97 protein-coding genes, 1 pseudogene and 1 riboswitch (2 of these 99 only partly in view) are annotated in these 115,343 nt (G+C 35.1%); of the genes and pseudogenes, 9 read left to right on the top strand and 89 right to left on the bottom strand.

The features are described from left to right. The 35 genes from F7O84_RS02585 to F7O84_RS02415 form a co-directional block, all read right to left on the bottom strand. Positions 1–1,576: the 5' portion of a response regulator gene (locus F7O84_RS02585; RefSeq protein WP_151141566.1), read on the bottom strand. It extends 44 nt beyond the left edge of the window; only the first 1,576 of its 1,620 coding nucleotides appear in the window; it begins with the start codon at positions 1,574–1,576; the stop codon falls past the left edge of the window. A gap of 164 nt (positions 1,577–1,740) precedes the next feature. After that, entirely contained in the window at positions 1,741–2,481 is a 741-nt protein-coding gene (gene sigE, locus F7O84_RS02580; protein WP_151141564.1) for an RNA polymerase sporulation sigma factor SigE, read from the bottom strand. A 14-nt stretch (positions 2,482–2,495) separates the two neighbouring features. Next, positions 2,496–3,350 carry a sigma-E processing peptidase SpoIIGA gene (locus F7O84_RS02575; RefSeq protein ID WP_151141562.1) on the bottom strand — a complete coding sequence of 285 codons (855 nt, stop codon included), beginning with the start codon at positions 3,348–3,350 and terminating at the stop codon, positions 2,496–2,498. A 175-nt stretch (positions 3,351–3,525) separates the two neighbouring features. Beyond that, entirely contained in the window at positions 3,526–4,704 is a 1,179-nt protein-coding gene (gene ftsZ, locus F7O84_RS02570) for a cell division protein FtsZ (protein ID WP_151141560.1), read from the bottom strand. Positions 4,705–4,833: 129 nt separating this feature from the next. Continuing rightward, entirely contained in the window at positions 4,834–5,556 is a 723-nt protein-coding gene (locus F7O84_RS02565) for a cell division protein FtsQ/DivIB (protein WP_151141558.1), read from the bottom strand. Further along, complete coding sequence (gene murA, locus F7O84_RS02560) at positions 5,549–6,799, bottom strand: UDP-N-acetylglucosamine 1-carboxyvinyltransferase (protein WP_151141556.1); 1,251 nt, start codon at positions 6,797–6,799, stop codon at positions 5,549–5,551. The genes F7O84_RS02565 and murA overlap by 8 nt, the downstream gene beginning before the upstream one ends. Positions 6,800–6,902: 103 nt before the next feature. Beyond that, positions 6,903–8,021, bottom strand: coding sequence for an FtsW/RodA/SpoVE family cell cycle protein (locus tag F7O84_RS02555; RefSeq protein ID WP_151141553.1), 1,119 nt, complete (start codon positions 8,019–8,021; stop codon positions 6,903–6,905). Positions 8,022–8,053: 32 nt separating this feature from the next. Further along, positions 8,054–9,409, bottom strand: coding sequence for a UDP-N-acetylmuramoyl-L-alanine--D-glutamate ligase (murD, locus tag F7O84_RS02550; RefSeq protein ID WP_151141551.1), 1,356 nt, complete (start codon positions 9,407–9,409; stop codon positions 8,054–8,056). 15 nt (positions 9,410–9,424) lie between these two features. Next, positions 9,425–10,381, bottom strand: coding sequence for a phospho-N-acetylmuramoyl-pentapeptide-transferase (gene mraY, locus F7O84_RS02545; protein ID WP_151141549.1), 957 nt, complete (start codon positions 10,379–10,381; stop codon positions 9,425–9,427). A gap of 84 nt (positions 10,382–10,465) precedes the next feature. After that, positions 10,466–12,394: a penicillin-binding transpeptidase domain-containing protein gene (locus F7O84_RS02540; RefSeq protein ID WP_151141639.1), complete on the bottom strand. Its 1,929-nt coding sequence runs from the start codon at positions 12,392–12,394 to the stop codon at positions 10,466–10,468. Positions 12,395–12,467: 73 nt separating this feature from the next. Further along, entirely contained in the window at positions 12,468–14,534 is a 2,067-nt protein-coding gene (locus F7O84_RS02535) for a peptidoglycan D,D-transpeptidase FtsI family protein (RefSeq protein WP_151141547.1), read from the bottom strand. A 26-nt stretch (positions 14,535–14,560) separates the two neighbouring features. Continuing rightward, complete coding sequence (locus F7O84_RS02530; RefSeq protein ID WP_243140789.1) at positions 14,561–15,076, bottom strand: hypothetical protein; 516 nt, start codon at positions 15,074–15,076, stop codon at positions 14,561–14,563. 15 nt (positions 15,077–15,091) lie between these two features. Continuing rightward, complete coding sequence (gene rsmH, locus F7O84_RS02525; RefSeq protein WP_151141545.1) at positions 15,092–16,030, bottom strand: 16S rRNA (cytosine(1402)-N(4))-methyltransferase RsmH; 939 nt, start codon at positions 16,028–16,030, stop codon at positions 15,092–15,094. 42 nt (positions 16,031–16,072) lie between these two features. Continuing rightward, complete coding sequence (gene mraZ / locus F7O84_RS02520) at positions 16,073–16,504, bottom strand: division/cell wall cluster transcriptional repressor MraZ (RefSeq protein WP_151141542.1); 432 nt, start codon at positions 16,502–16,504, stop codon at positions 16,073–16,075. A 278-nt stretch (positions 16,505–16,782) separates the two neighbouring features. Continuing rightward, positions 16,783–16,959: an aspartyl-phosphate phosphatase Spo0E family protein gene (locus F7O84_RS02515; protein ID WP_151141539.1), complete on the bottom strand. Its 177-nt coding sequence runs from the start codon at positions 16,957–16,959 to the stop codon at positions 16,783–16,785. A gap of 17 nt (positions 16,960–16,976) precedes the next feature. Then, positions 16,977–17,831 (bottom strand): prolipoprotein diacylglyceryl transferase, encoded by an 855-nt coding sequence (gene lgt, locus F7O84_RS02510; protein WP_151141536.1) that lies wholly within the window; start codon positions 17,829–17,831, stop codon positions 16,977–16,979. Between the two features lie 158 nt (positions 17,832–17,989). Then, a complete protein-coding gene (ychF, locus tag F7O84_RS02505; protein WP_151141533.1) occupies positions 17,990–19,087 on the bottom strand; it encodes a redox-regulated ATPase YchF in 1,098 nt (365 codons plus the stop codon). A 21-nt stretch (positions 19,088–19,108) separates the two neighbouring features. After that, a complete protein-coding gene (locus tag F7O84_RS02500; RefSeq protein WP_151141530.1) occupies positions 19,109–19,759 on the bottom strand; it encodes a thiamine diphosphokinase in 651 nt (216 codons plus the stop codon). Beyond that, positions 19,756–20,421 (bottom strand): ribulose-phosphate 3-epimerase, encoded by a 666-nt coding sequence (gene rpe / locus F7O84_RS02495; RefSeq protein ID WP_151141527.1) that lies wholly within the window; start codon positions 20,419–20,421, stop codon positions 19,756–19,758. The genes F7O84_RS02500 and rpe overlap by 4 nt, the downstream gene beginning before the upstream one ends. A gap of 2 nt (positions 20,422–20,423) precedes the next feature. Then, positions 20,424–21,302 (bottom strand): ribosome small subunit-dependent GTPase A, encoded by an 879-nt coding sequence (gene rsgA, locus F7O84_RS02490; protein ID WP_151141524.1) that lies wholly within the window; start codon positions 21,300–21,302, stop codon positions 20,424–20,426. 6 nt (positions 21,303–21,308) lie between these two features. Beyond that, positions 21,309–23,390, bottom strand: a complete 2,082-nt coding sequence (gene pknB, locus F7O84_RS02485; RefSeq protein WP_151141521.1) for a Stk1 family PASTA domain-containing Ser/Thr kinase — start codon at positions 23,388–23,390, stop codon at positions 21,309–21,311. Beyond that, on the bottom strand, positions 23,384–24,127 hold the full coding sequence (locus F7O84_RS02480) for a Stp1/IreP family PP2C-type Ser/Thr phosphatase (RefSeq protein ID WP_151141518.1): 744 nt from the start codon (positions 24,125–24,127) through the stop codon (positions 23,384–23,386). The genes pknB and F7O84_RS02480 overlap by 7 nt, the downstream gene beginning before the upstream one ends. 4 nt (positions 24,128–24,131) lie before the next feature. Further along, positions 24,132–25,184, bottom strand: coding sequence for a dual-specificity RNA methyltransferase RlmN (gene rlmN / locus F7O84_RS02475; RefSeq protein ID WP_151141515.1), 1,053 nt, complete (start codon positions 25,182–25,184; stop codon positions 24,132–24,134). Positions 25,185–25,210: 26 nt separating this feature from the next. Further along, entirely contained in the window at positions 25,211–26,566 is a 1,356-nt protein-coding gene (gene rsmB, locus F7O84_RS02470; RefSeq protein WP_151141513.1) for a 16S rRNA (cytosine(967)-C(5))-methyltransferase RsmB, read from the bottom strand. After that, a complete protein-coding gene (locus tag F7O84_RS02465) occupies positions 26,559–27,272 on the bottom strand; it encodes a zinc metallopeptidase (protein WP_151141510.1) in 714 nt (237 codons plus the stop codon). Before F7O84_RS02465 ends, rsmB begins: the two co-directional genes overlap by 8 nt. Before the next feature lie 95 nt (positions 27,273–27,367). After that, the gene (gene fmt, locus F7O84_RS02460) at positions 27,368–28,300 is read right to left on the bottom strand and encodes a methionyl-tRNA formyltransferase (RefSeq protein WP_151141507.1); all 933 of its coding nucleotides are present in this window, start codon (positions 28,298–28,300) and stop codon (positions 27,368–27,370) included. 1 nt (position 28,301) lies between these two features. Continuing rightward, a complete protein-coding gene (def, locus tag F7O84_RS02455) occupies positions 28,302–28,775 on the bottom strand; it encodes a peptide deformylase (RefSeq protein WP_151141504.1) in 474 nt (157 codons plus the stop codon). A 15-nt stretch (positions 28,776–28,790) separates the two neighbouring features. After that, a complete protein-coding gene (gene priA / locus F7O84_RS02450; RefSeq protein ID WP_151141501.1) occupies positions 28,791–31,016 on the bottom strand; it encodes a replication restart helicase PriA in 2,226 nt (741 codons plus the stop codon). A 4-nt stretch (positions 31,017–31,020) separates the two neighbouring features. Next, positions 31,021–32,496 carry a UDP-N-acetylmuramoyl-L-alanyl-D-glutamate--2,6-diaminopimelate ligase gene (locus F7O84_RS02445; protein WP_151141498.1) on the bottom strand — a complete coding sequence of 492 codons (1,476 nt, stop codon included), beginning with the start codon at positions 32,494–32,496 and terminating at the stop codon, positions 31,021–31,023. A 188-nt stretch (positions 32,497–32,684) separates the two neighbouring features. Further along, positions 32,685–33,389, bottom strand: coding sequence for a hypothetical protein (locus F7O84_RS02440; protein WP_151141495.1), 705 nt, complete (start codon positions 33,387–33,389; stop codon positions 32,685–32,687). A 118-nt stretch (positions 33,390–33,507) separates the two neighbouring features. Continuing rightward, positions 33,508–34,698, bottom strand: coding sequence for a cation:proton antiporter (locus tag F7O84_RS02435; protein ID WP_151141492.1), 1,191 nt, complete (start codon positions 34,696–34,698; stop codon positions 33,508–33,510). 89 nt (positions 34,699–34,787) lie between these two features. Beyond that, a riboswitch (Fluoride riboswitch) is annotated at positions 34,788–34,894 on the bottom strand. Then, positions 34,894–37,041 (bottom strand): protein translocase subunit SecD, encoded by a 2,148-nt coding sequence (gene secD, locus F7O84_RS02430; protein ID WP_151141489.1) that lies wholly within the window; start codon positions 37,039–37,041, stop codon positions 34,894–34,896. It overlaps the preceding riboswitch by 1 nt. 18 nt (positions 37,042–37,059) lie before the next feature. Then, positions 37,060–38,451 carry a thioether cross-link-forming SCIFF peptide maturase gene (scfB, locus tag F7O84_RS02425; protein ID WP_151141486.1) on the bottom strand — a complete coding sequence of 464 codons (1,392 nt, stop codon included), beginning with the start codon at positions 38,449–38,451 and terminating at the stop codon, positions 37,060–37,062. 143 nt (positions 38,452–38,594) lie between these two features. Next, positions 38,595–38,735, bottom strand: coding sequence for a six-cysteine ranthipeptide SCIFF (gene scfA, locus F7O84_RS02420; protein ID WP_151141483.1), 141 nt, complete (start codon positions 38,733–38,735; stop codon positions 38,595–38,597). 112 nt (positions 38,736–38,847) lie between these two features. Beyond that, on the bottom strand, positions 38,848–41,469 hold the full coding sequence (locus F7O84_RS02415; protein WP_151141480.1) for a glycoside hydrolase family 28 protein: 2,622 nt from the start codon (positions 41,467–41,469) through the stop codon (positions 38,848–38,850). Between the two features lie 167 nt (positions 41,470–41,636). Here F7O84_RS02415 and F7O84_RS02410 point away from each other — a divergent pair, with 167 nt between their 5' ends. Beyond that, a complete protein-coding gene (locus F7O84_RS02410; protein WP_151141477.1) occupies positions 41,637–42,752 on the top strand; it encodes a glycoside hydrolase family 88/105 protein in 1,116 nt (371 codons plus the stop codon). 181 nt (positions 42,753–42,933) lie between these two features. Further along, a complete protein-coding gene (hcp, locus tag F7O84_RS02405; protein WP_334296148.1) occupies positions 42,934–44,487 on the top strand; it encodes a hydroxylamine reductase in 1,554 nt (517 codons plus the stop codon). 94 nt (positions 44,488–44,581) lie between these two features. Here hcp and F7O84_RS02400 read toward each other — a convergent pair whose 3' ends face one another. The 29 genes from F7O84_RS02400 to F7O84_RS02260 form a co-directional block, all read right to left on the bottom strand. Continuing rightward, positions 44,582–44,947, bottom strand: a complete 366-nt coding sequence (locus F7O84_RS02400) for a hypothetical protein (RefSeq protein WP_151141472.1) — start codon at positions 44,945–44,947, stop codon at positions 44,582–44,584. Between the two features lie 28 nt (positions 44,948–44,975). Continuing rightward, positions 44,976–45,338: a hypothetical protein gene (locus F7O84_RS02395; RefSeq protein WP_151141469.1), complete on the bottom strand. Its 363-nt coding sequence runs from the start codon at positions 45,336–45,338 to the stop codon at positions 44,976–44,978. 17 nt (positions 45,339–45,355) lie between these two features. Further along, on the bottom strand, positions 45,356–45,946 hold the full coding sequence (locus F7O84_RS02390) for a hypothetical protein (protein ID WP_151141465.1): 591 nt from the start codon (positions 45,944–45,946) through the stop codon (positions 45,356–45,358). An 87-nt stretch (positions 45,947–46,033) separates the two neighbouring features. Further along, a complete protein-coding gene (locus F7O84_RS02385; RefSeq protein ID WP_151141462.1) occupies positions 46,034–46,366 on the bottom strand; it encodes a matrixin family metalloprotease in 333 nt (110 codons plus the stop codon). 353 nt (positions 46,367–46,719) lie between these two features. Beyond that, positions 46,720–48,426: a glycoside hydrolase family 43 protein gene (locus F7O84_RS02380; RefSeq protein ID WP_151141459.1), complete on the bottom strand. Its 1,707-nt coding sequence runs from the start codon at positions 48,424–48,426 to the stop codon at positions 46,720–46,722. 14 nt (positions 48,427–48,440) lie between these two features. Beyond that, positions 48,441–51,506: a glycosyl hydrolase gene (locus tag F7O84_RS02375; RefSeq protein ID WP_151141456.1), complete on the bottom strand. Its 3,066-nt coding sequence runs from the start codon at positions 51,504–51,506 to the stop codon at positions 48,441–48,443. 5 nt (positions 51,507–51,511) lie between these two features. After that, on the bottom strand, positions 51,512–53,479 hold the full coding sequence (locus tag F7O84_RS02370) for a glycoside hydrolase family 127 protein (protein WP_151141453.1): 1,968 nt from the start codon (positions 53,477–53,479) through the stop codon (positions 51,512–51,514). 31 nt (positions 53,480–53,510) lie between these two features. After that, positions 53,511–54,191 (bottom strand): aspartate/glutamate racemase family protein, encoded by a 681-nt coding sequence (locus F7O84_RS02365; protein ID WP_243140787.1) that lies wholly within the window; start codon positions 54,189–54,191, stop codon positions 53,511–53,513. A gap of 17 nt (positions 54,192–54,208) precedes the next feature. Further along, the gene (locus tag F7O84_RS02360) at positions 54,209–55,456 is read right to left on the bottom strand and encodes an MGH1-like glycoside hydrolase domain-containing protein (protein WP_151141451.1); all 1,248 of its coding nucleotides are present in this window, start codon (positions 55,454–55,456) and stop codon (positions 54,209–54,211) included. Between the two features lie 23 nt (positions 55,457–55,479). Next, a complete protein-coding gene (locus tag F7O84_RS02355) occupies positions 55,480–56,322 on the bottom strand; it encodes a carbohydrate ABC transporter permease (RefSeq protein ID WP_151141448.1) in 843 nt (280 codons plus the stop codon). An 11-nt stretch (positions 56,323–56,333) separates the two neighbouring features. Continuing rightward, positions 56,334–57,215 carry a carbohydrate ABC transporter permease gene (locus tag F7O84_RS02350; RefSeq protein WP_151141445.1) on the bottom strand — a complete coding sequence of 294 codons (882 nt, stop codon included), beginning with the start codon at positions 57,213–57,215 and terminating at the stop codon, positions 56,334–56,336. A 121-nt stretch (positions 57,216–57,336) separates the two neighbouring features. After that, positions 57,337–58,728: an ABC transporter substrate-binding protein gene (locus F7O84_RS02345; RefSeq protein WP_151141442.1), complete on the bottom strand. Its 1,392-nt coding sequence runs from the start codon at positions 58,726–58,728 to the stop codon at positions 57,337–57,339. 163 nt (positions 58,729–58,891) lie between these two features. Then, entirely contained in the window at positions 58,892–59,926 is a 1,035-nt protein-coding gene (locus tag F7O84_RS02340; protein WP_151141439.1) for a response regulator transcription factor, read from the bottom strand. Positions 59,927–59,928: 2 nt separating this feature from the next. Continuing rightward, positions 59,929–61,653: a cache domain-containing sensor histidine kinase gene (locus tag F7O84_RS02335; RefSeq protein ID WP_151141436.1), complete on the bottom strand. Its 1,725-nt coding sequence runs from the start codon at positions 61,651–61,653 to the stop codon at positions 59,929–59,931. After that, complete coding sequence (locus F7O84_RS02330; protein ID WP_151141434.1) at positions 61,650–62,441, bottom strand: beta-keto acid cleavage family enzyme; 792 nt, start codon at positions 62,439–62,441, stop codon at positions 61,650–61,652. Before F7O84_RS02330 ends, F7O84_RS02335 begins: the two co-directional genes overlap by 4 nt. After that, positions 62,434–63,852, bottom strand: coding sequence for a four-carbon acid sugar kinase family protein (locus tag F7O84_RS02325; protein WP_420886619.1), 1,419 nt, complete (start codon positions 63,850–63,852; stop codon positions 62,434–62,436). Before F7O84_RS02325 ends, F7O84_RS02330 begins: the two co-directional genes overlap by 8 nt. 84 nt (positions 63,853–63,936) lie before the next feature. Further along, on the bottom strand, positions 63,937–65,454 hold the full coding sequence (locus F7O84_RS02320) for a DUF5605 domain-containing protein (protein WP_151141430.1): 1,518 nt from the start codon (positions 65,452–65,454) through the stop codon (positions 63,937–63,939). A gap of 273 nt (positions 65,455–65,727) precedes the next feature. Next, positions 65,728–66,078 (bottom strand): arsenate reductase family protein, encoded by a 351-nt coding sequence (locus tag F7O84_RS02315; RefSeq protein ID WP_151141427.1) that lies wholly within the window; start codon positions 66,076–66,078, stop codon positions 65,728–65,730. 54 nt (positions 66,079–66,132) lie between these two features. Further along, positions 66,133–67,425, bottom strand: coding sequence for an MFS transporter (locus tag F7O84_RS02310; RefSeq protein ID WP_151141424.1), 1,293 nt, complete (start codon positions 67,423–67,425; stop codon positions 66,133–66,135). Between the two features lie 323 nt (positions 67,426–67,748). Beyond that, entirely contained in the window at positions 67,749–69,653 is a 1,905-nt protein-coding gene (locus tag F7O84_RS02305) for a PTS fructose transporter subunit IIABC (protein WP_151141421.1), read from the bottom strand. Between the two features lie 14 nt (positions 69,654–69,667). Continuing rightward, complete coding sequence (pfkB, locus tag F7O84_RS02300) at positions 69,668–70,573, bottom strand: 1-phosphofructokinase (RefSeq protein WP_151141419.1); 906 nt, start codon at positions 70,571–70,573, stop codon at positions 69,668–69,670. Next, a complete protein-coding gene (locus F7O84_RS02295; RefSeq protein WP_151141416.1) occupies positions 70,551–71,321 on the bottom strand; it encodes a DeoR/GlpR family DNA-binding transcription regulator in 771 nt (256 codons plus the stop codon). Before F7O84_RS02295 ends, pfkB begins: the two co-directional genes overlap by 23 nt. Positions 71,322–71,685: 364 nt before the next feature. Then, positions 71,686–72,108 carry a pyridoxamine 5'-phosphate oxidase family protein gene (locus F7O84_RS02290; RefSeq protein WP_151141628.1) on the bottom strand — a complete coding sequence of 141 codons (423 nt, stop codon included), beginning with the start codon at positions 72,106–72,108 and terminating at the stop codon, positions 71,686–71,688. A gap of 38 nt (positions 72,109–72,146) precedes the next feature. Beyond that, on the bottom strand, positions 72,147–73,292 hold the full coding sequence (gene hemW / locus F7O84_RS02285) for a radical SAM family heme chaperone HemW (protein WP_151141413.1): 1,146 nt from the start codon (positions 73,290–73,292) through the stop codon (positions 72,147–72,149). Positions 73,293–73,361: 69 nt separating this feature from the next. Then, complete coding sequence (gene lepA / locus F7O84_RS02280) at positions 73,362–75,173, bottom strand: translation elongation factor 4 (protein WP_151141410.1); 1,812 nt, start codon at positions 75,171–75,173, stop codon at positions 73,362–73,364. A 59-nt stretch (positions 75,174–75,232) separates the two neighbouring features. Then, positions 75,233–76,528: a stage II sporulation protein P gene (spoIIP, locus tag F7O84_RS02275; protein WP_243140785.1), complete on the bottom strand. Its 1,296-nt coding sequence runs from the start codon at positions 76,526–76,528 to the stop codon at positions 75,233–75,235. A 184-nt stretch (positions 76,529–76,712) separates the two neighbouring features. Then, on the bottom strand, positions 76,713–77,684 hold the full coding sequence (gpr, locus tag F7O84_RS02270) for a GPR endopeptidase (RefSeq protein WP_151141407.1): 972 nt from the start codon (positions 77,682–77,684) through the stop codon (positions 76,713–76,715). 142 nt (positions 77,685–77,826) lie between these two features. Continuing rightward, positions 77,827–79,584 carry an NADH-dependent [FeFe] hydrogenase, group A6 gene (locus F7O84_RS02265; RefSeq protein ID WP_151141404.1) on the bottom strand — a complete coding sequence of 586 codons (1,758 nt, stop codon included), beginning with the start codon at positions 79,582–79,584 and terminating at the stop codon, positions 77,827–77,829. Continuing rightward, positions 79,578–81,413 (bottom strand): NAD(P)-binding protein, encoded by a 1,836-nt coding sequence (locus tag F7O84_RS02260; RefSeq protein ID WP_151141402.1) that lies wholly within the window; start codon positions 81,411–81,413, stop codon positions 79,578–79,580. Before F7O84_RS02260 ends, F7O84_RS02265 begins: the two co-directional genes overlap by 7 nt. Before the next feature lie 584 nt (positions 81,414–81,997). Between F7O84_RS02260 and rpsT the strand changes: the two genes are divergently transcribed. Continuing rightward, positions 81,998–82,261: a 30S ribosomal protein S20 gene (gene rpsT / locus F7O84_RS02255; protein WP_151141400.1), complete on the top strand. Its 264-nt coding sequence runs from the start codon at positions 81,998–82,000 to the stop codon at positions 82,259–82,261. Positions 82,262–82,417: 156 nt separating this feature from the next. Here the strand turns inward: rpsT and F7O84_RS02250 are convergent, their stop codons facing one another. The 5 genes from F7O84_RS02250 to F7O84_RS02230 form a co-directional block, all read right to left on the bottom strand. Next, positions 82,418–84,256, bottom strand: a complete 1,839-nt coding sequence (locus F7O84_RS02250; RefSeq protein WP_151141397.1) for a methyl-accepting chemotaxis protein — start codon at positions 84,254–84,256, stop codon at positions 82,418–82,420. Positions 84,257–84,525: 269 nt separating this feature from the next. After that, the gene (gene rpoZ, locus F7O84_RS02245; protein ID WP_151141394.1) at positions 84,526–84,774 is read right to left on the bottom strand and encodes a DNA-directed RNA polymerase subunit omega; all 249 of its coding nucleotides are present in this window, start codon (positions 84,772–84,774) and stop codon (positions 84,526–84,528) included. Positions 84,775–84,788: 14 nt separating this feature from the next. Beyond that, the gene (gmk, locus tag F7O84_RS02240; RefSeq protein WP_151141392.1) at positions 84,789–85,409 is read right to left on the bottom strand and encodes a guanylate kinase; all 621 of its coding nucleotides are present in this window, start codon (positions 85,407–85,409) and stop codon (positions 84,789–84,791) included. A gap of 5 nt (positions 85,410–85,414) precedes the next feature. Next, complete coding sequence (locus F7O84_RS02235) at positions 85,415–85,660, bottom strand: DUF370 domain-containing protein (RefSeq protein WP_151141390.1); 246 nt, start codon at positions 85,658–85,660, stop codon at positions 85,415–85,417. Between the two features lie 14 nt (positions 85,661–85,674). Then, positions 85,675–86,553 (bottom strand): YicC/YloC family endoribonuclease, encoded by an 879-nt coding sequence (locus F7O84_RS02230; RefSeq protein ID WP_151141388.1) that lies wholly within the window; start codon positions 86,551–86,553, stop codon positions 85,675–85,677. A gap of 312 nt (positions 86,554–86,865) precedes the next feature. Between F7O84_RS02230 and F7O84_RS02225 the strand changes: the two genes are divergently transcribed. Together F7O84_RS02225 and F7O84_RS02220 are read left to right on the top strand one after the other, a co-directional pair. After that, the gene (locus tag F7O84_RS02225; RefSeq protein ID WP_151141386.1) at positions 86,866–88,500 is read left to right on the top strand and encodes an ABC-F family ATP-binding cassette domain-containing protein; all 1,635 of its coding nucleotides are present in this window, start codon (positions 86,866–86,868) and stop codon (positions 88,498–88,500) included. Between the two features lie 44 nt (positions 88,501–88,544). Then, a complete protein-coding gene (locus F7O84_RS02220) occupies positions 88,545–88,742 on the top strand; it encodes a hypothetical protein (RefSeq protein WP_151141384.1) in 198 nt (65 codons plus the stop codon). A 74-nt stretch (positions 88,743–88,816) separates the two neighbouring features. Here the strand turns inward: F7O84_RS02220 and F7O84_RS02215 are convergent, their stop codons facing one another. The 6 genes from F7O84_RS02215 to F7O84_RS02190 form a co-directional block, all read right to left on the bottom strand. Continuing rightward, positions 88,817–89,461: a VTC domain-containing protein gene (locus tag F7O84_RS02215; protein ID WP_151141382.1), complete on the bottom strand. Its 645-nt coding sequence runs from the start codon at positions 89,459–89,461 to the stop codon at positions 88,817–88,819. 229 nt (positions 89,462–89,690) lie between these two features. After that, positions 89,691–90,287 (bottom strand): HAD family hydrolase, encoded by a 597-nt coding sequence (locus F7O84_RS02210; protein ID WP_151141380.1) that lies wholly within the window; start codon positions 90,285–90,287, stop codon positions 89,691–89,693. A 100-nt stretch (positions 90,288–90,387) separates the two neighbouring features. Further along, positions 90,388–90,642 carry a MerR family transcriptional regulator gene (locus F7O84_RS02205; protein WP_151141378.1) on the bottom strand — a complete coding sequence of 85 codons (255 nt, stop codon included), beginning with the start codon at positions 90,640–90,642 and terminating at the stop codon, positions 90,388–90,390. Between the two features lie 35 nt (positions 90,643–90,677). Next, positions 90,678–91,328: a GPP34 family phosphoprotein gene (locus F7O84_RS02200; protein WP_151141376.1), complete on the bottom strand. Its 651-nt coding sequence runs from the start codon at positions 91,326–91,328 to the stop codon at positions 90,678–90,680. A 278-nt stretch (positions 91,329–91,606) separates the two neighbouring features. Continuing rightward, the gene (locus F7O84_RS02195; protein ID WP_151141374.1) at positions 91,607–92,887 is read right to left on the bottom strand and encodes an adenylosuccinate synthase; all 1,281 of its coding nucleotides are present in this window, start codon (positions 92,885–92,887) and stop codon (positions 91,607–91,609) included. Positions 92,888–93,020: 133 nt separating this feature from the next. After that, entirely contained in the window at positions 93,021–93,905 is an 885-nt protein-coding gene (locus F7O84_RS02190; protein ID WP_151141372.1) for a LysR family transcriptional regulator, read from the bottom strand. A gap of 211 nt (positions 93,906–94,116) precedes the next feature. Between F7O84_RS02190 and F7O84_RS02185 the strand changes: the two genes are divergently transcribed. Further along, complete coding sequence (locus F7O84_RS02185; protein ID WP_151141370.1) at positions 94,117–95,877, top strand: methyl-accepting chemotaxis protein; 1,761 nt, start codon at positions 94,117–94,119, stop codon at positions 95,875–95,877. Positions 95,878–95,960: 83 nt separating this feature from the next. On the opposite strand, the gene purB is transcribed toward F7O84_RS02185, so the two are convergent. The 7 genes from purB to F7O84_RS02150 all read right to left on the bottom strand — a co-directional run bounded on the left by purB (position 95,961) and on the right by F7O84_RS02150 (position 106,810). Next, positions 95,961–97,394, bottom strand: coding sequence for an adenylosuccinate lyase (gene purB, locus F7O84_RS02180; protein ID WP_151141623.1), 1,434 nt, complete (start codon positions 97,392–97,394; stop codon positions 95,961–95,963). Positions 97,395–97,506: 112 nt separating this feature from the next. Next, on the bottom strand, positions 97,507–98,952 hold the full coding sequence (gene purF, locus F7O84_RS02175) for an amidophosphoribosyltransferase (RefSeq protein WP_151141367.1): 1,446 nt from the start codon (positions 98,950–98,952) through the stop codon (positions 97,507–97,509). A 39-nt stretch (positions 98,953–98,991) separates the two neighbouring features. Then, positions 98,992–99,699, bottom strand: a complete 708-nt coding sequence (gene purC / locus F7O84_RS02170) for a phosphoribosylaminoimidazolesuccinocarboxamide synthase (RefSeq protein ID WP_151141365.1) — start codon at positions 99,697–99,699, stop codon at positions 98,992–98,994. 220 nt (positions 99,700–99,919) lie between these two features. Further along, complete coding sequence (locus F7O84_RS02165; protein WP_151141363.1) at positions 99,920–101,104, bottom strand: AAA family ATPase; 1,185 nt, start codon at positions 101,102–101,104, stop codon at positions 99,920–99,922. A gap of 25 nt (positions 101,105–101,129) precedes the next feature. After that, positions 101,130–101,930 (bottom strand): hypothetical protein, encoded by an 801-nt coding sequence (locus F7O84_RS02160; RefSeq protein WP_151141361.1) that lies wholly within the window; start codon positions 101,928–101,930, stop codon positions 101,130–101,132. Between the two features lie 17 nt (positions 101,931–101,947). Then, on the bottom strand, positions 101,948–103,240 hold the full coding sequence (locus F7O84_RS02155; protein ID WP_151141359.1) for a DUF5716 family protein: 1,293 nt from the start codon (positions 103,238–103,240) through the stop codon (positions 101,948–101,950). Positions 103,241–103,252: 12 nt separating this feature from the next. After that, on the bottom strand, positions 103,253–106,810 hold the full coding sequence (locus F7O84_RS02150) for a DUF5717 family protein (protein WP_151141357.1): 3,558 nt from the start codon (positions 106,808–106,810) through the stop codon (positions 103,253–103,255). Positions 106,811–107,040: 230 nt separating this feature from the next. Between F7O84_RS02150 and F7O84_RS02145 the strand changes: the two genes are divergently transcribed. After that, a complete protein-coding gene (locus F7O84_RS02145) occupies positions 107,041–108,141 on the top strand; it encodes a pyridoxal phosphate-dependent aminotransferase (protein WP_151141354.1) in 1,101 nt (366 codons plus the stop codon). A 56-nt stretch (positions 108,142–108,197) separates the two neighbouring features. Here F7O84_RS02145 and F7O84_RS02140 read toward each other — a convergent pair whose 3' ends face one another. From F7O84_RS02140 to F7O84_RS02110, 7 genes and pseudogenes are all read right to left on the bottom strand, one after another. Continuing rightward, complete coding sequence (locus tag F7O84_RS02140; protein ID WP_151141351.1) at positions 108,198–108,656, bottom strand: DUF5680 domain-containing protein; 459 nt, start codon at positions 108,654–108,656, stop codon at positions 108,198–108,200. Positions 108,657–108,805: 149 nt separating this feature from the next. After that, on the bottom strand, positions 108,806–110,428 hold the full coding sequence (locus tag F7O84_RS02135; RefSeq protein ID WP_044963278.1) for a recombinase family protein: 1,623 nt from the start codon (positions 110,426–110,428) through the stop codon (positions 108,806–108,808). 107 nt (positions 110,429–110,535) lie between these two features. Continuing rightward, positions 110,536–110,721 (bottom strand): hypothetical protein, encoded by a 186-nt coding sequence (locus F7O84_RS02130; protein ID WP_004614956.1) that lies wholly within the window; start codon positions 110,719–110,721, stop codon positions 110,536–110,538. A 270-nt stretch (positions 110,722–110,991) separates the two neighbouring features. Beyond that, complete coding sequence (locus F7O84_RS02125) at positions 110,992–112,332, bottom strand: virulence-associated E family protein (RefSeq protein WP_151141621.1); 1,341 nt, start codon at positions 112,330–112,332, stop codon at positions 110,992–110,994. Continuing rightward, entirely contained in the window at positions 112,217–112,957 is a 741-nt protein-coding gene (locus tag F7O84_RS02120) for a CHC2 zinc finger domain-containing protein (protein ID WP_151141349.1), read from the bottom strand. The genes F7O84_RS02125 and F7O84_RS02120 overlap by 116 nt, the downstream gene beginning before the upstream one ends. 47 nt (positions 112,958–113,004) lie before the next feature. Further along, entirely contained in the window at positions 113,005–113,370 is a 366-nt protein-coding gene (locus F7O84_RS02115) for a hypothetical protein (RefSeq protein WP_279237980.1), read from the bottom strand. Continuing rightward, a pseudogene (locus F7O84_RS02110) lies at positions 113,327–113,470 on the bottom strand (helix-turn-helix domain-containing protein); the annotation flags it as partial. The gene F7O84_RS02115 and the pseudogene F7O84_RS02110, both read right to left, overlap by 44 nt. Before the next feature lie 302 nt (positions 113,471–113,772). Between F7O84_RS02110 and F7O84_RS02105 the strand changes: the two are divergent. Further along, the gene (locus F7O84_RS02105; RefSeq protein WP_151141347.1) at positions 113,773–114,813 is read left to right on the top strand and encodes a DUF6076 domain-containing protein; all 1,041 of its coding nucleotides are present in this window, start codon (positions 113,773–113,775) and stop codon (positions 114,811–114,813) included. 90 nt (positions 114,814–114,903) lie between these two features. After that, positions 114,904–115,343 carry the 5' portion of a response regulator transcription factor gene (locus F7O84_RS02100; protein WP_004850543.1) on the top strand. 232 nt of this gene lie beyond the right edge of the window, so 440 of the gene's 672 nt are visible here — the first part of the coding sequence; it begins with the start codon at positions 114,904–114,906; the stop codon falls past the right edge of the window.

Genomic DNA, 115,343 nt, shown 5'->3' with positions numbered 1-115,343 from the left:
GCGTCTTTTTAAATATATAACTAAAGTAATGCGAATCTTTGTATCCTATCTCATATCCTATTTCTGTGGTTTTTAAATTCGTACACCTTAGTAGTTCTTTTGCTTTATTCATTCTTGTTTCCGTTAAGAAATCAATAAAGGTTTGTCCCATTTCTTGTCTAAATATTGCACTAAAATATGTTGGACTTACATTAACAAAGGAAGCTACGTTATTTAAAGATATGTCATCCTTGTGATAGTTTTCTTCAATATAATTACAGGCCCTTTTAAGAATGTCTCCATATTTTTGTCTTGCAATGGTATCTCTTAACAAAAATGCTTTCTCAAGTAATTTTTTTAAGTATTCTTTTGCAGAATCAATAGAAATTACAATCTCCTCTAAATGTGAAAAATTATCCAATTCTTTTACACTTTCTTCTTTCGAGTACCCGACTGTTTCCATAAAGACAAGTACGCTGAAATACACATTCATAATTGTATATTGACGAAACAACAAAGAATTCATATTCACCTTTCCTGAGCCTGAAAAATATTCTTCTACAAAATCAGAAACTTCTTCTCTTGTTCCATTTTTTAAAAACTTTTCTAAAAAAGATTTGTTAATCTTTTTTGAATCAATGGCATGCATATCAATCGGATCGGGATAACTAAAAGTTTTCCACCAATCGCTTCCTTCTATTATTTGGTTGGCTTTCATAAAATATCTTGCAGAAAACGCTTTATTTGCTATGTGATATGATTCTTGTAACTCACTGATTCTAAATACGGTATTTCCTATCCCACCAAAATATTCTAAGTCTGGTTTTTCCTTCATAATTTCTTGCAATTGACTTCGATATTTTACCAAGATTTCTTCTAGATATTTTTCGTTGTCTGCTTTTAATATAATTGCAATGATTTCATTTTCACATTCAAATTCAATTACTTCTTGGTTGTTTTTTAATAATGCATTGATACGATTTTTTACACTGATTAAATCTAAAGAGTAATCCATAGGATTTTCTTTTACACTAACTTGAAACAATATAATATTATAAGCGCTAGCTGCTAAATCAATCCCAAGACGATTTCCTTTTTCAATTACTTGAGATAAAGTTAGTTTGCTTTGTACGATATCAAAAAAGAAGCGTTTCTTTTGAAGAACTACTTTTTCTTCCATTTCCTTTTTGTATAATTGAAGTAACTCTTTTTCTTTTGCTTCTTTTTTTATAATATCTCTTACTTTACAGATTGCCTCCATTAGTTTGATCGAAGAGATTGGCTTAAGCAAATAGTCCGTAACCCCTATTTGGATTGCTTGCTTTGCATATTCAAATTCATGATAGCCACTTAAAATTATAATTTTAATACTAGGAAATTCACGTTTTACCATCTGGCTCAATTCTAGCCCATCCATAAAAGGCATTTTGATATCTGTTATTAAAATATCTGGTTTTGTACTTCGTATCATTGGATAAGCCAATTCTCCATCACTGGCCTCTCCAACGAATTGAAAGCCCTCTTTTTCCCAATCAATATTATTTTTAATTCCTTCTCTTACTACAATTTCATCCTCTACTAAAAATACTTTTTGCATTGCTTCCCCCATATCCTTTGCATAAATTATTTATCTTAAGATTATCGGATATTGCCAAAAAATGCAATCTATATCGTAAAAATCTTGTCATTTTAACTAAATTCCCCAAAAAATAAGCCAAATCTAGGAAGTGTGCATTCCTACATTTGGCCATAAGTTATAATCTATTCAAAACGTACGATTTCCTTTTTCAACCTCCTTATAATCTTTTTCTCTAAACGTGATATGTAAGATTGAGAAATCCCAAGTAAATCTGCAACTTCTTTTTGTGTGAGTTCCTCTCCATCTCTTGTATTTAAACCAAATCGTAACCTGACAATTGTTTTTTCTCTTTCAGAAAGTTTATCAATGGCTTTATTTAGTAGCTTTCTTTCCACTTCGCTTTCAATATCTTTGTAAATAATATCCTCATCAGTCCCTAATATATCAGACAATAGCAATTCATTTCCATCCCAATCCACATTTAGAGGCTCATCAATAGATACCTCCATTTTAGTCTTGTTATTTCTTCTTAGGTGCATCAGTATTTCATTCTCAATACATCTGGATGCATATGTGGCTAGCTTGATATTCTTATTTGGATTGAAGGTATTAATTGCTTTTATTAATCCAATGGTGCCGATTGAAATTAAATCTTCCACTCCTACACCAGTATTATCAAATTTTTTTGCTATGTAAACAACCAATCTTAAATTATGTTCAATTAAAACAGATTTTGCATCCTTGTCGTAGTCAGTTCCTAAATCATTAATAACTTCTGCTTCTTTTTCCGCCTCTAGAGGTGCTGGCAACACATCTGCTCCTCCAATGTAGTGGATATCTCCACCTTTTGAAAACATCATGTTTTGAAAAGATGGCATTGCTTTAAACTGAAAATGGTTTGGTACAGATACTTTTATAAACATATATATGCCTCCTGTCAATCTACTAATTTGGGATTTAGAATAATCTGATATCTTTTGTCAGACATAAACTCATTCTGGCAAATACCTATCATTGGCCCTTTTACTTCAATTACCTTTTCCCCATGAATAATATTTATTTTCTCTACTTTTATTGCTGGTAGTAATCCGTTTTTTTTACCCACTGAGCAATACGGTACATAACATATTTGATTTAATTCATCCCACTCGACGTTTGAATCAAAGGTTTCGTATTCTAAAAAAGTCTTTATGTAACTAATCTGTTTCTGGGTAAGCAAATCTTTTATTACTTCAAAAGGTACAATATTTACAGGCTTTTTACTAAATGGCTCAACTAAACTATTACCTGTATCCACAAGTCCTTTCATGTTTAGTTGTCTGTAATTTTGACTGATGGTAACTTGACAAATCCTTCCAAGGTTTCGTTTGTAAAAAGTATATATAATGATTGCACCTCTAATCAGTATAAACACAACTAATCCGGATAGCAGTAGCTGTTCTGCATTGAAATCCCTTCCAAAAGTGAGAAAATTTAATATTCCACCAAAAAGAAAAGTTAGTATGTAAAGTAACGCAACTGCTTTTAAAATATTTATTCGACCCTTTAGTTTTAATGCTATTTTGGTACTAACCACATTAATGCCAAGATGAATAAGGATATATTTGATTATTATACCTTTTAGCGGCAACACGATAATAATTATGGTCAACATAGAACTTATTACACTAATAAGAAAAATTCTAAGATACGTGGCAGTGCATCTTAAGACCTTCTTAATAATACTTAATATAAAAAAGTTCATACACATGTTAATCAAAAAAAGCACATCTACATACAGCTCATAATACACGTTTCACTCCCCTCGCTTTATAGTTTGTGTCTAAGCTGTAATCATTATAAAACGTCAAAACTTATTTTTTTGTCAAACTATATACGCTCATTCATTATTTTCATCTTACTTTTTCTACATTATCACGCAAAAACAGACCGTCCTTTGACGGTCTGTTCTTTAAGATATTCTTATACTATTTACGATTCTTCTGAAGGAACTCAGGAATCTTTATAGACTTTTCTTCCACGCTGCTTTCAGGGGTACGAGGTCTTTGAATACCAGTAATTGGTCTAGGTGTAACAGGTGGTGTACCTGTCAGTCTCACCTCTCCTGTTGCAGGTTTTGTCAAAGTCTGAGAATTTGTCCCACCTGTTGGGTACGAAAAACTAGGCATAATCTTACCTGGTGTAACAGCAGAGGCATTGGTATCTAGTCCTGTCGCAATAACAGTAATACTTGCTTCATCTGTATATGTATCATCATACATAGCACCAAAAATAATATTAGCACTATCACCTGCTAAATCCTGCACATAGCTTGCAGCATCGTTCGCATCCATTAATGTAATATCTCCAGAAATATTAATAATAACATGAGATGCACCAGTAATTGTAGTTTCTAATAATGGACTGGCAACAGCTTGTTTGACTGCTTCAAGTGCTTTATCATCACCTTTTGCTCTACCAATACCAATATGTGCAATTCCTTTATTCGTCATTACAGTCTGTACATCTGCAAAATCCAGATTAATCAATGCTGGAAGATTAATCAAGTCAGTAATTCCTTGAACCGCTTGCTGTAAAACTTCATCTGCTTTCTTAAGTGCCTCAGGCATGGTTGTCCTTCTATCAACAATTTCAAGTAATTTATCGTTTGGAATCACAATTAATGTATCTACGCTATTTTTTAATTTCTCAATTCCTGATAAAGCATTGCTCATTCTTGCTCTTGCTTCAAATTTAAAAGGCTTTGTTACAACTCCAACTGTTAAGATTCCCATATCTTTTGCTATTTTTGCAACAACTGGTGCAGCACCGGTACCGGTTCCTCCACCCATACCACAAGTAACAAAGACCATATCAGCACCTTGGATTGCCTTTTGTATATCATCTGCGCTTTCTTCTGCAGCCTTTTCACCAACTTCTGGCTGTGCTCCAGCGCCTAATCCTTTTGTTAATTTTTCTCCAATTTGTAAAGGTGTAGATGCCTTACAAAGCTTTAATGCCTGCCTATCCGTATTAATACCAATAAATTCTACTCCACCAATTTTTTCATCAATCATTCTATTTACAGCATTATTTCCTGCTCCGCCGACTCCTACGACAATAATTTTTGCAGAAGATTCCGCTTCGTTCGTCTTTATTTCCAGCAAGGTTCTTCCTCCTTCACATTCCTTTTCACATAAAAAACTTACTCTTTATATAATATATTTTTTTTGATAATTTATCAACATAATTTTGATATTTTCTACTAAATTCTTTCATTTATTCGTGTTTTTTTATCATTTATCTTTTTCAAACGTAATATTTGATGTACCCTCTTGATAATTTTCCATATGAAGCACACCGGATAACCCTTCCAAGTCTGGCAAAATACTTCTAAGCCTTATAATCTTTTCCTCTGTTTCGCTATCCTTTCCAAGATACACTCTAGCATCTGCAAAATAAAGTGTCATTTCATAGTGACTATTGAAATAGATTTTATCTGGCGTTATTTGATATTTTGCTAATAACTGGGTCACACTGACAATGGTATTAAAAACACCTTTATCTTCTACTTCTAATTCCCTGTAAAGTAAAATATGATCAAACTTTAACCCCGTTATTAATGGTATTCCTAAAATAGCTTCTGAGGAACTTTCAACAACAATTCCATCCTTATCAAAATACATATAGGAACCAAGATATTCAATATATCCCACCATACTTTTTTCATACACATTTACCTTAACCTTGTTACCTGATAACAGATGGATTTCCACTGTATCAACAAATGGAATAGAATAATCTTTTTTGTAGTTGTATTTCCAGTACAAGTAAAGCGAATTATAACAATATCGGTTGTTAAATATGATTTCCTTCATTTCCTCTTCTGAATAATGCTCATTTCCTGTTATTGTTATTTCTTTAATAGAAAAAACGCTTATCATTGTTATAGCTGACGCTACAAGTAATACAACGAAAATTAAAACAAGAATCAGCTTTCTTTTGTTTATCTTACTCATAATGAATATCAGCTCCCAGCATTGCTAAATCTTTGCATATATCCTGATAGCCCCTTTGAATATAATAGGCATCTAAAATATTTGTATTACCTTTGGCTATTAAGCCAGCAATTATTAGTGCTGCACCTCCTCGCAGTTCTTTTGCCCTAACTTCTTCACCATGCAAACCTTCTACACCAATAATCTTAGCATGATTGTTATCTAATACAATATTGGCACCCATCTTTAAAAGCCATTCTACCGTTTTAAATCGAGCTTCAAAAATACTCTCACTCACATGACTTATGCCCTTAGCAATCGTAAGAACAGACAAAAGCTGTGATTGTAAATCAGTAGGAAAACCTGGATATATACTAGTAACCACATTCTTAACAGGATTTATTGCATAACTCGCATCAATAAGAACATTGTTATTCTCTAGGTTATAACTTGCCCCCATTTCTTCAACTACTTCAAACAACGCATTCATATGGCTGATAGGAGCATTTTGTAAAGTAATTTTACCCCTTGTTCCGACCGCCGCCAAAATATAGGTTCCAGCTGCAATACGGTCAGACACAATATCTATCTGTGCTCCGTGAAGATTTTTTACACCATTTATGGTAATTGTTTCTGTGCCTGCTCCTTTTACATCTCCTCCCATTTTATTAAGAAATCTGCCTAGTTCCTCAACTTCTGGTTCCATTGCAGCATTTTTAATAATTGTAATTCCTGTCGCACATACGCCAGCAAGCATAACGTTTTCTGTTGCTCCCACACTTGATATCGCCATATTTATGGTATTACCAATAATTTGTGTGGTATTAGCTACCAAACCATCTTCTCTTTCATATATGCCAATATTCATTTGCTTAAATGCAGCTAAATGAAGATCAATTGGTCTTTCTCCAATTACACAGCCACCTGGATATGGAATAACTGCATTCTTCATTCTTCCAAGTAATGCACCAGACATTAATATGGAAGATCTCATTTTGTCTGCCAACTTAGTTGGTATCTCATATGAATTTACATATGTTGAATCTATAATAAGGGAATTACCTTCCCATACTACCTTACATCCAATTGTCTTTAATATTTCAATCATATTATAAACATCAATAATATGTGGACAATTATGTAAAACACTAATATCTTTACAAAGTATTGATGCAGCAATCATTGGTAATGCTGCATTTTTAGAACCTTGGACTACTACTTCACCACTAAGTGGTGTACCGCCTGAAATTTTGATAGAGTTCAAAGTCAACCTCCATATTCGTATTAATTATTAATACACTTATCTACTCTATCTTATGTAAATTTCTTCATAATGAAGCTTATCTATCAATAAAATTTTGATTTTCTTATTTTTCTAACTTAACTTGCCTTGATACACTTAGTGCAAGCCCCATCTCAGATAAAAGAAACAAGGCAGAAGTACCTCCATAACTTATAAAAGGTAATGTAATTCCTGTATTTGGAATCGAATTCGTTACTACGGCAATATTTAAAATAACTTGAAGTGCAATATGTCCCATAATACCAACAACAATCAGTGCTCCATACAAATCTGGTGCATTATTGGCTATAATCATAAACCTCCAAATCATCAGCATAAACAATAAGATAAGGCAGACTGCACCAAACAATCCCAATTCTTCACAAATGATAGAAAAAATCATATCGTTTTGGGCCTCTGGTACAAAGCCAAGCTTTTGCATACTTTGGCCAAGTCCTTTTCCAAGTATTCCTCCAGATCCGATTGCATACAGTCCTTGTAATGTCTGATATCCTTTATCAAAGTCTTCTGGATTCAGCCATATTTTAAGTCTTTCTGCGCGGTATTGCTCTAAATAGATAAAAATTCCCATAAAAGCAATTCCACCTACACCAATTAATATAAATTGAAGATATTTCGGGCTTGCAACAAAAATTAGAATAACTGCAATACCAAGTATAATAATAGCTGTACTAAGATTGTTAACACCTACTAAAGCTACTATAGGCCCACATAGCGTAATTACAAGTAGCATGGTTCGAAACTGCTTAATTTTCTTAGATACCTTACTGATTACTAATGCCAAGAAAAGAATAACTGCTAATTTGGCAAATTCAGATGGTTGAAAAGACAAAGGTCCTATCTTTAGCCATCTTTTTGAACCATTAAAATCTGAACCTACAAACAAAACTGCAGCTGACAAAACATGAGATAACAAAAATGCCAGTAAAGTAAATCTTTCCCAGAAATGGTAATCAATCCTTGCAATAATCATCATGGCAATTAACCCTAATATTGTTGCAGTCAACTGCTTCTTCAAATAAAAAGCCGAATCACCATTTGCTTTAATCTGTCCGTTATAGGAGCTCGTACTGTATAGCATAACTAATCCAAAGCATATTAAAAATATGATGATAAATAATAAGCTATAGTCAAAATAATTTTCTTTTTTGGGTCTACGCGATCTCTCATTCCTTGGACTCATGCAAACTCTCCTCTATTATACCTAAAAGATACTTATAAATTATGAACATAATTTTTAAACATGTTCCCACGCTCTTCATAATTTTTAAACATTCCCCAGCTTGCGCATGCAGGGGATAGCAAAACAGCATTTCCTATCTCAGCCTTTGAGGCACTTATTTCTACCGCCTCTTTTAAGTTCTCGGCAAAAATGATATTTTCAAATCCACATTTTCTAGCTGCTTTTGCAATCTTTTCTTTTGTCTCTCCAATTAATATAAGATATCGTACTTTCCCTTCAAAAGATTGTATCCACTCTTCATATTCAGAATCCTTATCATAACCGCCTCCTATCAATATCGTAGGGCGATTCATTGCCTGAATCCCTTTAATCGCTGCATCGGGATTCGTTCCCTTTGAATCATTATAATAAGCCACTTGATTTTTTTCCATCACAAATTCAATTCGATGCTCTACACCAGCAAATTTCATAATCGTGTCACGAATCACTTCGTGTGGTACTCCCATACTAATTGCTAAACCAATCGCAGCCATGACATTTTCATGATTATGTCTACCAAGAAGTTTTAGTTGCGTTGTTTTGCAAATGTGATAGGTATCTGTATTATCTTGATAAACGATATCATCTCCATCAAGATAGATTCCTTTTGATAACTTTGTAAGACTACTGAAAAATATTACTTTGTTAGGAAGCTTTTTCCCAAATTCTCTTAATATTTCATCCTCGTAATTTAAAACACATGTATCTTCCTTGGATTGATTTAACGTTATACTTTTCTTGACTTTTATGTAATTTTCCATAGTCTTGTGGCGATTCAAATGATCTGGAGTAATATTTAAAATAGCAGAGGAAACTGGTCTAAACTCCTCAATGGTTTCTAATTGGAAACTACTTATTTCTGCAACCGTTACCGTATGGTCTACCATTTGGTCTACAACACTTGTGTATGGAATTCCTATGTTTCCTACAACAAATACGCTTTCAAAATAATTCTTCATTATCTCGCCAGTTAAGGCTGTTGTTGTAGTCTTTCCATTTGTTCCTGTAATCGCTACTACCTTTCCTTTACCACAATGGTATGCAAGCTCTATTTCTCCCCATATTTTTATTCCGTTATTCTTTAACATCTCAACTATAGGTATATCGGTTGGTACCCCAGGACTTATTACAGCTAAATCAAGGAGCGATAGTTTTTCTTTTGGAAAATCACCTAAGTATATTTCGATTTCAGTATGACCTGCTAGCTGGTCTTTTATTGCTTCTTTTTGTAACTTATCATTTCCATCATATAATAAAACGTTAGCGCCCTTTTTGGATAACAGCACCGCTGCTGCGATACCACTAATTCCAGTTCCAATCACGCAAACTTTTTTACCTGCAAAATTCATTGCACTTCCTCCTACTTACATTGCTAATAAACCAATCAAACAAAGTATTGCTGTAATAATTGTAAATACGGTAACTACTTTTGTCTCTGACCAGCCACACAATTCAAAATGATGATGAATTGGTGCCATTTTAAAGATTCTCTTTCCTTTTGTTAACTTAAAGTAAGTTACTTGCATCATAACAGAAATCACTTCAACCAAATAAATCAATCCAACAATTAGAATAAATAACGGCATCTTAAGCATATATGCTGTGGCAGCAACAAATCCACCAAGTGCAAGCGAACCAGTATCTCCCATAAATACTCTCGCTGGATGAGCATTAAATAATAAAAACCCAAGTAAACTCCCAACGACTGCACAAGTAATTGGCTCTATTCCACTTCCTTTGATAACAGCAACTAATGAAAAGAAAGTTGCTACTAAAACAGTAACACTTGATGCCAACCCATCTAATCCATCTGTAAAGTTAACACCGTTTACCGTCCCAATAATTGCAACAAACATTATTGGAATCGCAAACGCGCCAATCTCTAAGTATTTACCATTGGTAAAAGGTATAATAAGCTCTAGTCCTACATCAGTAAAATTAATCAAATAGTATGCAAAAATGACTGTAACAATAATTTCTCCTGCCATTTTTTGCATTACAGATAGCCCCATAGAGCGTTTTAAAACAACCTTTATATAGTCATCCAAAAAACCAATGATTCCAAAACCTAGCGTTACAAATAAGATGGGAATAATCTTTGGATAGTTTTGTATATAAAACAATGAGACAATTACAATGCTTAATAATATTAAAACGCCTCCCATAGTAGGAGTACCCGTTTTCTTCAAATGAGACTGTGGTCCATCCTCTCTTACCGTCTGGCCAGCCTTTAGCTTTGTCAAATATTTAATTATGCCCGGCCCTGTAATTGCACTTATAATAAAAGCAGCTATAACCGGTATTACCACCTTGTAATCCATGATTTACACCTCTAAAATTCTTTTGTTTTCGTTTTACCCAACACGAATTAGTATAATTCTTTTTTTATGATTTATCAACTTATTTTACTCTAAATAGAGAATAATATTACTCGTTTTACGAATCGTTTCATTTGCTAACGGAAACTGATCGGTTACTGTTTCTCCTTCATTTAAGTATTCGACATTCAAATCATATTCTTTTAATATGGAGGATGCTTCTGTTTTCGATAATCCAACCAAATTTGGCATCGTAATATCGCCTATATTGAATTCTTCTATTTCATTTGCTTCATATACCTGCTCAATTCCAAGATAAGGCAATATATTTCCAAATATCTCTTGAACGACTGGTGCTGCTATTGTTCCTCCATAATAAATACCTTTTGGATCATAAATAACTGCAAGGGCTAAAACCTGAGGGTCTTCTGCTGGTGCAAACCCAATAAATGAGGATATATATTTTTTTGCACTTCTTGGCAGCGTCTGTGATGTAGCTGTCTTTCCACCAATTCGAAAACCTGGAATATATGCTTTTTTTCCTGTACCTTCAGAAACTACTTTTTCTAATATAGAACGCATCGTTTCAGATGTTTCCTTTGAAATCACATTATTTTTTTCTGGATAAGTAAAGTTTTTAATTAATTCTCCATCATAGGCTCGAACCGAAACTCCAAAATGCGGTGTGATTCTTGTTCCTCCATTAACGATAGAACTTACTGTTGTGGCTAATTGAATCGGTGTAATTTGAAACGATTGACCAAAGGACATGGTTGCAAGTTCTACAAGTCCAACATTTTCTTTTTTATGCATAATCGTTCCTGCCTCACCTGGCAAATCCACTCCTGTCTTTGTCATTAGCCCAAGTTGGTTAAAATATTTAAATATATTATCGACTCCTAATCGTAAACCAACCTCTATAAAAACAGGATTACAAGAATTCATAACACCCTGTATAAAGGTTTCTCCTCCATGTCCTGCAATTTTATGACACCTAATACGCCTATCCTCTACTATTTTAAAACCTGGACAGCTAAAGGTATCTTCAAGCGTTACAACACCTTCCTCTAAGCCTGCCGCTGCAGTTAATATTTTAAATGTGGAGCCAGGCTCATAAGTATCATTGATGCATCGGTTTCTCCACATCTGGTTTAACATAGTCTGCTTTGTTTTCTCATCAATAAGTCCAGTGTTTTCTGTGTTTAAAGTAAAGGGGTCATTTAAATTAAATTCGGGAAGATTTACCATAGCCATAATCTCACCATTCTTTGGATTCATAACAATAATACTTACACTTTCTGCTGATTTTGCCTTCATAACTTTAGCCGCTGATTGTTCTGCAAATTTTTGTATATTACTATCCAAGCTTATATATAAATCATTTCCCGCAATTGGCTCCATTCTTCCTTCAGCAGCATCTTCAATTTCTACACCTCGGGCGTCTGTCATAGTAAGTATGTATCCATTTTGTCCCTTCAAATATGTTTCATATTTTACTTCAAGCCCTATAATTCCTTGATTGTCACTTCCAGTAAAACCAAGTACTTTGGAGGCAAGCGTATCATATGGGTAGTAGCGTTTGAAATCTTCGTCTACTTTTACTCCTGCTAATGCATAGGACCTGATTTTATCTCCAATTTCCTTATCCACATTTGTCTTCACTCGCTCGATTGAACTATATTTTTCAACTCTCTTTCTTACTATTTCCTCAGAAAGTTCTAATTCATTTGCAAGTATGCTGATTACCTTTTCAGGTTCCTTAATCTGATTGTGAATTACAGATATGGTACAAACCGTTTTATTCGTAGCAACGATTTGGCCTGTTGCATCAATTATTTTTCCTCTTGCCGCTTTTATTTCTCTTTCGCGTTCATGTAGTTGATCTGCTTTCTCTTGATAATATTCTGACTTAGCTATCATTAAGTAAAATAATCGTCCCACCAAGGCCAACAGGATTAAGAAAATAGCTATAAAAACAATCACAATCTTTTTTCTATTAAATGTCTTACTTTTGATCATATCATATCCTCGTAAAAGTCATTATTATATTTTATTTCTTTTACAGTGAGGTTATGAAAATTATTATTCATTATTCTCGTGAATTTTCTGACCTATTATCCTCAGTTACATTACCTGGTTTATATGGCAGGTCGTACTCTTGTGTGTCTTGTTCCGACTCTTGCCCTGTAGTGTCTTGTGTTTCATTTCCTTGTGTCGCATCTTGTGTTGTCTGCCCTTGTTCGTTCGTCTGCGCTGTATCTTGCGTTGTGTCCTGTGTTGTCTCTGTCTCAGTCTTTGTTACTGGTTCTGTTGGAAATATATTTAAATAAGGCAATACTTCCTCTAAGATTGCTTTTGCGACTTCTTGTGCAAATGTACTATGCGCCTGATCTTGTACATTTGGTTCATCAATCGTAACATAAACTACTACTTGTGGATTATCCTGTGGTACATATCCAATAAATGATACAACATAATTTGTTTTATCTCTATTTCGTTTTTCTGCTGTACCAGTCTTTCCACCCATCGTATATCCTTCGACTCTTGCGGTCTTTCCCGTACCCTCTTGCGTACTAACCGTCTTATATAAGTATTGTTTTAATTTATCAGAAGTACTTTTTGAAACGGTTTGTTTTAATAAAATTGGATCATATGTCGATACTGTAGCCCCATTAGCATCTAATATTTTACTAACCACATGAGGCTTATAAAAATAACCACCATTTATTACTGATGAAAAAGCCGATACCATTTGTATCATGGTAACATCAAAATTTTGCCCAAATGAATTCGTTGCTAAATCCGTTACCCCCATATTCTCTAATGAATAGAACATTCCACTCGCTTCACCTGGTAAATCAATTCCTGTTTTTTTCCCAATTCCAAATATACTTTGGTATTTCGCAAATATTTCTTTTCCTTCTACCTGTGAAATCCTCATCATTGCTACGTTACAAGATTTCATAATAGCTCTTTCAACAGATATCGCTCCATGGGTTCCATTACATCCAATCTTCCAACCACCAATATCCAAATATCCATTACATTCATAGGATTCATTACCTGTAATTTTACCACTGTCTAAAGCAGAAGCTACTGTCAAAGGTTTTGCAGTTGAACCAGGTTCAAACGTATTTGAAATGCTTGAGTTTCTCCAAATCTGATTTAAATTATTTAATTTGGTTTCATCATCCATCGCTTCGATTTCTTCTTCTGAAAAATAACTTGATAAATCCCTTGGATTATTTAAATCATATTGATTGGCACTACTGGCCATAGCCAAAATACTTCCATCATTAGGATTTGCTATTATGACAGAAGTATTCGTACTTCCATCATCCTCCGCTCTAAAATTACCTTTATATTTCTCATTAAACTCCGCAATATGCTTCTCGACAATTCCTTGGACCGTAGCATCGATTGTCGATACTACCGTATGTCCATCGATTGCAGGCTTCACCGTTCGTTTTAATTCAGAATCATCATTTAAGTATCCGTATTCTCGGCCATCTACTCCATTTAACTCATCATTATAATATTGTTCAATTCCCCAATTACCAACATTACCAGAAACCGTAAATCCAAGCACACTGCTTGCTAATGAATTATATGGATAGGTTCTTAAATATTCATCTTCAAACCATACCCCTTTAATATAAGGATTTTTTTTATTCTTTTTTTCATCCAATTCGTTTTGTAATTGGATGAATGGCTGTATCTCCTCGTAACTTAATCTCTTTAATAAGACTACGTATCTGCTATCTTTTTTTTCACTTATTGTTGTTCTTAGTTCTGATTCATTTAAATCAAAAGAACTGGTAAGTGCTGCTATCGTAGGTTGTAAATATTTTTCATTTGAATTTACAGCTTTGCAATCTAGTATCACATTATATACCTTTTGGCTGGTTGCAAGTACGGTTCCTTTTGCGTCTGTGATATCCCCTCTTCGAAAAGGAATGATTTGACTATCATATTGTTGCTGTTGTAGCACTTGTTTTGTATATTTATCTCCACTTTCTACATTAATATAGGTTAATCTAGCACATAATCCAATTAAAGCTAGCATTATTATAATAAATAATACTGCTAGCTTCCTTTGCATATTTCTATTAAATTTTTTTGGAACCTTTTTGTCTCTTCTATCTAATTTCTTCATTGAAGTCACCTACTTTATTAGTTCTACTATTTAGAAGGTTTTGCCTTAGGAATATCACTATATTGTCTTACATAATCACTTTCTTGGTTATCATACAATACAACTTGATCCTCTGATGCATAAACCATCCCAATTTCTTCCAAAGCTACTTGCTTTATATGCTCTAAATCAATTGAATTATTAATTCTGTTGTAGGTTTCATCGTTATCAGAACGCAAATCAGCAACTTCCTTTTCTAAGGAAGATATGTTTTTTACTCTGTGGGTTGTTTCAGCTTGAAGCCTTAAATATGAAATACAAACAACTAATGTAACTATAGCTGCGATTGCCAAAAACATTACATACCCAAAATTCATATTTAATGCTTTTTCTCTGTTTTTTCTCGTACTATTACTTAACTTAGGTTTGTCCATTTCAGACGTATCATATTGGTTTGGAATGACCTGAAACTGTCTAACGGTATTTCCATACTGATATGCTGACGTATTTACATTTCGCGATTTGATTGCTGATTCTTTTCTTCTACCTGTCTGACGCGACATAACCAATCCCCCTTACTATCCAATGCGTTCAAATACTCTGAGCTTTGAACTTTTTGAACGTTTATTTTCTTCAATTTCCAATTCACTAGGTAAAATTGGTTTCCTTGTAATGACTTTTCCTTTTGATTGTTTTCCACATATACATACTGGAAAATCACTTGGACAAGTACAAGGATTCTCATTCTTCCTAAATATATTCTTAACGATTCGATCCTCAAGGGAATGAAATGTAATAACACAAATCCTTCCCTCGTTATTTAATATTTCTATCATGTCATCTAGAGAGTTCTTAAGTACTTCTAATTCTTTGTTCAATTCAATTCGAATTGCCTGAAATGTTTTCTTAGCTGGATGACCTCCAGTTAGACGCTGTTTCATAGGAATCGCAGCTTTTATTATCTCTGAGAGCTCCCCTGTTGTTTCGATTTCCTTTAATTCTCTTGCCCTTACGATATGCTTTGCTATATTTTTCGCAAATTTATCTTCACCAAAATCTTTGATAATATAATATAACTGCATCTCGCTATATTGGTTAACAATATCTTTGGCAGTCAGCTCTTGTCTTTGATCCATTCTCATATCAAGAGGTGCATCAGACATATAAGAAAATCCTCTGTCTGCTGTATCTAACTGGTAGGAAGATACTCCCAAATCAAGTACAATCCCATCCACTTTATCTATCGAAAGATTATGAAGCACTTGCTTCATATTACTATAATTATCTCGAACAATTGTAACTTTATCTTTAAATTCCTTTAACCTTTCACCAGCTGCTTTTATTGCAGCATCATCTTGGTCAATTCCAATAAATCTTCCATTTTCTCCTAACTTTGAACATACTTCGTAGGCATGTCCACCGCCACCTAATGTGCCGTCTACATAAATTCCGTTAGGTTTTATTCCTAAGCCTTCTATTGTTTCATCTAATAGTACTGATTTATGCTTAAAATCCATATTTTCCTCCGTTTGTGCGATTCTTTTCGTACAGATAGGACACTAAATGCTTAATCCAAGTTCCTCCATATGCTCTGCAATCTCTTCCATGTCGTCATAAACATTGCTTTCAAGCCATTTATCCTTACTCCAGATTTCTATTCTGCTTAGAACACCTACTAATACTACTTCTTTCTCTAATTCTGCAAATTCTCTTAATACGCTAGGTAATAAAATTCTTCCCTGCTTGTCTACTTCACAAGATGCAGCACCGGCAAGAAAAAAACGAGAGAACTGCCTTGCATTTTTATTTGTAAGTGGTAGTGTTCTTAGTTTTTCTTCAAAGGCTTGCCATTCCTTATTAGGGTATACAAAAAGACACCCATCTAGTCCCTTTGTTACAACAAATTCGTCTCCCAAAGCTTCTCTGAACTTAGATGGCATGATAAGTCTACCTTTTGCGTCAATTGTATGGTTGTATTCCCCCATAAACATATAGTGCACCTTCTTTCAAAATGGTCTGCCACTTTTTTACCATTTTGTACCACTATGTACCACTTTCCACCACTTATAGGTTAATTTTATATTACTTTAAGCAAAATATCAAGTACAAACTTGAAAAAGAAATAGTAAAAAAGTCCCATAAAACGCCATAAAAGCATTTTATAGGACTCTTTATTCATGAATAGTGAAACGATTGTGTTTCATTTTGTATTAAATAGGGATTTATATTTGTTTCTTTTCAATGAAATCATTTTAATACTTGGATTTATTTACCTACTAAAAGCATTTTTTTGGGGTTCTACCAGGTTAATATACTCTTCAATTAGCCTGTCCAATTCTACACTTTTTTCGTAGGTTCCTTTTTCATCCATATTATTAGCTACAAATGAATTCAATTGTCTTCTTGCCTCTTCAATTTTAATTTTCAAAGCTATAACGTTTTCCATCATCTACTCACCCTTTCTTATGAATTATTTACTTTTCTACGTTTTGAAATAATGAAAAAAATGGAAGCTAACACTGCTATTAACGATAGTAATTGCGATACAGGTATAGTAGTTTTTGCAATTAATAACTGGTCTGTTCTTAAAGCCTCAATCCATGAACGTCCTAACCCATATCCAGCAACATAAACTAAAAATACTTCTCCATTGAACTTTTTATACTTCTTATAAAACATAATAAGTAACAATACTCCACAATTCCAAAGTGATTCATAAAGAAATGTTGGATGTACCTGTATATAGTTAATTCCATTTGTAACTTGAACCATGAGTTCTTGCGTAATATCACCTGATCTTACATCAGAAATCGGAATTCTCATAGCCAGCAAGCCATTGGTATATCCCCCAAAAGCTTCTCGATTAAAAAAATTCCCCCACCTTCCTATTATTTGTCCTGACACCAGACCTATACATGAAGTATCTGCCATTTTCCAAAATTGAAGATGCCTTTTCTTAGAAAAAACAGACAAAGTGATAACTGCTCCTATAATACCCCCATAAATAGCCAGTCCACCTTGTCTTATATTGATAATCTTTAATATATCACCTTTATACATGTCCCAAGAAAAAGCTACATAATAAATTCTTGCTCCTAAAATTGAAAAAGCAATTGCATACAATGCAAAGTCTGTATAGTCCTCCACCCGCTGATTGGTTCTCTTCGCCTCTTTCTCAGTCATTATTATCCCTACCATAATACCTATTCCAATGATGATACCGTAGTAAGCCACGTCAAATCCAAAGACGGTTATGTACTTTCCCACGTTATTAAGCTCAATCCCTAGATTTGGAAACGAGATACTATATTGCTCCATAACTAATTTCTCCTCTATGCGAATGTTTTCGACTATATATTCATTTTAAACCTAAACCACTAAAAAATCAAACTTAAGAGGTTGATAATATTTTGCAATTTTCGACGATTCGTTGACAAAGTTGGATAAAATGTATGCAAAAATACCTGTTATTTTTCTTAGACGTTAAAACGAAATAGGATTACATCCCCGTCTTTTACTACATATTCCTTTCCTTCCAAGCCAACAAGACCTTTGTCTTTTGCTGCAGAATACGATCCACAATTTAGTAAATCTTGATAATTTACCACTTCTGCACGAATAAATCCTCTTTCAAAATCAGAGTGGATTTTTCCAGCCGCTCCTGGCGCCTTTGTTCCTTTTTTAATGGTCCACGCTCTTGTTTCATCTTCACCAGCTGTTAAATAGCTAATCAAACCAAGAAGGCTATAACTTGCTTTAATTAATTTTTCAAGTCCTGATTCTTTCAAACCAAGATCCTCTAAAAACATTTTCTTTTCTTCCTCATCAAGCTCAGAAATTTCTTGTTCAATTTTTGCACAAATCACAAATACTTCGCTATTCTCTGCCTTTGCATAATCTCTTACAGCACTTACATATTCATTGCTTTGTCCATCATCAGTAAGATCATCTTCTACTACATTTGCTGCAAAGATAACTGGCTTGTATGTTAAAAGATTATAAGAAGTTATGAAATCTTTTTCTTCCTCATCATTTACTTCAAAACTTTTTGCTAATTTCCCATCTTCTAAATGACTTTTAATTTTGTTCAAGAAATTAAGTTCTTTGGCAAGGGCTTTGTCATTTCTTGCTCCTTTACTCGTTTTAGCAATCCTTCTTTCTAATATTTCAATATCTGAAAAAATCAATTCTAAATTAATTGTTTCGATATCTCGTAATGGATTCACATTTCCATCCACATGAATCACATTGGTATCTTCAAAGCATCGAACCACATGAACAATCGCATCCACTTCACGTATATTAGATAAGAACTGATTACCTAGTCCTTCCCCCTTTGAAGCTCCCTTTACAAGCCCAGCTATGTCAACAAATTCTATCACAGCAGGTGTGACTTTTTTAGACGAGTACAAATTCCCTAGAAGGGTAAGTCTTTCATCTGGTACAGTTACGATTCCAATGTTTGGATCGATTGTACAAAATGGATAATTTGCAGACTCTGCTCCTGCTTTTGTTAAAGAATTAAATAACGTACTTTTTCCTACATTTGGTAAACCAACGATTCCTAATTTCATTTGATATTTCCTTTCTGCTTCTCATTCATCTCTTGATTGTATCATAATTAAAATCCCTGTATCAAACTCTATCCTTGCTGTTTCTTTTAATATTTCATTACTAACGCCAAATCCACCTGCATGGTTGGTTAGGGTATATTCATATAGAGGGTATTTAACGCCTGTTACCGTTAGTTTTGTTACTTCATTCGAAAGAGCAAGTAACGATAAGTAATTTCCAAACTGCTCTGATTTTTTCACCTCATATGAATCTTTTAATAACATAACCTTATTATTTTCATCAACCATATAGCATAGAATATTTTTTTCAAGCGGTATACAAAGACTTTGTATATTACCTAGCAAATGATCCACTCTGCTTCCAAATCCTCCAACGATTGCTATCTCTTTGCTACCAATCTGTACCGCATAGTAAAGTGCCATCTGCGTATCTGTATCATCTTTTTCAGGTTTAAATCTTTTTATTTCAATGTCAGTCTCTTCATATTTTTTCAACACACTCTCTTTTATCGAGTCAAAATCGCCCATCAAAACAGAAGGGATAATGTTTAATTGGTAACACATCTCTATCCCTTTATCCACACCAATGATCGTATCAAAATTATTTTCTTTCATAAAACTCAACAAAAAATTCTGATTTATTTTTCCACCCGAAATGATAAGTGTTTTCATGCTTTTTCATGCTCTTTCATAATTTGAATAAATGATTGGGTATTCTCTTTAATATCCCCGTTAAAGATGGCTGACCCCGCGACAATTACATTAGCGCCTGCCTGTATTATTTGACTTACATTACTAAGTGTGATGCCTCCATCTACCTGAATATCTGTATTCAGACCTTTTTTGTTTAACATCTCTCTAAGCGTAGACACCTTTTGAAGCATTCCATCAATAAAGACTTGTCCACCAAATCCTGGATTCACTGTCATAATTAATATCATATCTGCTAGCTCTAGAACGTAATCCAATGCGGATAATGGAGTGGCTGGATTCAATGCAATTCCTGCCTTGATTCCTTTTTGCTTGATATAATTGAGTGTTCTGTCAATGTGCTTACAAGCCTCAGCATGAATTGTAATGATGTCTGCACCAACTTCAACAAAGTCATCGATATATCTTTCAGGATTACTTACCATCAAGTGCACATCAAATACTTTATCGGTACAACTTCGAATCGATTGAATCACAGGCATACCAAGAGAAATACTTGGTACAAAATCTCCATCCATTACATCAATATGAATATACTGCGCTCCTCCTTGATCTGCCTTAATGATATCCTCGGATAGATTTTTAAAATCGGCCGCAAGAATTGACGGTGATAGTTTTAACATAGTTAGTATCTCCTTTTATCTTTTAGTTCATGAAACATTTCAACATAATTGTTATAGCGAATCTGACTGATTTTCCCCTCATCAAGTGCGTGTTTCACCATACATTTTGGTTCATTCACATGCATACATCCTTGGAATTTACATCCATCTTGATATTCTATAAACTCAGGAAAATAATCCTTTAATTCTTCTTTTTCTAAATCATCAATGTACAAAGAACTAAATCCAGGGGTATCCATAATATAGGTATTTTCTTCGATCCATATAAGCTCCGAGTGTCTTGTGGTATGTTTTCCGCGATCAATTTTCTCACTGATTGCACCTGTCTCCATCAATGCTTTTGGTTGAAGCACATTAATAAGAGAAGATTTACCAACTCCTGATGGTCCTGCGACAGCAGTTGTTCTTCCCTTGATTAATTCTCTTATTTTTTCCATCCCATCTTCGAATTTAGCACTTGTAAAAACAATATGATATCCACAACGAATATAGGTATCTTTTAACAATTCTAATTCCTTTTGTGTTGCAATGTCTTTTTTGTTAAAACAAATAATTGTTTTTACATTTTGTTTCTCCATCATAATAAGAAAGCGATCTAGCAAATTAAAATTGGGATTGGGCTTAGCAACAGCAAAAATCACCAATGCTTGATCAATATTTGCTACCGCTGGCCGAACCAATTCATTTTGTCGCTCTAAAACAGAAATGATGTTTCCTTTTTCTTCTTTTTCATCTAGGATATCGATAATTACATTATCTCCTACCAGTGGTTTTATTTTATTTTTTCGAAAGACACCTTTCGCTTTGCATTCATAGATTTTATTTGTTTTTGTGTGAACGTAATAAAAACCTGCTATTCCTTTTATTATTTTTCCTTCCATATAATCCTATTCCGAAAATGTAATGGTGAAAGTTCCATCCACCGCAACACCATCAATATACATCTTGACGGTTCCTGTTGTTACTCCACTTTCTCCTGTAATTTGACGTGTATAAGGAAATTCAGAGGAGGATACGTCTTCTTCCACTACCGTTTTTGTCTTTCCGTTTTGTGTCAAATCAAGCCTTAATGTACCCTCTGTAAATTCTTCTGGTAAATCTGACTTCTCAATCCGTATCGTTCCTATATATTGCTCATTCGAAGTATCTGTCTCTGGCCCCATACTTACTGTAAAATCAACTGCAGTGCCTTCATCGACTAAATCACCTTTTTTATATCCTTGTGTAACAACATAACCTTCTGCAATCTTTGCACTATAAACTGATGTTATTGTACCCACACTTAGGCCCGCTGATTTAATCGCTGACTTTGCCGCTGCTTCCGACATTTCTATAATATCTGGTACCTCTACTTCATTGATTTTTTTCCCTCTGCTTACTATCACTTTAACTTCGCTACCCTTTTTCACAGATGTCCCTGCACTCGGCGTTGTAGAAATCACATTTCCTTTTGCTACTGACTGACTGTAATCCTCATCTGTTGTAACCTTTAGTTCATATTGACTCTCAAGTGTTTTAATTGCCTGATTTGAGTCCTGCCCAGCTACGTCTGGCAATTCAAATGTTTTTTCTCCCGTACTAACGGTAACATTAATGGTAGTATTTTTATCTATCTTTTTTCCTTCTTCTACATCTTGAGCAATCACATAACCCGATTCATATATATCAGAATTTTCATATGAGGAATCTTTAATTCCAAGGCCAATTGCATTTAACTCCTTCTTCGCCTCTTCTAATGTTTTTCCCACTATCTTTATCATTTCAACTTGTTCTGTCGCTTCTTGCTCGGTTGTTTGCTTTACCTTATCTTTTTTTGATGCACTACTTCCAAAACCATTAAATACGCCTAGTGCTTTGGCCGCAATGTAAAGCGCAATACATGCAATAATAATAGCTGCAACAATTCCAAGAACATTCATAATCTTTTCCAAGGTAGGATTCATATCTTCTGAGTCTTCTAAGTCTTCTTCCTCATCCCCTTCTTCATATAATTCCTCATCCTCTTCGATTTTTTTTACAGGTATCTCTTTTTTTCTGTTATCATATCCTATCTTACCTGCTTCATTTTTAATCTTACCTCTTTCATCATCGGTAATCATAATTGTTTTTTCATAGTTTTCTTCTGGAACAATTTTTACAAAGTCTTCCTCGGGATTGATTAAAGATTGTTTCAAATCAGAAATTACTTCTGTCATATTAGTATAACGTCGGTCTGCTCTTTTTTGTGTACACTTAAATACAATCTTTTCCAAACTAATCGGAATTTCTGGAGAATATATCCGTGGTGAATCCATCTCATCTTGAATATGTTTAATCGCTACTGCAACCGTATTTTCTCCATCAAAAGGTACCCTTCCTGTAAGCATTTCATAAATGGTGATTCCAAGTGAATAGATATCACTTTTCTCATCACTGTAGCCGCCTCTTGCTTGTTCTGGTGACGTATAATGAACAGAGCCCATCACATTAGAAGAAATGGTATTGGAAGAAGCGGCTCTAGCGATACCAAAATCAGTTACTTTTACCTTTCCATCTCTTGATATGATAATATTTTGCGGTTTTATATCCCTATGAATGATGTGATTGTTATGTGCTGCTTCAATTCCCATCGACATCTGAATCGCAATACTAATTGCTTCTTTTACGGATAATTTACCTTTTTTATGGATATAATTTTTTAAGGTAATTCCCTCAACTAGCTCCATTACAATATAATGAATTCCTTCTTCTTCACCAACATCATAAACATTAACAATATTTGGATGTGCAAGTCCTGCCGCTGACTGTGCTTCAATTCTAAATTTGCTTACGAAGTTTTTATCATTGCTATATTCATTCTTTAAAACTTTAATAGCAACGAAACGATTTAATTTATGATCTTTTCCTTTATATACATCAGACATTCCGCCTGAACCAATTTGCTCTAATATTTCGTATCGGTCTCCAAGAAACATTCCAAGTCTTAACATATTTTCACCTCACTCACATATGGTTCAATTATTATAACTGCTATATTGTCCTTGCCACCATTTTTATTTGCTGTCTCAACTAACTTTTGTGCTTTTTGCTCTGGTGTTTTCTGATTTTTAATAATTTGGCATATCTCATTGTCATCTATCATATTCGTAAGACCATCAGAACACATTAAGATAGTATCTTCTTTTTCTAGTTTCATTTCAAAAAAATCAACTGAAATCTCCTCTGCTGCTCCAATCGCCCTTGTAATAATATTTTTATCTGGATGATTCTTGGCATCCTCACGTTCAATTTCACCTAATCTTATCATTTCTTCAACTAACGAATGGTCCTTCGTAATTTGTCTAATACCACTATTTATAATATAGAGTCGACTGTCACCGATATTTGCAATATAAATGTATTCCTTTACAATCGTTGCCACAACTAAAGTCGTTCCCATACCCATAAGCTCACTATTTTCATTTGCCTTTTGAAGCAATTGCATATTTGCCAGTTCAATGGATTGTCGCATGATTTTAATAGGATTTGTTTCTTCACTTGACTCAATTAATTTGATTAACTGCTTCACTGTATACTTAGAAGCGAAATCTCCGGCATTATGACCACCCATTCCGTCAGCTACTACAAACAGATTCGGAAGATTCCCCACTGGATTCTCAGATGTATATACATAGTCCTGATTCATATTTCTCTTTTGTCCAACATCCGTTATGGAAAACGTCTTCATAACTTTATAACTTCCTTTCTGCATTTCTATCTTGATAGCTTTTTCTTAACTGACCACAGGCACCATCAATATCTCTACCCATTTCTCTTCTAATAGTAACATTTATTTGGCATTTTTCAAGTTTATTTTTGAAATTGTCTATAACTTTTTTGTTGGATTGAACATAGTCCCTTTCTTTAATTGGGTTCACTGGAATGAGATTTACATGACAATTTACGTGCTTTACAAGCTTAATTAATTCTTCGGCATCTTCCTTCGTATCATTTACCCCGCCTACTAAGCTGTACTCAAAGGTAATTCTTCGTCCCGTTTGTTCAAAATAATAATTACAGGCATCAAGTACTTCTTCTAAACTATATTTATTTGCAATTGGCATTAATGCCTTTCTTTTTTCATCTGTTGTTGCATGTAAGGATAACGCTAATGTAATTTGTAACTTTTCTTCTGCAAGTTGTCTCATCCTTGGAACCAACCCACAAGTAGATACCGTTATATTTCTTTGGCTAATATTTAATCCGTTTTCATCTGATAGCATCTTGACAAATCGAATAAAATTATCATAATTGTCCATCGGTTCCCCTGTTCCCATAACCACAACATTGGAAACACGTTCACCTGCCATTCTTTGAATCACATAGATTTGGGATAACATTTCCGATGTGGTAAGATTTCGCTCTAATCCACCAATTGTGGAAGCGCAAAAACGACAACCCATTTTACAACCTACCTGCGAAGAAATACAGACCGAATTACCATGTTTGTATTTCATCAATACGCTTTCAATTACATTTCCATCTTGTAATTGAAATAAATATTTTTGTGTTCCATCCAGTTTCGATGTTTGTACTTCAATCGGGTTAACGGTTACAATTTGAAATGTATTTTTTAATTGTTCTTTTAATTCTTTTGATAGGTTTGTCATTTCGTCAAAATCATCTACTAGTTTTACATGTAACCAATCATAGATTTGCTTTGCACGAAACGCTTTATCTCCCATTAAACTTATTTGTTCTTTTAATTCATCTATACTCAATGATTTTATATCAGTTAACTCCATTTTCCCTCCCAGTATCCTTCTAAAAATTACTTTGCTTTTCTTAATTTGGCGATAAAAAATCCATCTGTATCAAAGAGACCTGGCAACAATTGAAGATATCCTTCTTTTACTGATTCAATTTGTAATGGCAAACTTAATTGATTTGTAAAATCTTCTAACTCAAATTCAAAGTTATTAATAAACCATTCTACATTATCCAAGTTTTCTTCTTTATTAATGGTACAGGTACTATAAATGAGAATGCCACCTGGTTTTACATAATCTTTGACTATCTGTAATATTTCTCTTTGCAGTTTCACTAGGTCATTTTGCTTTTGTGGTGTCATCTTATATTTGATATCCGTTTTTTTGCCAAGAACTCCAAGCCCTGAACATGGTAAATCTGCAATCAAAACGTCTGCTTTTTCTTTTGCCGTATCATCATAAACCGTCGCATCAAATTGCTTCGCCTCTATATTTTGAAAGCCAGTTCTTCCTATATTTTCTTGGATCAAAGCAATCTTTGCCTCAGTCAAATCTCTTGCCTGAACAAAACCAGTACCATTTAGTTTATCTGCTGCATGTAAGCTTTTTCCACCTGGTGCAGCACAAACATCAATCACATAATCATGCTCTTTTATTTGGGCTGCTTCTATTACAAGCATGGAACTAATATCTTGAATCTGAAAGAATCCTTTTTGAAACGCTTCAATCAAGTTGATTCTATTATATCCACTTATTTCAAAAGCATAGTTCAAGTACTTTGATGCCTCAACCTTAATATTTTCTTTTTCAAGTATTTCTTTTAATTCTTCTGGTGAAATCTTACTTAGATTGCATCGAATGGTAACGTTATTTTTATTAAAAAAACCTTCTAACATTTTCTTTACTTCAAAATATTCATATTCTTCTAACCATTTGTCAACAATCCATTTTGGCATCGAATACATAATCGATAGATACTCTGATTTTTCATTTTCTTCACTTGGATATGCAATTTTGTCTAGGTTTCTTGTAATATTTCTAAGTACACCGTTTACAAAACCTTTTAGATTATGAAATCCTTTCTTAGTCGCTAATTTCACTGCTTCATTGCATACCGCAGAGTCTGGCACACCGTCCATAAACTTCAATTGATAAACACTCATTCTTAAGATATTTCTTATCACAGGCTTCATTTTATTTACTTTTACTTTTGAAAATTGATTAATAATATAATCCAATAGAATGGTATTTTCTATCGTACCTTCTGATACTCTAGTCAAAAAAGCTCTTTCTTGTTTATCCAAGTACTGATATTTATCTAGTACATTACGTATAATAAGGTGACTGTATACATCACGTTCAGTCACCTCTAATAAAATACCTAGAATCAGTTCTCTTACATTTACTGATTTAGTCACGATTTCTTCCTCCAAATAATAAGACAAGTCGAAGCAGCTGTAAGATAGAAGCTGCTGCACTGGCTACATAAGTAAGCGCTGCTGCTGATAAAACCTTCTTGGTGTAACGAATTTCTTCTCCTCCAAGTATCCCCGTACTATCTAATACTGCTATGGCACGGCTTGAAGCATTAAACTCAACTGGCAAGGTTACAATCTGGAACAATACCGCCGCTGAAAACAAAATAATACCAATTGGAACTAAGGTTTCAAACGCACCAAGAATAAGTCCTAATACAATAACAGGCCATGCTAACATAGACCCAATATTTGCTACTGGAACCAGACTAGCGCGAAGTCTTAGTGGTACATAGTCCTTTTGATCTTGTATGGCATGACCACACTCATGCGCCGCTACTCCAATAGCCGCTACACTCATTGAGTTATAGACACTATCTGACAATCTTAGTACTTTATGTTTTGGATCATAGTGATCCGTAAGATTACCTGAAATATGCTGTATTGACACATCATAAATTCCTGCAGAATTTAATATTCTTTTAGCCGCATCAGCCCCAGTCATACCAGACATACTTCTAACCTTTGAATATTTATTAAAGGTACTATTTACCTTTGCGGAAGCTGCCAACGTTATAATAATTCCTAAAATTACCAATATATAAGTAGGATCGTAATACATACCATATCCATATCCTAATCCATACATAACAATTCCTCCTTTGAAATAATTTGTTAGATTATTATACACCATAATCTGGCTGAATCCATAATTTTCAAATATATTTCACAAATTAGTTGTCACTATTCTCCTAACTTCGTTCCGATTTCTAATTTAACTCCTCTTAAGAAATCTTCTATTAGCATACGCTTTTTCCCTTCTAATTGAAGTTCTAGAATCGATAACAATCCTTTTCCTGTCTGTATATGAAGAAAATCTTTTCCGATTGCAGAAATGGTTCCCGCCTCATACTTGCTATTATCATCTATTACTTTAGCTTTCCAAATTTTTATCGTTTTATGATTTAATTTACTATATGCACTTGGCCAAGGATTTAACCCTCTAATAAGTCGTTCAATTTCAATTGCAGACATTGTCCAATCGATGTTGCCGATTGATTTATTCAGAATTTTAACGTAATTTGACAAGCTATCGTCTTGCTTTTCAAATACAGCTGTGTTATCTTCTAGTTTCTTTAAGGTTTCTACACAAAGCTTAGCACCCGCTACCATTAACTTATCATGAAGACTTCCACCTGTCTCCTCTTCTGCTATTGGAACAACGGTCTTCATTATCATATCACCTGTATCGATTCCAACATCCATTCGTTGGGTTGTAACACCCGTTTCCTTTTCACCATCAATCACAACCCATTGAATTGGTGCCGCTCCACGATATTTTGGTAAAAGAGATGCATGAACGTTAATACAACCATACTTTGGTATATCTAATATTTCTTTTGTTAAAATCTGACCAAAAGCTATCACTACGATAACATCAGGATTCAAATCCTTTAAAATTGCAACAAATTCAGGTTCTCTTACCTTGATTGGCTGGTAAACAAGAATACCATGCTTTAATGCTGCTTCTTTTACTGCAGGATATTGTACCGCTTTTCCTCTTCCTTTTGGTTTATCTGGCTGTGTTACAACCGCCAAAATCTCATGCCCTGCTTCAATCAACTTTTCTAAAGTCTCCACTGAAAATTCAGGTGTCCCCATAAATACAATCTTCACACTATTCCTCCTCGTCGGCTGTTACATCATGTAAATCACCTTCGACGATATCGACATACATAACACCGTCCAAATGGTCGCACTCATGACAAATCGCTCTTGCAAGTAACTCGGTTCCTTCCAGTTCAAATTCTTTCATATTAATATCTAAGGCTTTCACCTTTACATAATTTGGTCTTGTCACAATCCCAGCTTTTCCAGGTACGCTTAAACAGCCTTCATCTCCTGTCTGCTCTCCAGAAGTCTCAAGAATCACAGGGTTAATTAATACAATTGGATTATCATCCGTATCAATAACAACAATACGCTTTAAGACTCCAACCTGAGGTGCCGCAAGTCCAACACCATAAGCCTCATACATCGTATCAAACATATCATCAATTAGTTCTTTGATTCTTGGTGTCATTTCTGTAACTTCTCTACATTTTTTTCTTAGACAATCGTCTCCCATTACTCTAATTTTTCTAATCGCCATATCTTTTTCTCCATTCTAGTATGTGTTCATTGGATTAAAATCAAACTGAACATTTACATTTTTATACTTATCATTCATATCTATATATTGTTCCATGCTATTTTTCACTTGAATCAGCGTTTCATATTTTTTTTGTTTGATATAAATAACTTTTTTGTAGATGTTATTTACTTTTGCAATCGTGCAATCACTTGGTCCTATCACAACTGTATTTGATAACTGCATTTCATCCATTCGTTTTTTTAGTAACCAGGCTCCTTGCTGTGCCAATTCTTCTTTATCAGAAGAAATCAATATCGCAAGCATATTGGAAACCGGAGGATACCCTGCAATGCCTCGATAAGAAATCTCTTGTTCGTAAAACTCTTTATAGTTTTGATTACGAGAGGAGGTAATACTATAATGCTTCGGACTGTAGGTTTGTATGACTACTTCTCCTTTTTTTTCTCCTCTTCCTGCTCTTCCTGCGGCCTGTGTTAACAGCTGAAAGGTTCTCTCTGATGCATGATAATCATTCGAATAAAGTGACAAATCTGCCGCCAATACTCCCACTAAAGTCACATTAGGAAAATCATGCCCTTTTACAATCATTTGAGTTCCAATTAAAATATCAGCTTCTCCATTTGCAAAGGCAGATAAAATCTTTTCATGACCATCTTTTGACTTCGTGGTGTCCATATCCATACGAAGGACTTTTGCCTGTGGATATTCTTTTTGCACAATCTCTTCTATTTGTTGTGTACCCGCTCGAAAGCCTCCAATATACTTAGACCCACATGTTGGACACTGTTTTACCATTTTTTCGTCATATCCACAATAATGGCAAATTAACTTTCCATTATTGTGTGCCGATAATGAGACATCGCAATTTGGGCATTTCATTACGTGACCACAAGCTCTGCAAGAAACAAAGCCTGCATATCCCCTCCGATTGATAAATAACATGATTTGTTCTTTTTTATCCAAACGATCTTGTATACATTCTCTTAATCTTATACTTAGAATAGAACGATTTCCTGCCTTTAACTCGTCACGCAAATCAACTATTTCTACAGTTGGTAGTGCACTATCACTTGTTCTCTTATTTAGGCTATAAAGTTCATATTCACCCTCTAATGCTTTGTAATAAGAATCAATAGAAGGTGTCGCAGACCCAAGAACAACGCTTGCCCCAGACATTCTTGCTCGTTCAATCGCTGTTTCTCTCGCATGATATTTAGGAACTGTTTCACTTTTATAGCTACCTTCATGCTCCTCATCTATAATAATAAAACCCAAATTGGAGAATGGCGTAAACAGTGCGGAGCGAGGCCCTATCATGACATCCAATTCACCATTTTTTGCTCTCTCAAATTGGTCGTATCTTTCTCCGCTTGATAACTTTGAATTGATTATGGATACTCGACTTCCAAAATGTTTATAAAAACGCATGACGGTCTGATACGTCAAAGATATTTCGGGTATAAGAACAATCGCTTGCTTTCCATTGTTAACCGCTTCCTGAATCAAATGAATATAGACTTCCGTCTTTCCACTCCCAGTTATTCCATGTATCAAATACGTTTTCTTCTTTTTATTATTAAAATCGTCTACGATTGAATCGACAATATATTGTTGTTCTTTATTTAATGTAATCTTTAAGTCATCTTTTTGATTAGCCAAAACTGGATTTCTATATATTTTAGTGGATTCAATTTTAACTATTTCTTGCTCAACAAATGCCTTAATAACGCTAGATGAGATATGAAGCTGACTTGTTGCTAATTCATAATCTAGTTCTTTTGTTCTTATTAATTCTCTTAGCAATCGTTCTCTTGCCTTATTTTTCTTTTTTATATATAACTCTAACTGTTCATTGGCTTTTTGATCCTCTAAGAGAAGGACAAGACTTCTTTTTTCTTTTGACTTAATCTTTTGTTTGACAGGGATAACCGTTTTTAAAGCTTGAATCATAGTACCACCATAATTTTCTTTAATCCACCCTGCAAGCGCAATTAAATGTGATTCAATCTGCATGCTGTTTTTTGATATCTGAAAGACTTGTTTCATCTTGTCAATATCAAATGCAGGTACATCGGTTATCTCAAGTACATAGCCTTTTATCATTCGATTCCCATTACCAAATGGAATCAAAACTTCCATACCTGCATGTATTTGTTCTTTCATTTCTTCCGGAATGATATACTGAAATGTTCTATCTAATTTTTCATGAGAAATATCAATAATGATATTAGCAAACATGAATTTACCTACTCTTTCTTTCCTCTAGTATTTCGTTAATAATAACTCGTTCGTCCATAGGATACTTTTTACCTTTAATCTCTTGGTAATCTTCATGCCCTTTTCCCGCCAAGACAATGACATCTCCCTTTTGACCATGATCAATGACATACGCAATCGCTTCTTTTCGATCTATAATTTCTATAAAGTCACCTTGTGTCTTTGCTAATCCAATCTTAATATCATCTATAATTACCTGTGGCTCTTCATCTCTTGGATTATCAGACGTTATAACAGTCAAATCAGCAAGTCTTCCTGACACTTCTCCCATTTCATAACGCCTTAATTTGGAGCGATTTCCTCCACAGCCAAATAAACATACCAGACGCTTTGGATTATATTCTTTTAAGGTAGTCAAAAGGCTCTCAAGGCTCATTGCATTGTGAGCATAATCAATCATTAACGTAAAGTCGTTTGATACTTGAATCATTTCAATTCTTCCTTTTACTTTTGCAACCTTTAAAGCCTTTTGAATGGTTTGAATATCTGCATGAAAATGTCTGCAAATTGCTATCGCTGTCAAAGAGTTATAAACACTAAATTTCCCTGGAACATCGATTTCTACCTCAAAATCTATCAATCCTGACACATGATAAGTTACACCAAGATATCCAGGTTCTGAAACCAACCTGGTATTGGTTGCCCTAATATCAGCACCTTCGGAAAAACCAAACGTTTCAATTGCACAGGTATGACCTTCTATTACGTCTTTTGCATGTTTATCATCTATATTCACAATACCTGTCTTACATTGTTGAAATAACATACCCTTACATGCCATATATTCTTCAAAGCTTGCATGTTCATTTGGTCCGATATGGTCAGGCTCAATATTGGTAAAGATCCCAAACTCAAATAAAAATCCTGCAACACGATGCATCATGAGTCCTTGTGAAGATACTTCCATAACCGCTATATCACAACCTGCTTCTAGCATTTTATAGAAATATTCCTGTAAGATATAACTTTCTGGTGTCGTATTATTAGCTGGTATTTTTTCTTCTCCAATGATTGCTTCTATCGTCCCAATTAGTCCTACTTTATGCCCTGCACTTTCAAGTATTGATTTCACCATATAAGTAGTTGTTGTCTTTCCTTTTGTACCAGTTATACCAATTACTTTTAATTTATCTGCTGGATAATCAAAGTAAGTAGCTGACATAATCGCCATTGCTTTTCTTACATTTTCAACTTTAATGATTGTGACATGTGAAGGAACGACTACTTCTTTTTCTATTACTAGTATAGTTGCTCCTTTTAATACTGCTTCCTCAGCAAATGTGTGACCATCTACAACCGTTCCTGGAATGCAAAAAAACAAGCAATCTTTTTCAACTTTTCGTGAATCATATATAATTTTATCTACTTCTACATCAATTGTACCTTGCATACATTGATAATCTACTTGCTCAAGTAATTTCTTTAAATACGCCACTTTCATTCCTCCTAATTCCATGCAATGATAGTCTTTATGCTATCTTAGCCAGAATTTAACCATATCTATTAGAATACCATATCTAGTAAAATCATGCAAATATAAATACGATACACTCCTTCTTTGACAAAGATGTACTATAGACAAAAAACCAAATCCAGCATCAAAATGGATTTGGTTTTTATTATGTCTATCTAGAAAAAGCTACTATATATCGCTCCTTCAAAATATGTGTTACTATAATTTGCTTTATTTGTGTATGTATTGGATTTAAGAGCTTCTACTAACGCGTTGCCTTTTATTTTAGCTGCTTTTGTTGATACATTAGCGGCATAGGAACTCGCCCCTTGAAACAATGTCTTTATTTTATTGATATCTGCCTTCTTAAAAGCCTCTTCGTCAATGGTTAACTTATTATTACTACCTACTGTAATTCCAATATCCTTCAACAGATTCTTATTTGACTTTGAAAGCCTTGTCAAGGATAACGTTGACTTTAATATTGACTTAGATTCTGCTTTCGCCCCTTCATGAATCATTGTATTGTAGTCATTTACAAAGCTATTTGCTGCTTTATAAATTCGATCCATATCATAGCTTCCTTCTGTTGCTTTAAATAAGGATTTACTTCCCTTTGCACTTAATGCATCTGCCGAACTTGAAAGAGATAAAGCCGCATTATGTATCTTTGCAATCGTCTTTGAAGAATCTAAGCTGGTTGAGATGGATGTATTCAAATCTTTCGAATCCGACTTATCATAATATGCTTTTAATAACTTCTTATAACTACCATTTTTAACACTTGCATAGTCACGTAGAATCGTACTTGTCGAATCATAGGGACTGTTAGAAGAATAATTATGAAAGCTATAATTTGCCATTTGATTAACTGTTGCCATAAAATCACTCCTTTGATCTGTTTGGGCGTCCATGCCTACAATCGTAACATAAAATCTATTATACTTGTATTTTACCAGATATTTCTTTGCAAAACAATGCCTTTATTCGCATTATAGCTTATCTTTCTCTTTCGTCCTTTTCTAACAATCGTTTATAATTTTTATCCATAAAAATCGCTCCAAAAGGTGCTGTAATCAGTATGGATACTACTGCTACTGTTAGTACTTGCTGACCGCAAGCTAACCCAAGCGCAAGTGGAATACCTCCTATCGCTGCCTGAACGGTTGCCTTTGGAGTGTATGCCACCATACAAAATATTCTTTCCTTCATTTTTAAACTTGTTTTTATCAGGCATACAAACACACCTAGCATCCTTAAAATCAACGCTCCTATGACCACAATAACTGCAAACATACCTGATTTCATAGCGTAATTTAAATCTAGTGTTGCTCCGACTAAAACAAATAGCAATATTTCTGCCGCGACCCAAAGCTTATTATATTTTGACGATAAACGTTTTGCCAAAACCCGATAGCTTTGATATATGGTTATCCCCATGCTCATAATAGCAAGCAAGCCCGACATAGGTACAACCCCTTCTAGTCTGGTCTCACATTCCAACAATAAAAATGAAACACTTAATATTATGATAACTTTTACAGAATCTCTTATGTGAATAAACTTAAAAAATTTAACAAGTAACAGTCCAGCTACGATTCCAGCACAAATTCCAACAAAGATAGAAATAGGAATTTGAATAAAATTCATTGCACTTACTTCTTTGCCCGTAGCCAATGATGTTAGTGCTGTGAAAATAACAATAACAAATACATCATCCACGGATGCACCTGCCATAATAAGTTGCGGTATACTATGTTTCTTTCCATATCCTTTTTCAATCAGTTGAATCATTCTTGGAACAACAACAGCTGGCGATACAGCGGCAATCACACTACCCATGATAGCCGCATCTAGCACACTCATACTTAGCACTTTCGTTCCTATTACGATAACTCCTGCAATTTCAAAACATGCTGGTACAAAGCACATCAGTATTGCAGGTCTTCCTACTCTTTTTAAATCGGTGATGTCTAATGTAAGCCCTGCTCTTGTCAAAATTATGACCAATGCAATTCTTCTTAAATCTGCCGCAATCATCAAAATAGATTGATCGATTAAATTCAGCGCAAATGGACTGATTATAATTCCTGTGATAATCATCCCTAACAAACTTGGTAATTTTAGTTTATTAAAAATTGCACCTAACAATAATCCCAATAAAAATATAATTGCTAAACTAGATAACATTTTAATTCCGCCTTTCTTCTTTGTATAAAAAAAGCCGATGACTCTATGATATTAACAACAAAAGCAAAGTCAAACTTGCCCGTTGTTATAGTATCACAGAAGTCATCAGCATCTATACGTCAATACGTATAACCAGTTACATTCTGGTTGCGGTTTGGGTTAATACCTCTGGGAGAACTTCATTCCCATGATTAATTATTCACTTCTTTTTACCAATCTTTTTCTCATTACATACCACAATGGTCCTGTAATACAAATTGAAGAAAATGTACCATAAACAATTCCTACAATTAGTGGTAATGCAAACTCTTTAATTGCACTCACACCGAAGATGTATAAAACAACTATAGTTATAAATGTGGTAAGGTTTGTATATATACTTCTTGTTAATGTTTGAGAAATACTTGTATTCACAATCATTTCCAAACCATCTTTCTTCTCCGACATAACTACCAAGTTCTCTCTTATTCTATCAAATATTACGATTGTAGCATTAATTGAATATCCAACAATTGTAAGCATACACGCAATAAATGTTCCACCAACAGAAATTCTTGATATGATATAAAACGTCAATACTGCAAGTACATCATTAATCAAAACGATAACTGCACTTGAAGCAAATCGTATATCTTTAAATCGAAACCAAATATAAATCAAGATGCAAATGGTTGATATTATTACTGCTATAATCGCATCGCTCTTCATTTCAGAACTAATGGTTGAACTAATACTTTCTGCTGTTACTAGCCCTTCATCAATGCCAAATTCCTCGACAAGTTTGTTATTTAAAGTTTCTCTCTCTTCTCTTGACAACTCTCTTGTCTTAATAATAACCTGATTGGTGCCACTTACTTTCTGCGTTAATATTGCGGCATCATTCGTTACAGATTCCACCACAGGTTTAACGGTATCATCAATCTCTTTTAAAGACAAATCTTCATTAAATGTTACATTTGTTGATGTACCTCCAACAAATTCAAGACTGTAATTAAAAACACCTTTTCCTTGCGCTTGATTCATTACCATAAAGCCAAATCCAGTAAGTACTACCAAGATTCCAATAGCAAAACAGATTGTTTTTTTACTCAAAAAATTAATAACTTTTCTTCCTTTTTGAATACCGTAGTATTTTACATCTTGTAGACCAATTGCATAAAGTGCTTTTATAATATATTTGGAAACAAATAAGGCTGTAAACATGGATAAAATAACACCAATTGCCAAAGTTTGTGCAAAGCCTTTCACTGTTCCAGTTCCCTTTAATCCAAGTATCAATGCAGATATCAATGTTGTAACATTTCCATCCACAATAGCTGACATTGCCTTTTTAAATCCTACATCAATTGCAGAACCAACTGATTTACCACTTGCAATCTCTTCTTTTACACGTGCGTAGATAATAACGTTGGCATCTAACGCCATACCAATTGATAGAACAATACCTGCAATACCTGGAAGAGTTAACGTGATATCAAAAGCATTTAATACTACCAACTCCAATGCAACATAAAAAATCAACGAAATTCCTGCTGCAAAACCAGGCAATAAATATACCACACACATAAATAAAATAACAAGAACTAAACCTATCGCTCCAGCTTTCAAACTACTCTGGATTGCTTCTTGACCAAGTCTTGCTCCAACTACATTTGAGCGAAGCTCTTCCAGTTCTACTTTTAAAGAACCGATTCGAATCGTGGAAGCTAATTTCTCTGCTGCTTCAAAGCTTTCCATTCCTGTAATGGATGCTTGTCCACCCGTTATCGTCGTTTGAACAGTCGGAGAACTAATAATCTCACCATCAAAAACGATTGGAATCTGTTTGTTTAAATTAGCCGCTGTTGCATCTGCAAATTTCTGGGCACCTTCATCTGTTAATGTCAAAGAAACAACATACTCTTTGTTTCCCATATTATCTTGTGTAATCTGCGCTTCTGCTGTAGATATATCAGTGCCATCTACTAATACCTTACCTGTTGTATCTTGAAACTGTAGTGATCCGGGTTTACCAAGCTCCGCTAATATCGTATTGGCATCGGATACTCCAGGTATTTCAACATTAATTCTGTCATCACCTTCTTGGTATACCTCTGACTCTGTACTATAAGTTTCAACACGCTGTTGAAGTCTACGTATGGTATCTGCCATTTGCTCTGCTGTAGGAGTCTCTCCAACTGCCTGATAGGTAATACTTACTCCACCAGCTAAATCAAGTCCTAAATTAATATTTTTTGCTGAACCCGTATGTGTTTTTCCAATACCAAATGCAGCCGTATAACTTAATCCTACAATAACTAAAATAATAATAGCAAGAACCAATCCACCTTTGTTTTTCTTCATTGCTTCCCTTCTCTCTTTTTATTCTGCTAATGCGGCCTTAATCATAATCGCGCATTCTACTCGTTTTCTTTGAAGATCACAACCAATATCATATACATCCGTGATAGAACCATGGAACTTATTTGAGTTTGCGGCGCAACCTCCACTACAATAGAATCTTGCAAAACATTCTTTACATTTGTCCTTTGCATATACGTTGCAAAGCTTAAATTCATCACGAATTTCTGTTTTTGTGATACCATCGTCTACGTTACCCATTAAAAATCCATCTTCGCCTACAAATTGATGGCATGGGTAAAAGTCTCCCCAAGGAGTAACTGCCAAATATTCTGTTCCTGAACCACATCCAGATAAGCGTTTGGCAACACAAGGTCCACCCTCTAAATCTATCATAAAATGGAAGAAATTAAAACCTTTTCCTTCTTTTTCTCTTTGAATCATTTCCCTTGCTAGTTTATCGTATTCGTCATAGATTCGTGGAATATCTTCCTTTTTAATAGCGTATTCTTCATCCTCTAGTGCAACCACTGGCTCAACCGATATCTGCTTAAATCCTAAATCAGCCAAATGTAATACATCTTTCGCAAAATCAAGGTTATGATGGGTAAACGTTCCCCTTACATAATAATTGTTTTGATTTCTGCTTTCTGCTGTTTTTATGAACTTTGGAAGAATTAATTCATAACTTCCTTTACCATTTCTAGAAGGTCTCATGAAGTCATGAATTTCTTTTCTTCCATCTATACTTAAAACAACGTTACTCATTTCCTTATTTGCAAATTCAAGGATGTCATCGTTTAATAACACACCATTGGTTGTTAAGGTAAAACGAAACTTCTTATCATAATTTTTTTCTAGTTCTCTTCCATAATGAACAAGGTCTTTTACTACTTGCCAGTTCATAAGTGGTTCTCCACCAAAAAAATCCACTTCTAGATTTCTTCTGTTTCCAGAATTGGCAATTAAAAAGTCTAATGCTTTTTTACCAACTTCATAACTCATTATGGCTCGTCTTCCATGATATTCTCCCTCTTCTGCAAAGCAATACTTGCAGGCTAGATTACAATCATGTGCGATATGAAGACATAAAGCCTTGACTACCGTCTTTCTCTTTTTAAAATCCATGATATATTCTTTATATATATCTTTCGTAAAGAGGGATTCATCTTCTATTAATTCCTTAATATCACTTATCGCCTCTTTTATTTCTTCACTATTATAGTGTTCTTCTAATTGACTGATTATTTCTTTTTCAGAAGCACTGTTTTGTATGTATTCTAAAACATCTTCAGAAGCCGTTTCAATCAATAATGCAATAATATCATAGACTACGTCATCTACCACGTGAATGGCACCACTGGCAATATCTAGCACGATATTATAGCCATTATTTTTATATTGATGAACCACGCTTAAGTTCTCCTTTCAATGCAAGCCTTCGCCTGCGATAATACCCTAAATGAGTGTGCCTTGAATTAAAAATCCAAAGCACACTCATATAACCTATTCTACCTATGTAGAAATAATGCATTAAAAGAAATCTCTTCTAATACTTATTTATTTTCGCAACTCTGATTTCCTACTGTACATGAAGTCTTACAAGCAGATTGACATGAAGTCTGACACTCACCACAACCACCTTTTTTTAATGTACTTTTAAGGTTTTTTGTATTCAATGTTTTAATGTGTTTCATTGCATTTTACCTCCTTCATATATTGGCTTTCGCCATATCTTGGTTATTATATCACACCTGTTTTATTTTTAAAAGCATTTTATTCATTAGAATTATAATCAGATATTTTCCTTTATTCAATTACTTCAATTCGTATCCTAGCCTCTTCTTTTATGATTCCATCATCCATACATATCATGCACTCATGTAACCCTATTTGATCTTTTCTTGGCTTCCAACTTAAGACATTACTTTCGCTTGAAAAAGATGCACCATCAGGCAAGTTACAAATTGAGACAATGACTTTACTATCCACTCCATTTACAACATAATCTTTATTCGTAACAGCTTCATTGTAAATAAACCCGTCTGTTTCTTCTAAAGTAGTTTCATAGGATGGATTACGCACTTCTATCTTAAGATTTAACACATCACCAACTTTAACCATCTGTCTTTCTTTTGTAATTAAGAAAGGCCGAAAAACCGTTTGTGGCAACGGATAATCTTTTGTTTCTATTTGATAGGTATATCCATTTTCAGGAGTTGGTACTGTTTCATAAGTATAATATTGGTCTGGTGGTGTTCCTGGTGCAGGTGCATTGACAACAAACTCCTCTACCTCCAAATCAGATTCTATTATATTTAAATCCGAGACACTCGTAGAAAAATATTGTTCATTTAATACATATTCAAAATTGGTGTGGCGCTTGTAATGATTGGTTACTTTTGCAACACCAGCTACCCCCTTTGAAGTTTGTACCTCCATTTTTTCCATTGTAACATTTGCTGCATGATCTAGAACAATTGCATGCCTTTCATCTTCTACTTTGTATGAAAGTTTAATATTAGATAGAGTAAGTCCCTTTACATGTCTTGCGTATATACCATAAGCAGGAAGTATTCCCCAATTACTTGGTTCTGGATACACCTCTGGTAATTCTGGAACATTGTAAGGATCGTCTTTCCATGAATTCGTCTTCGCATCCCACTCAACCCTTGGAAGCAATCCTTCTGCTTTTAAAAAGAAGGTATTTACAAGCCATGGAAGTGTCTGAATGGAACTTTTTGTTTCATACTGTGTGTACTTCCAATTTGTGTTTAACTGTCTTTGCTCTACTGCATGCTCCATTTTTAAACCACCACGATATTCTACTTCAATGTCACGAATCAGCACATGTTCAATCGGTGCATCTACAAGCCCCATTAAAAGGATTGGATATCTTGGATCTGCATTGGTTACTTTGATATTACTGATTTCGATATGATGTACCTTTGGTAACTTACTATCCCCTACCGCATTCGCATAATAGCAAAGTTGATCTTTTGGTATCTCTTTCGATAAATCTGCAATATATTCACCTATTTGCTCATCATAGGTCTTAAGATAGAACTTACCATTTATTTCTTCAATGTTTCCCATATTGATCTTTGTCGGATTTGTTTGATTTACAATCTGAAACTGTGAATGTCCATCTACCGACACACTTTGACTTCTATCATAAGAAGGAATAAATCTTTTCGCTTTATAACATGAATAATCTTTCGTATTTGGCAACACCCAATTCGTATTATCAACTCTTACATTTCCTTCTTCTGCATGTACTACTTCTTTTTTGCTATTTCCTGTGACTGGAAATCTTCCTCGTTCTCCAGCTCGGATAAAGATAGGTGAACTGCTAACATTATCCATAACACTATCCGTAAATATAATATTACTTAAGTCCGATATATCAACTGCTTCTAAAGCAAATCCTCTGGATCGTTCAAACTTTACTCTTCGTATTGTTACAGTATCATACCCACAGGTAGACTCCGTTCCTAATTTCACTCTGGCTGTTGGACCACAGCGATCCGTTGCAATCAACTTATCCTTCGTATATGCTTTCGCATAAACACTCCCAGCATCATAGCCGCTTACCGTACAATCTTCAATTAAAACATTTTTGGTTGGCATAAAAATACCTGCTCCAAAGGAAGCCTTTAATACCAATGCATCATCTGTAAGAGAATTAAAAACACTATTTATCACCGTCACATTTTCACAACAATCTATATCAAAAGCATCTCTGGTTGTATCTACCAGTATATGGTCTGCCAAAAGATTGTTCACTCCTTCTGCAATGATTGCAAAGTGACCTCCAATAAGAATCGAAAAATCTTTTAAAACCACATTTTTACACATAACTAAGGCAATCGCTTTATTACCAAACCACTCTCCAATGTGTCCTCTTTCATTTCTCATTGGCTGGTCAAAGGGATCTCCACCTTGTAAAATATACTCACGAAATCCTGTCTCTTCATCAATACAACTTCCATTGATTAGTCCTTCACCATAGATCATAATATTTTCTAGGTTTTCGCCATAAATTAAACTATTTGCAAAGTAAGTATGTCCGTGGTCTTGCAATCCTGCATAGCGATTTATCTCTGGTTCGTCATAATTACCACCTTCACCTTTTTGCTTTTGATAGGACTTTGTTATTTCTGTTTTCGCCGCTCTTAAATTAGCACCTTTTGCTAGATACAAATTTACATTACTTTTTAATTTTATTGTATATGTTTTAAATTCACCCTCTGGAATCATAACCGTTGCGCCACCCATGGAATTCGCCATGCTTATCGCCTCGTTAATTGCTTTTGTATTCGTTACTGGATCTATCCCTATTCCAGCACCAAAATCAATGACATTGAGTGTTTTTTCTTTATATAAATCAGCATATGTTATCGTTGCACCAGTTGCTTGCTTTATATTCATCTTCTACCTCCGATAAAAGGATTTGAATCATTTTTGTTTTCCTTGTTTATAATAGATTATCATGTTTTATTTTTATTTTCTACTGAATTTTTGTTTTTTCTTATTGTTTTTTGTTGATTTGTTTTGTATTATAGGATTGATAATGAACTACAGAAACGGAGGCTATTATGAAAGTTACAAATGAAGTTTTATTGAAAAAAATCAACCTAATCGTTGATAAATTGATGAATCTTGGAGCTCCTGATTGTGAAACAGATATTACAGACAAAGCAGGTCTTTCCAAAGGATTGATTCCAAGAGATTTTGGAATTGCAGAATGGGACTGGCCACAAGGAGTTGGCCTTTATGGATTAAGAAAGTTGGAAGACTTCTATAAAGATGGCAGATACAGTGAATTTTTCAAAAATTGGTATCAAAACAATTTAGAAATAGGACTTCCTTCAAAAAATGTCAATACTACGGCTCCTTTTCTTCCGTTGGTCGATTTATGTGATACACTAAATGATCCTATCTACGAAAAAATGTGTATCGAACGTGCTGAATGGTTGATGGATTATTTGCCTCGCACCAAAGAAGGTGCATTCCAGCATGTAACAAGTGCAATTGGAGATCGTCAGGGCGTTCGTTTAAATGAAAGTGAAATGTGGATTGATACCATTTTTATGACTGTATTATTTTTAAATAAAATGGGACATAAGTACAATCGTCAAGATTGGATTAGTGAAGCTACCCATCAGGTGTTAATTCACATTAAATATCTGTACGAAAAGAAAACTGGACTATTCTATCATGGATGGAGTTTTAATGAAAATAGCAATTTTGGAGGAGTATTCTGGTGTCGTGGTAATTCTTGGTTTACCTTTGGAATCATAGATTTTCTTGAAATGAGCAAGTCAACTCTTGATGCAGGTGTTAAAAAGATATTACTTGATACCTTCAAAGCGCAAGTGAATGCATTAGTTAAACTTCAGGCGCCTTCTGGATTATGGAATACCGTTCTTACCGACCCTACAAGCTATGAAGAGGTGTCTGGTTCTGCTGCGATTGTAACTGGTATCTTAAAAGCGATTAAGCTAGGCCTTTTAGATGAAAGCTATCAGATATACGCTGATAAGGCAATTGAAGCTATCTGTAAAAACATTGATACAGATGGTACTGTATTAAATGTATCTGCTGGAACAGGAATGGGTTATGATGCCGATCATTATAAAAATATCATCATAGCTCCTATGGCATATGGCCAATCTTTAGCTTTAACTGCATTATGTGAAGCATTGGTTTAAAACTAAAAATTATTATTTTACAAACAAAGAGTTCGTTTTCGGACTCTTTGTTTGCAATTATCTATTTTAAAACTTTGCTAGGCTTCTATGTATATTGTTTGCTTCTATGAAAATACTAGTATTAATGACTATTCTTTACATGTCTAAATTGTATAAACTTAGGAGGAATCAAATGAAGGATATGTTTTGTTTTCAATGTCAACAGACCGCACATAACACAGGGTGCGAGGGGAATGCAGGTGTATGCGGCAAGAAATGCGATACTGCAAATTATCAGGATGAATTAACTGGAGCTTTAATCGGACTCGCCAGAGCTGCAAAATCAGGACATCCAACCGATAATACCCACAAAATAATTCTGGAAGGTCTGTTTACCACTATTACAAATGTTAATTTTTACAATGATACCATTAAGAAACTTACTGCAAAAATTCACCAAGAACGAGCTCGAATAAACGCTGAAAAATTCGAAGATTATGATATGAAATGTTTGTGGGAGGATAACGAAGATATCCGTTCCTTAAAATCATTAATCTTATTTGGAATTAGAGGTATGGCCGCTTATGGGTATCATGCTATGGCTCTTGGTAAAATGGATGAAGAAGTCAATCAGTTTTTTTATGAAGCGTTATATGCCATTGGAGAAGATTTACGCCAAGATGAATTACTTCCTCTTGTTTTGAAAACAGGTGAGGTGAATTTTAAATGTATGGCTCTTCTTGATGAGGCAAACACGTCTGCTTATGGTACTCCTGTTCCTAATACTGTTTCTTTAACCATAGAAAAAGGTCCTTTTATTGTTGTAAGTGGACACGACTTGCATGATTTAAAACTTTTACTTGAGCAAACAAAGGATAAAGGAATTAATATCTATACGCACAGTGAAATGCTCCCTGCTCATGGATATCCAGAATTAAAGAAATATCCTCATCTAAAAGGAAACTTTGGAACCGCATGGCAAAGCCAACAGTTTGAATTTCACAACATACCTGCTCCGATTCTTTTTACGACTAATTGTCTTATGCCAGTACGGGAAAGCTACAAAGATAGAGTCTTTACCACTTCTGTCGTATCCTTTCCTGAATTGGTTCATATCGGAGAAGACAAGGATTTTACTCCTGTCATTCAAAGAGCAATCGAATGCGGTGGCTACGAGGAAGATACTCCAATGACAGGTATCAATAAAGGAACTACTGTGACAACAGGGTATGCACACGGCACTGTACTTTCCATCGCCGACAAAGTAATTGATGCAGTAAAAAGCGGAAAAATAAGTCACTTCTTCTTAGTCGGAGGCTGTGACGGTGCAGCTCCTGGAAGAAGTTATTATACAGAATTCGTAAAACAGGCTCCAAAAGACTCTATTATTTTGACTGCTGCCTGTGGAAAATACCGTTTTAACGATCTTGATTTGGGTGATATAGACGGTATACCTCGCCTTCTTGATTTAGGGCAGTGTAACGATTCCTATAGTGGGATTAAAATTGCCCTAGCACTTGCAGATGCTTTTGAATGTGGCGTGAATGATCTTCCATTAACCCTCGTTCTATCTTGGTATGAGCAAAAAGCAGTTTGTATCCTATTGACCCTTTTATATCTAGGTATTCAAAATATTTATTTAGGACCAACCCTTCCTGCCTTTGTCTCTCCTAATGTATTAAATATACTCGTTGAAAATTATAATCTTACACCGATTAGTACTCCAGAGCAAGATTTGGAAAAAATATTGGCATAAATAAAAGCTACTATTTTTTGATACAAGAAGTGTTATTCATCCAGTTTTGATGATAACACTTCTTTTAAATCTCTTTCTTTCAATTATATTCTTACTAATCCAACCCTCTATATCCTACGATTTCAGTTAAATCCAAATTATAGAGTATCATAAACTCTGTTTCAGGTCGTCCATCATCGTCTATTGGAAAGGTAACTTCATATACTGTCTTACCAATATATTCCTCATTCTCTCTGAAATACCTTTTTATATTTTTTCTTAATTTTATTTTACGTATATTAGAGCGTTTACTTATATTACTAATATCTTTTATTCTTTGCTTTTGAGCATTCTCTAACAGTTGATAAGCTTTCATTATCTTTTGTTCTTTGTTTTGTATTTTTTGACTTTGATAATAGCCCAATAGGATAAGAATAAATCCAACAATAATAATGATAAAAATGTATTTATTTTTTCTCATACTATTTCCTTTTAATTTTATATTAATGTTACTCCACTACTCCATATCCAACAATTTCTGTTAACTCCAAATTATATAGTATCATAAACTCTGTTTCAGCTCGTCCATCTTCTAATGGAAATGTAACTTCATACACAGTTTTCCCAAAATATTCTTTATTTTCTCCAGTATACTTTGTATTACTTTCCTTTAATCTTATTTTTCTTATATCTGAGCGCTTGCTTATTTCATTCCTATCTCTTATCCATTGTTTATTAGCATCATCTAGTAGTTGATATGCCTGCATTATTTTTTTTTCTTTATTATCAATTCTTTGACTTTGATTAATACTAAGAAATAAAAAAAATACTACTACAATAATAATTCCAAAAACAATTTTCTTTATATTCAAATTTACACATCCCATCCTTAATTTAGATTATGTTCCTCATCATACAATGAAGTAACATCTTCATAGTCCTCTATTTCGTTTACCTTATTCACTTTAGTAATACCAGTACTTCCTGCCATTATACTGTATTTACCTGATGCATTTTCAGTAGATAAATATACAATATATTCATTTCCCATGACCATTTTAGAATAGTCCTCATTATGATAATATATATTATCTTTTATTGCTGCAGGTTCTATAATATTCAATTTCTTTGCCTCTTGGTTCTCTGACTTATAATATTTTAACACCTCCACATCCCGTTCACCGTAATAGCCTACAAGATACTTTCCTTCTATATTATCATATGTAAAATAACTATTTTTTTCAGACAGGTTATCTTTCACTTTTATTAATGCAATAATCTCTGCCTTATCTTCGAGCTCATTGTACTCAAGTTCTGCATAATCACAACTTACAATCAATTCCTTGATTCCAGTTTCTGGATTCACATTATATGCTAAGGCTATTTCTTTTGTATTATTATTTATATAACCATATAAATTTACACCTAAAATCATCGCTAATATCATTAATATAATTTTTTTATTTCTATTCAATTCCATTCCTCTACTCCCTTTCATTTTTTCCTAAGATAAAATTAACACATCAATTATATTAAGAGAAGGTAATATTACATTTTTTCTGTCTCTTTATTTTCCCCATTTTTTTTTCAGCATTTTTTTATCATAAGCATATAATTTTAGACTTTTTTCTCCTGTTCTCATTATTGAAAATTGTAAATCTTGTGAATCTTTATGATCCAGGCTTAATGCATGTCCAACTTCATGTGCTGCTGTCGCGGCTTTTTTTTCAGTGTTGTTCAAGTCTGTGTTTTTATATTGATAGCAAATTGCTTTTACCCATTGCTCTGTAGAGTTCTTACTAAATGAGCCTGCACTGGCACTGTTTTGCCCATATGCCACATACGGATATGTACGGCCATATTCTAATGAAGTCGGCGGATTGTATTTATTACAAGACATAGTTATACTACTTCTAACACTTGCATCAGAACCCGAATATAACGTTAGAACTGATAGAAGCCAATAAAATTATTGATAAAACGGCTATACACATTGTTTCAATATAATTCTTTACTCTTTGATTTTCATATTTTTTACCATCCTTTGTTTTTATTTTACTCCCTCTTAATATATGAAAAATATTATATTATATTATATAGATTTTACTTTTAAATTACTATTTCTTTACATTCCTATTATAATAGTTGATTATTTTTATAATCATATAAAGCAAAAAGAACCATAATCCAGTTTTTGCGACTTACTTACGCAATCATTTGATTATAGCTCTTTTTTACCATTTATTTATATTTTTAATAACTATTCAAATCTTTACCTATCAAATCTCTCTCCATCTCCAAAGCATAAGTAAAGTTCTTAAAATCAGCATGCATGGTCTGGTTACATAGATCTTGTACACAAATTCCTACAAAAGCACCCGTAAATCCATTAGTAAAATCATCCGAAAGATTGGTAATATCAAACGTTTCACCTAACTCTATCCAAATATTCTCCTGTTTATAATAAAACTGCGCAATTTTATTCTTAACGTATAACCCCAACTCGAATGTTTCTCCTATAATTTCTTGTTGTTTGAAAAGGTGGTAGTTTCCTGCCCTAACCTCAACTGCATTCATCGTCTTAGTTTTCCTTTCCTCATCAAAGCTAATAAACAGATAGTACTGGTTATTCTCATCATAGCGGTAAAGCAATCCTGCCATGTGTTGAAAGGAGGTAGGCTTAAATTCAAATAAAGTAGAAGCAAAAAATGTAAAATCCTCCTGTCTTCTAGCTAGTAACGTTTGATAGAATCGACTATATATACTTTCCCTTCCAATCAATCTTAAATACCCTACTCTTGCATCCAAAGACATGTAATTGGTATCATAAGGAATTCGAAGTGTTTGAAAATCGCTTCGAAAGTCATCACTGTAAAATTCGTACACTTTTTTTCTACATTCCTTCTTCATCTCCTTAACTTCCTCACAACCTTGATGCGAAGTAGCAGGAGTGAAAACAGTCCCACCATTTTCAACAAAAAAGGAGTCTGATGGATGATTGGTTTTATTCTTAAGATAAAGCCAGTCATCCTCTCTCCATTCAACTTCCTGAACTGCTGTTTCTCGTCCTAGAACACAGCAGCTGGTACCTGGAATTGGTCTGGCACATAAATGAAACAAGTACCAAGTATCATCACTTGTTTTTACAAGGCTTGCATGACCTGCTTTTTTAAGAGTAGAAGAACCAATGTCTTTAATAAATGTTCTTTCTTCATAAGGCGCTTCTTCTACTATTTCTCCTTCCCATGAGGTTAAAATTGGATTAAATGGATGAACTTCATAAGGTCCTGTTAGTTCTTTGCTCCTAGCAAGTGTTACTGCATGCTTATAGGAGGTTCCACCCTCTGCACATAAAAGATAATAATAACCATTTCGATAATATAAGTGAGGGCCTTCACTAAAGGATAACTTCGTCCCGCAAAAAATATTTTTTGCTGTACCAATAAGCTTTCCTGCTTTATACTCTTGTAGCAAAATACCAGTAAACTGCTTACCTCCTGCACTTTTTCTATAATCCCATTGCATATTTACCAGCCACTTTCTACCGTCTTCGTCATGAAATAAGGACGGATCAAATCCACTAGAATTTAAGTAAACAGGTTTTGACCATGGTCCTTTTATGTCGGATGCGGTTGTTAAATAATTAGGTGTGTCCTTGAAAGGATAACGATGCGAAGAATGAACAACAGTATAAATCAGATAAAAAACACCTTCGCTATAGCTTAAACATGGTGCCCATATACCATCAGAGGCTTGTATACCTCGTATATCAAGTAATTCCAGGCTATCAAGCGGTGTTGCAATTAACTTCCAGTTACTCATATCATTAGAGTGATAGATTCTTACCCCTGGATACCATTCAAAGGTAGAAGTAGCCAGATAATAATCCTCCTCCACCCGAATCACACAAGGATCGGGGTGGAAGCCAGGAAGAATTGGGTTTATTCTTTCTTCTCTCATACTCTTAATTCCTTTCAAACCAAAGGAGATGGACCAAATTCAACAAAACAATAATCTGCATCCCAATAAGATTTGGTGCGATCTGCAATATCCGTTGCATCGGATTCGGATTCTCGTTCTACCCAACTCCACTTTCCAGTAAAGCTTTCTGGACCAACGTTGTAGCACTCACCATTAATATGATGATGTGGCCCCAAAAGATTTCGATTCGAAGCGTAGAGCGTTATTAGAATCTCATTTTCCCCCTCTAACGCTACATCGGTGATATCCACCTCATAAGGAGCCCATAAAGAGTGTTTGACTAAAACTCCATTTACATGCAGATTCATCATTGGTGCATTTTGTTTTCCAAAATCTAGAATCATACGTTTGCCTTCTTCTTTATGAATAAAAAGCGTCTGTGTTACACTTACTTCACCCGCAAAAAACAAAAGTCCTTGTGTGGTAAATTCATTTGACGCAAATACTTTTGGCTCTGCTACAATTTCAAAAGGTCCTGCTGTTTTGAATGCCCTTTTATCTAGCTTTTGATAAGGTGTTTTGCTGATAACACCAAAGTCTCCAAGAAGATAGATGCTTTCCAATTCAATGTCATAGGTAATTTTATTTTTTTCTGTTTCGTATACATTTTCGCCGAATAAGACATCATATACTTTTTGTGGTTGTTTAAAGTTAATTTTTAAGATTATTTCATTGTATCCATTTTGTAGATACGACTTGATATCTACTTTATGAAAACTTTTATCTTTCCACCAGGAAATCGCTATCTCCTTATGCTTTAATGCGAAACCATTGACGGTGATGTCATAAAGTTTTGCATCTTCTATCACTACGTAAAATTCTTTATTTTCATCTAAATCCATATTAATCTGAAAATCATATTTCATTTCTACATTCACTGCACGCTTCATTTCTAGCAAATGATTTTGCAGTTGTATCGTAGGTATTTTCGCTTGCCACTCACCGCCATCTAAACGATACTGACACTGATCTAGAGTATAAGAGTTGAGTGAAATATCTTTTACAACCCATCTAGAGTCTGGATACACCTTTTGTATCCTTATTTCTTCTTCATCTGTCACATCTGTCTCTATGTCCTGATTTGGATAAAAGGCTAATAAATACGACTGCATTGGCTCAAAGGTTAAAGAAAAAACAGTATTGTGATTCACTTCTTTTACCTTAAGTGGTTTCATTTCTCCGCTTTCTGGAATCATATGCAGAATTGTTCCAACTTTTCCAAGAATTTGCACCTTTGTTTGAAATCTCTTCTCCTGATTATGATTTACTAAGAAGAACAATTCTCCCTCCTTTGTCTTTCGTTGTAGATAGGTGATAGAATCTACTTCTTTACCCTCTTCAAGAATGGATAACGTAATTAAGTTTTGCTTTTCCAACACCTTTCGAACCTTTTCAAATTCAACGGCTTGGACGCATGTAACCAATTCCTTTAACAAAGAATAATCACCATTTGTAAAGTGAGGCAATGCTCCTAACGATAAAATGGTTCCACCTTGTTTGCTAAATTCTAATAATAACTTAAGTGTACTCCCATCAATTGCATACATGAAAGGCAATATGACTGTCTTATATCCTATGCACCCAACTTGAAACAAACCGTTTGTCACACTACCATATTTTTTTATAATAGTTTCATCTCCATAGTGATAACTGATATGAGAGCCTGAAAGGCATTCTGACGCTTTGATAAATTCCTCATCTAGAGTTTTCATTTCTTTGGTTCTTGTTCCATCAAAGGCTAAATATCCACTACGCATTGGGTGCAGCAACAATACATCTGCCGTTTGATCTCCTTCTGATAATGCAACGCAAAGACGGCCTAGATAATCATTGAATCGATTCGCATGCTTCCACCAAGTCTGTTGGGTAAAGTGTGATGGTGGATAATCTCTTTTTCTAACTCCTTTGATGGTATATGCCATCAAATGTTGGCATATTTGATTCACACCATTTACAAACTGCCACTCTGCAATCCATTTTAGCTCTTCAAAGGATACATTCCATCCACACAAAGCATATGACTCTGTTAATATTTGTTTTTTTCCGAGTTGACAAGCAACGGAACCAACCTGTTTTCCGATCACTGGTGAATCAATTCTTCTTCGCAGCCAATCAATTCCAGGTACATGCATATATTCATAGAAGGGCATCACGCCCGCTGTACTGGTCATTTGGCTAAAAATACTTTCCTCCATCATGATATGTCCTGTCACTTTACACTTATGTTTTTCACACCAATCATAGATTGTTTTCATATAATTTTCTGCAAACATAGTACTAACTGTCTCCCAAAAATCATATCTTATTTTTTCATAATCACCAATTTCATAAAATAGCATCGGCAAATAGTTTGTCACATCATATCCATAACGTTTGAAAAAAGTGTCTGGTAACTCATCTGACCAAGCAATATCACCAAAATTGTTACAAGTAAGCCTTGGTTCATCTGTAAAGAATCCGTGCATTACATTACCAAAGAATTCTTCAAAACGTTCATAATAAGCTTCATGGGTGCATTGTAAAAAAGCTTCTATTGCACGTTTGTTAAGCGTATCAATATAATATGGATTTGTATGCTTATAAACGGCATAGATTGTCTCCTCTTCCTGTACCTCCAACTGTTTTTCAACATCTACTTTCATAATTTCATTTGATGACTTATGATAGCTGTAGCAAGTAATAAGCTTATCTTTTTCTACGTCTTTTATCTTGTCTATTTTTTTTATTGTAATAAACTTAGCATGAAAATCACTTGACTGGTCTGGAACCAGCCCTCCTGCAAATCCACTTGGCCAACCTTCCTCATCGTAAATCCAAGCATGCATCCCCTCTTCTTTTGCCACATCAATTCCCGTTTTAATGGCTTGAAACCATTCAGGTGACAAGTAGCTTGTTTTTAATCCGGATCGTGCATGCATAAAAAATCCGCCATTACCGCCCTTTTTAAGTTCCTTAATTTGATAAGCTATTTCCTCTAAATCAAGTTCATCATTCCATGACCAAAACGGAATTGGTCGATACTGATTCGGTGGATTTTTAAAATCTTGCTTTAATCCCATCTTTCTCACCCCTCTATCTTATATGCTAGCGGAATCCAAATTTTCATTTCTCCAAATCCTCTATTATCCCATGCAAAATAAGGTATCAATCGAACATCTACCATTTTTACAGTTGTTTCTTTTAGCGTCTGGTATAATTGATTCCTGTCATAACCCTTTCGATTCAGTTGATACATTTGCGTTTCCAGCGCAATTGTGACACGATTATCTATTGTAAGTGGCACTTGCTTAAAGTCAGCACCTGGCTGAATAATTAGATCATCAAGTGTATCTAACTGCGTGTCCATGGACTCAATACAATATACAAGAGGACCTTTTTCGATTGCCACCTGATTGGTATTTTCTTCTACCATTGGATGAGATATGGTGAATCGAACTGGCATCTCAAAATATATATCTATTGTTCCTTCCTTTAACGTATCTAACGTAATCGATATGTAATGGTTTGCATCTTCACTCGTAACCTTTTTTTGGTCTGATGTTCCAACTGTAATAGATCCTTCTTCTACCCAAGAAGGTACTCGAATCTTAAAAGTGGTTCTAGCATCCTGTTTTACTTGTTCCATTCTCAAGTGAATATGGCCATCATAAGGATAGTCCGTTTCTTGAATTAATACAAAGTCAGCACCGTTTTCTAGTTGCATATTTGCTTTGTTTGCACCATACATTCCCATGTAAATACAATCTTTTGAAATGGTATAAGCATATTCCTTACTCTGTGCCAAAATTCTAGCTAGATTAGGAGGACAGCAATAGCTTGTAATATACTCCGTTCGTTCCAAAGACCAAACCATTTCATATTCTAGTTTTTTCGTGCGTCGAAGCATGTTTTCATAGAAATAGCGTTTTCCATCTAGACTCACTGCTGCAAGATTCACATTGAGCATAGTTCTTTCAATCACATCAAAGTACTTCGCTTTTGGCTCTATTGTAAACATCCGATATGCCCACATAACCAAACCAATATTAGCACAGGTCTCGTTATATGCTGTAATATTCGGAAGCTGGTATTCATATCCATATGCCTGATGTGTTTTTTGATCAATAAAAAAGTTACCATATGGAGAAACACCATTGTATAGCGCTCCACACCCACCTGTAAGATATATTTTATGATTCATCAGACTATCCCAAACAAGGTGAAGCATTTTGACATATTCTTCATCCTCAATTTCTGCGCACAAATCAGCAACTCCACTGTATAAATAGTTTGCTCTTACTGCATGACCAATTATTTTATCGTGTTGCTTTAGCTTTATTCTATCTTGATTATCATCTGTACCATTCTTCACAGAATCACGAAGTGCAATGGAAAGCTTAGCCAAATCTAAGTACTTTTCTTCCCCTGTGGTACGATACAATTCGATTAACCCCATATAATGAGATGGGCAAACAGCCGTTTGTACTTCTCCGCTCTTAACAGCCTCTTCATATAAATTATTAAGGTAATCCGCCGCTTTTTTGGCTACCTTTAATAGACTATCATTTCCCGTCATACGATAATGAAGACTGGCACAAGTAAATAGATGACCAAAATTGTACACTTCAAAATCATTTACATCACCCATTCGCTGTATCCCATTGGCATTCATTTCTCCAATGATTTGCTTGGTTGACAAATAACCATCTGGTTGTTGGGCTCTTGAAATCAAATCAATGTATTCATCAAACTCCTTTGGTAACTTACCATATTTCTCTATGGAAACATATAAATATGCCTCCAGCCATTTGTAGAAATCTCCGTCACCAAAAACAGTTCCATCATGCTCTCCTTGTGCCTCTCCTGCACAAATACGAAAGTTTTCAACCACATGACTAATTTCTTTTGCATCAAACATACGCTTTAACTGCGGAACCATGGATTCCCTACAAACCTCCATTGTATCTGCCCACAATCCATTCGTCCATTCAATTGCCTCACTCGGAAGAGCCTTTACTTTTGCATATTTTGATCTTCTGGTATCTGTAATCATAATAAACTCCTCTTTTCTTTTCTGTGAAAAACTAAATTAAACCTTTGTCAATGAAAGCCCTTTTCAAGTCAAGTGCACCATATCTTGGACTTGATACAACTGGTAATCCATATTTATTTTGTACTAGTGTTTCACAATAAGCCATAGAGCCTTGGCATAATAATATGACATCAACCTGATTGGCAAGTTCTCCTGCTTTTTCTAATATTTGTGCTTGAAAGGTTTCTTGATTAGCACCAAACGCATCAAAAAGTCCATCCATTATGGTAATTTGTTGTCCCATCTGTCTAGCGACTTTGTATATGGTTTGCTTTGTTGGGTTTAAAGTGGTTGGAAGTGTCGCTAGTACTCCAATCCTTCCTTTATTTCTAACTGCGATTCGAACTGCATCTTTGCACATTTCTTCATCAATTCTTACAATAGGAACACCCAGATATTTTCCAATTTCCTTTGCTGCATCTGCCACCTCTCCTACTGAAGAGCATACATTCAAAATAGCATCTGCCCCATCTCTTATCGCATTCATATACATGGTGACTAATTTTGCGCCTGCATTTGATGTAACATAAGAAGCATTTCTTATCTCTGCCAATATAGAAGCATCTTCATAGGTAAGTAAGGTAACATCACCAAGATTTCTTTTTACTTCTTGCTCCACCATTTCAATTAACTCTGGCGTCGTACTTGTATAAACCAAACCAACTTTTAACACTTATAACACATCTCCTTTCAGCATTGTTTTAATTCATTTACCATGTTTAACACAAGAATATTCCAATTAATAAATCCACCATTCATGATTGGTTCTCCATTAAAAGGATTATAGTACTCATGAAGACTTTTGCTCTTTTCTAAATCTGTGCCAAGTAAAAGCAAGGAATTATTGCATATTTCTTCTGCTTCTTTTACATAACCATAGTTTAGTAATCCTTTAAACACTGTATAATTTGCTACCAGCCAAATTGGTCCAAGCCAGTTGGAAGGATTATTTGTGACAGATAGATCAAACATTTTTTCATCTTTGGCTAATGTGGTAATACCATAAGGACTTTTAAATGTCTCCTCATCAAAGATATGCTCAACAAGATATTTTGCCTGCTCCTTGGTTGCAAAACCTGCATACAAAGGCAAGAATCCTGACCAGCATCGAATCTTAATCGGAAGTGTCTTCCAAAATACACCAAGTCCTTGATGAAACCAATCAAAGTTTCTCGTTTTTACGTCTACATCAACAGAATAAAAGAAACGGTCTCTCTTATCATACATTTCTTCTTGAATGGCATGTTCTAGTTTTTGCGCCTCCATCAAGTAATATTCTGCCTTCTTTGTATCATATGGGGCACATTCTTTTAGAATCTTTGCATAGTTATTTAGTTCCATCACCATAAAGCTATTTAAGAATATATTTGCAGTTGAAAATTTAGGTCTTCCAAAGGAGGCTGGATCATTATCCATGCCAATCATGATATCATCGCACCAGACAAACAGACCGCAGTTTTTGAAATAGTAGTTCTTATAATAGCAATCAAAGTATAAATCAAGTTGACTAATCGTATCGTTTACCCATGAATAATCTTTTATAAAGTCACTAATCAAGACAATTTGACTACACAAAAATGGCTTATGCATATTCATAAGAATTCCTTCTTTATGTTTCATGTTCAAATATGGTTCTGGCCATTTACCAACCTCTATCATCATAGGGATATAACCATCTTCCAATTGATGATCTAAAAAATTTTTGACATTTCCTTTTGCATGTTCAATGATTCTATCCTTTAAGTTTACATCTGTAAAACGATTCACCAAATTAAGCAAACCGTACACCGACCAATAAGTATCCCAGTCCCAGACATTGCCATCATATACAGAGCCTGGGTCAATAAAAGGATATTTAATAAACCCCACTGGTTTTTTTAAAACATTCTCTACATTTTTTTCAATAAATTCGAACAAAGATGCTTCATAATTTTTCATATGTTGTCTCCTCTTCTTTTCCATCATCCCTTTACGGCTCCTGCTGTCATTCCTTCCATAACCGTTTTATTCAACGCCATATATAATCCAAGCATTGGTAAAATACTCATAGATACGGAAGCAAATATCGCGCCCCAATTCTTTGCTCCAAATTCATCAGAAAAATAAAGTAATCCAGTCTGTACTGTTTTAAGGCTTGAGGAACTAATAAAGGTCATGGAAAACAATAAATCATTCCATTTAAAGAAAAATTGTAATACTAATACTGTTACGATTGCATTCTTCATAAGTGGAACGACAACATACCACATCAATTTATAAATTCCACAACCATCAATCACCGCTGCTTCCATGATTTCATCTGGAAGAGAACGAATGTATCCCGTAACCAAGAAGATGGATAAAGATAGTCCAAATGCAATATATGTAATAATAAGACTTGCTCTGGTGTTTAACAGTCCTACTTTGTTATAAATCTGAAAGAGAGGAATGAGCGAAGTTGCCACTGGCACCATAATTCCAAGTTGAAAATATTTTGCTACTGCATTTTTGAACTTCCATTCCATCTTTGTTACTGCAAATCCCACCGTAGTAGAAAAAATCACGATAAAGACAAGTGCAATTAAGGTACAAAGTAAACTGTTTTTAAAATAAGTTGCCATATTTCCTCTTGTCCAAGCATCAACGTAATTTTGAAAATAAAATCCTTCGTTTAACGCATATGCGGGCTTTGAGGACCATTCATAGGATTGTTTAAAGGATGCCGTCAACATCCAAAAAATTGGATAGATTTCAACTACCACTAATAAAAAAATAAAAAGTTTAATTAATCCAGATTTTAAAGTGAATTTCTTTTCTGCTTTCATATCGCATCCCCCTAAAGTTCTTTTTTGTCAAAACGCCCAATTAAAGTGGAACCCATGATACAAATTAGAAAAATAACGATTGCGATTACACTTCCATATCCTACTTTATTATAAGAAAAGGACACATTATACATATACATGGACAAAGACTTTGTTGCATTACCTGGTCCTCCATTTGTTAATGCCAGCGATGATTCAAACATTTTCACTGTTCCTGAAAAGCTAAAAATCAAAGATGTTATTATCATTGGGCGAAGCAGTGGTGCTAAAACGGTTCGAAATAAATCCCATCCATTCGCCCCATCAATCCTTGCAGCTTCAATTACATCGTGTGATATATCCAGTAAGGCTCCGTAGAAAATAACAGAATAAAATCCCATGGCAACCCAAATATCCATAAAGCTTAATGCCCCTAGTGCTGTGGAAGCCTGCCCAATCCAAGGCTGTACTAGGTGATCAAGTCCAAGGCTTGATAATACACTATTTAATAAACCGTAACTTGGTTGAATTTCATATATTTTCGAAAATAATTGTCCAACTGCTACTGTAGGAAGAACAACTGGAAAAAAAACTAACGTACGGACAAAATTTTTAAATTTCTTTAACCAAAAATGAAACATAAGTGCAAGGCATAATCCTAAACCAACCTGCCCAAGCATAACAACTGCTACATATCTAATATTAACCCATAATGCTGCCACAAAATTTTTATCTTTAAAAAGCATTGCATAATTTTTCAATCCAGCAAATTCCCACTTAAGTCCTGGTGAACCAGAGTATAAAGAATAGTAGAAGGACCAAAAAACTGGAAGAACAACAATGATGGAATATACAAGAAAAGCAGGAACTACAAACAAAGCAATTGCTTTTTTATTTTTCAATACATTTTTCATATCGTCACCTTCTTTTATTTAAATAAAGTGCCTGCATCGCAGGCACTTTGTGCCCACGCGGGTTGCGAAGCAACCACTTCCACTCCGCGTGGTGTGCATATTTGGCACATCGTGCCTTTTTTTAATTGCTTAAGTCAAATGCATCTTGTATTGATTGCATGTATTCTTCTGCTGACATATCACCCGTTAACAAAGTTTGAACATTTTCCTGTGCAACGGTTGATACTTCGCTTCCCATTGTTGCTTCATACCAAGTAAAAGCAGATTTTGCTGAGTTGATGTTATCAAGTACCATCTGTGTATATCCTGAAACATTAGAGGATGCTGTATCGTAATTATAACCTTTTACAGTACCTTGTAATTTCATTGCAGTATTACCCATATTTTCTACAAAATATTTAATAAACCATCCAGTTGCATCATCGTATTTTTCTTTACTAAAGCAAAGGATGTTACCACAATTCATGGAATAGGAATCTCCTGCCGAAATTTTTTCATCTACGACTGGAACATTAAAAAAACCAATTCCATCATTACCTGCCAAGTTTGCAGAATCATCATTTAAATTCGAAGTAAACCAAGAACCGTTGTAAAAAATAGCAGCTTTTCCTGTCATTAACATAGACCCAGCCGTATTCATATCAACCGTTGTAACTCCTTGCCCAAAGTAGCCTTTATCAGCCCAATCCTGAATTTTTTGCGCAGCTGCTACATATGCCTCATCTGTATATTTTGCTTCACCATTGGCAGCTTTTGTCATTGCATCTGGTCCTGCACTTCTTACCAAATAAGCATTGATTAAACGAGTTACACCCCATTTATCAGAACCACCTGCTGCAAGTGGCTGAATACCTGCATCATTTAATTTAGCCAATGCATCTTCAAATTCCTCCCATGTAGTTGGAACTTTAACGCCAGCCTGTTCAAACAACGCCTTGTTATACCAAAAACCTTCTACATTTAATCCTAATGGTAAGTCATAAATATCATCCGTTCCTGAAAGTGTAGAAAGCAATGAAACTGCAGAAGGATTCATAGAATCTGCACAACCATATTGTTCTAACACCTCACTGATATTTACAATTTTATCCGCATCAATCAAATCTACAATTGGTTTTCCTGATTCATAAACAAAAATATCTGGTAAATCATTGGATGCTGTTAAAGTTGCAATTTTTTGCTTCAAGTCATCAGAGGATACCAATTCGTACTCCCAGTTAAAATTCGGATTCATTTCAGCCTGGTACTTTTTACAAATCTCATTAATGAGAACACCATTATCATTATCTTCTGCCCATATTGATAGTATTTTAATAGTTTTCTCTGTTTGAGGATCTTGAGTTGCTGCTTGCCCTTGGTCGGTGGAATCGGTTGCTGCTTCACTTTCAGTGGTTGAAGGTGTGTTCGTCTGTGTTTCTTTTGATGTCTCTTTTGTTGATCCATTTCCACAGCCTGCTAATAAAGCTGCTACCATTGCTACAGAGAGCAAAGTTGATAAAATCTTTTTCTTCATTGCAAAACCTCCCATTTGATATGTTTTGTAAGTATTGCATAGACGAAATTATGCTTTTCATCTATATATATACAATATCACACATCAACTTTTATTCTAGTCAGTAATATTTTATATAATGTACACTTTTTTTGGTTTTTTGTTGTTATGTATGTTGATTATATCACTTCTTGCGTATGCATCCCTTATATTCATTGGGTGTTTTACCTAAATGTTTCTTAAAAATATCACAAAAATATCGATAGTTATTATATCCAACCATTTCACTCACATTACTGACCTTGTATCCCTCCTTTAGAAGTTCTTTTGCTTTATTAATCCTTAAATTCGTAAGATATTTTACATAACTCATACCAACTTCTTCTTTAAATAAAATACATAAATAAGAAGGATTCATGTTGACTACATCCGCTAACTCAGTCAGACCAATGTCTTTGTTATAATTTTCTGATATATATTGTAACAACTTATTTACCACGAAATGATTTGCACCAATTTTCTCTGCTTCCATGGAGGCGGCTATTTTCTTCACAACCAAGCTAATATACTCTTTTATTTCTTCAATCGTCTTGAAACGTTCTATTTCAGCATGTGATATATGTACCCATTCTTCATGAATCTGTTTTCGCTCTGCAAATAACTCTAACAACACACAAAGCAAATGATAACACTCTTTTTTATAAATCCCCAAATATTCGATTTGATTCCTAAGCTGACTTAAATATACATTACATTCTTTTCTTAATTCTTCTGGCTTTTCTAATATCACCTTCTCCATCATGTTACCCATATAAAGTTCAAACAAGCTCGTCTGCCTGCTTTGGGCTTCATCTTCTCTTGTTAACTTTGCAATGACTTCTTCTAATTTTTCCATAGTGATTGGTTTATCGATATAGCCCTTTACACCAAGACTGATTGCCCGCCTTGCATATTCAAATTCTGTGTATCCACTAATTACAATAAATCTCGTTTTAGGCAACTCATCTTTTATGATATCAATCAAGGATAAACCATCCAAACCAGGCATTCGTATATCCGTAATTAATATATCAGGCTTTTGAGTCCTAACAACATCTAGTCCCTCTATACCATCTACGGCAGAGCCTACCACTTCACAGTCCATAGAACGTTTTTTTATGATTGCTTTAATTCCTTCCACAACAATATACTCGTCATCAATAACCACTATTCTATACATACTTATCCTTCCTTTACAATTGGTAGTGTGATACTGGCAGTCGTACCTTGCCCTCGTTCACTGTAAAATTTCACCAGATACTCTTCTCCATAGAATAATCGGATTCTTTCTTGAATGTTGTGCACACCATAACCTGAATCTAATTTTGAGAGGTCTAGTATTCCAACTCCATCATCCTCAATCACAAAATGTAACCTATCATTTGTTTCATAACCCCTAATATGAATACTACCTTTTCCTCTCTTTGGCTCTAATCCATGATACACAGAGTTTTCTACAATTGGCTGCAAAATAAAAGAAAGCATTTTTTTATCTAGCATTTCCTCTTCAACGTCAAGTAAAAATAAGAATCGGTCGCCATGTCGTAAGTTTTGAATTTTCATATAGGCTTTTATTTTTTCCAATTCATCCTTAACCCGAATCAACTTATCTCCTTTGTTCAAACTTAGTTTGAATGTATCGGATAAACTTTTCACCATTTCCGCTATATCATCCGCATCTTTAATAATTGCCATAAAATAGAGGGAATCCAATGTATTATACAGAAAATGCGGGTTAATCTGGGATTGCAATAACAATAACTCCGCTTCACGTTCCTTGATTTGTGCATTTAGCAAGCGTTCTCTAAGCTCTAGATTGTTACGAGCCATATCTTGAAATTTCCTACCAACCATTCCAACCTCGCTATAATCAAACTCTACTTCTACCTGAAAGTTTCCATCTCCAACTTCTATAATGGCCTTTTCAAGGGTTTCAAGAGGTCTACTAATTCTTTTAGATATGGTATTAGCAACGCCGATACTTAGAATAATTAATACAATAACAGCTATAACAATGACCCATCCAATGTAATTACTCTCCTTACTTAGTTCATTTCTTTCAATTACATTTACAATATCCCAATTACTACTTTTGTTATGATAAGAACTAAATAAGTATCTTCCGTCTGCTTCCCCCTCTTCGTAAGCGTTTAATATCTTAGCACTATCCTCGGTGTTTCCATTAAAGTAAACCAAGCTTCTATTTCCCGCATCATTTCTTATCTCGTCTTTATCAATTATCATATAACGGTTGGTCGTATAACTTTGAATCTCTGTGCTAAATGCTTTATCCAAAAGCTTTTTTCGAATATTTACTACCATATAGCCTACATTCTCACCTGTCTCTGCATGGATCAATTGTTTGACCATAGAAAAAACATCTGCATTTTCATCTTCAAATAAAACGTTATATCCGTAAAATACCTCTTTGCCTTTGGCCTGATTTGCCACCTTAACCCATTCTTCCTCCAATAGATGGTCCGTAGTATAGTAATGACTCATTTTCCCTTTTTGTGTCGTATTTTTCGTAACAAAAAGCCAGCTTCCCCGCTTATCTAGAATTGTCATGCTTTGAATCATTTGGTTGTGATTTGTTATTTCATTCATAATGCTTTCCATGGTAAGTTTATTTCTTGCAGAAAAATAACCTGTGGTGCTATCATCATTTAACATAATGTTTAAGAACGTACCGTTTGTTAATACGGTTCTTATTTCATCTACAATGGTATTTAATTGAATTTCAATATTACTACTAGAAACCTGAAGATTGTAATAATGAGACTCCTGATAATTTTTTTCAATCGTTCTTTTTGAAATGGCAAAAATAGAGATACCTAAAATAACCATAATTAAAATCGATACACATACCATGGAATAAAGAATTTGCTCTCTTATCGTTCCTTTCATATTCCAAGCATCTTTCTAGCTTCCACAGGAGTTGCCACTTCCAAATCCATAGCGCGAATCAAAGTAGCTAACTTTTCGACTAGCTCATAATTATACTTAGCAACCTTTTTACTAGAAAGATATCTACTATCTTCAAACCCAATACGAACCAAGGAAGCACCCATGGCGATTGCTCCTGCTAAAAAGCTCCAATTATCTCTTCCAAAATGAGTTACACCAAAGAAAGCATTCTCTGGTAAAAAACTTCGAAATGCACTTAACGCTTCCATTGTCGGTTGCATTCCTCCCTTATGTCCAAATACTAAATTAAATAGAAGTGGTTCTCGAAAAGGTAATTCTTTGCGTATGCACTCTATGTTATGTATCATTCCAATGTCAAACACCTCAATTTCTGGAAGAATTGCTCGTTCGTAGCACACTTTTGCACAATAACGAATATCCTCTAAGGAGTTACGATAAATTGCCTCACCTAGATTGGTAGAGCCTCCATTTAACGAAGCACTTTCAACCTTTGGATACCAAAGAGGATTGCATCGTTTTTCTATGGTCATATCTGATATCCCCCCTGTTGACGCCTGAACAACGATGTCACGCTTTTCTAAGATTTTATCAAATGCAAACGAAATATTTGAAATATCAGGAGTTAATTTTCCTTCTCTAGTCTTACAATGTAAGTGACACATGGATGCACCAGCATCCACACATTTTTCTATATCAGCTACAAGCATCTCTGGAATAAGAGGATCTGGACCTGCTACTGGTGCTACTGAAATAATTACTTTATTCATACGCTTCTTCCTCCATCAACTCAAGTACTACGTTTCTTAGTGTAGACTCATCTCCAACATTACCTGGAAAAATGACATAAGGAATACCAGGAAACTTACTCTCCTCATCCGTTTTCCAAACAGGGATACCAGGTTGTACTTGTCCAAGTACCATTGCTTCTTTTACACGAAGCGCTTTTACTCCTATATCACTTGATGTAATACCACCTTTTGCAATAATAAAGGATGGCTTTTGTCTTAATTCCCCCACTACTTTTTGTACTGCATTTGAAATTTCAACCGAACGAAGTAATGCTTTTTCTTTGGTGTCATTTTCTAATATCAAAAGTTGTCTTTTTGTATAAACAACAACGCATCTTCCCTTCTCAATCATTTCATCACACTGCATAACAACACGTTGCACTTCTTGGTCAAGCTTTCCTTCCAGTACCAAATCTGTATTCATTTCTAAAAAATACATTCCTTTTATGTCTTTTAGCGCATTAAATTGTGCTGTTGTCTTCTTTGTATGTGAACCTATGACAATTAAACCACCAAAATTTGACTTACTCTTTATCATCTGTGCTTTTGTCAGTAGTGGTTGATCTTTAATATGAGCAATTGCCTTTACAAAATCTGCTGCCGTTCGAAATAAAAATCGCTTCCCCTTCGCCAAAGCTTTGTATAATACAATAGTAAACACCTTAAGGTCCTCTTGTTCTAATGCGTTTACAATAACCTTTTGAAATTGATTCACTTGCATAAGTTTTTCTTCTATTTCTTTTAATTTTAGACCTCTTAATTCCTGTAAGGTAATCGTTACAACGTCTTTTGCTTGAAATCTTTCATTTGTCTTCTCCTGCACATACTGGCGCAAATCAGAATTTTCATATCCAAAGGTCTTGTCCTTGGCAAACTCTGTCTCATTCGCCGGCACTAACTCATCCTCGTACTTTACATAATGTACATTTTCTATTGTGATTCTTCCACCCGCTTCAAAAAATGGAATCAAAATCTCACCATCTACAATCCAATTATTTTCTTCCTCCAACTGCTTGCAAAGAACCTCTGTTTCGAGCGGAAAATGACCACGTAGAGTGGAGTCGCTTCGGTTGATAATCAAAAAAGGAATGCCTTGCTTTTTCGCTACCACTGCTGTATTATGTGCGACTTCCTTGTGAAGTTTTGTCGTTTCCTCTTCTGTTAATCCTCTCGAGTTCGTCAAAATAAAGAACATTTTGTTTAAACTCTTAAAACCTTTTTCAATACTTTTTATTGACCAATCTGTAAATACTGATACATGATGTATTGATTGTACTCCAGTAGGGTCATCATCAAGAACAACAATTTTATAGTTAGCAGAATCCACTGCATTTTTTAATTCCTTCTCTATCCAGTCTTTTTCTTCTTTGTTAATTTTCCATGATGTAATGGCATCATATTGTTTTCTGACTTGGCTGTAAGATAATCTTTTATATTGATGTATTTCTGACACGTTTTTCTCTCCTTATATCCTTTATTTTTCTTCCATGGCTTGTATCCGTATTGCCATATACGGCTTAGAAGGTAGGTCAATTTGGAAGGTACCGCTAAATATACCTAATCGGTTGATTGTCATATCCCAAGTATCAATTAATTCCACTCTATATTTCTTATCTGTTCTCATAAAAAACTCTAAAAATGCTGGACAAGATATTCCAGTATAAAATAAATAATAGTTTCCTTTATAGTCTGGATGAGACGCAGTAGCAACATTATCACTCCACCTTGGTATTTCAGCAGGTTCTAATCCACCCATTGGTACCTCTTCCACTATTTTTCTTAAGAATTCTATTCTTTTGGGACTTTCTCCATATAAACGAATCCCATGTGACCACCAAAGCTTATCTTGTTTATTTACGTAAGTCTCTCCGTGACCACAATAACCTCCTCTAACCGTTGTCATCCAAAAGAGACGCACCATTTCTTTAGCAGGAAGATTCCCCCAAAAATGATTGATATTTCCTTCATAACCCACCTCATCAAGTACTACTGGCTTTTGATACATTTCTCTCCAAGTCTTCGTATTTACAACCGATAGGTGAATTTCAGTTCTTTGAATACTACAATGAGTAATCCATTCTTTTGTGTAATCGTATAAGACTTTACAATTATGTATGGAACGAAGTCGTTCATATGGATCTTCTTCACAGATCACCCTTGCAATTTCCTCCCAATCAGCAATGCTTTTTGCTGGGCATAAATCAAATTCATTTGCAAGAGACCACCAGACATTTCGATAGGCAGAAAATCTTGCTATCACATATTTTAAATAAAATTGATCTTGCAGGGGAGTCATGGTTGAAAATCCCCATCGGTCGTATGGGTGAAATAAAATAATATCTGCTTCTATCCCGATATCCATTAACTCTTTGATTCTTTCTTCGATTATTTCAAAATGTTTTGGATTAAATCGTGTAAAATCCCATTGATTTTCAGGATTCGAGGGAAGATAGGTCTCAAAGTTATCTCTTTTTAGATTTTTAATACTACATGGTACTCCAACATATGGGTAGGTAATGGGTTCATAAAGATTATAATCGTAATGTTTGGGAAAGATACAAAATCTGATTTTATTAAAAGGACTTTGCTTTAAAGATTCTATGGTACTATCTTGTGAATTTTTTACCTGATGTGTCCAAGCATAACAGGTAGTGCCAAACGGATAGTACGGCGTTTGATCAGCATAGGTAAAATGATATTGATTTGCTACTTTTACAGGACCATGGTTATTTCCAGTATTACATACAACTAAAAACTCCCCTTTTTCTTCCTTTTCTGAATAACTACCAAAAATTCTATATTGATATTCCTTCTCATAACTTGGCATAAAACGAACAACATACTCTCCATCCCCATTGTAAAAACCACTTACTATTTTTCTTTCAGATTCGCAGACAAATTCTCCTTTGATCCACTCATCTGCAAAAGGATTCCCTTCTTTTTTCCCTTGTAGCCTAATTTCAAAAATGTCAAAACGCTCTATTGTTTTCATACGCAACTCCTTTACCCTTTGATATGAATATTATAAATAATTTATATATAATTTCAATGGATTCAGACATTACTTGTCAATTTTGACGATATGCACAAGAATAAGGGGTTGTTTTCAGTAGTATTTCCGTTGTATTTTTTTGTTTTTTGTCTGTTATTTTTGTATCTTTTAGTTGTAACGAAAACCATCTACTTACATACTTAAAAACAGAGTGTCTGCTTTGCAGACACTCTGTCGCGCACGTGGCTCAAGTATATTATTTCTTCTCAAATTTCATTTTTCCATCTCCCAACTCTTCCATATTGCTGGTTGGTACCCAACTGTAGCTTTATTTCCATTTCTTACAATTGGAGTTTTGAATAGCTTGGGATTTTCTAAAAGTTTTTCTTCTTTATCTTCTTCTGCCAGATATTTAACTAATAGTAAGGTATCTTGATCCTTTGTCTTTTCATCAATTAACTTTTCATAACCACCAACTGCCTGTTTGACACGATTGAATTCTCCTTTGCTCATGCCCTTTTGTATCATATCAATAGACTGATAGGTTATCCCTCTTTCTTTGAAATAACGCTCTGCTTTTTTGGTTTCAAAGCATTTACTTTTTCCAAATATTTGAATGTTCATTTGCCTTTCCTTTCATCCACTTATTTCATCTCAAAATGTTTCGTTCACATATTGCTATTGTTCCAATTGTCTAATATTTTTGTCCTTACGGAAAACGAGACAGGTTACAACTCCAAGAACACCAAGAACAAAAAACAAAAATGCGGCACCTGATCCTTTGCCTGTACCAAAAAACATCACGAAAACTCCTTGTGCTGGTTGTATTGCCATAAATGGTTCAAATACCCGATCAACCAATACTCCCCCTAGAAAGTATCCAATCGGAATTGTAAAAAACTGAAGCGTATTTCTAGCAGAGTAAATACGCCCTTGCATAGGTAGGGGAATATAACTTCGAAATAACACATCCATATTTGCATTCATAATAGGAATCCCAATCCAGCCTAAAACTGCACCAACACACCATATAGGCAGGGTGTTTCCAAATGCTAAAAAGAAGTTCTCTGTGCTCATTGATAGCAGCAATGTATTTAGTATCACCTTTACCCTACTCATAGGAGTTGGTGATAAAGATACCATTATACTACCAACTAACATTGAAATTCCTGTGACCATATTAATCACACCAAGCGCTACTTCTCCTCCTGTCTCCTTGGATAATATCATGGCCGGTAAAGCAGCGTTGTACATGGACGCAGTAAAATTAATGGCTGCCAAAAACAGTATCAAATCTAGAATTCCACGATTTTGTTTCATATACTTAAGTCCATTTTTAGCAGATTGTAACACTGTCTCTTGAGTCGTTTTTTCTTTTTGTATTTCTGGTATCTTAATAAAAAAAAGCAATGCAAGAAAAGCAATTACAAATGTTATTAAGTCTAGTAAAATTACAGTTTGTATATTCGTTAACGCCAATAGTGTTGACGCTATCATTGGTGTTACTATATTAACAAGTGAATTGGAAAAAGAACGCATTCCACTTGCCTTTTGATAATGTTTTTCTGGAATTAATAAACTCGTTGTTACATCTGCAGCTGGTTGCTGAATTGTATTCATCAATCCGTTTAAGGCATTTAGAGCGTACAGATGCCATATCTCTAACCTATCATTACGCAGTAGAATCCAAACAAAAACCGTACAAAAAGCTGCAAAACTATCACTCGCTAACATAATGTACTTCTTATTCCAACGATCACTTATTGCTCCTGCAAATATACTCATGATTACATAAGGTACATAGGTACACACAGACAACATAGCGGTCACTAAAGCAGATTCATATCTTTGGTAAGATAGGATAATTAAGGCAAAATTAGTCATCGAACTACCCAATGTGGAAATTGATTGCGTACTCCATAATATAATAAAGGCCTTTAGCTCCTTCATTGTTAATTTAATTTGATCCATTCGACTTTGCTCCTTCTTAATTGAATTAAATTACTTATCGATATCGATTAAGATGCAAAGTCTTTTCGGACTCATGTTTTACTCCATGCAACGAATGCCTGAATCCGAATCAGACTCTGCATGGAGCAAATGCAATACAAAGCTTCATTTTTTTCCTCCTTATGGTTTCATTTATAATGTTCTTATATTTCTTTATTTTTTTATTATAGCATATCAAAGCGAAAAAGTAATACCACACAATAACTAAATCCGCCTCATTATCTTCATTTCTATCACAAAAACCGGAGAAGTATTTTCTTCTCCGGTTCAAATTATCACATTATTTATTCTACTACTTTTTTCTTAAGTATTCCAAGAAGAAATGCTGCAACCACAGTTCCAATTGCAAGTGCTAATAGATAAAGCAATGCATTTCCAACTACAGGGAATACAAAGATTCCACCATGTGGCGCCATCAAGGTACAATTAAATGCCATGGATAACGCCCCTGCTATTGCAGATCCTATAATACAAGATGGCAATACACGAAGAGGATCGGATGCTGCAAATGGAATAGCTCCTTCAGATATGAACGCCATACCCATAATGAAGTTTGTTGGTCCTGATTTTCTTTCCTCAGTAGTAAATTTATTTTTAAATAACAAGGTTGCAAGTGCAACAGCTGTTGGTGGCACCATACCTCCAACCATAACGGCCGCCATAATATCATAATTACCAGCTGCAATTGATGCAGTACCAAACACATACGCTGCTTTATTTACAGGTCCTCCAAGGTCTACAGACATCATACCTCCAAGAATCAAGCCAAGTAAAATCTTACTAGAACCACTCATATTCTTAAGTCCTTCATTCATTAGCGTATTCAACGCTCCAACTGGTGGTTCTACAATAAAGATCATAATAACTCCAACAATCAAGATACCAATCAAAGGATATAGTAATACAGGTTTGATTCCATCAAGAGATTCTGGTAGTTTGTCGAATACGTTACGTAACAATACGATTGTATATCCTGCAAGAAATCCTGCAACAAGTGCTCCAAGGAAACCTGAACTTCCAGCTGCTGCTATTGCACCACCAACAAATCCCAGCGCAAGACCTGGTCTATCTGCAATACTCATGGCTATATAACCGGCAAGTACAGGAAGCATAAATCCAAATGCTTTACCACCTAAGTCTTTAAAGAAGGCTGCATATGGAGTGATACTACCAAATCCACCTCTTGCTTCTAAAGAAAGAGCATTCATATCAACCAAAAATGCATCAATTAAAAATGCAATTGCAATTAAAATACCTCCGCCTACTACAAATGGCAACATATGAGATACACCACTCATCAAATGCTTATAAATCGTATGCGCTTTGCTGGAACTTGAGATTGAATTAGTCTCTTGCTTACCACCTTTTGACGTATAAATTGCTACATCACCACTGATTGCTTTTTCAATTATCTTATCTGCCTTACTAATTCCATCGGATACTTGGCATTCAATTACCTTTTTTCCTGCAAATCGATCCATTGGAACCTTTGTATCCGCAGCTACGATTATACAATCTGCCTGTGCGATTTCTTCGTCTGTCAACACATTTTTCGCTCCACCTGAACCTCTGGTCTCCACTTTTATGCTACAGCCTCGTTCTTTTGCCTTCTTTTCAATCGCCTCAGCTGCCATATAAGTATGAGCAATTCCAGTTGGGCACGCGGTAACTGCCAAAAGTTTAATTCCCTTAGTATTTTGTTTTGCAACTTCGTTACTTGTCGTATTATCTTTCGCATTCTCTGCTTGATTGATAATGTTAATGAATTCCTCTTTTGATTTTGCCTTTTTTAATTTGGATACAAATTCTTCATCCATAAGTAAAATAGATAATTTACTTAAAACATCCAGATGCACATTGTCTTTTGTATTCGGTGCTGCAATTAGAAAAATAAGTTGTACTGGTGCATCATCTAATGCTTTAAAATCCACACCATTTTTAACCACCATAGCAGCCAAGCCTGGACTTTTTACTGCATCACATCTACCATGTGGAATCGCAATTCCTTCTCCAATTCCAGTGGTTCCCTCTTCTTCTCTTGCGTAAACAGCCTCTTTATACGCTTGCACATCTGCTATTTTTCCAGATGCAACCATTAAATTAATACAAGCATTCAACGCTTCCTCTTTCGAGTTTACTTTACCGTTTAAATCAATGCTTTTTAAATCCAATAAATCGGTTATTCTCATGAAAAACCCTCCTCTTATAAAATAGTTTTTAATAGTTGTAAAACTTCTTCCTTTTTTGCTAATTGATTTGAGAATGCACTTGCACTTCCAGTTGCAACACCCATTTTAAACGCATACTCATAATCTCTTCTTTCTAGATAACCTGCCAAAAAGCCCGCCACCATAGAATCTCCTGCACCAACCGAGTTAACTACTTTACCTTTTGGTGCTTTGCTTTCTAAACAATTTCCTTCCTCGCTTATAAAAACTGCTCCATCACCTGCCATTGAAACTAATACATTTCTTGCTCCCATTTCTTGTAACTTTTTCGCATAATATACAATATCTTCTTTCTTGCTAATCTCTATGCCAAAAATTTCGCCTAGTTCATGATTATTCGGCTTAATAAGAAATGGTTTTTTTTCTAATACATTTACTAGTAAGTCATTGGTAGCATCCACTACAATTTTTACTTTGTTTTCCTTTAGTCGTTCCATTATTTCACAATATATCGTTGAGGAAACACCATTTGGAATACTTCCTGCTAAAACCAAAATATCATTTTCCTTTAATCGCTCCAGTTGTTCAAACAGTTTCTGCAAATGCTTTTCTTCAATGACTGGCCCGATACCATTGATATCTGTTTCTTCTTCGGCTTTTAACTTAATGTTAATCCTAGAGTTTCCTTGGTTTAGGTGAATAAAGTTACAGCTTAATCCCATTTCCTTTACCTGTGCCTCTATTTCTCTACCAGTAAATCCTGATACAAATCCTAGCGCCATGCTATCGTACCCTAAATTATGAAGTACAATCGACACATTAATTCCTTTGCCACCAGGAAGCATATGTTCTTTATCCACACGATTTACTTCACCTAGTTTTAATTCATCTACCCAAACCGCATAATCCAAACAAGGACTAAATGTCACGGTATAAATCATGTTCATTTACCTCCAATATATTTGTACACTGTTTATAAGTATTATCTTCAAGGCTTGTTGTAATTATTTTTGAATTTGAAAATTCAGCAAACGTAATTGGAGAAATTTGATTAAATTTGGATGGATCACATAATACATAACGATCACTGCACCTAGCAAATGCAGCCTTTTTCACCATTGCCTCGTTTAAGTCTGGAGTTGTAAATCCAACCTCCATACTAATTCCATTTGTTCCAAAAAATCCTTTTGTAAAATTGTATTTATTAAGATTTAGTATTGCTTCATTTCCTACCACAGCTTCCGTAGAAGCCTTTAATTCTCCGCCAATCAAATAAACTGTGCACCCTGCCTTTACCAGCTTTTGTGCATGTGTAATTGCATTTGTAACAAAAACCGCATTTTTTTCTTCCAAATAATCTATGATATATTCAGTCGTTGTTCCTGCATCCAAATATACAAAATCATTCATTCTTATTAAGGAAGCTGCATATTTTGCTATTTTTTTCTTATCCTTTAAATTAAGACCTTGGCGTGCCTCAACATAATCATCTTTTGTATGATAGTTAGACCCAAGTGCAATTGCACCTCCATGTACTTTGATTAATCTTGCGTTAGAATGCAATGTAGTCAAGTCTCTTCGAATCGTTGATTCAGATGTATCCAATAAGTCCATGAGTTCCTGAACCGTAACACTTTTCTTTTCATCCACAATTTTAAGTATTTTTTCAAATCTTTGTTCCACTAACATGGCAATACCTCCTTGACTGATTTTGATTATACACTCACTTTCAGTCATTTTCAATCATTTTCATTCACAATTTTTCATCTTATTTTTTGTGTATTTTTAACAAAAATTATGTTTTTTACTCCGATATTTATTTGTTTTTACAATTTTACGAATCAAAAAACTCTTTTTCATTCAAATTCAGTCATTTGTTTTCAAATACGTTCTTATTATATCATACGAAACATAAGGAACAAATCATTTTATTTAAAAATCGAGGAATCGTTTTATATTTGCAATAAAAAAAGAACCGTTACGTAGTCTATTAAATGGGCTTACAGGCACCAGACCAGACAACATTTAACGATTCCTTATTTTTATTCTTTCACTAGTTCTCAATTATAAATTTCTCTTCATTAAAATTACTATAATAACTTCCCTCTTTGGCGTGAAACTTTAAGACACAGTAATCTGGATCGCTGACACCTTCTTTGTAATACATCGTATCCCCTTCTCTCCAGATACGTTCCTTTGCCTCTACTGTTTCTAAAACTTCGAATTCTCCCAAAAGGTTGACTCCCCGAAAGAAACGTTTATCCACAAAATAAATGCTTCCTTTGGGATTTTCTCTTAAATGTTTAACTTTTTTAGAGGAGGTATTGGTAGTAAACCAAAAGGTATGAATGTCCTCTCTTTCTCTTGGTGCAAGCATTGCTTTGCTAACTGGATACCCCTCTTCATTTAGATAACTTAATACTGTCATATTGGATTTATCAATTAGATTTCCAATTGTCTGTGATGGATTTCTCATCATTATTTTATTCTCTCCTTCCTTTAGTTCATTCTTATTTATAATAAAAATTCCGACATTACAAGATTACTTAAATCAAGCCCCTTCTCTGTTAAACATACTCTCCCTTCTTTTGTTTCTAATAATCCTTGCTGTGTCAGTCTTTTACTTGGTATACCATAGATTGTTTCGAATTCATCATGAAATAGCTTTTGAAATTCTTTCATGCTTACTCCTTCTGTTAATCGTAAACCAAGAAACATAAATTCTTCCATTTGGTCTTTTTGTGATAATATTTGAACATTTTGATGTGTTTTAGTTATTTGATTCGATATCGTTTGTAAGTAGCACTTTAGATTTGCTTCATTTGTAAATCTTTTGTCGTGAATTAGGGAAGCCGCTCCTAAACCAAAACCTATATAATCTACTCGCTTCCAATAACCAATGTTATGCTTACATTCGTATCCTTTTTTACTATAATTTGAAATTTCATAGCGATTGTAGCCAGCCTGCTTTAATATTTCTTTGGTATCATAATACATTTGTCTTTCTTCCTCCTCGAAAGGAAGGCTTAAAAGACCTTTCTCCCATTTATCAAAAAAACTTGTCCCTTCTTCTATGATTAAGCTATACGCTGATATATGTTCTGGTGATAGTGCCACCACCCTTTCAAGCGTCTCTTTCCAACTCTTGATTGTCTGCATTGGGATTGCAGACATCAAGTCTATATTAATATTGGTAAATCCAACGTTTCTGGCAAGCTCATAATTGCTAACAAACTCTTCATACGTATGAATCCTGCCTAATTCTTTTAACTCATGATTATTAGTTGATTGAAGTCCCATACTAATTCGATTAATGCCCGCTTTCATATAACTAGTAAACTTTTCTTTGGTAATCGTTCCAGGATTTACTTCTATTGTAATCTCTGCCTCTTTAGCAACCTCAAAAGTATCATACACCTGTTGTAAAATAGCAGTTATTTCCTCACCTTTTAAAATGGAGGGCGTACCGCCTCCAATAAAGATAGTTTTCACTCTATACTCTTTTATTTGTCCGCCTTCCAAATTTGCATTCTTTATCTCCCGAATCAAGGCAGGCACATAGGCTATATCATACTGTGGAAAGGATAAAAAATCACAATATCCACATTTCTTTGCACAAAAAGGGATGTGAATATATATTTCTAGATCTTGCTTCACCATAACTACTCCTATTTTATAAACAGGAATAGGGCAAATACTACTTTTATGGTATTCGCCCTGTCCTTTTCATCAATCTTTATCTAATTTCAAAACACTCATAAATGCCTTTTGTGGAATTTCTACATTTCCAACTTGTCGCATTCTTTTCTTACCTTCTTTTTGTTTTTCAAGGAGCTTACGCTTTCTTGATATATCACCACCGTAGCATTTTGCTAATACATCTTTTCTCATAGCCTTTACGGTTTCTCTCGCAATTACTTTACTTCCAATTGCTGCTTGGATTGGTATTTCGAATAATTGTCTTGGTATCTCATCCTTTAACTTTTCACACATCTTTCTTCCACGCTCATAAGCTGTATCTGCATGTATGATAAAAGAAAGTGCATCCACTTCTTCTTTATTAATAAGGATATCTAACTTAACCAATTCTGACTTTTCATAGCCTTTCATCTCATAATCAAAAGAGGCATAGCCTTTTGAACGTGATTTCAATGCATCAAAAAAATCATAAATGATTTCATTTAATGGAAGATCATAACGAAGTAACGCTCTGGTTCCCTCGATGTATTCCATTCCATGATAGACACCTCTTCGTTCTTGACATAAATCCATAATTTGTCCGATAAATTCTGTTGTTACCATAATTTCAGCACGAACAATTGGTTCCTCCATATAATTAATTTCTGTCGGTTCTGGAAGATTGGATGGGTTCGTCAACTCAATCATTTCATCATTTGTCTTGTACACTTTATAGATAACACCTGGAGCTGTAGTCACAATATCTAAATTGTATTCTCGCTCTAATCTTTCTTGAATAATCTCTAAATGCAGTAGTCCTAAAAATCCGCAACGAAAACCAAAACCAAGTGCAATCGAAGTCTCTGGTTCAAACTGTAATGCTGCATCATTTAATTGTAGCTTTTCCAATGCATCTCTAAGGTCTGGATACTTTGCTCCATCTGCTGGATACATTCCGCAGTAAACCATTGGATTAACCTTCTTATATCCTGGCAATGGTTCCTTACATGGATTTTCCTTTGTTGTAATGGTATCACCTACGCGGGTATCCTTTACATTCTTAAGACTCGCTGTAATATATCCTACCATTCCTGCACTCAATTCATCCGTTGGAATAAATTGTCCAGCTCCAAAATAACCAACTTCAACCACTTCTGCTGTTGCCTTTGTTGCCATCATCTGAATGGTTGTTCCCTTAGACACTCTGCCTTCTTTGATACGACAAAAAACAATTACTCCTTTATAGGAATCGTATAAAGAATCAAAGATAAGTGCTTGCAATGGAGCATCCTTATCCCCAAGTGGCGCTGGTATCTTTTGTACAATCGATTTTAATACCTGATCACAGTTAAGCCCTGTCTTAGCTGATATCAATGGAGCATCTTGTGCTTCAATCCCTATAATATCTTCAATTTCATCAATTACCCTTTCAGGGTCTGCACTTGGTAAATCAATTTTATTAATAACTGGGAACACATCTAGATTATGGTCAAGCGCCAAATACACATTCGCCAATGTCTGCGCTTCAATTCCTTGTGCTGCATCCACTACCAAAATTGCTCCGTCGCAAGCTGCAAGACTTCGTGACACTTCATAATTAAAATCTACGTGTCCTGGAGTATCAATTAAGTTAAATATATATTCTTCTCCATCCTCTGCTTTATAAATAACACGCACAGCCTGTGCTTTAATTGTAATTCCTCGTTCTCTTTCTAAATCCATATTATCAAGTACCTGTGCCTGCATTTCTCTGCTGGTTAACAGGCCTGTCATTTCAATGATTCTATCAGCCAAGGTCGACTTGCCATGATCAATATGGGCAATAATACAAAAATTTCTAATTTTACTTTGGTCTATTGACATTCATTTTCTCCTTAATTCAAGCTTTGCTGTAGCAATTGTAGCATATTAAAGACCAATATTCAATTCCCTTTCAATACTTTATCTATAATATCTGCCAACGGTTCCATTGCATTTTTTGCTTCTTCTAGTGTATTCGTCTGTGCTCCAAGTTCTACCAAAGTTGCTCTTGGCATTAAGTGTAAATTATAGCGATATCCCTTCAAATAAATCTTTCTTGTCAGATTCGGATAATACTTAGCTGCCTGCAACTGCATTTGGAAAGAAAACGCAAGATTGTCTTCAATATATGGATTATAAAGATATTCAATGTTTCCAACCTTGCTATTATAGCTAAGCCCATTAAAAAACATAAACTGGGCGGTTTGTTTTCCATTTACATCCGTTACCAAATGCACGTTATCCTTTAATCCATCTCGATGCAAGTCTATGATTACTTGAATCGATGGATTTTCTGACAATATACGTTTTATGTTTGGTTCTGCTAAGGTAAATGCATAATTACGGTCTAGTTTTCCGTTTATCATATCATATACCGAACTGTCATGAATTACATTATAACCATATGTATTGGCTAATATTTGTGCCAAATGCTCGCCTACTCCAACAATAGTCGTACTACTATCCCCTTCTATCGAATCTACAAATGCTTCTTGAGAATGTGTATGGTAAATAAGTATTTGAGGAACTGAGCTATCTTGTTGAATACTCATATCTCTTTCTAACAATTTTTTCGCATTTAAACGATCACCATCCACCGAGGTAGTGGAATCAACGGAGTAGAACGTATTTTTTAGAAAATCAAAATCAGCAAGCTTTTCAAGAGAGTATTCTACTCCTGTAATTGTGCTTAGTGTTGCTGAGCTTTCAACTGCTTCTGTATCAGTAGATTCTCCCTGTTCGTTTTCAACCTCTTGGTTTTTTGTCTCGGTTTCCTTTGCCTCTTCGGTTGGCTCTGACGGTTCTTGTTGCTCTGTCGTTTGCGTTTGGTCTACATTACCTTGCTCTAAGTAGTTTGCATTTTCTTTGGCCGCCAAATCGCCATTGCTTTCTATTACTTCTCCCGTTTCATGATCGACATAATTTTCATCCGCTGCCTCAGCCGCTATAATCATTTCATATGTATATTCACTATCCGCTGTAGTTTCATAACCATCACTATCATCAAAGTAATGATAAATTGGTGCATTTTCCATCACTTTATTTAAAACATCTTGCACTAAACTGTATTCTTTTGTACTTTTAATACCATATGTGACTCCTGGCATATACAGATTCATTACATTCTTGCCTACTGCTTTATTCATGCTATTAATTACCGCATTAAGGGGATTTTCCATGCCCTTAAATACTACCATAGAAAATCCCCTGATGCTAACATATAAGCCTAACAAAACTATTATGGTCCACGCAATTGCGTATAATCTCTTTTTGAAGATCTTCATTTTTATCACTCCAGATTCATGGATTGTGAATGTATGGTCAATTGTATTGCTACAATCACCCATTCTGTAAAGTATATTCAAAGAAAGATTTTTTATTCTATGAAAAAGCCATATTAAGCCCCTCTGATATGGTAAAACCTAACATCTTTACAGTCTCATCAATATCCTTTGGTGTTACGAACATACCATTTAAATGCGGAGATATAATTTCTCGAATTAATTGGTACTTTTCATTTGCATCAAATGTCTTAAGCGTTCCACCAATCGTTTTTAATTCTTTTGTTTGCTCCATTGCATCGATTAGATTTTCCATCGTATCATTTACAATGGTCGCTGCATCCACTACAGTAGGTATTCCAATTGCAATTACTGGAACATTAAGACTTTCAAGATTTAGTCCATTTCTATGATTTCCTACTCCAGAGCCTGGATTGATTCCTGTATCTGTGATTTGAATGGTTCGATTCAGTCGCTTTGTACTTCTAGCCGCCAATGCATCAATTGCGATGACGTAATCTGGTTTTGTCTCATCTACAACCCCTTTTACGATTTCTAATGTTTCCATACCTGTTTGTGCCATTACCCCAGGAACAATTCCACTGATAATATTCACCTTATTTTTTCCTAATGCCTCTTTTCCATATTCCCTTACTACATGTCTTGTAATAAGAAGGTTTTCAACCACATTAGGACCTAAGGAGTCAGGCGTTACCTCTCGATTGCCAAGCCCGACAATCAATACAGATACTTCTTTTTCCAAAGGAATTAGCTTCTTGATTTGTTCTGCTAATTCTTTTGAGATTTCTCGGTGATAATCTTGATCTGGCACTACCATATTCGGAGCTTCTAACGTTACATAGTTTCCCATAGGTTTTCCCATGGCCTTTGCCCCATTTTCATTTTCGATTACAACCCTTGTAATCTTTATGTCCTGCTCTTCCTTATAACTCTCGTCAATAATCACACCTTTGATTTCAACATTATCTTCTTCAAAGCTTTCCTTGGCTTCAACCGCTAAGTCTGTCCGAACCATAAATATTTCTTGTTCTTTTTCCTTATTATCCTGCATGTTCTCATCACCTTTCAAATTCCTTTTGCTTATCCCTATCATTCCCAAAAGTCTTTTCATTATGCAGTGAAAAAGATAACCTATCTTCAAAAAAAGCTTAAGACAAAAATTGTCGTTAAGCTTTTTTCTTTCTATCTTATTCTTACCATTTTAAATTTCTTGCCCCTTTCATGGTTGGTGGCATTTCCCATGCAAAGTGATCAGTGTGAAGCAATTGGTGAGCTTTATGCGATAACGGTTTATCCAAATAATCTTGATACAATTGAATAATAGAAGGATTTTCATGAGAAAATCGTATTTCATTTATTTTATCTAGGTGATAGAGCTGATTGGCTCTTTCTTTTGCCAACTCCATTCCATCTTGTATTGGCTGTCCACCGCCACCAACACATCCACCTGGACATGCCATAACTTCTACGAAATCATAGCTTGCTTTTTTACTTTTTATTCGTTCCATAACTTCTCTTGCATTCGCAAGTCCCGTCACGACGGCTGTCTTAACTGTGGTTCCCTCTATCTCAAATTCTGTTTCTCTGATTCCTTCTTCTCCTCTAATTTCACTAAACGCATCTGGTTTTGGATTTTCACCCACTACGAAATAATATGCACTACGAAGGGCCGCCTCCATTACTCCACCAGTTGTACCAAATATAACGCCTGCTCCCGACCCCACTCCAAGCGGAGTATCAAATTCCTCTTCTTCTAAGATACTTGGTACAATGTTTTCTGCTTTAATCATTCGAACAACTTCTCTCGTAGTTAAAACCAAATCCACATCTTGGCCTGCTCCTGCATCCTTCATCGTTTCAATTTCACACTCTGCTTTTTTTGCTACACAAGGCATAATCGAAATGGAATAAATTTGTTCTGGACTCGCTCCTAATATTTGAGCATAATAGCTTTTAGCAACCGCACCAAACATCTGCTGCGGTGACTTAGCAGTAGATAAATGAGGAACTAGTTCTGGATATTGGCTCTTTACGAACCTTATCCATCCTGGACAACACGAGGTAAACATAGGAAAAGAATTCTTTTCTTTCTTTTTTAATCGTTCCAAAAACTCACTGGCCTCTTCCATTATTGTTAGGTCTGCCGAAAAATTTGTATCAAAGATATAGTCAAATCCAATTTTTCGAAGGGCACTTACTAACCTTTTCATGGTAGCCTCTTCCCTTTTTAAGCCAAGCATTTCTCCCCATGCTGCTCTAATTGCTGGTGCAACTTGAACAACGGTTATCTTATCTTTATTAGCAATCGCATCATACGCCTTACTCGTATCATCTCTTTCTCTTAACGCTCCTACTGGACAATGGGTAATACATTGACCACAGAGTGTACAATCTGAATTTTCAATTTTACGATTATAGGATACATCGACTGTAGTCCTTGATCCTGTATAGGATATATCCCAGACATTCATTTCTTGAATCTTATCACAGACTTGAATACATCGCATACATTTGATACACTTGCCCGAATCGCGAATCAATGGAAATTCTTTATTCCAAGGCAGTGTAGTCACCTCTTTGTCATATGGAATCTCTAAAATACCAAGATTATTTGCAATTTCTTGAAGCTTGCAGTTGCCACTTCTTACACAGGTGGCACAGTGACAATCATGCTGCGATAGAATCAATTCAATATTGGTTCTTCTTACCTTTCTAACTTTTGTACTATTGGTATGAATTACCATTCCCTCTTCTACTACATTATTACATGCAGTTATTAACTTATCTTTTCCTTCAATTTCTACCACACAGACACGACAGGCTCCTATCTCATTTATTTCTTTTAGATAGCAAAGATGAGGAATTAGAGTTCCTACTCTTTTTGCTGCCTCCATGATTGTTATATTTTCTGGGACACTGACTTCTTTTTTATTTATTATTATTTTTACCATATTGCAACTCTGCCTCCCTTAAATACACCATATCCAAAATGATCGCAGCGCAAGCATCTAGATGCTTCTTGACAGGCTTCTTCTCTTGTCATTCCATATTCTATAAAATCAAAATTATCCTTTCTTTCGCTTGCTTCTTTTTCTCTCAAATTAATTCTTGCACAAACAGGTCTGTCTTCTAATCTAGCTGCTGGTATCTCTACATCGCAGCCAATCAAATGATTAAAGCCTAAATAATTGTCAATATTGGCCGCCGCCACCTTTCCTGCTGCTATGGCACGTATTACAGTTGCTGGTCCAGTCACGCAATCTCCTCCCGCAAATACGCCTGGAATTTCTGTCACCTCACTATCTGCCATAGCTCGAATGATACCTCTTTTTACAGGTACTCCATTTTCTTCAAAATGTCTGCTCTCAATTCCTTGTCCTATGGCTACGATAATGATATCTGCAGAAATCTTTTTTTCTTCTTCCATGGAATCTCTTGCGTTGGCTCGACCACTGTTACTTATCTTGCCTATAATCTGTGGCTTTACAACCAAGGCATTTGCACGCCCTTGCTTATCAGCTTCAATTCTTACTGGAGCCATCAAATCAATTAATTCACACCCCTCTGCAATAGCTCCTTCTACTTCATCTGGTAAAGCTGTCATATCCACTTTTCTTCTTCGATAAACAATGGTCACCTTCGCTGCGCCCAAACGCTTTGCCGATCTAGTACAATCCATTGCCACATTACCGCCACCTATTACTACCACTTTCTTTCCAGTAAAATCTGGCATCCTATCATCACCGATATTTTTCAACATTTCTACGGCAGATATCACACCCTTGCTTTCTTCCCCTTCAATTCCCACCTTTTTATCTGTGTGTGCCCCGATGGCAATATAGACAGCGTCATATTCCTCTCGAAGACTTTTAATCGTAATTTCTTCACCAATATTGACACCCAAATTCACTTTCACACCAGCAGACAATATGGCATCAATATCTTCTTGTAAACGCTCTCTCGGAAATCGATAACTTGGTATTCCATATCTTAACATTCCTCCAAGTTTGGCCCTTTTCTCATACACCACTACCTCATGTCCCATGAGTGCAAGGTAATAAGCCGCACTTAGTCCTGCAGGACCGCCTCCCACAATTGCAACTTTCTTACCCGTATTAGCCTCACACAACGGAATGGGTACAACACCTGCATGATCGACAGCAAATCGCTTTAACCCTCTTATATTAATCGAGCTATCCAGCATATTTCTCCTACATCTAGCTTCGCAAGGATGTTCACATATAAGAGCACAAGCGGTAGGAAATGGATTATCTTTACGGATTAACTTTACTGCATCTTCATATCGTTCTTCTCCGATTAATGATATGTAGCCTGGTATATCTACACCTGCTGGGCATAATGCAACACATGGAACAGGTTGATTCAAATTGAAATTACATTTACCTGCATCAATATGTTCTAGATAGTCATCCCTAAATCCTGACAAACCACGCAACACCATATTTGCAGCTTCATAGCCAATTGCACAATCTGCCGAGTCTTTGATATTTTGTGCTGTATTCTCAATCAAAGCTAAGGTATCACGTGTTCCTTTGTTCTCTAGAACATCTGTAATTAAATTTTGTAGTTGCCCGAGTCCAACCCTACATGGAACACATTTGCCACAAGTTTGCGCATGACAAAGCTTTAAAAACGATAACGTTAAGTCAACGGGACAAAGTCCAGGGGGACTTGCAACGATTCTACGTTCAATATCAGCATATAAGCGGTCAACCGTCTGGCCTGCTATATTCTCCGTCGTAATTCTTAATCTACTCATAATTTTTCACCTGTCTTCCTTACATGATTAAAGGTTGCAATTATATACTTGTTTATTTTTTAACAATCAATACTTAAACCTCCCCTCCTTTTTTAAATTTTCACTACCACTTGGCAAACTTGTTTAAATTGTATTCTTTATTCTTTTGATTTCGCTTTATATTGTAACATTTTACTAATATGATTATATTATATTAATCACATTTTAAAATCAAGTTTATTTTTTTACTAATTCCAGAATATATTTTATGTATTATTACTATATTAAAATATTTTCTTCCTCTCTCTCTATATTTGATATATAATAAAAGATACCTTCATTTATTTTGAATACGCCTGCGTTGTACGAAGAAAGCTCTGTCCAATTGACACATGGTTATCCATTTAGAAAACTTTAGTAAATAATTGTTACATTTCACTTGACATAGCATGCATAATATTTTAATATATATAAGTGTGTTTACATTAGCACGTCCGTGTCCGGCTAATGATGTAAATACTTAAATGAAAATATGAGAAATTGAAAATGTCATTTTCAATTTATAAAAACCATTAAACAACATTAAATATTCGGAGGTGCCTAAATTGGCTAATATTAAATCTTCAAAGAAAAGAATTTTAGTAAACAGAACAAAAGCTGAAAGAAATAAGGCGATTAAATCAAAAGTTAAGACATCTATCAAGAAAGTAGACGCTGCCATTGCTGCAAGTGATAAAGCTGCTGCTGCAACTGCTTTAGTAGAAGCTATTTCAACAATTGATAAAGCAACTACAAAAGGTGTTTATCATAAAAACACATCTTCTAGAAAGATTTCTCGTTTAGCGAAAGCTGTAAACGCAATTCAATAATATATTGTAATTCAAACCACCAAAACCGTCAATTGGTGGTTTTTTTATATCTTAGAAGCTCTTTGAACTTTTTTATTCACTATATTCAAATGCAAAAAGATATGGCAAAGAAAATTTTCTTTGCCATATCTTTTTTATGTAATACTTTTGTCGAATTTATAACTTAAACTGTGAAACTGCATTTTCTAAATCAGCTGCTAAATCAGCTAATACAACTGCAGTTGCTGAAACTTCTTCTAGATTCGCAGTTTGTTCTGTTACCGTAGCGGAGATATCATTTGTAACTGTTACATTTTCTCCTGTTTTTTCATCTATCATTTTCATGTTATCAGCTACATTTACGATAATCTCTGACAGCTCTTCAATCTCAGTAATAATGTCTTTGATATCTTTATTCATAACTTCAGTTCCTTGCTTAATTTCAGCAAAACTTTTACTTGTCATATCTGCAAGAACATTACCTTTTTGAAGTTGTCCAAGACCTTCTGTCATCTTACTGCTCATATTATTGGCATCCGCCTGTACTTCTGTAATAATGGAACCAATTCTTGCCGCAGCTGATTGAGAATCCTCAGCTAATTTTCTAATTTCAGATGCAACAACTGCGAAACCTCTTCCTGCTTCTCCTGCTCTTGCTGCTTCAATACTAGCATTTAAAGATAATAAATTTGTTTGTGAAGCAATTTCTGTAATGGAATTTAATATCGCATTCATTTCTTTTGTACTTTCACTTAATTTGGATGCTACGCTAGCTACCTGATCCATTACGTTGTTTACATTTGATAACTGTTTTACATATTGGTTAATATTGTCATTACCCTTTTCAGCCATTTGCATTGATTGATCTGCTCTTTCCTCAATGCGATCTGCACTTTGAGTAATTTTACTTGAAATGTTTTCCATCTCATATACTCTGCTCATTGCACTGTCAGACTCTGCTTTTTGTTCACTCATGCGATGAGACATTTCTTCAATTGACTCAGAAATTCGAACACTTCCATTCGTATTCTCAGTTACACTTTCAGTAACTACTTTAGTGGAATTCTCAATTTCTTGACTCATAGAGTATACCTTTTGAATAATTCCTTTTAAACTAGTACTCATATCATTAAATGCATCTGCCAAATCTTTGATTTCATCTTTTGAGCTAACAATTACTTCTTCTGCTGTCAAATCTCCACTTGCCATAATCTGCATCTGCTCTTTTAAGCTATATAATGGCTTTGTAATATTTCTTGTTACAATGATAACCACTAAGATTGATAAGCTGCCAACCACAGCAACAAGTACTATAATCATAACAATAACACTTGCAAAAGCTGTCTGAATATCTTCTTTTAACTTCTCGCTTCTCTTTAATTCACTGTCTGTTAAAATAGAAACTTCATCTTGAATATATCCTGCAACATCTCTTAAATAATAAATAGAATCAAAAGCTTTTGAATCTAATTGACCGATTGCATTTATTTCATTCGCCTTTGTCTCATAGGTAGCAAATAAACGATTAATTGTTTCGATTGCATTCCTACTTTCTTTGTTCTCTGCAACATTTGCTATATTTGCATCTGTTGAGGTAATTGCATTCTTAATCACCTCTAATCGCTCTGGAATCTTTGCTTCTTCTGCACTCTTATTTTGCGTACACAAAGTTAGTAACTCAGAGGGTATTAATTCGCAGTTTTCCTTAATTGAATTAATGGTCGTTACATTCTCAATTACATTTTCAAGCTTTGTTGTAAAGCTCACTGCATTAAGTGCCAAAACAATTAGTGCAATCGTCATCGACACTAAAATGAAAGTAGATGTATAAATTATCTTTCTCCCAATTGTTCTTGGTGTTAATAAAGTAAGGAAATTGTTTAATCCTTTTCCCTCTTTCAAGACTTTACTTTTTTGTTTCTTAATGGTTAGAATTTCATTATCTCCAACATTCTTTCGTTTTTTACTTTTCTTCATGAAATTTTTTGCCATCCCTAGCTTGCCCTTCACTTTCATCAAAAGACCTCCATTAATTTTTTCTTAAGTTTTTGTAACAATTCCACAAATGTATAGATTGATTATAACAAGTTTTCGATTTATTTACAACAAGTTTACCTTTTTTTAATATTTTATGACAAATAAGAACATTAACTCTTAAATAAAAAGAAAATAATCTTAAACGTCTACTTCAAATCTATAATATTAATGGAAGAATGTTAAAAATTGGTAATCCATTATCCAATAAAAAAGCAGGATTGCTAAATTTCAGCTCCCGCTTTATTATTTTAATATTTTGTCTCGGTATCTTCATCCCCAACAATCTTAACCATTCCACTGTTTAACTCTTCTACTGCAATGGATAGTGGCTTTTTGCCTCTTGAATCAACAAGTGCGTCTTCGCCACCAATGATTTGTCTTGCTCTTTTTGATGTTGCAAGAACGATTGAATATCTGCTATTTACTACTGGATGTTCGCCAACCTCTACTTCGCTATTTACTACTTTCATTAAATCCGTGTATGATGGATGTAACATATTTAATTCTCCTTTCAGAACTTCTTTAATTCTTCTTTGATTTGTTCGATATTACAATTATTTCTAGATACTCTACAATGTTCACTCTGAATAATATTATGAGTTCTTACAATACATTCTTCTAAATCATCATTAATGATTAAATAATCATACTGATCAATTCCTTCTGCTTCCAAAACAGCCCTCTTTAGCCTACAATCAATTGTCTTACTATCCTCTGTTCCTCTTCCAACCAATCTTTGTTTTAATTCTTGCATACTTGGTGGTGTAACAAAAAGAAGTAATGTGTCTGGAAACTTCTCTTTTACCTTTAGAGCTCCTTGAATTTCAATTTCGAGGATTACATCTTTACCACTTTCTAGCTGACTATCTACATATGCCTTCGGAGTACCATAAAAATTCTCGACATATTCTGCATATTCTATTAATTGATCTTGCTCTATCATATCCATAAATTCTTCTTTTGTCTTAAAAAAATACTCTACACCATGCGTTTCACCCGCTCTTGGGTTCCTGGTAGTTGCAGAAATTGATAACGCATAATTTTGATAACGTTTCATCAATCCTTTCACGATAGTACCTTTACCAGCACCTGAAAATCCTGATATAACTGTTAGTATACCTTTCTTATTCATTCTTGTCACCTTTCATCATTATTAAACCTTCCAGCGATTGTCTCAGGCTGCAATGCCGATAAAATAATATATTCATCTTCCGTAATGATTACAGAACGGGTTCTTCTTCCTTGTGTGGCATCTACGACCACTCCTTTGTCCTTGGCAGTTTGAATCATTCTTTTAATCGGAGCTGCCTCAGGATTTATAACTGCTACAATTTTATTTGTGTTTACCACATTTCCAAATCCAATATTAATTAAACCAGCCAAATAAATTCCCCTTACTATTCAATATTTTGTATTTGCTCTCTGATCTTTTCAATCTCTGTTTTTAAATTAATTGCTCGATTTGATACTTCTAGATCATTCGCCTTTGAAAGTATGGTATTTGCTTCCCTGTTCATTTCCTGTGCAATAAAATCAAGTTTTCTTCCCATATTTCCACCAGCATTTAGCGTATCCTTTGTATTCGAAATATGGCTTTTTAATCGAACGATTTCTTCATCCACACAAATCTTATCTGCAAACAAGACTACTTCTGCTGCTATTCTGCTTTCTTCAATCGTAGAATCATTTAATAATTCCATTACACGCTCTTCTAATTTTTTTCTATATTCTGCTATGATATCTGGTGAACGTTCTTCAATGTAAGTAACGTCTTTTAGCATTGCATCTAATTTGGCATTTAAATCCTTCTTTAGATTCTCACCTTCTACAATTCTTGCTTCTACCAGATTCTTGGCTGCCGCTGTCAATGTCTTTTCAATTAATTTCCAAAGTTCTTCTTCGTCTAAGGACTGCTCCTCCATAACTATAACCTCTGGATATCTGGATAAAGTAACAGCATTAATCTCGCCATTTATCTCAAACTCATTTGACATTTGTCTAATATACTTTAAATATTCTGCTGCGACATCAGAATTATATTTTAATGAAACTTTATTCTCTGATAAATCTTCATAAGTAAAAAATATATCCACTTTGCCTCGTTGAATATAATTCTTTAATAGACTTCGAATCGCTGCCTCAAAGATATTCAGCTTTTTGGGCATCTTCAAATTAATGTCTAGGTATCTATGGTTAACGGCCTTCATCTCTACGGTTAGCCTGCGAACACCATCAGATTCTTCGCATCGGCCAAAGCCTGTCATACTTTTTATCATTCTATCACTCTCTTTATTTTAATTTAAAAGCATACTTATACTAATTACCATAGCTTATCAAACAATTATAATTCATTTGTCCCTATGCGTCAATATTACAATTGAGATACTTTAAAATTTATAGCAGTACCCAGTAGTAGCACAATGAATTTGAGTCGGTATGACCTACATGCTACAATTTATATCAGTATTTTAATAGAAACACTTGCAAATTAATGATTTTACTGTAAAATAGGTAGAGAACGTTTGGTTAATCGTTACTATAGATAAACGAATAGTAACAGCTATAATTAAATAAGAAAGGTTTACAAAATGATTAGTGCAAATAATGTTACATTAAGAATTGGAAAAAAAGCTTTATTTGAAGACGTAAATATTAAATTTACCGAAGGAAACTGCTATGGTTTAATTGGTGCCAATGGTGCTGGTAAATCTACCTTTTTAAAAATTCTTTCCGGACAAATTGAACCAACAAAAGGTGATATTGTTATTACTCCTGGACAAAGATTATCTTTTCTTCAGCAGGATCACTTTAAATATGATGAGTACGCAGTTCTTGATACGGTTATTATGGGAAATGCAAGATTATATCAAATCATGAAAGAAAAAGATGAAATCTATGCAAAAGAAGATTTCACCGAAGAAGATGGAATCAAAGCGAGCGAGCTAGAAGGTGAGTTTGCAACGATGAACGGCTGGGAGGCAGAATCAGATGCTGCTACCTTACTAAATGGTCTTGGAATCTCTACTGATCTTCATTATAAATACATGAAAGATTTAAATGGTAGTGAAAAAGTAAAAGTATTACTTGCTCAGGCTTTATTTGGTAATCCAGATATCCTTCTACTCGATGAGCCTACAAACCATTTGGATTTAGATGCGATTAGATGGTTAGAGGAATTTTTAATTAACTTTGAAAACACCGTTATTGTTGTATCACATGATCGTTACTTTTTGAATAAGGTGTGTACGCATACGGCTGATATTGATTATGCAAAAATTCAACTTTATGCTGGTAACTATGATTTTTGGTATGAATCTAGCCAGTTAATTGTAAAGCAGATGAAAGAGGCCAATAAGAAAAAAGAAGAAAAAATCAAAGAATTGCAAGATTTTATCTCCAGATTCAGTGCCAATGCCTCCAAGTCAAAACAGGCTACTTCAAGAAAGAAAGCTCTTGAAAAAATCGAACTTGATGACATTAAGCCTTCCAGTAGAAAATATCCTTATATTGACTTTAGACCATCAAGAGAAATCGGTAACGAGGTCCTCACGGTTGAAAACTTATCAAAGACCATTGATGGCGAGAAAGTACTTGACAATGTATCCTTCATTGTTAATCGCGAAGATAAGATTGCCTTTGTAGGTAGCAATGAACTTGCCAAAACAACTTTATTCAAAATTTTAGCTGGTGAGCTAGAGCCAGATGAAGGAAATTATAAATGGGGAATTACCGTAACCAAATCCTACTTTCCAAAAGATAACACTGCTGAATTTGATAATGACCTTACCATCGTAGACTGGTTGACGCAATTTTCTGAAGAAAAAGATGTTACTTATGTTCGTGGTTTCTTAGGAAGAATGCTTTTTGCTGGTGATGATGGCGTTAAAAAAGTAAAGGTATTATCAGGTGGAGAAAAGGTGCGTTGCCTTCTATCTAAAATGATGATTTCAGGTGCAAATGCACTTATGCTAGATGAGCCAACCAACCATTTAGACATGGAAAGTATTACTGCTCTTAACAATGGATTGATTAAATTCCCAGGTGTTTTACTTTTTGCTTCTCATGATCACCAGTTCATTCAGACAACGGCAAATCGTATTATGGAAATATTACCAGGTGGTAAACTCTTAGATAAGATTACAACTTATGATGAATATCTTGAAAGTGATGAAATGGCTAGAAAACGTCAAGTTTATACCGCTGATAAAGAAGATGAAATGTAATCCTTAAAATTACAACCATGTTGTATCAAATTGGAGGCTGATTTATGAATAAAAAGCTAAAACAAGTTCTCTCGCTCATTGGTATTGTGATTTTAATAGGGCTATATATCATGACTTTCGTCTTTGCCTTATTGGACTTTGATGGTGCCGCAAATTGGTTTAAGATTTCTCTTTATTCAACTATCGTTGTCCCAGCGTTACTATATGCTTATTTATTAATTTATAAGTATCTAAAAAAATAAATAGCTTCTTGCAAATAAAAAGAAAACGGAATACATTAGACTCCGTTTTCTTTTTATTTATGAATCTCTTGTTGCTAAAGTGAAAATGCTAACTCATAAGAAGGTTCATTGGAAATATTTAAAATATTATTTAGTGCTCTAGGAATTTTAATTATTTTCTTATAACTCATCTCTACTTTATCACAGCTTAGGCAATCAAACATCTGTATCGCCTCATCTAATAAGCTAGCATAACGATCTACTGCTCTCTTCTTTTCTTCATTAAAAACAATACAAAATTTGCCTGGTTTATCGTATACCACTCTTTTATATTCTCTCACTGTAGAGGGCTCTAAGTGATTGATCGTTAAGTATAAATAAAACTCATTTAGCAATGATTTCTTACTATTTTTTAACCATTCTATCTTGCCAGATAATATGCTTTCACATTCTTCTTTGGTTAAATCAACGAACGCTTTATAAATAACACCATTTTGTTTGCTTTTCTTTTCCAAATAGTATGTAGAAATCTCTTCCATTCTCATACATAAACTAAAAGAAGGTTTATTCGGTACCTCTTCTTCCTGATACGCTTTGTACATATTCTCAACAAATTTAACTTTTCTAACCGCAATTTCCTTTCCTTCTTTTTTATGCTTTTCTCGTATTTTTTCTCGAATCATCTCGTATTCATCATAGTGAAGCACATTATTTTCTTCATTATACATGATATACTTCATAAAAAGCCTCCATTCATACTTATACTACTACAATAGAACCCCATAAAGTTCCTACAAATTAAATTATATTCAAGTATTTTTATTTTATTCCAACTTATTCTTTGTTTTTTATCATAGCTCTAAAGCTATATCTTTCAATAAGTTACATTATAATAAATATATATGAAGACTTCGTGTCCAACTTTTGACGATTTTATTAAAATTAGCATAAATTTTTTCTAACTTTTTATTATAAAAGTTTTTCTAATTCTTCGACTGCTTTTTCCTTTGAGGTAAAGTGAATTGTTGAAAAACCTAATGCTTTTGCTGCTTCTATGTTATCAATATTGTCATCTAAAAAAACAGCGTTTTTAGGTTCAATGTCAAATTTCTTCGTGAGTATATGAAAAATCTCTGCCTCTGGTTTAATTGCATTGACTTCAAATGAAAACAATGCTCCATCACACGCTTCTATAAAATCTAATTGTTTTCTTGTCAATTCATATGTCATTCTCGCATAGTTTGATAGGATAAAGATACGAAAACCTGCTTCTTTTAACTCTTTTATCCATGATTTTGTGTAATCATACGTAACAATTGTGTTGCCAAGATTGGCAATCACTTGTCTGATTTCTTTTTCATACGCAGGCGCATTTTGTATGAAGGATTGGATGATTTCATCATCCGTTAGTATACTTCGATCAAACTCATTCCACTCCTTGCTTTGAAAGGTTGCCTTAATTACTGCATTTTTCACATGTTCTGGAAAATTAAATTCTTCCATATATTCTTTCCATCTAAAGTGTACCAGTACCATTCCCACATCAAAAACAATTGTATTAATCAAATCAAGCTCCTCCTATTTTTCATTCATTTTTTTCCATATAGACAGTTGCTTTCACCTGCTTATATGATGCATCATAGATAATCTCTATAGATAAGATAAATTATTTCATCATCTCTTTAATCTTTACAATAGGCAAACCTGTCGCTTTCATTTTCTTAATAAACATAATTCTCTCCATAGTCTCAACTCTTTTATATCTACGTGTCAAGTTCTCTTCTTCTTGCTCATATTGTAACATTCCCTCTTCTGTATAATATTTAAGAGTGCTATAACGTATTCCTGTAAGTCTTACTAATTCTCCAATAGTCACAAACTCAGCAGTTTCTATTACTTCTTGACTTCTTTGCCTTGACAAGCTGTTGTCACCTCTTTTCCTATCTATTAGATCGATTATCCGATGAATCCAATTACTGAAATCAAAGCCTCAATATAATCAACCATTTCTTTTATGAAAGAACCTTCTTTACTTTTTTTAACTTCATTCAATCTATTTTTTAAAATATCTGATTCGTATTGTGAAAAATACCTTTTAATAGCACTGCTTTTATAAAGTAATGCTCCAAGAATTATGGTCTCGTTACTAACTGGACCTCCTTCTAAAAACTCTGCTCTTATTTTTTCAACCACTCTTAGTACACTCTCTTCATTTGGTATATATAAAGTTTTTGTCTTAAACACTCCACCTGTCTCTAATGAAATAAGATTCTCTTTCACCATAGGGATACTTAGCGATTTGATATATTCATTTAATAACTTGCCCGTTCCAAATATATATCGAGATACAATATCTTTTACATCTTTCTTTTTGCTATTACAAATCACTTGATAAAGTGGTCTTAAATATTCCTTCTCTAAGGTGGTACCATTGTTTACAACTATTTTTTTCTTATCATTGATTGAAATTACATTAAGATTCAATAATTCTAAAATCCCCCCTGCCACAAGACAAGTTGAAATTTGAGTTGAATAAAAAGTAGGAATCGTACCTTGTGGTTTTAAAATACAGAGTAAAAATTCTTGAGTATAAGATAAATCTGACATAAAGTTCTCCTTTCACTTTCACTTACTACTTACTACTTACTACTTACTACTTATAGTATGCTATTCTTTTATGAATGTCAATCCTTTTTATCTATTTACTTGAATAACAAAGTCATAGAAATTTGTTCTTGTTTCCAACGCCAGATTAATTATTTTTGACGATTTACTCCAACTAAAAATGCTCTGCCATATGTGACAGAGCATTTAGACTTTAAACAATCACTTTATGAAAGCGGAAAGCTTGAGAACGAAGCGTTCTCCCATTGATTTATATATACCTATTTATTTCTATATATAATATCATCTCTTCCAGGCCCATTGGAGATTAAAGTAATAGGGAATCCAATTTTTTCTTCAATGTATTCTATATATTTTCTACAATTTTCAGGTAAATCCTCGTAATTTTTGATTCCTCTGATGTCAGTCTTCCATCCAGGCAATACTTCAATTACTGGCTTAGCCTTCTCTAAGAGGGAAGTGGTTGGGAAATCAGTTGTAATCTTTCCATCTATTTCATATCCGATACATACTGGAATCTCATCTAAATATCCCAATACATCCACTACTGTGAATGCAACATCTGTCGTTCCTTGAATTCTGCAACCATACTTTGATGCAACGACATCAAACCACCCCATACGTCTTGGACGTCCAGTAGTAGCACCATATTCACCACCATCTCCTCCACGTCTTCTTAACTCATCTGCCTCTTCACCAAAGATCTCACTAACAAACGCACCTGCTCCAACTGCACTAGAATACGCCTTGCAAACGGTAATAATCTTCTTAATCTCATATGGAGGCACTCCTGCTCCAATTGCTCCATATGCAGCGAGTGTCGAGGAAGATGTTACCATTGGATATATTCCATGATCTGGGTCCTTTAATGAGCCTAACTGGCCTTCTAGTAAGATATTTTTACCTTCTGCAATTGCGTTCCATAAATATAAGGATACATCACATACATAAGGCGCTACCATTTCCTTATATCTCATTAATTCTTCAAATATTTCTTGTGTGTCTAACTTTGGTTTATGATATAAATGCTCTAACAATACATTTTTCGTTGCACAAACACGCTCAAGTTTTTCTTTCAAGGTTTTCTCATCAAATAACTCACTCACTTGAAATCCAATCTTAGCATACTTATCTGAATAAAATGGTGCAATCCCTGATTTGGTTGAACCAAAAGAATTTCCCCCTAATCGTTCTTCTTCATATTGGTCAAAGAGAATATGGTATGGCATAACAATCTGAGCACGGTCAGATACTAAAAGCTTTGGCGCTGGTACACCTCGTTCTACAAGTCCTTGAACCTCTTTAAAAAGAAGTGGTACATTAAGAGCAACACCATTTCCAATTACACTCGTTGTATGCTCATAAAACACACCAGATGGAAGCGTATGTAATGCAAACTTCCCATAATTGTTCACGATTGTATGACCTGCATTTGCTCCTCCTTGAAAACGTACAATGATATCAGCCTCTTTTGCGAGCATATCCGTAATTTTACCCTTACCTTCGTCTCCCCAATTTGCTCCAACTACTGCATTAACCATGATATATCCTCCTAGCATTTGTATTTCGCTTATTTGAATAAAATAAGTATCAAACTTATTTCAACCATTTGATTATACTACATTCACTTTCATAAGTAAAATCAATATCATTTATATTAGGTATAATTATTAATTATATCACTATCATATCTATAAATTTTTGTGCAGCAGAGGACAATGGATTATTATCATCTGTTACAATACAAAAGTTTCTTTTTGGAATTGTCTCACTAAATTTTAACTCGATTAACTCTTCTCTTTCAAGATATTTGCGAGCAAAATCTCTTACTACGCTCGCCACACCAAGGTTTCGTAATGCAAATTGGACTATAATTTCACTGGTTGCAAGTTCAAATTCTGGATTTAACACTACATTTTTGCTCCATAGATAAGAATCAACATATGTCCTGGTACTTGTATTTCCTTCCAGACAAATAATTGGTAATTTCTCTAATTGCTTATACTCGAGTATCTGATTTTTTAAATAACTAAACTTTGACCCTGCAACAAATATATCTTCTATTTCTTTTACTTCATTTCTTTTAATACCTTGTTTGATAGTAACAGGAGAACTTACTACGCCAAAATCTATTTTGCCTTCTTGTAAAAAATTCAACGTTTCAGGTGTCGGTCCGTTTGTAACAGTGACTTTGATTTTAGGATACAATTCATGAAATTTCTCTAATATTGGTAACAAATAAAATTGAAGTGTCATATCACTAGCTCCAATTCTAATTTCACCATATTGTAAATTAAGCATTTCTTTCACTTTATTTTCTCCCAAAATAATGGATTCATACCCTCTTTTTACATAAGAAAACAACACTTCTCCTTCTGAGGTGAAACGAACCCCCTTTGAGGTGCGGATAAATAAAGGAGCTTCGATTGCACTTTCAAGTTGTTTAATTGACTGGCTAACAGCAGGTTGTGATATGGATAGCTGTTCCGCAGCTTTTGAAATACTTTGGAATTTTCCTACAAAATAAAAGATTTTATAATAATCTAAATTAATATCCATGCTAAATCCTTTCTTCCACGCTTTTGTACGATGAGTTATATATAACATGATTGATAGATGCTTGTAATTAGTCAAAAGCAAATTAATTTTACACAATTTTATTGCAAAATTTGTCAAATATCATTATAATAAAATATTATACCATATACAGAGTATCGTTTTATAACTTACTTAGTACATATATCATTTATCATCACAAAGGAGTAATATTATGAAAGAAAAAATGACACAAAAACAAAGAAAAGGAATTAAAATAATTATTAAAATGTTAATCATTATTGTAATTCCTCTTCTTTTACAATCCATAGTCACTATTATTTCTAGCACCACTAAAATGACTTCATTATCGAACAGTTTGATTCATCATGAATTGAATACAGGTGTTTACTTTTTAGAGACCACATTGTCTTCCTATGGAACTGGCGACCTTACGTATGAAAGCGGAATTCTATACAAGGGTGGAAAAGATGTTTCTGACATTCTAGATACTCTTGATCATTTTAAGCAAAACACAAATGTAGATAGTACTATTTTCTATGGCGATACCCGTGTGGAAACCAGTTTAAAGCAATCGGACGGCTCTCGCATTATTGGTACAAAAGCAAATGATAAAGTAATTAAAGCTGTACTTGGCAAAGGTGAATCCTATTTTGATACTAATATAACCATTAATGGACAAAGTTATTATGGATACTATATTCCATTATATCAGCCAAGCACCAATGAAATCATCGGTATGTTATTCGCTGGCTTACCACGTGCCCAAACAGTTACTAGTATAAATAAAAGCATCGTTCAAAACATAATTATTGCAGCAGTGGTACTTCTCATATCACTTATACTTGGAATTTTCTTTGTAGGATTAATTGTAAAGGCAATCAGTGGTATTGTCGTTCATGTTAACAAACTAGCAAACGGAGATTTGGATGAAGATGTACAAAGCAAATTACTCACAAGAAGTGATGAGATTGGGGATATTTCACGCTCCCTACAGTCATTAATCCATTCATTTACAGATATATTACATAAAATATTATCAACCGCTGATTCACTTGCAGAATTTTCAGGAAAATTCAAAGCTTCTTTTGCTGCAATCAGTGAATCCATTGATAACATTGATACTGCTGTGGATGAAATTGCAAATGGAGCTACCTCACAGGCGGATGAAACCCAAAAGGCGAATAACGAAATGACGAATATAGGAAAAGCCATCGACTTTGCTTTTTCAAATGTAGAATCACTTACCGCAAATGCACAAAAAATGACTGAATTAAATACAACTGCAAATTCTACATTATCAGAATTATTAGAAATCAGCCAAAAAACAAAGGAATCCGTTGATGTTGTTCAAGAACAAACCAACATTACCAATCAGTCTGCGCTACAGATACAAGCGGCTACTGATTTAATTGCTGATATTGCAAGTCAGACAAATCTTCTTTCTTTAAATGCTAGCATTGAAGCAGCAAGAGCTGGGGAACACGGTAGAGGTTTTGCAGTGGTTGCAGAGGAAATAAGAATTTTGGCAGATCAGTCAAAAGAATCAGCGAATACGATTAATACAATTGTGAATGACTTAATTAACAATTCCAATACAAGTGTTAATACTATGAGTCAAGTTGCCAAAAACATTACGAATCAAAATGAAAAACTATATCTTACAAAAGATATGTTTACAACTCTTGATGGAGAAATCAACGAAGTAGGTGATTCTATCAAGAAGATAACTATCTTAATTAATCACTTGGCTAAAATGAAGGAAAAAGTGTTAAACAGCGTAGAAAACCTTGCCGCTATTGCTCAAGAGAATGCAGCAAGTACACAAGAAACCTCTGCTTCAATGATTGAACTAAGTAAGATAGTTGCAGATTGTACCTTAGCTACAGAAGATATTGTTACCCTTGCAGAGGAACTTGCTGCAAATACCAAACAATTTAGACTCAATCAAAAAAATGTGATAGCAGAACTTTAAATACAAATGAAATATAGCATAATAACTAAAATCCCACTTGATAACCAAGTGGGATTTTGCTGTAGTGTAAAACCACTTTTATATTAAACCGTTATCTCTGCCTTTAATCCAAGAAGCTTGGCGTTACTCTTTAACACTGGATCTACAACATTCTTTAAGAAGGTATCCACCTGTTCTTTTGAACGTCCTGTATATTTCGCTGGATCCATTGATTTTTCCAATTCGTCCAATGTCATATTAAACGCAGGATCATTGGCAATCAATTCAAGCAGATTATTCTCCTGACCGTGTACTTTCACGTTCTTTCCAGCCTCCATAGACAATTCTCTAATTCTTTCGTGTAACTCTTGTCTATCTCCGCCTGCCTTTACTGCATCCATCATAATATTTTCAGTTGCCATAAATGGAAGTTCACTACGTAGACGCTTTTCAATTACTTTTGGATATACGACCAACCCATCCACTACATTTAAGCATAAATCTAAAATTCCATCCGTTGCTAAAAAGCCTTCTGGAATACTTAAGCGTTTATTTGCCGAATCATCTAGCGTTCTTTCAAACCATTGTGTTGCAGAGGTAATTGCAGGGTTCATAGCATCTGCCATAACAAATCGAGCAAGTGAGGCAATTCTTTCACTTCTCATTGGATTTCTCTTATATGCCATTGCCGATGATCCAATCTGATTCTTCTCAAATGGTTCTTCAATCTCTTTTAGATGTTGTAGTAAACGAATATCATTTGACATTTTATGTGCACTCGCAGCGATTCCAGCTAAAACATTTAATACTCTGGTATCTACTTTACGAGAATAAGTCTGACCAGATACGGCGTAGCACTCTTCAAATCCTAACTTCTTAGCAATCATTCCATCTATTTTATCAATTGTTTCGTGGTCTCCATCAAATAACTCTAAAAAGCTTGCTTGTGTACCAGTGGTTCCTTTCGAGCCTAATAGTTTAAGACTTGATAGCACATAATCTAAATCTTCTAAATCCATCATAAATTCTTGTAGCCATAAGGTAGCTCTCTTTCCTACTGTAGTTGGCTGAGCAGGTTGAAAGTGGGTAAATGCAAGCGTTGGCAAAGCCTTATATTCTTCTGCAAATTTAGCAAGCTCTGCGATTACATTGATTAACTTCTTTTTTACTAATTTTAATGCTTCTGCCATAACAATAATATCTGTATTATCTCCTACATAGCAAGAAGTTGCGCCTAGGTGAATAATTCCTTTGGCTTTTGGACATTGTACGCCATATGCATAAACATGTGACATTACATCATGTCTTACCAAGGCTTCTCTTTCCTTTGCCACCTCATAATTAATGTCATCTTTATGAGCTTTTAATTCATCTATCTGTTCCTGTGTAATTGCAAGACCTAATTCTTTCTCTGTTTCTGCCAATGCAATCCACAATCTCCTCCAAGTGCGAAACTTCATATCTGGTGAAAAAATGTATTGCATTTCTTTACTCGCATAGCGTTCTGATAATGGACTTTGATATCTATCTGTCATGATTTTTCTCCTTTTTGTAATTGAATTATCTGTGATATAACAACACAATAGATTACCCTTTCTAGGGTAATCTATCCATGTATCTATATTATTATTAATTTTAACCTACGTCAAATTATTTCTGGTATTCACCACGAATATCAATTGTTGGTGGATCCATTGGGTACTTTCCTGTAAAGCATCCCGTACAATGTGGTAATTGCTCTACCATTTCGCCTAGTCTATTAATCTCCAAATAAGCAAGACTATCCGCCCCAATTACCTTTTTAATATCGTCAACGGAGCGATTATATGCTATTAACTGTTCTCTACTTGGAATGTCTGTCCCAAAATAACAAGGATATAAAAACGGCGGCGAACTTACTCGTACATGAACCTCTGTCGCACCTGCCTCTTTTAGCATACCAACGATACGATCACTCGTCGTTCCTCGTACAATGGAATCGTCAATCATGATGACTCTTTTTCCTTTTACGGCTTCTGCTAACACATTCAGCTTAACTCGAACACTGGATTCACGATTGCTTTGCTTTGGTTTAATAAAGGTTCTTCCAACATAGCCATTCTTTACAAAGGCAGTTCCATAAGGAATTCCAGATTGTAACGAATATCCTAAAGCAGCTGCATTCCCTGATTCAGGTACACCAACTACCAAATCTGCCTCCACAGGAGAATCCATTGCTAAATATTTTCCTGCAAGTATTCTTGAATGATACACACTGACTCCATCAATATGGCTATCTGGTCTTGCAAAATAAATATATTCAAAGATACATCTTGCTTCTTTTTCTTTCGGCTTACACATACTCGTATCGGAAAAGATTCCATCTGGAGTTATGGTTACAACTTCTCCTGGTAATACGTCTCTGACAAATTCAGCATCTACCGTTTCCAAAGCACAGCTTTCTGATGTTATAATATAAGAATTATCTCTTTTTCCAATACAAAGTGGCTTAAATCCATGTGGATCTCTTGCCCCAATTAACTTTCTTGGGCTCATTACAATTAAGGAATAAGCTCCTTGAATCTTTTTCATTGCACGAATGACAGCATCTTCTACTGATTTGGTATTCAATCGTTCTCTGGCAATGTGATAAGCAATTACTTCTGAATCAATCGTAGTTTGGAAAATAGCACCTGTATATTCTAATTCATGCCTTAATTGCAATGCATTGATTAAGTTGCCGTTATGTGCCAAGGCTAACGTACCTTTTACATAATTAAGAACCAATGGTTGTGCATTTTCTCTTGTGCTACTTCCAGCGGTTGAATAACGCACATGACCAACTCCGATGTCACCCTTCATACCTTCTAACGTTTCTGGCGTAAATACCTCGTTCACAAGTCCCATTCCTTTAAAAGAACTGACTCTACCCTTTGGCCCATCTGTCTCGCTTACCGCAATTCCACAACTTTCTTGACCTCTGTGTTGAAGAGCAAACAAACCATAATATATTGTTGATGCAACGTCTCCTCCATCAAAATCATACATACCAAAGACGCCACACTCTTCATGTAACTCATCCTCTAAATCATACTGCTCATGTATCCTATTACTCATTCAATTTCCTTTCTAACATGTAGTGCCTGTAATAAGGGCTTATCTGATTCCCAGTCTCTTTAATACTTCTTGATAAGCATCTTCAACATTACCTAAATCTCTTCTAAAACGGTCTTTATCCAACTTCTCATTTGTTTCTAAATCCCATAATCTACATGTATCTGGAGAAATTTCATCTGCTAGGATAATTTGATCTTTAAATCGGCCAAATTCCACCTTAAAGTCAATCAATTTCATCCCAAGTTCTTTAAAATATTTACATAAAAAGCTGTTTACTTTAAATACAAGCTCAGTTATCTTATCAATTTCTTCCTGTGTTGCCAAACCAAGTGCTAAAGCGTAGTAATCATTAATAAATGGATCACCAAGCTCGTCATTTTTATAACTAAATTCAAGAGTTGGCACTAATAGTTGTCTTCCCTCTTCAATGCCAAGTTTTTTTGAAAAACTTCCAGCTGATACATTTCTTACGATAACTTCCAATGGAACAATATCAACCTTTTTTACTGCGGTTTCTCTATCACTAAGTTCTTCCACCAAATGAGTAGGAACGCCTTCCTTTTCTAATAAAGCAAAAAGATGATTTGTCATTTTGTTATTTACAACACCTTTGCCCACAATCGTTCCTTTTTTTAAACCATTAAACGCTGTTGCATCATCTTTATACTCAACAATAACAATGTCATCTGCATCCGTTGAATATACCCTTTTTGCCTTTCCTTCGTAAAGCATTTCTAATTTTTTCATTGGTTTGCCACCTGTCTTTCTTGGAATATCATATTATTTTGTCTACAATATCAGAGTTTTTATGCATCAAAACCAAATTATTTGGCTCATTCTTATGCATTTGCACTCTCAATTAGCATTATAATATAATGCATTTTCAAAAGCAATACGATATCCTTATTAATCAGGGTTATATGTTATTAAAATTATTAAGTAATACTTATAACTTATACTAATTGTTCTAAGCTATATCTTCCACTGATTTAATTACATCAACAATTTCATCCATATATTCTGGGTTTTTGGAAGCAATCTGTGTAATTTCTTCTTTTGCTTTTTTGATCTTTTCCGTGTTTTGCTCCACTCTCTTACGAAGGTTTTGTCTTTTTACAATTAAATTATGCCTCACCTCAACCATCTCTTTATCATCAATAAGAGCCAATGCTTGATGAATCCAAATCGACGGTGCGTTTATTTTGTATCTTGTTAAAATACGAATCAATTGCTTGTTATTGTAGTCCAAATCAGAAGTATTTAACTTATATTTTTGGCTTTCCGCTTTTGCATTTAGATATTGCTCCCATAAAAACGCAAGTTCACGGCTAGTCCCTACATTATATTTATGGTAAATATAATCCAAGGCATTGGTAGCGTTTACATATTTTATTTTTGTGCTATTTAGCAAATTAATTGCTCGATTGATTTTCAGTTCATACTTTTTTAATTCTACTACATTATATCTGATTTTTACGAAGATAGCAGTGGATGCAATCGCTCCTGCAAACACTACAAAAGAATACCCTATGGATACCTCCATCTGAAAAAGGTTTTGTAAGATAAACAAAAGCAAAAATGTAATAATCATAGTAAACAATGTAATAATCGCTAGCGCCTTTAAATTTTTCTGACTTTTAATGGTATCCTTTCTCATAAATGCAAGAGAAGTTTTTTCACCTTCCAGATAATTTAAATCTGTTTTAATAACCGCTTGCTCTTTTTCTCTTGCCTCCAAATCAGCAAGCACAGAAGGAATATTATCTTCATTTGATTCAATTTGTGAATATTGTAGATCCGTAATTTTAGCAGACGTATTTTGATAATTTTTTCTTTCGTCATTTAGCATTACGATTTCTCTTGCCAAATCTACGACTTCGGCTTTATTGTTAAGCGGAAGTTCTTCAATTTGTTGCATATCACTTAAATAAGTTGTCACTAGATTATACTCTTGTTTTGCATCCGATAAATCCTGTCTTGCTACTTTAATCTGATCACAACAATATTTCACATACTGATCTCTTTGCTCTTTGTCGTTCATATTAATTTCACTCATCGACAAGCTTTTTTCTTGAAGTACACTATCGATGTCTTGCATAAGCTGTTCTTCATGCGTTACCTTTTTTCTTTTGAAACGATCTAATATCCCCATCTTTATCCTCCGTCTAATCTATCATTCAACTTGAAAATTTGATATATTCTTTCTTCCAGTCATTCAAGAGATTTTCTAAGCCTTTGTAATACTTAGCAATTTGGTTATCTTCTTTGTAGCGAAGAACTTCATATAATTGACTTAATTTTTTGTTCTCTTGCTCTTTTAAGGCTCTTTGCATATCACTTTGATAAAGCGATACATAATCCTCTTGCAAATCTTCTTCAAATTCCAATGTATCCTCTTTTGGTAGCATTGCAACAGCATATAAAAAGTGCTTATAAATGTTTTGATCTTGATTTTGTTTATATGCTATTTGAAAACACCTTGCTGCTTCTTTATATTGAAATAGTCCAGTGTAAGCAACTCCCATATTATTGTATATCTTATCTATTTGCTCATTTTCATTATTCTCAGCAAGTTTTTTATATTCTAATATTGCTTCCACATATAATTTACATTGTAAAAAATGTAAGGCTCTTCCAAGTGTTTTATCAAAATCACTTTGTTCTCCTAGTTCTCCTAAAAGTCTGCTTGCATCCTCCATGTCATCTTGGGAAACATAACCTGCATACTTTAGAATCAGCATAACAAAATTTTTTATACTCCCTCGACTTGCCTCTAAGGAGTCTTTTAACTTAGTTAACTGAAGTTCTGTTACAATCCATGCAAAAAGGTCATCATTTATGACCGTCTCATCAATCCAAAATAGATTGTCATATAAAAAATAACATAATTCTTCTAAGGTATATAAATTTAAATTCATTGCCTTAACATAATATGGTTTTTCTGCCTTTTTGGTATGGCACAAAATTAGTCTGCCCATTGTGTTCCTTCCTTTGCCTATAAAAATATTTCATGATTCCAGACTTTTTTAGATGTTTCAAAGATTTCTCCAAACCCTAAATCTTTGATAACAACCAAAGCTTTGTTTATAGATTCAAATTTAATCTCTAATAAAATTCGAACCGTTCGATTCGGTCTTTGGGGTAAATCATGTAAATTAATAATTACAGTTCTTGTATCTTTATGGTCAACGGGAGTAAGTTTTAGTTCCACCATACATTCATCATCCAAAATGAATTCACACTGTTTTGTTGCATCATACCAATTTTCATTTGCATCTAACAAGGAATAATACATCTTTTCACCTTTATCAAAAGCTTCAATACCAATATTGTACTTTAACTTATTTGCACCTAAAAATAAATACTCTTCCACTTCATACTTTTGAAGCTTTTTAGCCGCATAATAGCATGCTCCCTTAGTATAAAGATTCTTTCCCTGAAAAACACGTCTTCCCATACATAAAAAACGAAGTGTTTCCTTTGGCCAGTCACCATCGAATCCTTCTCCACACAAAAAAATACAGGAAATTGGTTCCATCCCAAAATAATTTTTCAGCTCTTTCTTAACAAGCAGATCCAATTCCTTTTCTTTGTCTTCTTCCTCCAATAACATTGATGCAATTGGTTTGATATGATAAAAATTCTCTGCCGTCACACTGCAAGTAAGTGGTGTTGTTTTTGTGTTTATATTTAATTTGTATCCCTTTAGATAATTTTTATCATAATCTAGCAAAATTACCTGATGATTCCAAAGTTCATTTTTTTGATGTATCGTATATTCAACAAAACTTTCCTGATGGTCTTGTATGTATACATTACTTTCTGGTATCCCTAACGCTTTTGCACTTTGCTTTAGCGCCTTTGCTATATTTGTATTTATATGCTCAACAGTAAAGACAATCGCATCTGGAACTTTGCTTGTGATTCCTTCAAAGAAAAGAAAACCAAATGATTTTTTAATAAATATCGTCAACAGTTGCGCTGGTTCATACTCTTTTTCGTCAATCAAAACCAATTCTTGATTGCTGCATTTTTCTAACAAATTTTGAATTAGCATGTCTTGCTTATCTAGATCCGCTTTTTTAAGAGCTTCTTCTCCAAAATACCATTTATCAATTCCTGCTTTTTTTAATAAAACAGTTGGTATTTGAAATTTTTCCTCACCTGCCGCAGTGCTAATTGTCTTTGGTTCTTTTTGGGCGAAATTAAAATAGCTAATTTGTGAATAGTCATTGCATAAATCATATCCAATTAGTAATTCATTTCTTAATTCATCATTGCTATCCACTTATCTCTCCTCCTATATGCTTTTAAATAATAGTTCAACCACTTGACTATTCTGGGCATATTTATTCATAAGTTCTAATAAGGTTGCATCATCATTTAATTGCAATGCCACGGACATATCATTTAACATATTATAACGCGTATTTGAATTTTTTAAATTCATATCGTTTTTTAAAATGATGTCATTTTTAACCAAATCTTTTGAATTATTTTTTTCGGTTATATAATATTGCACTACCTCTCCATAAAAAACGGTAAATATCTTATGATAGATGCCAGTATAGCTTTGCTGCATTTTTTCTACCTTATACTCGCCATTACCAGACATATCTTCATGAATATAATGGATATAAACGTCTTCATTGGTATCTGATTTGTACTCTACAAGGTACTTCCCTTCATAGCAAAAAGGCTCTAATATTTCCGCATCAAATTCATCATAAAATTTAAAATATATTTTACGATTCATAAATTCCCTTAATCCATTTTGTACATATTCTTTGTCTTCTACTGATAAATTCGTATATCCAGAATAATGTTTTAACATAGCTAGCCTACAGGTATCATTTAAGATTCCTTCTACATATTGCTCCCGCTTAATAAATTCAAAAATTTTGCGTCCTATCTTTTGGTCAGAAACTAGAAATAAAAATGCGTGATAGGTTAAAAATGCTTTTGCTATCTGAGACTTAGATCCCTTTTTATAATAATATTCAAAAATAGTATCCGTTTCATCGATATATTCATTTGTAAATAGAACCTGAAGGATGATTCTTTCGGCCAGGTCATAAGCATCTACATCAAATCGATAAGCTGCTTTCCAAATATCTCTCATTTTATTTATCGACCCATTAAAATATAATATTAAATATTTTAATATATTATCATCATATTTTTTCTCATTGAATACATGAATCGCCAAATCCAGTAGAACTTCATTCTTCTCAAAATTAAATTGGTCTACTAACCTGCTTACTAATTTAATAAGATGCTTTAAGGCTATATGTTGATAACCATAAGTACACACTTCTTTAAAGGCTCTTTCATGCATTCCGTTTAGAATAAAATATTCTATCACTTTTGATCGTTGTAAGCAGTCTACCTGCGTTAAATCTAGGCTTGTTACATATTCAATTAAACTTTCATCTTCATGCTCATAACAAAATCCTATAATGGTTCCTCTTAAATAAACCTTATAGCTATCATTTATCTCTTTATCTAATAGGATTTCCGTTAAATTATTCAAATCACTTTCTGTAATCAAATTACTGGAAATAAGACTTTGAGAAATATTAAATCTTATGTTTTTGTTTTTCACATCAAAATCATAACACTTTTTGATATAAAAGGCTTCATCCATTAAATTTTTAATTTGATAGGAAATAGAGAATACATATCTATTCCCTTCTTGATCTAAAAATGATATCGCATAATCTTTTGTAAATAGTTGTATGTATGCCTTACCATTTATGATTGGATATATCATTTCTTGCTTCAAATGCTTATGAACAACTGAAACACTTTTTATTTTAGGGTTCTCACAATACAATTCATATCCAAATATAATTTCAGATATAGCATTTGCAAGCTCTTGCGTAATACTATTAAGTGATAGCATTGTATCATATATAAATGCTAGTTTTTCATTGTTGCGTTTTAACATAAGCTGCTCAAGCATAAACTCTTCAATGGAGCGTCTGTAATTTTGAAATATTTCTGGATATATATCTCTTTGTTTAATCACTCGTTCGTATAAAAGTGCGCTTTTTTTATAGTCTAAATTATTATGATAACCAAAATACATTAAAACTGACTTTGGAATTGTTTCATTAAAGTTCATAGGAATAGAGTACATGTAATATTCATATAATCTTGTAATTCTTACATCTTGTTCCACTCCCAAACGAAACCATTTAAAAATTTCTTCCTCTGTTTTGTTACCAAGTATTAAGATTCTACATATAGCACTTACAATTTCTTTTTCATGAAATTCTTCGTAAGCATAGGACAGAATATAAAATAAAATAGGATTGTATTCTTTAACTTTGGCAACAAGAAATGCAGTTTGCAATGCAACATCTTTTGTAAGGACTTTATTTTTAACCGCCCATAAAAGAACTTGTATTTCAAACTTACCAAGTTTTTTTATTAAAAATACATCCGACTTCATAATACGATAAGCTTCTACGTACATGATCGGGCTGTTTCCATGATGAAAATACTGTTCTTCAATCCTATTTAACTTAGCGACTTGATCTAAGTGTAGTGCTTCATCTAAGTATAATAGTATCCATAAAATCTGCCATTCTTTTTGCTTTTTGTAAATGCCTCTCACTTCCTCTGTAATCTTATGTAAGTACCTTGAGTCTTTGTTCCAAAAGGTAGTTAAATATAAGTAATAGGCATATTGCTTGGCATCTTCTTTTATTTCTTTTTTACTTTTACTATATTCCTTAATAATCTCATAAGCTTCGTAGCTTTTCTTTTGAATATTTAGCAGTTGAGCCTTTAATAATTTGTACTGAATGTTATCTGGGTCAATTTTAAGAAGGGTATTTATATACCCCATACATTCTTTTGCCCATGGATTTGTGTTTGTCTTTTTACATCGGTAGGAAATATAAAGATTCACCAATGCCAGCATACTTTCTTTTTGAATTTTTTTCTGCGTCTTTTGTATATGCTGTTCTTGATGTTTGCTAGTGGTGGTTGCAGTAATTTCGTATACTATTTCATTGTTAATGCAACTTATGCATATCCTTCCATAATTCGTTCCACTATGCAACTTTTCTTTTTTTATGTAATACTCCAAAGAGTAGGTACTCCCTATAAAATCATCGGTTGTAATAGCGTCTTTATTCACTTCAATAAAGTCACAATCACAAGACACTTTTATATGTACATATCCCCAACCACTCTTTTGAATAATGATAGTTTCCTTTTCATTACAATCAAGTCCATAAAAACTTTTGCTCGCTTCATTTATGTGAAGCAAGATTGGGCTTTTCTTATGTATCCCAACTAAAAACTCTTCCATACACTGTTTTGTAATGATAGCTCCTGAAGTAAGTGCCAAATATAGTGTTTCATATCTTTTGTCGTTATTAATGAAGATATTTCTAAATTCAGGTAATTGAAATACTTCAAATGCTTCATTCCAATTCGATGCAGCTAAGTTGGTAAAATGAAATAAATTATTTATTTTACCAATGGAAGAATGGATTTCTTTCTTTTTTATGTTAATGATAAATGGAAGTGTAAATTCTCCTCCATTCGTAATGATGTAAAAATTCCCTTTTACACTACTCCCCTCGCAAATTCCTTTCGCCGTAAAGCGAAACATTATCTTTGCTTCTACTCCTTTAAACTGTGTATTCAAACATTGCATGCGATAGGTAGAGGTATAGATCATACCTTTCATTTTATGAGCATTTAAACTCTTAAGCGAAAAGTATCCCTCGTAATATTCATCTACATTAAGATCTATCTCAATTAATGGTGTAGAAATCTCAATTTTAGGTATATTAATTTTAAAATCTCCTCGTCCTAGTTCCTCTACTCGTTCACGCAAATCCTTCACCCGCTCTTTAGTTATTTCGTAATATTTGTTTGCCCGAAATGACTGAATGTCACTGTTGCTTTTTGTTATAAAATAGATATAATAATTATAACACTATAATCGTAGTTCGTGCAATATCCGACTTATTTTACGACTTACTTTATCTATTTGACAAGTTTTGCTTATATTGCAAGCTTTGGTTACAGCACACCTACAACTGACTGCAACCAGAAAGGAGCTTTATGATACGACATACCGATCATTTTCATGGTAGCGATTTAGAAAAAATCGAAGCAATCTATGGAATTAAAAAAGAAGAAATAACAAGTTTTAGTGCTAATGTAAATCCTTTGGGTGTCTCTCCTCTTTTACGAAAGACTCTTTCGGATAAAATTGATGCCATTACCACTTACCCTGATAGAGAATACACGTCTCTTCGAAAATGTATTGCCTCATATGCTGGGTGTGATTACTCACAAGTAATTGTAGGAAATGGTTCAACAGAACTAATTTCCCTCTTTATACAAATCAAGCATCCTAAAAAAGCACTTGTTATTGGTCCTACTTATTCAGAATACGAAAGAGAAATATCACTTGGCGGCGGCACTTCTCTTTATTATCCTTTGGATGAAAAAATGGACTTTCAAATTAATATAGAAGATTTTCTTTCTCACTTGCACGAAGGAATCGATTTGCTTGTTCTTTGTAATCCCAATAACCCAACCTCTTCTGCTATTACGGTAAATCAGATGCGTTTGATTTTAGATCGTTGTAAGCAGCATGATATTTTTGTTATGATAGATGAGACTTATGTTGAGTTTGCTGATAATATGGAAGAAATCAATAGTGTTCCGCTCTCTTATTATTATAACAATCTTATTATATTGAGAGGAATTTCTAAATTTTTTGCTGCCCCTGGATTAAGACTTGGTTATGCAATAACGGGGAATCTAGACTTAATCAAGGAAATTAATAAAAGAAAAAATCCTTGGACCATTAATAGTCTTGCGGAGGTTGCAGGAGCCATTATGTTTACGGATACTAATTATATGAAAGAAACCAAACAGTTAATCTCTTCAGAACGAAAACGAATTTATAATATATTAAGCAAGCAAGAAAACATTCATACTTACAAACCTAGCGCAAACTTTATTTTGATTAAGATATTAAAAGAAGATCTCACATCGCAAGATATTTTTGATGCTGCCATTCGAAAGCGTTTAATGATTAGGGATTGTTCTACTTTTCCATTTTTAAGCAATAAGTTCTTTCGATTTTGTTTTATGCATCCAGCAAAGAATGATGAGCTTTTAGAATGTATTTTAGATACTATCAAAAAATAAAAAGAAAACACGCTTTAAAATATATGGCGTTAGCCATTGATTTTAAAGCGTGTTTGTTATCTTACGATACCACCATGAAAAATACACTCATATACTTTTAAATTTCCATAAAAAATTTCTTCGCTTCCTTGAAACCATGTAAAATCACCAGTAACATTACAATGGTACGTATAGCTTCCATTGGTATAAATATCAGGTCCACGATATGGTTTCTTACATGAGCGAAGTAACAATGCTTCTTTTAGAAAGTCACCTGAAAAGGAATCTTCTAACGTTCTTCCCGCATAATTCATTGACCATACTGGAACTTCGTCTTGAAATAAAACTTCTTCTCCTACAAAACGTTCGCCACCAACATAAGAGTCCATATACTTTAATTTACCTTTTTCATACATCAAATCATGCGAACCAGGTCTTAAAGATACTTCTACCTCTGCTCCTTTTCCTGCATAGGTGCGTCTTCCAGCCTCAAGCAAAAATTCAATCAATTCCTCTTTATCTGTACTTTGTGACACAATTGAAACCTTCGAACAAGCAGAATCCTCTTTCAATAAACTATCAATGGTAACACAAAATAATTCACTTAATAAGATTATGTTATCAATGTCAGGATAAGTAAGTCCCGTTTCCCTTAATTAAAGATATTGCTTGAAAAAAAGAAAGGTCAGTCGATTTTGCCGATGAAGCGGTAGTAGATTTCTACTTCCTGCTCACGGCTTCCGTCCTCGCCCTTGACAGCTTCGTGGACGGTTATTTTTTCAATTAGAGTGTTCAGAAGTTCTGCGGTCAGCTCCACAGGGTTGACATACTGTTTCATTAGGGCAATCCACTTTTCAGCATCCGCTGCGGTCTGTACGGCGGCTTCCATCGTTTCGTGAAGCTGTCTTATTTTTGTTTCAAGCTCCTTTTGCTCGTTCTGGTACTTCTCGGACAGCATATTGAAGTTATACTCGGTTATGCGTCCGGCAGACCAGTCCTCATACATTTTAGCAAACAGCCCGTCAACCTCGGCTTTACGCTTCTCTGCCTTTTTCAGCTCCGCAGCCTGCTTTTTCTTCGCAGAGTTTCTTTCCCTGTCGCTGGCATTGAGCAGCCGTTTCAGCAGCTTGTCCTCGTCTTTCTGTACCATCATAGACCAGTATTGCAGTCTTGCAAGCACATAGGCATACAGTACATCATAGCGGATATAGTGCATGGAACACTGGCGTAATCCCTGTCCGTTCTTGCTGCAATGGTAGTACCCGTATGGGTTCTTATTCTGCTTGTTTTCCCCATAGGCTAAAGACCATCCGCAGTCTGCACATTTTATCAATCCTGCGAAAATCTGTGTCGTACCGTTTCTGCGTTTCCTGCGTCTGCTTGCAATCAGCTCTTGAACTTTTTGGAACACTTCTTCGGAAATGATGGCTTCGTGGGTATTTTCCACACGATACCATTCTTCCTGCGGCTTCCGCACCTTTTTCTTGTTCTTGAATGAAATGTTGCTCTGCTTGTTGTGAACACTGTGACCGATGTAGGTTTCCTCTTTCAAAATGCTCTTGACCTGTGCTATCGTCCACGCATAGGCTTTTTCTGCGGGCGCACCGGCGTAGATATTGGCGAAAGTCCCATATCTTTCATAGTTCAGCCAGCCGGGGGTAGGTACTTTTTCTTCCACCAGAATCCGTGTAATGCTGGCGGCACCCCTCCCGTGTACGGCAAGGTCAAAAATCTTCTCTACAATCCAGCGTGTTTCCGGGTCGATTAGAAGATGACCTTTTTTGTCCGGGTCTTTTACATAGCCCAGCGGTGCATAGGCTCCATAGTGTGCGCCATTGGCAAATCTTGTGTGCATGGCAGCCTTGACCTTTTTGCTGGTCTGTCGGGCGTGCATTTCATTCAGGATGTTTAAGAACGGTGCGAGCTCACTTTCTCCGTTGATTGTGTCCACATTGTCATTTATGGCAATGTAGCGTACTCCCTTGCTGGGGAAATAGATTTCCGTGTACTGACCGGTCAGGATATAGTTTCTTCCCAGACGGGATAAGTCCTTTGTGACAACGCAGTTGATTTTCCCGTCCTCGATGTCATCAATCATCCTTTGGAAACTTGGACGCTCGAAATTTGTCCCACTCCATCCGTCGTCAATGTACTCGTCTACAACGGTCAGCCCATGCTCTGCGGCATACTGCCTAAGCATCATGCGCTGGGTCTGGATACTGCCGCTTTCCCCCTGTAATTCATCGTCACGGCTCAATCTCAAATATAGTGCAGTGTTATAAATCGTTGTATTGTATGGTTGTTTCACGGTTAAAAATCCTCCGTCTAAAAGAAACAACCCACGCTTATACAATACTCGCTGGTACAAGTATATCATAAGCGTGGGCTGATTGACAGTCGTTATTCCGTATTTTTTCAGGAAGCGGCGGCAGCGTGCTGGATCACATCTTCCAGCAGACTGTCAAGCGGCTTCCCATCCTGTGCGAAATGCTCCGATACCTTGATACGGACTTTCCCCATGACAAAATACTGGGTGCCGTCTTTTTCGGTAAGCAGGGTGCCGCTGTTTTTGTTATTGCTCTCGTTTTTGTTTTTTGCCATAGGCAGTTACCTCCATAAATGAAATATGCCCGACAAGGGAATGTCAGGCAGGTGTACAGCCGCAGGCTATCTCCATGTCAACCAAACCGTGTCAACCGGCAGAAAAGACTTTGAAAACAATCCATAGGCGCTCTATGATTACTTTTTACTTTTTCTTTTATTTCTTGGTTGACATGGTTGACAAAGGAGAGAAATGCCCCAAATATCAGGCTTTTCCCCGTCAACCGGCTGTCACCCGAAGCGTCAACCAAACTGTCAACCGGTGGCTTTTCAGAATGGCAGTTCCATTTGCCGGGCTTCTTCTTCCGTGATTTCTCGAAAACCGTCCCCCTCCGGCGGAGCTTGGTTGACACGCTCCCAGCCTTTTTGAGAACCGTATTTCTTATACCGCTTCGGGCTTTTGTAGGCTGCCCAGCCCTGTATGATGCCGCCCGCAATGCCGGTATTCATAATCTCGCAGATTGCCCGTGTCTCCCAGTCTGCCGGGGAATTTAAGTTCCCCAGCGCTTCCTCATAAAGCTGCTTGGAACATACCCTGTCGCCGGTGTAGTCCTCCAAATAGGCGTAGATCATGCCAGCCTGTGTGTCTTCCTGCATAAAGTCCTGCTGGTGGGCGTTTAGGTATCGGTTCATTTCTATGCTGAATGACAGCTTATACTTCCCACTGCGGTAAACCGTCATGGCTTCCGCCCACATCTGTTCGATATACGCCCTCGCCGCCGCTTCATCGTCCAGTATGTGAACCTCCGCCCGTTCCGGGTACACCGTCACGGGGAGAAAGCGCCGGTTGCCAGTGCGGTCACGGGGCAAAAAGTCCTGCCGGTTGGTCGTCCCTCCAAATACACATTGCCGCAGCCGGTCTGCCGGATGTGTCTCATACGGCACTTTGTAGGTTTCTTTCTGGCGGCTTAAGAATGACTTGATTTCCTCAATACTCTTGGCGTTGGCTGTGGCGATCATCTCCGACATCTCGATAATCCAATGTCCTTGCAGCTTGCGGTACACATTTTCATCGTCCAGCTTCTTCAAATCGTCTGAAAACCATTCGTCCCTGCCTGCCAGTAGCCGGAAAAAGGTAGATTTCCCGGCTCCCTGACCACCAACCAGACAGAGCATGACCTCAAACTTGCTCCCCGGTCTGAATACCCGCCGGATGGCTCCCATCAGGAACAGTTTCAAGGCTTCATAGGTGTATTCGTCCGTATCGGCTCCCAGAAAGTGATGCAGGGCGTAACGGATGCGCTCTGTGCCGTCCCATTGCAGGCTGTTCAGGTAATCCCTGACCGGATGGTAGCGGTTTTCATTGGCAACAATCTTGATGGCGTTCTGCACCTTTTTCTCGCTGGTAAGCCCGTAGTTTTCTTCCAGATACAAAAGCAGGTAGTTCATGTCCATGTCGGTCAGCGTGGCACTGGTGCGCTCCCAGCCCAGCGGTTTCACAATGTCAATCTGCTCCGTCAAAAGGTTCAGGCGCAGCGCCCCACGAAACAGAGGGTCACGCTGGAACACCGTCAGGCAGTTTCGGATGCTGTTCTTCACGCCGCCTTTCTGCGTCCCCTCTAATGTCTCCCGGATTTCTGCCGGTGTCTGCGCCGGTTCCATTGTGTCCATCGTCCTTTTGACCGCTTCCTGCGTTTCCGGCGGCAAGTTCTGAAATTCGCTGTTCAAGCCGCAGCACCTCCTTTCCCTGTGCGGCGATCAATGCCGCTTTTTCTTCTATTTCTCCGTATAACAAAATATCCAAAAGGTATTCTGTGTAGCTTATCCTCTGCAACGCTTCCACAAAAAGAGGATGCCAGATGGCATCCTGCGGCTGTGGGGCGTATGCTGTTTTCCAATGCTCCAGCAGACGCAGATAATCGCATAGCACCCGGAAACAATACCGTTCCGTTTCCTGAAATCTCTGCTCCGCTGATTTTTGTCGGGGCTGTGACCTGTTGTGACGCTTCCTATCTGGCGGCGCATTGCCGGATTTCTCATAGGAAACACCGAAGTCCTCCGCAAGCCTGACCGCAGCTTCCCGTTTCCCCAATCCATGCAGCAAAGCGACAAAGTCGATCACATCCCCGGAAGCCCCGCAGCCGAAGCAGTAAAAGCGGCCGTCCACTTTCATGCTGGGCGTGCGGTCATTGTGGAATGGACAGCAGACCATGCTGTTTCTCCCCACCCGGATTCCATAGAATGAAGCAGCCTGCCGGGTGGTAACAGACTGTTTCACCGCTTCAAATACATTCAAATACTCCCTCCATAAAAATACCGGTAGCGGTAAAGCTGCCGGTTATATCATAGCTCCATCTCATGTTTCTTTCTCTGTACTTCCTGTGGCTGCTCCCTCCGGCGCAGTGCGGTATCTACGGCGTTCTGCACCTGCCGCAGCCGTATGACTTCCTCCCGGAGTGGCTTGTGCTGCGGAGACAGTTCGGCATACTCTGTTTTTAACTGTGCAGATTTCTTTTTCATGGAGCCGCTTAATGCTTCAAATTCTTCACTGACAGAGGAAAGACGCTCCTGCAAATCCTCTAATGTGAGCAGCTTGTTTTCCGTCAGATAATTGACGGCTTCGGCAAACTGCTTTAAGTTTCCGGTTCTGGCTTTATTGCTCCATGCCCCTGCGGAACGCCGGAAATCCGGGTGTGTGTACCAGCTCATAGGCGCTCGCTCTTGAAATTCCCATAATCCGCTGAATGTCCGCCACATCCAGAACCAGCGGTAAATCCTCGTAGCTGTTCAATCTCTTTTTATCGTTCATTCTGTTCCTCCCATAAATCAAATAGATTAAAATGCTTCCTGTTGCCGTTCTCCCCAAAAGCCGTTTTCCTGCCCCATTCCTGCGGTGTTTCCCTGCATTGGTGCGCCGGATGCGTCACTTCTCCTGCCGGTCATATCCCTTTTGGACGGTCATTCACTTGTCAATGTACTGTTTGTTACAAAATTACCAACTGCAATCATCATAGCGGACTATCCTTGACAAAACAATGCTTCTGCGATACCATGAGTGTAACGGATATAACTGAATTATATAATTACCATAATCAAAGGCAGGAGATAGGGATGGAGAATCAGTTTATACGGCATGAGCCATGTTTTGAGAGGATTTTGTTTGTCCTGACGCTGGACAGGAAGAAAATGAAAGAGCGGATTTTGATTGGGGAAGAACAGCAGATCCGCTTCCAGCTGAACGGGAGCCAAAACGCAGAGGTGCTTTGTGATATGACACGCCCGCTGGGAACTTTTTTGATAAACTTTGAGCGTGACACGGACAGAGACTGGAACTTATACGGGCTTTCTCCGCTGCGGCAAGCCCTCCACTCCAACCGATGGAAACAGCCGGAGCTGGAGCAGGCGGCAAGCGAATTTCTCTGGGGAAAATATCTTAGCAATGACCCTCTGAAAATGTATGTGGCGTTCCGTATCTGGAACAGCTATCTGCTTGCCAGAGAACCCCGTGACCGTAACGCTGCCTGTGACCGCTTCATGGATAAAATGAGCAGCCTGACCGGGGTATTCCATAACGAAGCCATGAGCTTTGACAGGGAGACAGGAAAACCGAAACATTTTCAAGCTGGCAGCCTTTATTTCAAAGGCGCACCGTCAGAAGATACCCGGCTTGACCTCTGGTTCCCGGACAACCGGCGCACAGAAGAATGTGTGTCTGCCTATGCGTCCCTCTACCCGTTGATTACCTATTATCTGAACAGGCTGAATGACTGGGGGCTTTGCTTCCGGCGGTGCAAGGTCTGTGGAAAATATTTTCTGGCAAAGAGCCAGCGGTATGAGCTGTGCAGCGACAAGTGCCGAAAAGCACAGGCGCTTCAAAACAAGCGGGAATTTGACGAGAGGGCAAGAGAAAATAACTATGACCTGCTTTATAAAAATGAATACCAGAACTGGCGCAATAAGATCAACAAAGCGAAGAGGACAGCGGGATTCCCGGCTGACCAGCTGGAAGAAATGCTGACTGCTTTTGAAGCGTTCAAGAAAGAAGCATTGAAGAGAAAAAAGGCTGTAAAAGAAAAGACAGCCAGCCCGAAAGAATTTACGGACTGGCTGTATCAGCAGAGTAATATTATAATAAATTTATCAGTCTATTGATTTTATACTTTCCTGACGGCAAAAGTTTGAGCGTTTTTTGAGATTTGGCTGTTACGATAAATATTATGAATTGCAAATGGAGATGATAGCATGAAACAAAGGCTTCTTATTGTTGATGATGAACCGGGAATTGTAGATATGATGGCGAGTTATTTTTCTTCTCAATATGAGGTGTTGACCGCTTATTGCGGAAATGAAGCACTTCAAAAATTAGCAAGACAGCCCGATTTAATCCTGCTCGACATCAATATGCCGGACATAGACGGATTGACCCTTTGTCAGAAAATTCGGGAGCTTATTACTTGCCCCATTCTTTTTTTGACGGCAAGGGTCGAATCTGCCGATAAAATCATCGGCTTTCAGGCAGGTGCCGACGATTATATCATTAAGCCTTTTGATTTGGACGAATTAGGGGCGAGAGTTGCCGCACATCTGAGGAGGGAGCAGCGACACAGGAATAAAGCGACAATTCGCTTCTTTGGTGAACTGACGATTGATTATTCAGCCCGAACCGTCACAGTGGCGGGTGA

It is taken from the genome of Candidatus Galacturonatibacter soehngenii (assembly GCF_008830185.1).
In the GTDB taxonomy this organism is placed as follows: Bacteria; Bacillota; Clostridia; order Lachnospirales; family Lachnospiraceae; genus Lachnotalea; species Lachnotalea soehngenii.
The sequence above is the reverse complement of the archived record's forward strand: the minus strand, read 5'-3'. Positions and strand labels throughout refer to the sequence as shown.

What these genes read in the sequence shown, in the direction of transcription:
- lepA (WP_151141410.1), bottom strand. Translation starts at nt 75,173, where the DNA reads ATGTCAATAGACCAAAGTAAAATTAGAAATTTTTGTATTATTGCCCAT.
- F7O84_RS02195 (WP_151141374.1), bottom strand. Translation starts at nt 92,887, where the DNA reads ATGGTTAATGCAGTAGTTGGAGCAAATTGGGGAGACGAAGGTAAGGGT.
- pknB (WP_151141521.1), bottom strand. Translation starts at nt 23,390, where the DNA reads ATGTTAAGACTTGGAATGTTTCTTGGAGACCGATACGAAATATTAGAG.
- F7O84_RS02535 (WP_151141547.1), bottom strand. Translation starts at nt 14,534, where the DNA reads ATGAAGAAATTAGATAGAAGAGACAAAAAGGTTCCAAAAAAATTTAAT.
- spoIIP (WP_243140785.1), bottom strand. Translation starts at nt 76,528, where the DNA reads ATGGTAGTATTTAAGGGCATGGAAAATCCCCTTAATGCGGTAATTAAT.
- F7O84_RS02130 (WP_004614956.1), bottom strand. Translation starts at nt 110,721, where the DNA reads ATGGCAAAAAACAAAAACGAGAGCAATAACAAAAACAGCGGCACCCTG.
- F7O84_RS02435 (WP_151141492.1), bottom strand. Translation starts at nt 34,698, where the DNA reads ATGTTATCTAGTTTAGCAATTATATTTTTATTGGGATTATTGTTAGGT.
- F7O84_RS02160 (WP_151141361.1), bottom strand. Translation starts at nt 101,930, where the DNA reads ATGGGCAGACTAATTTTGTGCCATACCAAAAAGGCAGAAAAACCATAT.
- F7O84_RS02440 (WP_151141495.1), bottom strand. Translation starts at nt 33,389, where the DNA reads ATGGCAACAGTTAATCAAATGGCAAATTATAGCTTTCATAATTATTCT.
- F7O84_RS02380 (WP_151141459.1), bottom strand. Translation starts at nt 48,426, where the DNA reads ATGAGAGAAGAAAGAATAAACCCAATTCTTCCTGGCTTCCACCCCGAT.
- F7O84_RS02225 (WP_151141386.1), top strand. Translation starts at nt 86,866, where the DNA reads ATGATTAGTGCAAATAATGTTACATTAAGAATTGGAAAAAAAGCTTTA.
- F7O84_RS02265 (WP_151141404.1), bottom strand. Translation starts at nt 79,584, where the DNA reads ATGGTAAAAATAATAATAAATAAAAAAGAAGTCAGTGTCCCAGAAAAT.
- murD (WP_151141551.1), bottom strand. Translation starts at nt 9,409, where the DNA reads ATGAATTTTGCAGGTAAAAAAGTTTGCGTGATTGGAACTGGAATTAGT.
- F7O84_RS02105 (WP_151141347.1), top strand. Translation starts at nt 113,773, where the DNA reads ATGGAGAATCAGTTTATACGGCATGAGCCATGTTTTGAGAGGATTTTG.
- F7O84_RS02330 (WP_151141434.1), bottom strand. Translation starts at nt 62,441, where the DNA reads ATGAATAAAGTAATTATTTCAGTAGCACCAGTAGCAGGTCCAGATCCT.
- F7O84_RS02345 (WP_151141442.1), bottom strand. Translation starts at nt 58,728, where the DNA reads ATGAAGAAAAAGATTTTATCAACTTTGCTCTCTGTAGCAATGGTAGCA.
- rsmH (WP_151141545.1), bottom strand. Translation starts at nt 16,030, where the DNA reads ATGGATTTTAAGCATAAATCAGTACTATTAGATGAAACAATAGAAGGC.
- secD (WP_151141489.1), bottom strand. Translation starts at nt 37,041, where the DNA reads ATGAAGAAAAACAAAGGTGGATTGGTTCTTGCTATTATTATTTTAGTT.
- F7O84_RS02220 (WP_151141384.1), top strand. Translation starts at nt 88,545, where the DNA reads ATGAATAAAAAGCTAAAACAAGTTCTCTCGCTCATTGGTATTGTGATT.
- purC (WP_151141365.1), bottom strand. Translation starts at nt 99,699, where the DNA reads ATGAAAAAATTAGAAATGCTTTACGAAGGAAAGGCAAAAAGGGTATAT.
- F7O84_RS02215 (WP_151141382.1), bottom strand. Translation starts at nt 89,461, where the DNA reads ATGAAGTATATCATGTATAATGAAGAAAATAATGTGCTTCACTATGAT.
- F7O84_RS02565 (WP_151141558.1), bottom strand. Translation starts at nt 5,556, where the DNA reads ATGAGTAAGATAAACAAAAGAAAGCTGATTCTTGTTTTAATTTTCGTT.
- F7O84_RS02200 (WP_151141376.1), bottom strand. Translation starts at nt 91,328, where the DNA reads ATGTCAGATTTATCTTATACTCAAGAATTTTTACTCTGTATTTTAAAA.
- F7O84_RS02465 (WP_151141510.1), bottom strand. Translation starts at nt 27,272, where the DNA reads ATGTATGGATTAGGATATGGATATGGTATGTATTACGATCCTACTTAT.
- F7O84_RS02480 (WP_151141518.1), bottom strand. Translation starts at nt 24,127, where the DNA reads ATGAAGACGTTTTCCATAACGGATGTTGGACAAAAGAGAAATATGAAT.
- priA (WP_151141501.1), bottom strand. Translation starts at nt 31,016, where the DNA reads ATGTTTGCTAATATCATTATTGATATTTCTCATGAAAAATTAGATAGA.
- F7O84_RS02410 (WP_151141477.1), top strand. Translation starts at nt 41,637, where the DNA reads ATGAAAGTTACAAATGAAGTTTTATTGAAAAAAATCAACCTAATCGTT.
- mraZ (WP_151141542.1), bottom strand. Translation starts at nt 16,504, where the DNA reads ATGTTTATGGGGGAATACAACCATACAATTGACGCAAAAGGTAGACTT.
- F7O84_RS02340 (WP_151141439.1), bottom strand. Translation starts at nt 59,926, where the DNA reads ATGTATAGAATAGTGGTTATTGATGACGAGTATATTGTTGTGGAAGGA.
- F7O84_RS02115 (WP_279237980.1), bottom strand. Translation starts at nt 113,370, where the DNA reads ATGAGCTGGTACACACACCCGGATTTCCGGCGTTCCGCAGGGGCATGG.
- F7O84_RS02320 (WP_151141430.1), bottom strand. Translation starts at nt 65,454, where the DNA reads ATGAAAACAATAGAGCGTTTTGACATTTTTGAAATTAGGCTACAAGGG.
- F7O84_RS02355 (WP_151141448.1), bottom strand. Translation starts at nt 56,322, where the DNA reads ATGAAAGCAGAAAAGAAATTCACTTTAAAATCTGGATTAATTAAACTT.
- F7O84_RS02375 (WP_151141456.1), bottom strand. Translation starts at nt 51,506, where the DNA reads ATGGGATTAAAGCAAGATTTTAAAAATCCACCGAATCAGTATCGACCA.
- mraY (WP_151141549.1), bottom strand. Translation starts at nt 10,381, where the DNA reads ATGGATTACAAGGTGGTAATACCGGTTATAGCTGCTTTTATTATAAGT.
- F7O84_RS02290 (WP_151141628.1), bottom strand. Translation starts at nt 72,108, where the DNA reads ATGAGAAATCCATCACAGACAATTGGAAATCTAATTGATAAATCCAAT.
- F7O84_RS02125 (WP_151141621.1), bottom strand. Translation starts at nt 112,332, where the DNA reads ATGGACACAATGGAACCGGCGCAGACACCGGCAGAAATCCGGGAGACA.
- rpe (WP_151141527.1), bottom strand. Translation starts at nt 20,421, where the DNA reads ATGTTAAAACTATCACCGTCAATTCTTGCGGCCGATTTTAAAAATCTA.
- hcp (WP_334296148.1), top strand. Translation starts at nt 42,934, where the DNA reads ATGTTTTGTTTTCAATGTCAACAGACCGCACATAACACAGGGTGCGAG.
- F7O84_RS02415 (WP_151141480.1), bottom strand. Translation starts at nt 41,469, where the DNA reads ATGAATATAAAGCAAGCAACTGGTGCAACGATAACATATGCTGATTTA.
- F7O84_RS02500 (WP_151141530.1), bottom strand. Translation starts at nt 19,759, where the DNA reads ATGAAAACACTTATCATTTCGGGTGGAAAAATAAATCAGAATTTTTTG.
- F7O84_RS02445 (WP_151141498.1), bottom strand. Translation starts at nt 32,496, where the DNA reads ATGAAAGTGGCGTATTTAAAGAAATTACTTGAGCAAGTAGATTATCAA.
- gpr (WP_151141407.1), bottom strand. Translation starts at nt 77,684, where the DNA reads ATGCAGGATAATAAGGAAAAAGAACAAGAAATATTTATGGTTCGGACA.
- F7O84_RS02145 (WP_151141354.1), top strand. Translation starts at nt 107,041, where the DNA reads ATGATACGACATACCGATCATTTTCATGGTAGCGATTTAGAAAAAATC.
- scfA (WP_151141483.1), bottom strand. Translation starts at nt 38,735, where the DNA reads ATGAAACACATTAAAACATTGAATACAAAAAACCTTAAAAGTACATTA.
- F7O84_RS02335 (WP_151141436.1), bottom strand. Translation starts at nt 61,653, where the DNA reads ATGAAAGGAACGATAAGAGAGCAAATTCTTTATTCCATGGTATGTGTA.
- F7O84_RS02390 (WP_151141465.1), bottom strand. Translation starts at nt 45,946, where the DNA reads ATGGAATTGAATAGAAATAAAAAAATTATATTAATGATATTAGCGATG.
- F7O84_RS02305 (WP_151141421.1), bottom strand. Translation starts at nt 69,653, where the DNA reads ATGAGAATAACCGATTTATTGGATTTAAAAAGCATTGATTTAAACGGT.
- F7O84_RS02360 (WP_151141451.1), bottom strand. Translation starts at nt 55,456, where the DNA reads ATGAAAAATTATGAAGCATCTTTGTTCGAATTTATTGAAAAAAATGTA.
- rpoZ (WP_151141394.1), bottom strand. Translation starts at nt 84,774, where the DNA reads ATGTTACATCCATCATACACGGATTTAATGAAAGTAGTAAATAGCGAA.
- F7O84_RS02260 (WP_151141402.1), bottom strand. Translation starts at nt 81,413, where the DNA reads ATGAGTAGATTAAGAATTACGACGGAGAATATAGCAGGCCAGACGGTT.
- F7O84_RS02350 (WP_151141445.1), bottom strand. Translation starts at nt 57,215, where the DNA reads ATGAAAAATGTATTGAAAAATAAAAAAGCAATTGCTTTGTTTGTAGTT.
- F7O84_RS02250 (WP_151141397.1), bottom strand. Translation starts at nt 84,256, where the DNA reads ATGAAAGTGAAGGGCAAGCTAGGGATGGCAAAAAATTTCATGAAGAAA.
- lgt (WP_151141536.1), bottom strand. Translation starts at nt 17,831, where the DNA reads ATGGAGCAATATAGTATCTCGTTTCCAAATCTAGGGATTGAGCTTAAT.
- F7O84_RS02385 (WP_151141462.1), bottom strand. Translation starts at nt 46,366, where the DNA reads ATGTCTTGTAATAAATACAATCCGCCGACTTCATTAGAATATGGCCGT.
- ychF (WP_151141533.1), bottom strand. Translation starts at nt 19,087, where the DNA reads ATGAAATTAGGAATCGTTGGTTTACCAAATGTAGGAAAAAGTACGTTA.
- sigE (WP_151141564.1), bottom strand. Translation starts at nt 2,481, where the DNA reads ATGTTTATAAAAGTATCTGTACCAAACCATTTTCAGTTTAAAGCAATG.
- def (WP_151141504.1), bottom strand. Translation starts at nt 28,775, where the DNA reads ATGGCGATTAGAAAAATTAGAGTAATGGGAGACGATTGTCTAAGAAAA.
- F7O84_RS02230 (WP_151141388.1), bottom strand. Translation starts at nt 86,553, where the DNA reads ATGATAAAAAGTATGACAGGCTTTGGCCGATGCGAAGAATCTGATGGT.
- F7O84_RS02515 (WP_151141539.1), bottom strand. Translation starts at nt 16,959, where the DNA reads ATGGAAAACGTTATAGCTTTGAAAATTAAAATTGAAGAGGCAAGAAGA.
- F7O84_RS02400 (WP_151141472.1), bottom strand. Translation starts at nt 44,947, where the DNA reads ATGAGAAAAAATAAATACATTTTTATCATTATTATTGTTGGATTTATT.
- rsgA (WP_151141524.1), bottom strand. Translation starts at nt 21,302, where the DNA reads ATGGAAGGAAAAATAATAAAAGGAATAGCAGGTTTTTATTACGTTCAC.
- F7O84_RS02190 (WP_151141372.1), bottom strand. Translation starts at nt 93,905, where the DNA reads ATGGATATTAATTTAGATTATTATAAAATCTTTTATTTTGTAGGAAAA.
- F7O84_RS02165 (WP_151141363.1), bottom strand. Translation starts at nt 101,104, where the DNA reads ATGGGGATATTAGATCGTTTCAAAAGAAAAAAGGTAACGCATGAAGAA.
- pfkB (WP_151141419.1), bottom strand. Translation starts at nt 70,573, where the DNA reads ATGATTTATACCGTGACATTTAGTCCTTGTTTGGATTATGCGGTTTGG.
- F7O84_RS02370 (WP_151141453.1), bottom strand. Translation starts at nt 53,479, where the DNA reads ATGATTACAGATACCAGAAGATCAAAATATGCAAAAGTAAAGGCTCTT.
- purF (WP_151141367.1), bottom strand. Translation starts at nt 98,952, where the DNA reads ATGAGTAATAGGATACATGAGCAGTATGATTTAGAGGATGAGTTACAT.
- F7O84_RS02185 (WP_151141370.1), top strand. Translation starts at nt 94,117, where the DNA reads ATGAAAGAAAAAATGACACAAAAACAAAGAAAAGGAATTAAAATAATT.
- F7O84_RS02315 (WP_151141427.1), bottom strand. Translation starts at nt 66,078, where the DNA reads ATGAACATTCAAATATTTGGAAAAAGTAAATGCTTTGAAACCAAAAAA.
- rlmN (WP_151141515.1), bottom strand. Translation starts at nt 25,184, where the DNA reads ATGGAGTTAACTGATATAAAATCATTGAGTATAGATGAATTAAAAGAA.
- F7O84_RS02555 (WP_151141553.1), bottom strand. Translation starts at nt 8,021, where the DNA reads ATGAGTCCAAGGAATGAGAGATCGCGTAGACCCAAAAAAGAAAATTAT.
- F7O84_RS02530 (WP_243140789.1), bottom strand. Translation starts at nt 15,076, where the DNA reads ATGTCGCGTCAGACAGGTAGAAGAAAAGAATCAGCAATCAAATCGCGA.
- gmk (WP_151141392.1), bottom strand. Translation starts at nt 85,409, where the DNA reads ATGAATAAGAAAGGTATACTAACAGTTATATCAGGATTTTCAGGTGCT.
- F7O84_RS02310 (WP_151141424.1), bottom strand. Translation starts at nt 67,425, where the DNA reads ATGGATCAAATTAAATTAACAATGAAGGAGCTAAAGGCCTTTATTATA.
- hemW (WP_151141413.1), bottom strand. Translation starts at nt 73,292, where the DNA reads ATGGTGAAGCAAGATCTAGAAATATATATTCACATCCCTTTTTGTGCA.
- F7O84_RS02295 (WP_151141416.1), bottom strand. Translation starts at nt 71,321, where the DNA reads ATGTTAGTGGAACAAAGATTTGAAAAAATACTTAAAATTGTGGATGAA.